Annotated in this window: 103 protein-coding genes (1 of these 103 only partly in view); 56 read left to right on the forward strand and 47 right to left on the reverse strand. The window is 67.4% G+C overall.

Annotated features, from left to right (window positions below):
- Positions 1-112 precede the first annotated feature (112 nt).
- Complete coding sequence (locus tag ABIE24_RS05900) at positions 113-3,073, forward strand: glycoside hydrolase family 3 C-terminal domain-containing protein (RefSeq protein ID WP_354497703.1); 2,961 nt, start codon at positions 113-115, stop codon at positions 3,071-3,073.
- Between the two features lie 132 nt (positions 3,074-3,205).
- On the forward strand, positions 3,206-3,721 hold the full coding sequence (locus tag ABIE24_RS05905; RefSeq protein ID WP_354497705.1) for an 8-oxo-dGTP diphosphatase: 516 nt from the start codon (positions 3,206-3,208) through the stop codon (positions 3,719-3,721).
- On the opposite strand, the gene ABIE24_RS05910 is transcribed toward ABIE24_RS05905, so the two are convergent.
- Positions 3,699-5,858: a RecQ family ATP-dependent DNA helicase gene (locus ABIE24_RS05910; protein WP_354497707.1), complete on the reverse strand. Its 2,160-nt coding sequence runs from the start codon at positions 5,856-5,858 to the stop codon at positions 3,699-3,701. The two genes, ABIE24_RS05905 and ABIE24_RS05910, sit on opposite strands and share 23 nt — an antisense overlap.
- Before the next feature lie 688 nt (positions 5,859-6,546).
- Between ABIE24_RS05910 and ABIE24_RS05915 the strand changes: the two genes are divergently transcribed.
- On the forward strand, positions 6,547-6,864 hold the full coding sequence (locus ABIE24_RS05915) for a hypothetical protein (protein ID WP_354497708.1): 318 nt from the start codon (positions 6,547-6,549) through the stop codon (positions 6,862-6,864).
- Between the two features lie 51 nt (positions 6,865-6,915).
- Complete coding sequence (locus tag ABIE24_RS05920; RefSeq protein WP_354497710.1) at positions 6,916-7,266, forward strand: hypothetical protein; 351 nt, start codon at positions 6,916-6,918, stop codon at positions 7,264-7,266.
- Positions 7,267-7,417: 151 nt separating this feature from the next.
- Here ABIE24_RS05920 and ABIE24_RS05925 read toward each other — a convergent pair whose 3' ends face one another.
- A complete protein-coding gene (locus ABIE24_RS05925; RefSeq protein ID WP_354497712.1) occupies positions 7,418-7,789 on the reverse strand; it encodes a YccF domain-containing protein in 372 nt (123 codons plus the stop codon).
- Between the two features lie 163 nt (positions 7,790-7,952).
- Here ABIE24_RS05925 and ABIE24_RS05930 point away from each other — a divergent pair, with 163 nt between their 5' ends.
- The 6 genes from ABIE24_RS05930 to ABIE24_RS05955 all read left to right on the forward strand — a co-directional run bounded on the left by ABIE24_RS05930 (position 7,953) and on the right by ABIE24_RS05955 (position 15,954).
- A complete protein-coding gene (locus ABIE24_RS05930) occupies positions 7,953-9,482 on the forward strand; it encodes a DUF7059 domain-containing protein (RefSeq protein ID WP_354497714.1) in 1,530 nt (509 codons plus the stop codon).
- A 305-nt stretch (positions 9,483-9,787) separates the two neighbouring features.
- On the forward strand, positions 9,788-10,021 hold the full coding sequence (locus ABIE24_RS05935; RefSeq protein WP_354497716.1) for a hypothetical protein: 234 nt from the start codon (positions 9,788-9,790) through the stop codon (positions 10,019-10,021).
- Positions 10,022-10,149: 128 nt separating this feature from the next.
- Complete coding sequence (locus ABIE24_RS05940; RefSeq protein ID WP_354497718.1) at positions 10,150-13,107, forward strand: helix-turn-helix transcriptional regulator; 2,958 nt, start codon at positions 10,150-10,152, stop codon at positions 13,105-13,107.
- Positions 13,108-13,213: 106 nt separating this feature from the next.
- Positions 13,214-13,714: a bifunctional nuclease family protein gene (locus ABIE24_RS05945; protein WP_354497720.1), complete on the forward strand. Its 501-nt coding sequence runs from the start codon at positions 13,214-13,216 to the stop codon at positions 13,712-13,714.
- Between the two features lie 126 nt (positions 13,715-13,840).
- Positions 13,841-14,848 carry a Gfo/Idh/MocA family protein gene (locus ABIE24_RS05950; RefSeq protein ID WP_354497721.1) on the forward strand — a complete coding sequence of 336 codons (1,008 nt, stop codon included), beginning with the start codon at positions 13,841-13,843 and terminating at the stop codon, positions 14,846-14,848.
- A gap of 35 nt (positions 14,849-14,883) precedes the next feature.
- Positions 14,884-15,954: a Gfo/Idh/MocA family protein gene (locus tag ABIE24_RS05955; RefSeq protein ID WP_354497723.1), complete on the forward strand. Its 1,071-nt coding sequence runs from the start codon at positions 14,884-14,886 to the stop codon at positions 15,952-15,954.
- On the opposite strand, the gene ABIE24_RS05960 is transcribed toward ABIE24_RS05955, so the two are convergent.
- Positions 15,928-16,962 carry a LacI family DNA-binding transcriptional regulator gene (locus ABIE24_RS05960; protein ID WP_354497725.1) on the reverse strand — a complete coding sequence of 345 codons (1,035 nt, stop codon included), beginning with the start codon at positions 16,960-16,962 and terminating at the stop codon, positions 15,928-15,930. The genes ABIE24_RS05955 and ABIE24_RS05960 overlap by 27 nt on opposite strands.
- Before the next feature lie 264 nt (positions 16,963-17,226).
- Between ABIE24_RS05960 and ABIE24_RS05965 the strand changes: the two genes are divergently transcribed.
- Positions 17,227-18,201 (forward strand): carbohydrate ABC transporter permease, encoded by a 975-nt coding sequence (locus tag ABIE24_RS05965; protein WP_354497727.1) that lies wholly within the window; start codon positions 17,227-17,229, stop codon positions 18,199-18,201.
- Positions 18,201-19,169, forward strand: coding sequence for a carbohydrate ABC transporter permease (locus tag ABIE24_RS05970; RefSeq protein WP_354497729.1), 969 nt, complete (start codon positions 18,201-18,203; stop codon positions 19,167-19,169). The genes ABIE24_RS05965 and ABIE24_RS05970 overlap by 1 nt, the downstream gene beginning before the upstream one ends.
- A gap of 232 nt (positions 19,170-19,401) precedes the next feature.
- Here the strand turns inward: ABIE24_RS05970 and ABIE24_RS05975 are convergent, their stop codons facing one another.
- Positions 19,402-19,602 carry a hypothetical protein gene (locus ABIE24_RS05975; RefSeq protein WP_354497730.1) on the reverse strand — a complete coding sequence of 67 codons (201 nt, stop codon included), beginning with the start codon at positions 19,600-19,602 and terminating at the stop codon, positions 19,402-19,404.
- Between the two features lie 65 nt (positions 19,603-19,667).
- On the reverse strand, positions 19,668-21,032 hold the full coding sequence (locus ABIE24_RS05980; protein ID WP_354497732.1) for an ABC transporter substrate-binding protein: 1,365 nt from the start codon (positions 21,030-21,032) through the stop codon (positions 19,668-19,670).
- A gap of 306 nt (positions 21,033-21,338) precedes the next feature.
- Here ABIE24_RS05980 and ABIE24_RS05985 point away from each other — a divergent pair, with 306 nt between their 5' ends.
- On the forward strand, positions 21,339-21,659 hold the full coding sequence (locus ABIE24_RS05985; RefSeq protein WP_354497734.1) for a hypothetical protein: 321 nt from the start codon (positions 21,339-21,341) through the stop codon (positions 21,657-21,659).
- Positions 21,660-21,770: 111 nt separating this feature from the next.
- Here ABIE24_RS05985 and ABIE24_RS05990 read toward each other — a convergent pair whose 3' ends face one another.
- From ABIE24_RS05990 to ABIE24_RS06030, 9 genes are read right to left on the reverse strand one after another with little or no spacing between them, the layout of a single operon-like run.
- Positions 21,771-24,449, reverse strand: a complete 2,679-nt coding sequence (locus tag ABIE24_RS05990; RefSeq protein WP_354497736.1) for an alpha-mannosidase — start codon at positions 24,447-24,449, stop codon at positions 21,771-21,773.
- Positions 24,446-25,027, reverse strand: a complete 582-nt coding sequence (locus ABIE24_RS05995) for a D-sedoheptulose-7-phosphate isomerase (protein ID WP_354497738.1) — start codon at positions 25,025-25,027, stop codon at positions 24,446-24,448. The genes ABIE24_RS05990 and ABIE24_RS05995 overlap by 4 nt, the downstream gene beginning before the upstream one ends.
- Entirely contained in the window at positions 25,020-26,012 is a 993-nt protein-coding gene (locus ABIE24_RS06000; RefSeq protein ID WP_354497740.1) for an ROK family protein, read from the reverse strand. Before ABIE24_RS06000 ends, ABIE24_RS05995 begins: the two co-directional genes overlap by 8 nt.
- A 51-nt stretch (positions 26,013-26,063) precedes the next feature.
- On the reverse strand, positions 26,064-27,947 hold the full coding sequence (locus ABIE24_RS06005) for an MBL fold metallo-hydrolase (RefSeq protein WP_354497742.1): 1,884 nt from the start codon (positions 27,945-27,947) through the stop codon (positions 26,064-26,066).
- Positions 27,944-29,806 carry an alpha-amylase family protein gene (locus ABIE24_RS06010; protein ID WP_354497744.1) on the reverse strand — a complete coding sequence of 621 codons (1,863 nt, stop codon included), beginning with the start codon at positions 29,804-29,806 and terminating at the stop codon, positions 27,944-27,946. The genes ABIE24_RS06005 and ABIE24_RS06010 overlap by 4 nt, the downstream gene beginning before the upstream one ends.
- Complete coding sequence (locus ABIE24_RS06015; RefSeq protein ID WP_354497746.1) at positions 29,803-30,492, reverse strand: aspartate/glutamate racemase family protein; 690 nt, start codon at positions 30,490-30,492, stop codon at positions 29,803-29,805. Before ABIE24_RS06015 ends, ABIE24_RS06010 begins: the two co-directional genes overlap by 4 nt.
- Positions 30,489-31,373: a hypothetical protein gene (locus ABIE24_RS06020; RefSeq protein WP_354497748.1), complete on the reverse strand. Its 885-nt coding sequence runs from the start codon at positions 31,371-31,373 to the stop codon at positions 30,489-30,491. Before ABIE24_RS06020 ends, ABIE24_RS06015 begins: the two co-directional genes overlap by 4 nt.
- Complete coding sequence (locus ABIE24_RS06025; protein ID WP_354497750.1) at positions 31,370-32,401, reverse strand: FGGY-family carbohydrate kinase; 1,032 nt, start codon at positions 32,399-32,401, stop codon at positions 31,370-31,372. The genes ABIE24_RS06020 and ABIE24_RS06025 overlap by 4 nt, the downstream gene beginning before the upstream one ends.
- A 15-nt stretch (positions 32,402-32,416) precedes the next feature.
- A complete protein-coding gene (locus ABIE24_RS06030; RefSeq protein WP_354497752.1) occupies positions 32,417-32,863 on the reverse strand; it encodes a hypothetical protein in 447 nt (148 codons plus the stop codon).
- Positions 32,864-33,007: 144 nt separating this feature from the next.
- Here ABIE24_RS06030 and otnK point away from each other — a divergent pair, with 144 nt between their 5' ends.
- Complete coding sequence (gene otnK, locus ABIE24_RS06035; protein WP_354497754.1) at positions 33,008-34,309, forward strand: 3-oxo-tetronate kinase; 1,302 nt, start codon at positions 33,008-33,010, stop codon at positions 34,307-34,309.
- A 299-nt stretch (positions 34,310-34,608) separates the two neighbouring features.
- On the opposite strand, the gene ABIE24_RS06040 is transcribed toward otnK, so the two are convergent.
- Both ABIE24_RS06040 and ABIE24_RS06045 read right to left on the reverse strand, forming a co-directional pair.
- Positions 34,609-35,052 carry an SRPBCC family protein gene (locus tag ABIE24_RS06040; RefSeq protein ID WP_354497756.1) on the reverse strand — a complete coding sequence of 148 codons (444 nt, stop codon included), beginning with the start codon at positions 35,050-35,052 and terminating at the stop codon, positions 34,609-34,611.
- A gap of 7 nt (positions 35,053-35,059) precedes the next feature.
- Positions 35,060-36,526, reverse strand: a complete 1,467-nt coding sequence (locus ABIE24_RS06045; RefSeq protein WP_354497758.1) for a phytoene desaturase family protein — start codon at positions 36,524-36,526, stop codon at positions 35,060-35,062.
- 197 nt (positions 36,527-36,723) lie between these two features.
- Here ABIE24_RS06045 and ABIE24_RS06050 point away from each other — a divergent pair, with 197 nt between their 5' ends.
- Positions 36,724-37,683 carry a phosphodiesterase gene (locus ABIE24_RS06050; RefSeq protein WP_354497760.1) on the forward strand — a complete coding sequence of 320 codons (960 nt, stop codon included), beginning with the start codon at positions 36,724-36,726 and terminating at the stop codon, positions 37,681-37,683.
- 27 nt (positions 37,684-37,710) lie between these two features.
- Here the strand turns inward: ABIE24_RS06050 and ABIE24_RS06055 are convergent, their stop codons facing one another.
- On the reverse strand, positions 37,711-39,429 hold the full coding sequence (locus ABIE24_RS06055; RefSeq protein ID WP_502916245.1) for a stealth family protein: 1,719 nt from the start codon (positions 39,427-39,429) through the stop codon (positions 37,711-37,713).
- A 223-nt stretch (positions 39,430-39,652) separates the two neighbouring features.
- Positions 39,653-40,267: an NADPH-dependent F420 reductase gene (locus tag ABIE24_RS06060; RefSeq protein ID WP_354497761.1), complete on the reverse strand. Its 615-nt coding sequence runs from the start codon at positions 40,265-40,267 to the stop codon at positions 39,653-39,655.
- A 104-nt stretch (positions 40,268-40,371) separates the two neighbouring features.
- On the opposite strand from ABIE24_RS06060, the gene ABIE24_RS06065 reads away from it, so the two are divergent.
- Positions 40,372-40,875: a MarR family winged helix-turn-helix transcriptional regulator gene (locus tag ABIE24_RS06065; protein WP_354497763.1), complete on the forward strand. Its 504-nt coding sequence runs from the start codon at positions 40,372-40,374 to the stop codon at positions 40,873-40,875.
- A gap of 195 nt (positions 40,876-41,070) precedes the next feature.
- Entirely contained in the window at positions 41,071-41,625 is a 555-nt protein-coding gene (locus tag ABIE24_RS06070) for a type 1 glutamine amidotransferase domain-containing protein (RefSeq protein WP_502916250.1), read from the forward strand.
- 81 nt (positions 41,626-41,706) lie between these two features.
- On the opposite strand, the gene ABIE24_RS06075 is transcribed toward ABIE24_RS06070, so the two are convergent.
- Positions 41,707-42,099 (reverse strand): PPOX class F420-dependent oxidoreductase, encoded by a 393-nt coding sequence (locus ABIE24_RS06075; protein ID WP_354497767.1) that lies wholly within the window; start codon positions 42,097-42,099, stop codon positions 41,707-41,709.
- Positions 42,100-42,194: 95 nt separating this feature from the next.
- Here ABIE24_RS06075 and ABIE24_RS06080 point away from each other — a divergent pair, with 95 nt between their 5' ends.
- Positions 42,195-42,620 (forward strand): hypothetical protein, encoded by a 426-nt coding sequence (locus ABIE24_RS06080; protein ID WP_354497768.1) that lies wholly within the window; start codon positions 42,195-42,197, stop codon positions 42,618-42,620.
- A gap of 13 nt (positions 42,621-42,633) precedes the next feature.
- Here ABIE24_RS06080 and ABIE24_RS06085 read toward each other — a convergent pair whose 3' ends face one another.
- Positions 42,634-43,182, reverse strand: a complete 549-nt coding sequence (locus ABIE24_RS06085; protein WP_354497770.1) for a pyridoxamine 5'-phosphate oxidase family protein — start codon at positions 43,180-43,182, stop codon at positions 42,634-42,636.
- 155 nt (positions 43,183-43,337) lie between these two features.
- Complete coding sequence (locus ABIE24_RS06090) at positions 43,338-44,018, reverse strand: hypothetical protein (RefSeq protein WP_354497771.1); 681 nt, start codon at positions 44,016-44,018, stop codon at positions 43,338-43,340.
- Positions 44,019-44,221: 203 nt separating this feature from the next.
- On the opposite strand from ABIE24_RS06090, the gene ABIE24_RS06095 reads away from it, so the two are divergent.
- The gene (locus ABIE24_RS06095) at positions 44,222-45,649 is read left to right on the forward strand and encodes a lipase maturation factor family protein (protein ID WP_354497773.1); all 1,428 of its coding nucleotides are present in this window, start codon (positions 44,222-44,224) and stop codon (positions 45,647-45,649) included.
- 283 nt (positions 45,650-45,932) lie between these two features.
- Here the strand turns inward: ABIE24_RS06095 and ABIE24_RS06100 are convergent, their stop codons facing one another.
- Positions 45,933-46,265: a hypothetical protein gene (locus ABIE24_RS06100; RefSeq protein WP_354497775.1), complete on the reverse strand. Its 333-nt coding sequence runs from the start codon at positions 46,263-46,265 to the stop codon at positions 45,933-45,935.
- 195 nt (positions 46,266-46,460) lie between these two features.
- Between ABIE24_RS06100 and ABIE24_RS06105 the strand changes: the two genes are divergently transcribed.
- Together ABIE24_RS06105 and nhaA are read left to right on the forward strand one after the other, a co-directional pair.
- Entirely contained in the window at positions 46,461-48,026 is a 1,566-nt protein-coding gene (locus ABIE24_RS06105) for a CYTH and CHAD domain-containing protein (protein WP_354497777.1), read from the forward strand.
- 205 nt (positions 48,027-48,231) lie between these two features.
- The gene (gene nhaA / locus ABIE24_RS06110; RefSeq protein WP_354497779.1) at positions 48,232-49,563 is read left to right on the forward strand and encodes a Na+/H+ antiporter NhaA; all 1,332 of its coding nucleotides are present in this window, start codon (positions 48,232-48,234) and stop codon (positions 49,561-49,563) included.
- A gap of 3 nt (positions 49,564-49,566) precedes the next feature.
- On the opposite strand, the gene ABIE24_RS06115 is transcribed toward nhaA, so the two are convergent.
- Positions 49,567-49,854 carry a hypothetical protein gene (locus ABIE24_RS06115; protein ID WP_354497781.1) on the reverse strand — a complete coding sequence of 96 codons (288 nt, stop codon included), beginning with the start codon at positions 49,852-49,854 and terminating at the stop codon, positions 49,567-49,569.
- 248 nt (positions 49,855-50,102) lie between these two features.
- Here ABIE24_RS06115 and ABIE24_RS06120 point away from each other — a divergent pair, with 248 nt between their 5' ends.
- On the forward strand, positions 50,103-51,548 hold the full coding sequence (locus ABIE24_RS06120) for an APC family permease (RefSeq protein ID WP_354497782.1): 1,446 nt from the start codon (positions 50,103-50,105) through the stop codon (positions 51,546-51,548).
- 71 nt (positions 51,549-51,619) lie between these two features.
- Here the strand turns inward: ABIE24_RS06120 and ABIE24_RS06125 are convergent, their stop codons facing one another.
- The 3 genes from ABIE24_RS06125 to ABIE24_RS06135 all read right to left on the reverse strand — a co-directional run bounded on the left by ABIE24_RS06125 (position 51,620) and on the right by ABIE24_RS06135 (position 54,432).
- A complete protein-coding gene (locus tag ABIE24_RS06125; protein ID WP_354497784.1) occupies positions 51,620-52,183 on the reverse strand; it encodes a PepSY domain-containing protein in 564 nt (187 codons plus the stop codon).
- Between the two features lie 76 nt (positions 52,184-52,259).
- Positions 52,260-53,762 (reverse strand): sensor histidine kinase, encoded by a 1,503-nt coding sequence (locus tag ABIE24_RS06130; protein WP_354497786.1) that lies wholly within the window; start codon positions 53,760-53,762, stop codon positions 52,260-52,262.
- Positions 53,755-54,432, reverse strand: coding sequence for a response regulator transcription factor (locus ABIE24_RS06135; RefSeq protein WP_354498123.1), 678 nt, complete (start codon positions 54,430-54,432; stop codon positions 53,755-53,757). The genes ABIE24_RS06130 and ABIE24_RS06135 overlap by 8 nt, the downstream gene beginning before the upstream one ends.
- A gap of 147 nt (positions 54,433-54,579) precedes the next feature.
- On the opposite strand from ABIE24_RS06135, the gene ABIE24_RS06140 reads away from it, so the two are divergent.
- Positions 54,580-55,500 (forward strand): J domain-containing protein, encoded by a 921-nt coding sequence (locus ABIE24_RS06140; protein WP_354497788.1) that lies wholly within the window; start codon positions 54,580-54,582, stop codon positions 55,498-55,500.
- 84 nt (positions 55,501-55,584) lie between these two features.
- On the forward strand, positions 55,585-56,406 hold the full coding sequence (locus ABIE24_RS06145; RefSeq protein ID WP_354497790.1) for a nuclease-related domain-containing protein: 822 nt from the start codon (positions 55,585-55,587) through the stop codon (positions 56,404-56,406).
- Positions 56,407-56,646: 240 nt separating this feature from the next.
- Here ABIE24_RS06145 and ABIE24_RS06150 read toward each other — a convergent pair whose 3' ends face one another.
- The gene (locus ABIE24_RS06150; RefSeq protein WP_354497792.1) at positions 56,647-57,402 is read right to left on the reverse strand and encodes an IclR family transcriptional regulator; all 756 of its coding nucleotides are present in this window, start codon (positions 57,400-57,402) and stop codon (positions 56,647-56,649) included.
- Between the two features lie 129 nt (positions 57,403-57,531).
- Between ABIE24_RS06150 and ABIE24_RS06155 the strand changes: the two genes are divergently transcribed.
- From ABIE24_RS06155 to ABIE24_RS06185, 7 genes are all read left to right on the forward strand, one after another.
- Positions 57,532-57,855 carry a nuclear transport factor 2 family protein gene (locus ABIE24_RS06155; RefSeq protein ID WP_354497794.1) on the forward strand — a complete coding sequence of 108 codons (324 nt, stop codon included), beginning with the start codon at positions 57,532-57,534 and terminating at the stop codon, positions 57,853-57,855.
- Between the two features lie 117 nt (positions 57,856-57,972).
- On the forward strand, positions 57,973-59,430 hold the full coding sequence (locus ABIE24_RS06160; RefSeq protein ID WP_354497796.1) for a flotillin family protein: 1,458 nt from the start codon (positions 57,973-57,975) through the stop codon (positions 59,428-59,430).
- A 187-nt stretch (positions 59,431-59,617) separates the two neighbouring features.
- Positions 59,618-60,502 (forward strand): ATP-grasp domain-containing protein, encoded by an 885-nt coding sequence (locus ABIE24_RS06165; protein WP_502916246.1) that lies wholly within the window; start codon positions 59,618-59,620, stop codon positions 60,500-60,502.
- A gap of 80 nt (positions 60,503-60,582) precedes the next feature.
- The gene (locus tag ABIE24_RS06170; RefSeq protein ID WP_354497800.1) at positions 60,583-61,557 is read left to right on the forward strand and encodes an NAD(P)-dependent alcohol dehydrogenase; all 975 of its coding nucleotides are present in this window, start codon (positions 60,583-60,585) and stop codon (positions 61,555-61,557) included.
- 179 nt (positions 61,558-61,736) lie between these two features.
- On the forward strand, positions 61,737-62,213 hold the full coding sequence (locus tag ABIE24_RS06175; protein ID WP_354497802.1) for a VOC family protein: 477 nt from the start codon (positions 61,737-61,739) through the stop codon (positions 62,211-62,213).
- Between the two features lie 211 nt (positions 62,214-62,424).
- The gene (locus tag ABIE24_RS06180) at positions 62,425-63,609 is read left to right on the forward strand and encodes an FAD-dependent oxidoreductase (RefSeq protein WP_354497804.1); all 1,185 of its coding nucleotides are present in this window, start codon (positions 62,425-62,427) and stop codon (positions 63,607-63,609) included.
- A gap of 124 nt (positions 63,610-63,733) precedes the next feature.
- Positions 63,734-64,756: an isopenicillin N synthase family dioxygenase gene (locus tag ABIE24_RS06185; RefSeq protein ID WP_354497806.1), complete on the forward strand. Its 1,023-nt coding sequence runs from the start codon at positions 63,734-63,736 to the stop codon at positions 64,754-64,756.
- An 80-nt stretch (positions 64,757-64,836) separates the two neighbouring features.
- Here the strand turns inward: ABIE24_RS06185 and ABIE24_RS06190 are convergent, their stop codons facing one another.
- The gene (locus ABIE24_RS06190; protein ID WP_354497808.1) at positions 64,837-65,265 is read right to left on the reverse strand and encodes a hypothetical protein; all 429 of its coding nucleotides are present in this window, start codon (positions 65,263-65,265) and stop codon (positions 64,837-64,839) included.
- A gap of 266 nt (positions 65,266-65,531) precedes the next feature.
- Here ABIE24_RS06190 and ABIE24_RS06195 point away from each other — a divergent pair, with 266 nt between their 5' ends.
- Both ABIE24_RS06195 and ABIE24_RS06200 read left to right on the forward strand, forming a co-directional pair.
- Positions 65,532-65,933: a (deoxy)nucleoside triphosphate pyrophosphohydrolase gene (locus ABIE24_RS06195; RefSeq protein WP_354497810.1), complete on the forward strand. Its 402-nt coding sequence runs from the start codon at positions 65,532-65,534 to the stop codon at positions 65,931-65,933.
- A complete protein-coding gene (locus ABIE24_RS06200) occupies positions 65,930-68,842 on the forward strand; it encodes a DEAD/DEAH box helicase (RefSeq protein ID WP_354497812.1) in 2,913 nt (970 codons plus the stop codon). The genes ABIE24_RS06195 and ABIE24_RS06200 overlap by 4 nt, the downstream gene beginning before the upstream one ends.
- Before the next feature lie 10 nt (positions 68,843-68,852).
- Here ABIE24_RS06200 and ABIE24_RS06205 read toward each other — a convergent pair whose 3' ends face one another.
- Both ABIE24_RS06205 and ABIE24_RS06210 read right to left on the reverse strand, forming a co-directional pair.
- Entirely contained in the window at positions 68,853-70,964 is a 2,112-nt protein-coding gene (locus ABIE24_RS06205) for a nuclease-related domain-containing DEAD/DEAH box helicase (protein ID WP_354497814.1), read from the reverse strand.
- Between the two features lie 96 nt (positions 70,965-71,060).
- Positions 71,061-72,338: a J domain-containing protein gene (locus ABIE24_RS06210; RefSeq protein ID WP_354497815.1), complete on the reverse strand. Its 1,278-nt coding sequence runs from the start codon at positions 72,336-72,338 to the stop codon at positions 71,061-71,063.
- A gap of 488 nt (positions 72,339-72,826) precedes the next feature.
- Between ABIE24_RS06210 and ABIE24_RS06215 the strand changes: the two genes are divergently transcribed.
- From ABIE24_RS06215 to ABIE24_RS06240, 6 genes are all read left to right on the forward strand, one after another.
- Entirely contained in the window at positions 72,827-73,384 is a 558-nt protein-coding gene (locus tag ABIE24_RS06215; protein ID WP_354497817.1) for a hypothetical protein, read from the forward strand.
- A 52-nt stretch (positions 73,385-73,436) separates the two neighbouring features.
- Entirely contained in the window at positions 73,437-73,958 is a 522-nt protein-coding gene (locus tag ABIE24_RS06220; protein ID WP_354497819.1) for a hypothetical protein, read from the forward strand.
- Positions 73,959-73,975: 17 nt separating this feature from the next.
- Positions 73,976-74,278 (forward strand): hypothetical protein, encoded by a 303-nt coding sequence (locus ABIE24_RS06225; protein ID WP_354497821.1) that lies wholly within the window; start codon positions 73,976-73,978, stop codon positions 74,276-74,278.
- A 3-nt stretch (positions 74,279-74,281) separates the two neighbouring features.
- The gene (locus ABIE24_RS06230; RefSeq protein ID WP_354497823.1) at positions 74,282-74,779 is read left to right on the forward strand and encodes a phospholipase D-like domain-containing protein; all 498 of its coding nucleotides are present in this window, start codon (positions 74,282-74,284) and stop codon (positions 74,777-74,779) included.
- A complete protein-coding gene (locus ABIE24_RS06235; RefSeq protein ID WP_354497825.1) occupies positions 74,755-75,966 on the forward strand; it encodes a phospholipase D-like domain-containing protein in 1,212 nt (403 codons plus the stop codon). Before ABIE24_RS06230 ends, ABIE24_RS06235 begins: the two co-directional genes overlap by 25 nt.
- A 79-nt stretch (positions 75,967-76,045) precedes the next feature.
- On the forward strand, positions 76,046-76,666 hold the full coding sequence (locus ABIE24_RS06240) for a GyrI-like domain-containing protein (RefSeq protein WP_354497826.1): 621 nt from the start codon (positions 76,046-76,048) through the stop codon (positions 76,664-76,666).
- A 104-nt stretch (positions 76,667-76,770) separates the two neighbouring features.
- On the opposite strand, the gene ABIE24_RS06245 is transcribed toward ABIE24_RS06240, so the two are convergent.
- Positions 76,771-77,472, reverse strand: coding sequence for a DUF4386 domain-containing protein (locus tag ABIE24_RS06245; protein WP_354497828.1), 702 nt, complete (start codon positions 77,470-77,472; stop codon positions 76,771-76,773).
- Positions 77,473-77,536: 64 nt separating this feature from the next.
- On the reverse strand, positions 77,537-78,448 hold the full coding sequence (locus tag ABIE24_RS06250) for an oxidoreductase (protein WP_354497830.1): 912 nt from the start codon (positions 78,446-78,448) through the stop codon (positions 77,537-77,539).
- Positions 78,449-78,573: 125 nt separating this feature from the next.
- Here ABIE24_RS06250 and ABIE24_RS06255 point away from each other — a divergent pair, with 125 nt between their 5' ends.
- A complete protein-coding gene (locus ABIE24_RS06255) occupies positions 78,574-79,248 on the forward strand; it encodes a TetR/AcrR family transcriptional regulator C-terminal domain-containing protein (RefSeq protein ID WP_354497831.1) in 675 nt (224 codons plus the stop codon).
- Positions 79,249-79,397: 149 nt separating this feature from the next.
- The gene (locus ABIE24_RS06260) at positions 79,398-79,763 is read left to right on the forward strand and encodes a DUF805 domain-containing protein (RefSeq protein ID WP_354497833.1); all 366 of its coding nucleotides are present in this window, start codon (positions 79,398-79,400) and stop codon (positions 79,761-79,763) included.
- Positions 79,764-79,847: 84 nt separating this feature from the next.
- Here ABIE24_RS06260 and ABIE24_RS06265 read toward each other — a convergent pair whose 3' ends face one another.
- Positions 79,848-80,327 (reverse strand): hypothetical protein, encoded by a 480-nt coding sequence (locus tag ABIE24_RS06265; protein ID WP_354497835.1) that lies wholly within the window; start codon positions 80,325-80,327, stop codon positions 79,848-79,850.
- A gap of 247 nt (positions 80,328-80,574) precedes the next feature.
- On the opposite strand from ABIE24_RS06265, the gene ABIE24_RS06270 reads away from it, so the two are divergent.
- Entirely contained in the window at positions 80,575-81,228 is a 654-nt protein-coding gene (locus tag ABIE24_RS06270; protein WP_354497837.1) for an MBL fold metallo-hydrolase, read from the forward strand.
- An 11-nt stretch (positions 81,229-81,239) separates the two neighbouring features.
- Here ABIE24_RS06270 and ABIE24_RS06275 read toward each other — a convergent pair whose 3' ends face one another.
- Positions 81,240-81,614, reverse strand: coding sequence for a PH domain-containing protein (locus ABIE24_RS06275; RefSeq protein ID WP_354497839.1), 375 nt, complete (start codon positions 81,612-81,614; stop codon positions 81,240-81,242).
- A gap of 420 nt (positions 81,615-82,034) precedes the next feature.
- Here ABIE24_RS06275 and ABIE24_RS06280 point away from each other — a divergent pair, with 420 nt between their 5' ends.
- From ABIE24_RS06280 to ABIE24_RS06300, 5 genes are all read left to right on the forward strand, one after another.
- Positions 82,035-82,739, forward strand: coding sequence for a hypothetical protein (locus ABIE24_RS06280; protein WP_354497841.1), 705 nt, complete (start codon positions 82,035-82,037; stop codon positions 82,737-82,739).
- A 254-nt stretch (positions 82,740-82,993) separates the two neighbouring features.
- Positions 82,994-84,067 carry an alkene reductase gene (locus ABIE24_RS06285; protein WP_354497843.1) on the forward strand — a complete coding sequence of 358 codons (1,074 nt, stop codon included), beginning with the start codon at positions 82,994-82,996 and terminating at the stop codon, positions 84,065-84,067.
- 420 nt (positions 84,068-84,487) lie between these two features.
- Positions 84,488-85,846 (forward strand): ABC transporter substrate-binding protein, encoded by a 1,359-nt coding sequence (locus ABIE24_RS06290; protein WP_354497845.1) that lies wholly within the window; start codon positions 84,488-84,490, stop codon positions 85,844-85,846.
- Positions 85,839-86,771: a carbohydrate ABC transporter permease gene (locus ABIE24_RS06295; protein WP_354497847.1), complete on the forward strand. Its 933-nt coding sequence runs from the start codon at positions 85,839-85,841 to the stop codon at positions 86,769-86,771. The genes ABIE24_RS06290 and ABIE24_RS06295 overlap by 8 nt, the downstream gene beginning before the upstream one ends.
- The gene (locus tag ABIE24_RS06300) at positions 86,768-87,586 is read left to right on the forward strand and encodes a carbohydrate ABC transporter permease (RefSeq protein WP_354497849.1); all 819 of its coding nucleotides are present in this window, start codon (positions 86,768-86,770) and stop codon (positions 87,584-87,586) included. The genes ABIE24_RS06295 and ABIE24_RS06300 overlap by 4 nt, the downstream gene beginning before the upstream one ends.
- A gap of 127 nt (positions 87,587-87,713) precedes the next feature.
- Here the strand turns inward: ABIE24_RS06300 and ABIE24_RS06305 are convergent, their stop codons facing one another.
- The gene (locus ABIE24_RS06305; protein WP_354497851.1) at positions 87,714-88,736 is read right to left on the reverse strand and encodes a LacI family DNA-binding transcriptional regulator; all 1,023 of its coding nucleotides are present in this window, start codon (positions 88,734-88,736) and stop codon (positions 87,714-87,716) included.
- A 231-nt stretch (positions 88,737-88,967) separates the two neighbouring features.
- Here ABIE24_RS06305 and ABIE24_RS06310 point away from each other — a divergent pair, with 231 nt between their 5' ends.
- From ABIE24_RS06310 to ABIE24_RS06335, 6 genes are all read left to right on the forward strand, one after another.
- Positions 88,968-90,236, forward strand: coding sequence for a sugar ABC transporter substrate-binding protein (locus ABIE24_RS06310; RefSeq protein ID WP_354497853.1), 1,269 nt, complete (start codon positions 88,968-88,970; stop codon positions 90,234-90,236).
- A 67-nt stretch (positions 90,237-90,303) separates the two neighbouring features.
- Complete coding sequence (locus ABIE24_RS06315) at positions 90,304-91,917, forward strand: ABC transporter permease subunit (protein WP_354497855.1); 1,614 nt, start codon at positions 90,304-90,306, stop codon at positions 91,915-91,917.
- A complete protein-coding gene (locus tag ABIE24_RS06320; protein WP_354497857.1) occupies positions 91,914-92,861 on the forward strand; it encodes a sugar ABC transporter permease in 948 nt (315 codons plus the stop codon). The genes ABIE24_RS06315 and ABIE24_RS06320 overlap by 4 nt, the downstream gene beginning before the upstream one ends.
- 69 nt (positions 92,862-92,930) lie before the next feature.
- Positions 92,931-95,375, forward strand: coding sequence for a glycoside hydrolase family 31 protein (locus ABIE24_RS06325; RefSeq protein WP_354497859.1), 2,445 nt, complete (start codon positions 92,931-92,933; stop codon positions 95,373-95,375).
- A 141-nt stretch (positions 95,376-95,516) separates the two neighbouring features.
- Positions 95,517-97,061 (forward strand): deoxyguanosinetriphosphate triphosphohydrolase family protein, encoded by a 1,545-nt coding sequence (locus ABIE24_RS06330; protein ID WP_354497860.1) that lies wholly within the window; start codon positions 95,517-95,519, stop codon positions 97,059-97,061.
- Between the two features lie 245 nt (positions 97,062-97,306).
- Positions 97,307-98,113 (forward strand): DarT ssDNA thymidine ADP-ribosyltransferase family protein, encoded by an 807-nt coding sequence (locus ABIE24_RS06335; RefSeq protein WP_354497862.1) that lies wholly within the window; start codon positions 97,307-97,309, stop codon positions 98,111-98,113.
- A 102-nt stretch (positions 98,114-98,215) separates the two neighbouring features.
- On the opposite strand, the gene ABIE24_RS06340 is transcribed toward ABIE24_RS06335, so the two are convergent.
- The 6 genes from ABIE24_RS06340 to ABIE24_RS06365 form a co-directional block, all read right to left on the reverse strand.
- Positions 98,216-99,409, reverse strand: a complete 1,194-nt coding sequence (locus tag ABIE24_RS06340; protein ID WP_354497864.1) for a MarP family serine protease — start codon at positions 99,407-99,409, stop codon at positions 98,216-98,218.
- A 128-nt stretch (positions 99,410-99,537) separates the two neighbouring features.
- Positions 99,538-99,918, reverse strand: coding sequence for a hypothetical protein (locus tag ABIE24_RS06345; RefSeq protein ID WP_354497867.1), 381 nt, complete (start codon positions 99,916-99,918; stop codon positions 99,538-99,540).
- Between the two features lie 74 nt (positions 99,919-99,992).
- Positions 99,993-100,502, reverse strand: a complete 510-nt coding sequence (locus ABIE24_RS06350) for a metallophosphoesterase family protein (protein WP_354497869.1) — start codon at positions 100,500-100,502, stop codon at positions 99,993-99,995.
- 66 nt (positions 100,503-100,568) lie between these two features.
- Positions 100,569-100,826: a hypothetical protein gene (locus tag ABIE24_RS06355; protein WP_354497871.1), complete on the reverse strand. Its 258-nt coding sequence runs from the start codon at positions 100,824-100,826 to the stop codon at positions 100,569-100,571.
- A gap of 52 nt (positions 100,827-100,878) precedes the next feature.
- Entirely contained in the window at positions 100,879-101,640 is a 762-nt protein-coding gene (locus tag ABIE24_RS06360) for a PRC-barrel domain-containing protein (RefSeq protein WP_354497872.1), read from the reverse strand.
- A 31-nt stretch (positions 101,641-101,671) separates the two neighbouring features.
- A complete protein-coding gene (locus ABIE24_RS06365; RefSeq protein WP_354497874.1) occupies positions 101,672-102,325 on the reverse strand; it encodes a hypothetical protein in 654 nt (217 codons plus the stop codon).
- Between the two features lie 170 nt (positions 102,326-102,495).
- On the opposite strand from ABIE24_RS06365, the gene ABIE24_RS06370 reads away from it, so the two are divergent.
- Both ABIE24_RS06370 and ABIE24_RS06375 read left to right on the forward strand, forming a co-directional pair.
- Entirely contained in the window at positions 102,496-103,239 is a 744-nt protein-coding gene (locus tag ABIE24_RS06370) for a hypothetical protein (protein WP_354497876.1), read from the forward strand.
- Between the two features lie 140 nt (positions 103,240-103,379).
- Positions 103,380-104,657 (forward strand): M18 family aminopeptidase, encoded by a 1,278-nt coding sequence (locus ABIE24_RS06375; RefSeq protein WP_354497878.1) that lies wholly within the window; start codon positions 103,380-103,382, stop codon positions 104,655-104,657.
- A gap of 21 nt (positions 104,658-104,678) precedes the next feature.
- Here the strand turns inward: ABIE24_RS06375 and ABIE24_RS06380 are convergent, their stop codons facing one another.
- Genes ABIE24_RS06380 through hutH form a run of 6 tightly spaced genes read right to left on the reverse strand, consistent with a single transcriptional unit; the run spans position 104,679 to position 112,466 of the window.
- Positions 104,679-105,260, reverse strand: a complete 582-nt coding sequence (locus ABIE24_RS06380) for a HutD/Ves family protein (RefSeq protein WP_354497879.1) — start codon at positions 105,258-105,260, stop codon at positions 104,679-104,681.
- Positions 105,257-106,477, reverse strand: a complete 1,221-nt coding sequence (hutI, locus tag ABIE24_RS06385; protein ID WP_354497881.1) for an imidazolonepropionase — start codon at positions 106,475-106,477, stop codon at positions 105,257-105,259. Before hutI ends, ABIE24_RS06380 begins: the two co-directional genes overlap by 4 nt.
- A complete protein-coding gene (locus ABIE24_RS06390) occupies positions 106,474-107,916 on the reverse strand; it encodes a formimidoylglutamate deiminase (RefSeq protein ID WP_354497883.1) in 1,443 nt (480 codons plus the stop codon). The genes hutI and ABIE24_RS06390 overlap by 4 nt, the downstream gene beginning before the upstream one ends.
- Positions 107,913-109,121, reverse strand: coding sequence for an allantoate amidohydrolase (locus ABIE24_RS06395; RefSeq protein ID WP_354497885.1), 1,209 nt, complete (start codon positions 109,119-109,121; stop codon positions 107,913-107,915). The genes ABIE24_RS06390 and ABIE24_RS06395 overlap by 4 nt, the downstream gene beginning before the upstream one ends.
- A complete protein-coding gene (gene hutU, locus ABIE24_RS06400; protein WP_354497886.1) occupies positions 109,114-110,832 on the reverse strand; it encodes a urocanate hydratase in 1,719 nt (572 codons plus the stop codon). Before hutU ends, ABIE24_RS06395 begins: the two co-directional genes overlap by 8 nt.
- 41 nt (positions 110,833-110,873) lie before the next feature.
- Entirely contained in the window at positions 110,874-112,466 is a 1,593-nt protein-coding gene (hutH, locus tag ABIE24_RS06405) for a histidine ammonia-lyase (protein ID WP_354497888.1), read from the reverse strand.
- A 182-nt stretch (positions 112,467-112,648) separates the two neighbouring features.
- On the opposite strand from hutH, the gene ABIE24_RS06410 reads away from it, so the two are divergent.
- A protein-coding gene (locus ABIE24_RS06410) for an aminotransferase class I/II-fold pyridoxal phosphate-dependent enzyme (protein ID WP_354497890.1) crosses the window boundary here: on the forward strand, positions 112,649-113,108 show its start. The gene runs 629 nt beyond the window's last position; the window shows 460 of its 1,089 coding nt (coding positions 1-460); the start codon lies at positions 112,649-112,651; its stop codon lies beyond the right edge, outside the window.

Genomic DNA, 113,108 nt, shown 5'->3' on the forward strand with positions numbered 1-113,108 from the left:
TGTTTCGAAGCGTTTAACCTCGATGACGCTGTACCCCGTGCAGGTCACACGATCCGCTCCACGTGAAACAGGTCACGTCAATGGAGACTTCAACCCGAAAGGACGGCACGTCATGGTTGACGCAGCCCCCCAGCTTTCCCCGAGCAACGGTACCGGTACGGAACGACCAGCCGGCGCAGCTCACCGAGTCGCCGATCTCCTCCGCAGCCTGACCCTCGACGAGAAGATCCAGCTTCTCCACCAGTACCAGCCCGGGGTCGAACGCCTGGGTCTCGACCAGTTCCGCACCGGCAGCGAGGGCCTGCACGGTGTCGCCTGGCTCGGAACCGCGACGACGTTCCCGCAGCCGGTGGGTCTGGCGGCGACGTGGGACCCGGCCTTCCTCGCCGAAGTCGGTGAGGTGGTCTCGACGGAAATGCGCGCCAAGCACGCGACCGACCCGACGGTGAGCCTCAACATCTGGGCGCCGGTCGTCAACACGCTCCGGCATCCGCTGTGGGGCCGCACCGAGGAAGGCTTCTCCGAAGACCCCGATCTCACCGCTGCACTCGCGACCGGCTATGCGACAGGGCTGCGCGGATGCCACGCGGAGATCTGGAAGACCGTCCCGACGCTCAAGCACTTCCTTGCCTACGGAAACGAGACCGACCGGGCAACGACGAGCTCCCATCTCCCACCTCAGGCGCTTCGCGAGTACGAACTGCCCGCCTTCGAGGCCCCGATCGCCTCAGGCACGATCGGCGCGGTGATGCCCGGCTACAACCTCATCAACGGCCGACCCAACCACGTCAGTGGCGAGCTGCTCTCCGAGCTGCGTGCCCGGGCACCGCATTCGATTGCCGTTGTGTCAGACGCCCAGGCCCCATCCAACGTTGTCGACGGGGAACGCTACTACCCTGATCACACCGCATCGCACGCGGCACTCGTTCGTGCGGGTATCGACTCATTCACCGACAACGACAGCAACGCCGGGCTGACGGTCGAGCGGGTCACCGCCGCGCTTGAGGCCGGGTTGCTGGACGAGGCCGACATCGACCTGGCTGTTCGGCGCCTCCTCGAAATGCGCTCCCGGACGGGCGAGCTCACCGGCGAGGACCCGTTCGGCATCGGCGAAAACGCCATCGACACCGACGGGCACCGGGCCCTGGCGCGAGAAGCGGCGGCACGCGGTGTCGTCGTGCTCGCCAACGACGGAGGCGCCCTTCCGCTCCGGCCGGGCCGACGCATCGCCGTCGTCGGCCCGTTCGCCGACCACATCGTGCACGACTGGTATTCCGGAACCCCGCCGTATCTCAGCACCCTCGCCGGCGCGCTTGCGGAACGCTACCCGGAGGCATCCGTCACTGTGGCGGACGGCGCCGATCGGATTGCGCTCCGCTCGCTCACCCACGACCGGGTGCTCGGGGTCACGGCCGACGGCCAGGCGCTGACGGCCAGCGCGGTGACGGCTGACGACGCGAGCCTGCTCGACGTCACCGACTGGGGCGACGGCGTTCTGACCATCCGCTCGGTGCAGACGGGGCTCCTCCTGACCGGTGCGTCCTGGATCATCGCCCCGACGTCTGACCGCGTGGGGGGCTGGGTCGCCCAGGAGAGCTTCCGGGCGCACCGACATGACGACGGTTCGGTGTCGTACCAGCACATCGGGAGCGGCACGTGGCTGCGGGTGCAACACGGGAGCATGCTGCTCGTCGCCGAGGGCGGTTTCTCCACAGCCGAACGGTTCTCGCTTCAGATCCTCCGCTCCGGTGTCGAGCACGTCGCTGAAACGGCGCGCGGCGCAGACGTCACGATCGTGGCGGTCGGAAACGATCCTCATCTGCTCGGTCGGGAGACCGAGGATCGCACGAGCCTCGAGCTTCCCACCCCGTTCCGCGAGTTGTGGCTGTCGGCTCTGGGAAGTGCCGACGAGGCGATTCTTGCGATCGCGTCGAGCTACCCGTACGCCCTCGGCGCGGAGGCGGCAGGCGCAAGTGCGGTGATCTGGAGCAGCCACGGCGGCCAGGAACACGGTCACGGGCTCGTCGACGTCCTCTCGGGCGATCGGGAGCCCGTCGGGCGGCTCGCCCAGACCTGGTGGGATTCGACGGAGGCCGCCGGCGACCTGCTCGAGTACGACGTGGTGGGAGCGTCGATGACGTACCGGTACTCCCCCGAGCGCCCGCAGTTCGCCCTCGGGCATGGGCTGACCTACTCCCGGGTGGTTTACGAAGGCATCGAGCTGTCGGCCGGCAGCGCGGACTCACCGGAGCCGACGCTCGTGCACACCCCGGCGCGCGAGGCCGCTCCCGGTTCCGCACCGCAGATCACAGCGGTCGTCACCGTCCGGAACGCCGGCGACCGCGAGGCGCACGAACTCGTCGCCCTGTACGCCGAGGCGCCCGCACTCGCGGTGCCCGCGCCTCGCATCCGCCTCGTCGCCTGGACCCGGGTGGTCCTCGCCCCGGGTGAGAGCCGCGTGGTGTCGCTTCCGGTCCCTCTCGGCACGCTCGCCGTGTGGGACGTCGGCACCGAGGCGACCGAGACCTCGGATGTGACGCCCGGGGCGTTCCGGGTCCAGCCCGGAACATACCGGATCGCGTCGGGGTCGTCCGCGGGCGACCTGTCCGTTGGTGCGCACCTCGTGATCCGCGGCGAGGAACCGCGGCCGCGGCCGGTGGCCCTGCTGCAGGCGCACGGGTTCCACGCTTCGAACCGGGTCGTCACTTCGGACCGCTCACGCGAGAGCGGGTCATCGATTGAGGTTCTCCCGACCTCCGCGTCGGGTTGGACGCGGTACGACAACCTCGATCTGACTGGCCTGCGCGGGATACTCCTCGACGTGTCCACCCGGGACCTCCCGGCCTGGGGGCCGAGCACGGTGCACCTCGACGTCAAGCAGACAGCCGACGACAGGTGGGTTCCGCTGACGAGCGTGCTGACCATCGCGCCGACCGATCGCTACTCGTGGACCTGGGCCGGGGCGACACTCGTGGACGATCCTCGTCTCGGGGAGTTGTTGGCGACGCCGATCGACCTCCGGGTGACGCTCGGCGGTGCGGCGCGGGTCGCCGCCATCCGGATGGAGCGCTGACGGGGTTTTTCGGGAGGAGAATCAGGGGGTCCGGTCGGCTATCGGCGATGGAGCCCTCGATTTTCCTCCCGAAGGCACGACACCGGGCAGCGGCGGTGGCCCCGGGCTGATCATGCGGCGTACGCTCGCCCTATGACCGACAGCGAACAGGACCTTCCCGAGGTCTGCGTCTGCTACATCCTGCGTGAAACCGGTTCAGGCGGTTACGAGGTTCTTCTGGGCGAGAAGAAGAAGGGCCTCGGCCTCGGAAAAATTGTCGGACCGGGGGGAAAGCTCGAAGCGGGAGAGTCCCCGGCGCAGGCGGTGGTGCGTGAGGTGCTCGAGGAATCGGGCCTCAGGGTGCGCGAGGAGGACCTCACGGCGCTCGGGCGCATCCGTTACGAGTTCCCGCATCGACCGGCCTGGAGCCAGACCTCGTGGGTCTTCGCCACGCGCGTCTGGGCGGGAGACATCGTCGAATCCGACGAGCTGCTGCTGCGCTGGCACGCGGTCGACGGCATCCCGTTCGATCGCATGTGGGATGACGCCAAGCATTGGCTGCCAGATGCCCTCAACGGCATATGGTGCGAACGACGGTTCGTGTTCGGCTCCGACCTGTCGACGGTCGTCGCCGGGGACGTACCGGTTACGCCTGCACGGCGAGGCTGAACGGCAGCACGGCGGATGCTCCGGCGCCGCGGAGGAGGCGGCCGGCGACGGTGATCGTCCAGCGGCTGTCGACCAGGTCGTCGACCAGCAGAATGGGGCGACCCCGGTAACCCTCGAGGGCGGTTACGACCTCAGGGTCGAGGCCGAAACGGTCCCAGACACTGGCCAGCCGGTAGGCGCTGTTGCCGCCCGGCTCGCCTGACGGCCCGCCGTTCACCAGGCTCAACGAGCCGAGGTACGGCAGGCGTCCGACGTCGGACAGGGCGCGGGCGACGGAGTCGACCAGTTGTGGCCGGCGTCTGGATGGCACGCTGACAACGGCGGCAGGGCGTTCGTCCCAGCCCCACTCAGCGAGCACGCGCACGCAGGCCTGGATGAGCGCGGGGCTCGCCGGCGCGTCGGGGGTTCCCGGGGAGAACAGGTCGCGGAGGGTGCCGCCCCAGCCGAGGTCTGTGAGCCGGGCGAGGGCTCGCCCGGCTTCGACGCGGTCGGCGGGAGCGATCTTGCCCTTCACGGGGACGCTCAACTTGTCGGCTCCGGTGGGCCACTGCGCGCGTGGCTCGATGGCGACACCGACCCGGCTGAGGGACTTCTGGGCCTGGCCGGATGCTTCCTCCCGCACGTCGCTCGGGTACCAGGCCGGCTGCCCCGCCGCGGCGGCACAGCTGTCGCAGCGACCGCAGGGCACCGCCGTGTCGTCGTCGAGGGCGCGCTGGAGGAATTCCATGCGGCATCCGGTGGTGCGTTCGTACTCGAGCATGGAATTCTGCTCCTGCACCCGGGCGGCGGCGATGCGTTCGTAGCGTTCGGCGTCGTAGACCCACGGTTTGCCGGTGGCGATCCAGCCGCCGGTGACCCGCTGCACGGCGCCGTCGACGTCGAGGACCTTGAGCAGCAGTTCGAGCGGTTTGCGCTTGAGGTTGACCCGGGCTTCGAGGGCGGGCGTCGACAGCGGTGCCCCCTCGAAGGCGAGTTCGTCGATCACGGCGAGGGCCTTCTGCTCGTTCGGCATCGACGAGGTGGCGAAGTACTGCCAGATCGCTTCGTCTTCGGTTCCGGGCAGAAGCAGCACGTCGGCGCTGGCCGCCTTTCCCGCGATCATCGCCGCGCGCCCGGCGCGGCCGACCTGCTGGTAGTAGGCGACCGGTGATGACGGGGCTCCGAGGTGGATCACGAAGCCGAGGTCGGGCTTGTCGAAACCCATGCCGAGCGCGCTCGTCGCGACAAGCGCCTTCACTTCGTTGTTCTTGAGCGCCTGTTCCAGTCCTTCGCGATCGGCGGCATCCGTTCGCCCGGTGTAGGCCTGCACTTCGTGGCCCGCCTCGCGCAGCAGCCGGGCGGTGTCCTCGGCCGCTGAGACGGTGAGGGCGTAGATGATGCCCGACCCGGTCAGGTCGCCGAGGTGGCTGAGCAGCCAGCCGAGGCGTGCGCCGGCATCGGGCAGGCGCAGGACGCCAAGGCGGAGGGATGCTCGCGCCAGCGGCCCGCGGATCGTCACGACCGGTTCGCCGCCGGCGTGTTCCAGCTGTTCGGCGACGTCGGTGACGACGCGGGAGTTCGCGGTCGCCGTGGTGGCGAGCACCGGTACCCCGTGCGGCATTTCGGCGATGAGGTCGCGGAGGCGGCGGTAGTCCGGGCGGAAGTCGTGGCCCCAGTCGGAAATGCAGTGGGCCTCGTCGACGACGAGCAGACCGGTGCGCGGGATGAGCTTCGGCAGTTGCTCCTCACGGAAGCGCGGGTTGTTGAGCCGTTCGGGCGAGACGAGGAGAACGTCGACCTCGTCGGCGTCGAGCTTCTGCAGCACGTCGCCCCACTCGTGCGGGTTGGCGGAGTTGATCGCCACGGCGCGCACCCCGGCACGGGCTGCCGCCTCGACCTGGTCGCGCATGAGGGCGAGCAGCGGCGACACGAGCAGGGTCGGCCCGGCGCCCTGCCGACGCAGGAGCAGGGTGGCGACGAAGTACACGGCGGACTTGCCCCAACCGGTGCGCTGGACGACGAGGGCACGCTGCCGGTCGGCGACGAGCGTCTCGATGGCCTCGAACTGCCCCTCATGGAAGTCGGCGTCGGGCGAACCAACGAGGGTGCGCAGGATCTCGAGGGCGTTCGCACGGGTGTCGGTGGCGGTGTTCGTCATGCCTCAAGCTTCGCAGGTGCGTCTGACAGGTCCGTCTGACAGGTCCGTCTGACAGGGGCTGCCGCTCGGGTTCGCCGGACCGTGGCGCGGGTGTATTTGTTTCGCGCGGGTGCAGTTTCGGCAGCGCGGCGCAAACGGACCCGCGCGGCTCGGTGTCGGATCGGCGGCTGGGCCCGCGGCATCCGTAGCTCCGTTGGCGCGGGTGTATTCGTTTCGCGCGGGTGAAGTTTCGGCAGCGCGGCGCAAACGGACCCGCGCGGCCCGGTGTCGGGTCGGCGGCTGGGCCCGCGGCATCCGTAGCTCCGCTGGCGCGGGTGTATTTGTTTCGCGCGGGTGCAGTTTCGGCAGCGTGGCGCGAACGGACCGGCGCGGCTCGGTGTCGGGTCGGCGGCTGGGCCCGCGGCATCCGTAGCTCCGTTCGCGCGGGTGTATTTGTTTTGCGCGGGTGCAGTTTCGGCAGCGTGGCGCGAACGGACCGGCGCGGCTCGGTGTCGGGTCGGCGGCTGGGCCCGCGGCATCCGTAGCTCCGCTGGCGCGGGTGTATTCGTTTTGCGCGGGTGCAGTTTCGGCAGCGCGACGCAAACGGACCCGCGCGAGCGACCACCGGCCGGCGACGGAACGGGGTCTTACCCACGAGGCCCCCGGGTGGAAAAGTGGCAGTACGTCGCCGACAGGAAGAGGTGGATCGATGATCGCCAGGCTCTGGACGGGCGTGGTCGCACCCCGGGACCGGGATGCCTACGTGGCGTACATGGAGGCCACCGGCGTCGGCGAGTATCGGCGTGCCCCCGGCTGCACGTTCGCCGCCATCCTGACGCGTGACCTCGACCCGGATCGCACCGAGGTCACCGCCTTCAGCCTGTGGGAGAGCACCACAGCCATTCAGGCGTTCGCCGGGGAGGACATCACCGCCATGGTCCTTTATCCCGAAGACGAGAAGTACCTCCTCGAGAAACCCGAACTGCGTCACTATGAGGTCGCGAGTTCGCCGCACGCCGAGCCGTAGAGCCGCACGGCGGGGATGTCGCCGGCACCCCGGATCTTTTAGACTCCGGCCATGGATGTCACAAGTCCGGCAGAGGTTGAAGAACAGCTTCGGGCGATCCTCGACCGCTACCGCCCCGAGCTCGTGGGCGGCACGATCTACAACGTTCCTGCGCTGGTGTGGCCGGGTGCCACCGGGCACGACTATTTCGCCGCGCTCAAACGGGGCAAAGACAAGGTCGGGCTCTACCTGATCATCGCGGACCGCTACCCCGACGACCTCGCTCTGGCCTCGGATGCTCTCCCCGCTCGGCGCACCGGCCGGGCGACGTTCTCGTTCTCGTCGCTGGACGCGGAAATGGCAGCGGAACTCATGAAACTACTCGACCGGTTGATGGAGCGATACCGGGCCGAACACACGTAGGCGCTCCGCTGCGCGGGTGTTATCGCTGCGGGCGGGCGCAACTTCAGCAGCGCGGCGCAAATACACCCGCGCGAACGCCCCTGGCGGCAGCCCGTCGCAAAACGACCCGCGCAAAACGCGGCAGTGAGGGGCACCCAGCCCGCGGCATCCGTCAGCTGTCGACGATCTGCTTTCCGAGCGGGAGAAGCGCGACGGGAACCATCTTGAAGTTGGCCCAGCCGAACGGGATGCCGACGATCGTGAGGCAGAGCAGCACACCGCTGATGATGTGTTCGAGGGCGATCCACCACCCGGCGAGGAGCACCCAGACCACGTTGCCGAGCGCCGAGCCGAGGCCGGCGGTGGGCCGGTCGACGACCTCCTTGCCGAACGGCCAGAGTGCGTAGACCCCGATCCGTGCCGCGGCGATGCCCCACGGGATGGTGACGATGAGGATGCACATGATGGCCGCGGCGAGCATGTAACCGAGGAACAGCCAGAATCCCGACAGCACCACCCAGATGATGTTCAACAGAGTCTTCATAGTGCGCCCAGTCTCGCACCTGACGCCGCGAGTGCGCAGAACTCCGCCAATCCAGCGGCGACCGGCGACTCCGGGACCTGTTCGGCACACCGGAGCTCGATCTGGCGGAGTTCTGCGCCCGGCCGCACGGCGACACCTGCCGTGCGGTGTCAGACTGGTGACCGTGACTTCTGAGCTCGTGCACCGCCTCCGTTCCGACCTCGACTCCGCCCGGTTCACGGTGACGACGCTCACCGGCCTGTGGGGTGACGAAGCGGATGCCGCGCTGCACCGAAACGAGAGGGTCCCGGCTTTGCGTGCACTCGCGCGACGACGCGCGGACTCCGGTGTCGAGGCATCCGCCACCCTTGCCCGCCTGTTCGTTCTCGGCCTGCCCGTCGCACCCGGTGAGGCGGGAGCCGCCCTGCCTTCTCTCGGGCTCGCGGGGGCTGTCGAACTCGGGCTCGTCGTCGCCGACGACGCTGAAGTGCGCCCGCTGTTCGACCTCCGGCCGTACAGCTTCGTCGACGCTGCCGGCGCCGGCAGCTGGTGGATCGTGTCCGACCTCGGCGAACTCGCGCTCGGCCGTCCGCTCGGTGAGGAGCACGTGCTCGGTGTCGGCGGTGCGTCGATGACCCTGAGCGGCCTGATGATGCAGACCCCGGTCGGCAGCGTGCTCGACCTCGGGACCGGATGCGGCATCCAGGCCATGCACGCCGCCCGGCACGCGGTGTCGGTCGTCGCCACCGACATCTCCGAGCGCGCGCTCCACCTCGCGCGGCTCAACGCGGAGTTGAACGGCATCCACAACATCGAATTCCGGCACGGCGACCTGTTCGAGCCCGTGCGCGGTGAACGGTTCGACCAGATCGTGTCGAACCCGCCGTTCGTGATCACCCCGCGCAGCGACGGTGTTCCCGCCTACGAGTACCGGGACGGCGGCATGGAGGGCGACGCCCTCGTCGAAGCGGTGATCCGCGGGGCGGCGGCGCACCTGCACCCCAGCGGGGTCGCCCAGCTGCTCGGCAACTGGGAGTACCGCGTCGGCCAGGACGCCTTCCGCCGCGTCGGCGGCTGGGTCGACGGCACCGGCCTCGACGCCTGGATCATCGAACGCGACGTGCAGGACCCGGCCGAATACGCCGAGACCTGGATCCGCGACGGCGGCACCCGCTCCGGCTCGGCGGAGTTCGAACTGCTCTACACGGCGTGGCTCGACGACTTCGCCGCCCGCCGCGTGACATCCGTGGGCTTCGGCTACATCACCCTGCGGATGCCGCTGGCCGGCTCCCCGACGATGCGTCGCCTCGAGCGGCTGCACGGCTCTCTCGGCTCGAACGAGACGGGGCTCGGCGTGCACCTCGCCTCCGCGCTCGCTGGGCACGACTGGCAGGCGATCCGGTCGAACGAGGAGCTCGGATTTGCCTCCCTCACCGTCGCCCCCGACGTGACCGAGGAACGTCACTACTGGCCGGGCGCGGAGCATCCGACAGCCATGATGCTGCGCCAGGGCGGCGGCTTCGGACGCACGGTGCGGCTGGACACCGGACTCTCCGCTCTCGTCGGCGCGAGCGACGGCGACCTGTCCGTCGCTGCGGTGGTCGGGGCGATCGCCCAGTTGCTCGACGCCGACTACCTCGAGTTGCTCGATGAACTGCTGCCCCGGGTGCGCGCGCTGCTCGACGACGGGTTCCTGCTGCCGCCCGAGGTGTAGGCCGCGCGGGTGAATCGGCGTCGCGCGGGTGCAACTGCACGGGCGCGACGCAAACACACCCGCGCCGCGCGGCTTAAGGGACCCGGTACCCACGCCGGCGCCATCCGCCTCAGCCTCAGCGCCCCGCCTTAGGCCCCTCGCCTCAGCCTCAGCGCCCCGTCTTAGGCCCCTCGCCTCAGCTTTCGCGCCGCGCCCCAGTCCCCACTAAGCCGCAGGCGACCACATAAATAGGGCATCCGCCAGATACGTCCACCCCTCCTTAGAGAAGACGATGAAGACATCATCCAAACCAAGGAGTTGACATCATGCAGATCTCAGGAGACTACGGAACCGAACTGCTTCTTCGTCACACCGAGGAGCGGTTTCTCCGCGACCTGGAGCGCCGTCGCGTGGCAGCCGAGCGCCGCGCGGAGAGCCTGACGAGCAGCCCCCGAGTGTCGATCTGGGCACGGATCGCCGCCGTCCTCGGTGCCGACAGCGGGATGCCGGCCGGTCGCGCCGGGCGGGGCGTCTCGCAGGTTCACGCGGCCCACCGGTGACCCTCGCTGCACCCGAAGCGCCAGTTAACGCTTCGGGCAACAGCGTCGAGAACCCGGCGGGGGCGCCGGGCCGCACCGCGACCGAAACCCGCTCGACCAGTGTCGGAGGGCCGTGGGACGATATCCCTATGAGGTCACCGGCGGCGAGCCCATCGATGATCGGGCGCGAGTCCGAGCTGGCACACCTGCGCGCCGCGCTCGACGACACTCGCAAGGGCCGCCCCCGCGGCGTGGTCGTGTCGGGCGAAGCCGGCATCGGCAAAACCCGCCTGCTCGAGGAATTCCTCGCCCAGGCGTCGGCCGAGGCGATCGTCCTCACCGGTCAGTGCGTCGACCTGGGAGCGGTCGGCGCGCCCTACGCTCCGATCAAGGGCGTGCTGCGAGGGCTGATCGACCAGATCGGCCCTGACGCCGTGCTCGAAGCCGGCGGGCCGGGACGGAGCGCACTCACGGCCCTGCTCCCCGAACTCGGTGTGCATCAGGGCGGCGACAGCCGGAGCGGTGACGGCCAGGTCGACCGCACCGAAGTAGGACCGAATCGCCTGCACGAGACGGTCGCCGTGGTGCTCGAGACCGTGTCGCAACGCTCGCCGGTCGTCATCGTGATCGAAGACCTGCACTGGGCCGACGACGCCACCCTCAACCTGCTGCGCTTTCTCCTCCGCGCGCTGAACCGTGGGCGGATTCTCGTCGTGCTCAGCTTCCGAAGCGAAGACGTGCCGCGGGGCCACCCGCTTCGCAGCCTCATCTCCGAGCTGGAGCGGTCACGCAGCGTCTCCCGCGTCGACATCCAGCGGCTGGGCCGGGAGGACGTGCGGCGCCAGGTGCACGAGATCCTCGGAACTCTGCCAGACGACGAGGCGTTCGACAGCGTCTTCAACCGCAGCGAGGGCATCCCCTTCTTCGTCGAAGAACTCGTCGGCTACGACGAAACCTGCGAAGGCGACCTGCCGCTGACGCTGCGCGAACTCCTCCTCGCCCGATACGAGCGACTCAGCGACGAGACGCAGCACGTCCTCCGCCTGCTCTCGGCCGGCGGCGTCAGGGTCGAGCACGAACTGCTCATGCAGGTGTACCACGGTGACGCCGACACGCTGGACCGTGCCGCCCGCGAGGCCGTGTTCGCCAACATCCTGCTCGCCGATTCGCTGAGTTACGCCTTCCGCCACGCCCTCGTGCGCGAGGCAATCCATGCCGACCTGCTTCCCGGTGAACGCTCCCGCTTCCACACCCGGTTCGCCGAAGCGCTCGAAGCCGTCTCCGAACACCGGAACGTGGCGACCGAGATCTCGTACCACTGGCTCGCCGCCCACGACGTCGCCCGCGCCTTCGCGGCCTCGCTCGACGCGATGATCGAAGCCCGCGTGACCTACGCCTACGGCACCGCGGCGCAGATGGGTGAGCGGGCTCTCGAACTCTGGGACCAGGTTCCGGATGCCGAGCAGGTCGCGAACCGCAAGAAGATCGACCTGATCGCCCAGACGGCATCCGCTCTTCGAAATGCCGGCGAAGGCGAGAGGTCCCTGGCCATGGTGAACCTCGCGCTCGAGGAGTGTCCTCGCGAGGATTCGTTCCGCTACGCCCGGCTGCTGCGCGACAAGGCCATGTACCTCGGCAATGTCGGCAAGCCGGGGTCGATCGAGTTGCTGCGCGAGGCACTCGACCTCGTTCCGCGCGGATCCACCGGGCTCGCGGGCACCTCGGGCCTCGGCGGGTCGACGCTGACGGCGTCCGAACTTCGCTCAGCCATGCTCGCCGGGCTCGCCGGCCGGCTCATGATCGAGGCCCGATTCGAGGAGGCCGCGACGATCGCCGCCGAAGGGCTCGAGGAGGCCCAGGCAGCAGGCTCCGACCGGCACGCGTCGATCGCGTCGAACGTCCTCGGTGCATCGCTGATCGACCTTGGGCGGCTCGAGGAGGGGCTCGAATACCGCGACAACGCCCGCCGGCTCGGCGAGAGCGATTCCAACGCGATGCTCCGGTACCGGGTGAACGCGTCCGACGGGGAGTACCTCCTCGGCCACTATGACGAGGCTTTGCGGATCGCCGAGGTCGGGGTCGCCCGTGCCCATGAACTCGGCGTCGAACGCAGTTCAGGGATCGTCCTCCAGTCGAACGCCATCGATCCGCTTCTGGCGCTCGGTGACTGGGAACGTGCCGACCGGTTGATCGCCCGCGCCTTGACCCTCCTGCCCACTCCCGCCTTCAACGCGTACCTGCAGAGGGCCCGCCTCTTCCTGATGACCTGGCGCGGAGACGTCGACGGGGCGACGAAGGTCTACCGCACGACACGTGCCGGTTTCCTCTCGCTCGGCGAGGTCGAGATGCAGGTGAAGCTGGGCCATGCCCGCGTCGCAGCAGAAATAGCCCTTGCCCGTCATGACCCCGAGCAGGCCTGGGCCGACGTTTCCGTTCTGTTCACGCCCGACCGGCGGCCGTTTGCCGGCTATGAGCTGCCCCTGCTCGCCACGGCGGCGCGCGCGCTGGGCGAGCTCCGCGCCGCAGCGCCCTTGCCTGCGTCCGAAAACGCGAACGCCGAAGAGCGGATCCGGAGCCTGACTGCCGAGTTGAGCTTCTGGCCCACCAGTGGCCTGTGGGCTGCGCTGATCGACGCCGAACTGTCGGGCGGAACCGGGAACGATCCGGGAGCATGGCAGCGCGCGGTCGATGAGATCAGCACCAACCCGGCCTCGCTCGCCCATCTGCGACCGTACGCACTCCTTCGGCTCGGCAGAGCGCACGCCGAATCGGGCGACCGGTCCGCGGCGACGACCTCACTTCTCGAGGCCATCGCCGAAGCCGACAGTCTGGGCGCCGGTTTCATCCGTGCCGAGGCCGAAGCCGTCGCTGCCCGCGCCGGAATGCCCGTCGATGGCACCGGCAGGCAGGCACCGGATGCGCTGGAGCTCACGGCGCGCGAGCGTCAGGTGCTCGAGCTTCTCGCGCTGGGCCTGAGTAACCGGCAGATCGGTGAGCGGCTCTTCATCAGTTCGAAGACGGCGAGCGTTCACGTGTCGGCGATCCTCCGCAAGCTCGGCGCGTCCACGCGCACCGAAGCGGTTTTCCTCGCCCGACAGCCGGTTTAGCGCGGGCTACCAGATCAGGAATTGTGCCGCCAGAAGTCCCTGTTCGCGCAGGTCCGGCTGACCTACCATGAAGGTTCAGGCCGGTTGCCCGTCACGGGAGGATGCCATGGTTCAGGTTCAGGTTCACATCGTCGGCGTCGCAGTCGATTCGAGCGCGCAGCACCTCATCCTGCTGAAGCCGCTCGACGACGACGCCGGGCGGATGCTCCCCATCTGGATCGGCCCGCAGGAGGCGACATCCATCCTCATCGCGGTTGAAGGAGCGCACGCGCCGCGGCCGTTGTCGCATGACCTCATGAAGACACTGCTCGAAGCGGTCGGTGCCAGCGTCGAGCGGGTGGACGTCACCAAGATCGAGGACGGCACGTTCTACGCCGAGATCTCCCTGCGAACGCAGAGCGGCCGGCTGGTGCTTGACTCCCGCCCCTCGGATGCCATCGCCATCGCCGCACGCGTGGACGCGCCGATCTGGGTGAACGACGATGTGCTCGAAGAGGCCGGAATCGCCGACGAGAACGAGAAAGCCGATCCGGTGGACGAGGAGGCGCGGCTCGATGAGTTCCGCAAGTTCCTCGACGACGTCGACCCCGAGGACTTCCAGGGCTGAACGCCTCACGAGCGTTACCGAATCGATCTGGGCCGAACAGTGGCGCCCGTCGATGAGCAGAAGTTACCCTTTAAGGATCGTTCTGGGAACGATCCCAGAACCGGGTGAATCGAGCTGGTTGCTGTCATGTCCCGACCGCTTTCCGTCGCACTTCTGGGTTTCTGGCATGTGCACGCGCTCGAATACGCCAGCGAGATCGCTCGCCGCGACGACGCCCGCTTGACGTGGGCATGGGATCCGGATCCGGCTCTCGCCGAGGAGGGTCTGCGCGATCTCCGAAGTGCCGGTGGCGACTCCGATGTGCGCTTCGACGAGGACCTCGGCGCCCTCCTCGCCCGTGACATCGACGCGGTCGTGGTGACGACCGCGACGGCGCAGCACTACGCCGTGATCCTCGCCGCTCTTCGCGCGGGCAAGCACGTCTTCACCGAAAAAATCCTCGCCACCACCGTCGATCAGTGCGAGGAGCTCGTCGTCACCGCCCGCGAGAGCCGGGTCGCCTTGCTCGTCTCCCTCCCCCGGCTCACCGAACCGGCCACGCTCGCGGCCCGTCGGCTGGTCGAGAACGGGTCGCTCGGCGCGCTCACCTACAGCCGCATGCGGATGGCCCACGACGGCTGGCTCGCCGGGTGGCTCCCCGACCGATTCGGTGACCCGGACGACGCTGTCGGCGGCGCTTTGACTGACGTCGGATGCCATCCGGTCTACCTGACCCAGTTGTTCCTCGGGGCCCACCCCGAGCGACTGACCGCGAACTACACGAGCGTCACCGGCCGCAAGGTCGAAGACAACGCCGTCGTCACGGCGAGCTACCCGAACGGCGCCCTCGCTGTCATCGAAGCGAGTTTCGTGACCACACCGGGCGCGTCGACGCTCGAACTTCGGGGCACCGCGGGCTCCCTCCTCTCCGGGTTCGGCACCGACCGCCTGCTCGCCAAAGGCGCGGCGTTCGACCCGGAGTCGTGGCAGGAGGTGCCGCTTCCACCAGCCGGGCCGTCGCCGATCGAGCAGTGGATCGACCACATCCGGGCCGGAACCACACCTCACGAGAACCTCCGATGTGCCGTGGACCTCACGGCGTTCGTGGCCGCAGCGAACGCGGCCGCCGGCATCCGCTCGCTTGCCACCCACTGAAACACATACGTCGTCCCGACCACCAGGAACATCACATGCCCCTTCCGCCCGTACGCATCGGCCTCATCGGTGCCGGCGGCATCGCCGGCGCCCACGTCGCCGGCTACCGCCGCAACCCCGACACCGTCACCTTCAGCGCCGTCGCCGACCCCGTGCGGCAGAACGCTCTGAAACGGGCGGAGGGCACGGATGCTGCGCTCTTCGACGACTACGCCCGGATGCTCTCCGAGGCAGACATCGACGCCGTCGACATCTGCCTGCCCCACCACCTGCACCGCGACGCCATCCTCGCGGCGGCGGCCGCCGGCAAACACGTCCTGTGCGAGAAACCGCTATGCCTGGACGCCGGCGAAGCGGCCGACGTGGCGGCGGCGGTCGAGGCATCCGGCATCACGGTAATGTGCGCCCACAACCAGTTATTCCTCCCCGCCGTCGCCGCGGCGAAGGAGCTGATCGACTCGGGGCAGCTCGGCCGCGTCTACGACGTGCGCACGACCGACTGCTTCTACAGCGATTTCACCGCCGAGAGCATGGGATGGCGCGCGAACGCGAGGACCAGCGGCGGCGGCGAGCTGATCGACACCGGGTACCACCCGAGCTACCTGCTGATGTACCTGGCCGGCGGCACACCGGTGGACGTGACCGCCATGCTCAGCACCCACCGTCTGCGCTTCATGGAAGGCGAAGACAGCGCGCAGGTGCTCGTGCGCTTCGACAACGGGGCCCTCGGCAGCATCTCCACGAGCTGGGCGTTCCAGTCCACGACCAACACGGAGCGGTTCTCGGTGGTCGGCGAACTCGGCTCGCTGCACAGCGACGGCACCCGGCTGGACTACACGATCCGCGGATCCGAGCCGGTGACGGTCGAATTCGCGCCGGTGCACGAATTCGCGGCGGAGATCGCGCACTTCGCCGAGTGCGTGCGTTCCGGCATCCGCCCCATGCACTCCTGGGAGGAGGGCATCGCGGTGCTCGGAATCATCCTTGCCGCCTACGAGTCGGCGCGCACCCGGTCGCTTGCCCGGGTGCTCACGGCCGGCGAGCTGCGGTCGGGCCTGGCGACCACCGCTAGGTCCGCATCAGAGCCGGCGCGGGCCGGAGGTTGAGCCGCGCGGGCGGATCTGGGAGTCCAGCACGACGGTGACAGCGTCGGCGTCGGGATTCTCGATACGTTCGAGCAGCCGGTCCATCGCGGTGCCGCCGAGGGCGACAGCATCCTGTGACACCGCGGTGATGCCCGGCGTCACCATGCTCATCCACTGGGTGTCGTCGAACGACACGATGCTGAGGTCGTCGGGGATCCGCAGGCCGAGGTCGCTTGCCGCGCGCCACACCCCTTCGGCCAGCACGTTGTTCGCCGCGAAGACCGCTGTCGGGTGATCACGCCGCGCCAGCATGTCGACGGTGGCCTGGCGGGCGTCGTCGACTCCCCAGCCGGCCGAGACGACCAGGCTCGGGTCGGCAGCGATCCCGGATTCACGGAGTGAGCGCCGGTATCCGGCGAGACGCTCCCCTCCCGTCGTCCAGTTCGTCTCGTCGATGAGCAGGGCGATGCGGCTGTGGCCGAGGTCGACGAGGTGGTCGGTCATCCGCTTCGCGATCTCTGCGTTGTCGATGATGACCCCGTCGCAGCGGCCCGCCGAGAACTGGCGGTCGACTTCGACGACCGGGATGTTCTGTTTGAGCAGGTACGTGGAGACCGCCGCCGACAGCGGGGTGACGATCACGCCGGCCGCCCGGGTGGCCACGAACGCCTCGGCGGCGCCCTGTTCGACGTCGGGCAGGCCCTCGTCGTCGACGAGCATCATCGTGTAGCCCTGGCTCCGTGCCCGGCTGGCGATGCCGGCGGCGAGGTCGGCGTAAAAGGTATTCCGCAGATCCGAGACAAGGACCCCGATGGAGCGGTTCACCTGCTTGCGGAGGCTCCGCGCCATGGCGTGGGGAACGTAGCCGAGTTCGTCCGCGGCCGCGAGGACCCGTTGACGCACGGCTTCGGCGACGTACCCTTCACCGCTCATCGCCCGGGACGTCGTGGACTGTGACACCCCGGCTGCGTGCGCCACGTCCTTGAGGGTCGCCCGCCGTGCGGTCGCCCCCAGCGCGGGTTCAGCCATGACGGTGCCTCTCGGACAGAAGAGCCGAGCCGGGCAGGATCGTCCGATCGACCGGCTCAAGACTAGCGCGGCGGAATCGGGCATAATAGCCGGTCACCCGCTATCGCAAACGGTCTTGCGGGTCTCTGTCTTCGGCTTTATAGTCCTCTCGTGTGGCAACGATGCCACAGACTTGGCCCTCAGCTTCGGGTGAAGCTGACCTCTCAAGGGGATGGCGATGAAGAGTGACGTTCGTAAACTGGGCTCTCCGCCCGGGGTCCGTCGATGACGACGAAGGTGGGGCGCGACCCCTCGGCCGCTCCCCTGACGAAACGCGAGAAGCGGAGGGCGGTTCACAGGTCGAAGTACAACCGGCGTGAAACCATCGCCGGTTACCTCTTCATCGCACCGTGGATCGTCGGCTTCCTCGTGTTCACCCTCGGCGCGATGGTGTACAGCCTCGTGATCTCGTTCAGCGACTACAACCTGGCAACGAACACCGCCACACCGGTGGGTTTCGCTAACTATCAGCAACTCTTCGAGGACCCCAAAGTTGCTCTCTCGCTGACGAACACGCTCGTGTACGCGCTCCTGGCGGTTCCGCTCGAATGCGCCTTCGCCCTGTTCCTCGCCATGCTGCTCGCGCGGGTCGGACGAGGCGCCGGCTTCTTCCGCACCGTCTACTATCTGCCGAAGATGACGCCGACTGTCGCGACGGCATCCGTCTTTCTTCTGCTCTTGAACGGGAATTCCGGGGCCATCAACAGAGGCCTCGAACTGTTCGGGATTCAGGGACCGCAGTGGTTGGTGGATCCCTTCTGGGTGAAGCCGTCGATCGTGCTGATGACCCTGTGGACCGTGAGCGGAACGATGGTGATCTTCCTCGCCGCGCTCAAGAACGTCCCGCGCGACATGTACGAGGTCGCTGCGCTCGACGGTGCCGGCCCCGTCCGGCAGTTCTTCAGCATCACCATCCCGATGATCTCGAGTGCGCTGTTCTTCAACGTGATCGTTCTCACCATCGCCGCGTTGCAGGTGTTCGACCAGGCCTACCTGCTGTTCTGGCGTGACCAATCGAACGCGTCGCCGGAGTCGTCGCTGTTCTACGCCGTGTATCTGTTCCAGCAGGCGTTCCGTCAATTCAACTTCGGCTTCGCCGCTGCAATGGCGTGGCTGCTCTTCATGATCATCATGGCGATCACCTTCGTCCAGATGAAGTTCGGCAACAGATTCGTGTACTACGAAGGGGATGATCGCTGATGAGTGTCACTGAGTCCTCGCCTGAGGCCATCCGCCTGAAGGGTCAGGTGATCGGCGAACAGTCGGTAACCGGACCGCCTCCGCGCGAGAAGCTGCCATCACGCAAACCCGACCGCTGGTACCGGCCAAAGAGGGCCTTCGGCAAGGTCGCCTTGTGGGTCGCACTCATCTTCTTCGCCTTCCTCTTCATGTATCCGTTCCTGTGGCTGCTCGCGGCGAGCCTCAAGCCGCGCGGGCAGGTCTTCGACAACGCGCTCATCCCAAAGACGTGGGTGCCCGAGAACTACGTCGAGGTCTGGAATCAGCTGCCGCTGCTCAACTGGATGTTCAACAGCATCGCGATCGCGCTTCTCGCGGCGTTCGCGGTGGCGTTGTCGAGTTCGGTCGTCGCGTTCGGGTTCGCCTACTTCAAGTTCCCGGCCCGCAACCTGCTGTTCGGTCTCGTCCTCGCGACGATGATGCTTCCGGGTGCCGTCACGATGCTCCCGCAGTACCTGATCTGGAAGGAACTGGGGCTCCTGGGCACGTGGGTTCCCCTGTGGGGTGCGAACCTGTTCGGGTCGGCGTTCTACATCTTCCTTCAGCGTCAGTTCTTCCTGGGGCTGCCGCGGGAGCTGTTCGAGGCTGCACGCATCGACGGGGCGAGCTACTGGGGTCTGTTCCGCCGGATCGCGATGCCACTGTCGATTCCGTCCTTCATCATCGTGTTCGTGTTCGAGTTCCAGGCCAGCTGGAACAATCTGCAGGCATCGCTGATCTACCTCAACGCAGGCACCATCGAGGGGTTCACGGCCCCGCTGGGCATCGCCTACGCGATGACGAAGTACAGCCCGACGGCGGGTGGCCACGGCGACTACCAGTACGTGATGGTTGCGTCGCTGATCATCACGCTTCCGATGCTGCTGATCTTCGCCTTCGGTCAGCGCTACTTCATCGAGGGAGTGGCGACGCAGGGCCGGAAGGGCTGATTTCGCCTGCCGTGTGACGGCTCGGGTGCCGCGGCCTCACTCGTTCCGGTCGGTTTCACGCGGTGCGCCGGGTGTTTTGGTCCGGACTGGGTGAAGTGGTGGGCGGATGCCGCTGGCGGCGGCTGGGCGGGCGGCATCCGGGGCGTGGTCATCCGTTGCGGTCGGGGTCATCCGGTGCTCCGGGTGACTGGGTCCGGAGTGGATGACCACGCCGCGTGCGCTCGTCGCGGTTTCACTCGTTCCGCTCGGTTTCACGCGGTGCGCCGGGTGTTTTGGTCCGGACTGGGTGAAGTGGCGGGCGGATGCCGCTGGCGGCGGCCGAGCGGGCGGCATCCGGGGCGGGGTCATCCGTTGCGGTCGGGGTCATCCGGTGCGCCGGATGCCTGGGTCCGGAGTGGATGACCGGGGCCGTGACCGGGCGTTCGGATGCCATCCGCCGGCCCGCACGAGAACGGGCGGCCCCCGAAGGGACCGCCCGCCTCTGTGTGTGAGTGGACGTTACTTCTTCACAGCGGAGTCGTAGGCTCGCATCGCTGCCTCCTGGGCGTCGGCCAGAGCGTCCTCGGCCGACTTGTCACCGAGGAGTGTCGACGTGACAGCGTTCTTCAGTTCCGTCTGGATCTCTTGCCCGGCTGGAGAGGCGCCGAAGGACTGCCCTTCACCGACGATGTCGTAGAACGTGGCGATCGACTGGTCGAAGCCGGCGTTTCCGCTTTCCTTCACGAACTTTTCGCGGATTGCCTCGTCGGCAGCAGGCGACCCGGTGAAGAGGCCGGTATTGATGGCTCCGGGGGTGTCAGCGATGGTCTTTGCACGGGCTTCGCCCGCTGCCATCCAGGCGTCTTGCGACGTGAGGTTCATCGCCCACGCGCAGCCGGCATCCGCATTTTTCGCTCCGGCGGGGATGACGAACGATGTTGCAGTCGAAACAGTGAACGGTTCACCCTCCATGTTCTTAAAGGGGACCGTTTCGATGCTGACCTGGTCGACGTACGGCGTCAGCACGTTGACGTACCATTGCTGTCTGATCCATGCGCCCAACTGGTCGGCCACGTAGGGGTTCGCATCACCGAAGGTGTCGAATGAATCAGTGAAGCTCTTGTACTTCGCGTATCCGCCCTGGGCATCAAAGAGTTGCTTGAGGAAGTTGACGGCCTCGGCGTTCTTCGGGTCATCGAGGGCGGGAACACCGTCCTCGTCCATCAGCCGCCCGCCGTAGCCGAGCATCCACAGCCCGGCCTGGTCGACGCCCTGCGACTCGAAGCCGATCACACTCGGGTTGCCCCCCGATTCCTTGTACATCTTCGCAACAGCGTCAAGGAGCACGTCAGGCTTTGACGTGTCGATCTGGTCGGCTGTCACGCCGGCGGCATCCATGACGCGCGTGTTGAGCATGATCGCGGGTGGCTGGTAGAACTGCGGAACGGCCCACACGTTGTCATCCCAGGTGACATCGTCCATGACCGAGGGGTAATACTGCTCGTCCGGGTCGACGCCATGGGCGGCGAAGCACTCGTCGAGGGGCAAGATGAGCCCTTGGGCGGCGTAGGTGCCAACATACTGTCGGTCCATCTGCACGACATCCGGAACGTTGCCACTGGCGACGCGTGTCGTGAACTTTTGGGCATCGAACGCCGTCTGGTCGATCTTGATTTCGATGTCGCTCAACACTTCCTCGGCATGATCGAGCCGCGACTGACCGACCTCATCGGGGTCGTTGAACCCCCAGGCCGAGAGAGCCCCCGTCGGGCTGTCACTGAACGATGTGTCCTCCGTTGTTCCCCCTCCGCCGCCACAGGCGGTGAGGGCGAGGACGGAGGCCGTCGCTGTGAAGGCGAGAAGCACGTTCTGCCTCGTTTTCATCTGTCTTCCCTTCGATCAGAGATCAACTCGGCGTCATCGCCGACGTGATGTGAACGAGGTTCCCCGAGAAGCTGGAATCCTTTCCACACAGGGTGCAAGCTAACGCAGCACCCTGCCTCAAACAAGGGGTTGCTAACGTCTGTGCCCCGGACCGTGTCTCAACCGTTATGGGACGGAGGTGTGGAGGGAACGGGCTGCTCGCAGCCTCATCTGGGATCGTTCCCATGTCAACCCCTGTTCTCGCTCGACAAAGCGACTTAGCGTGCAACGTGGGCCGTGAGTGTGCCGTGCCGAGGAGGAAGAACCATGAAGAGTCGAAGGGCGCCTGTGCGCGACCGGGGAGGTCTCGTCGTGGTCGGCTGGATTCTCGCCGGAGCGTCGGTGGCGACGTCGACCGCAGCAGTCGCCATGTCGGCGGTGGCACTTCGCCGCTCTGCCCAATCGGATGCCGGTGCGCGCGGGGTCGCATCGGAGCCGACTGACTACACCCGGGTCCGGATCTCCGCGGTCGGCGATGGCCCACGCGTCCCGAGGGTCCCGCCGCTGCACGCCGTCGCGCCCGTTCCGCCGGAGAACCCGCACGCCCCGCCGACTCCACCGGTCGGCAACCCGGTCGTCGGGCGCTGACCCGTCGCCGATTCACTTCCTTCGGACCAAGACACCCCGCGCACCGGGTGATCTTGGCCGAACCGCGTGAACTCGCCAGCATGCCTTCCGTCGATCGGCGTGAGGGAGGCGCTAGTCGACCATCGGGCGCACCGCTGTGCTGCTCCGGCGGTCCTCCGCCCCCGGCTCCGGCAGCGGCTCGACCGGTTCGGTCGCGCCCGACTCCGGGCTCGCCGCCGGCGCCGGCGCCCCGACGGTGAGCGGCTCTTCGATCAGGTCGACCTCGACGACGGGAAGGCCGGGGTCGCGCGGCACCCGGAAGGTCCGCACCTGGTTCGGGCCGAACGCTTCCTCAAGCACGCGCCCGACGACGGGCAGGTCGATCCGGGCGATCGCGGGCTCGCCCCGGCTTTCGACGGCCCGCACGAGAAGGTCGGTGGTTCCGCTGCCGGCCGAGTCGACGGCATCCTCGCTGCCTTTCACCGCCGTGACCCTCACCTGGCCCGCCGCGTCTGAGACAAACGAGTGCCGGGCGGGCAGGATGCCGCCGTGGGAGGACTCGAGCATCGCGCGCACCGGAGAACCGAGCACGATGGCGCGTCGGTCGGGGTCGGCATTCCGCCAGTCGCCGGCATGGGGGACGAGTTCGACGCTGAAGCGCTGCATCCCCTGATCCTGGTAGCTGTAGATGCCGTCATTCTGGAGGAGCCTCGGGTCGTGCCATGAATACACCGGGCTGCGCACGGCGGTCACGCCGATGCTCGGCTGCGCGCCGCCGGATGCGTCGAAACCATGCTTGTTCGTCGTGACCACGGTCAGTCCCGCCGGACGACCGCCGACGATGCCGGTGAGGTCCACCCAGGACTGGGCGGGCTCTTCGGAGCCATCGACAGGCCGGCGCACCGTGCCGAACGGCACATCGTATGTCGCCTCCGGTGCCTCGAGCCGGGTGGGGAAGCGGAGTTTGAGCAGGTGGGCCCGCTCCCGCCAGTCCAGCGACACATCGATACGCAGCGACGCCGAATCCCGGTCGAGCAGAAACTCCTCGATCAGCGTTGACGCGCCCCACGCCCGCTCGATCCGCAGGCGCGACCGCAACGGCCCGGTCTCGCGAACGATGATCCGCGTCGTCGACATCGGCGCGCCCGGCCAGGCGTACGAGAGCACGCGGTGACCCCAGGTGTCTGTCGGGTCCTGGCAGATCTGTGTGTGTGTCGAGCCGTCGACGTCGCGCATGACGTCGATCCCTGTCGCCTTGTCGAGGTAGCTCGAGATCCAGCCGGATGCCGCGTCGATCTCGATCCGGACGAGGTCGTTCTCGAGCACCCGGTCGCTCACCGTCAAAGAACCCGACGACGGCTCGACGGGCAACTCGCCCGGTCGCAGCCGGTACAGCCGGTAGCCCAGCGCGGGGACCTCAGCACGGAAGACGACGGCTCCGCGGCTGCGGTCTCCGGTCGTGGCGCTGGGCTGGGTGTGCTGGAAGAGCACCGCCCTTCCGTCGTCATCGACGACATGCACGCCCATCTTCTGCGACCCATAATTCAGGTTCACATCGGTGGTCACCGGCCACGGATGCTGGTTGAAGACCAGCACAGGCTGGGATTCCTCTTCGAATGGGATGGCGACCTGCCGGGCGAGAACGTTGTGCGAGCGCACGAGGATGCGCTTCGAGACCGCGACCGCCTCGCCCAGCTGGTCACGGGCATCCGTGTAGGCGGAGTCGATGGCCGAGCCCGGCAGGACGTCGTGGAACTGGTTGAACAGCACCTGCTTCCACGCCCGTTCGAGTTGCACGCGCGGATAGTCGACGTCGTCGCGAACCGCCACGATCGCAGCCCACCGTTCCGCGGAGAGCAGCGCATACTGGGCGCGCTTCTGCCAGGCCTTGATGCCGGAGTGGGCGGAGTAGCAGCCGGGGGCGTGATGCTGCAGGTCGTCGCGGCGCACGGGCAGGCGCTCCAGGCGCTCGGTGTCGGCCAGGATCTCATCGAAGTAGGTGCGCGGCGACGACATGATCATCCGGCCGAACGAGCCCATGCGGTCGTAGCGGTGGATCGACTCGATGTTCGCTTTGGTGGGCCCGCCGCCGTGGTTGCCGACGCCGTAGAAGATCATCGCGTCGCCGATGCTCCGGTCCAGGGCGCCGAGCGCCTTGTCGGCCTGTCCGTCGATCGCGTCGGGAGGGCTGCCGTACTCGTAGGGGATCCGGTAGGCGAGCACGCGGCTGCCGTCGGGGGACTCCCACCAGAACAGGGTGTCGTCGAACGTGCTCTCATGTGGGCCCGGCCGCAGGAAGACATACGAGTCCATGCCCTGCCCGCGGAGGATCTGGGGCAGCATCACGTTGTGACCGAACGGGTCGACGTTCATGCCGACTGTCGCGATCCGGCCGAAGCGCGAGCGCAGAAAACGCTGCCCGTACAGGCCCTGGCGTACGAAGCTCTCCCCCATCGGCATGTTGCAGTCCGGCTCCACCCACCAGCCACCGGTGTTGACCCAGCGGCCCTCGGCGACGCGGCGGCGGATCCGCTCGAACAGGGCAGGGTCGGATTCCTCCACCCACGAGAGCAACGCCACCTGGTCGCAGGTGAAGATGAAGTCGGGGTACTCGTTCATCCGCTCGATCGCCGACCAGAACGTGGCGCGGGCTTCCTGGTAGCCCTCCTGCCAGGGCCACAGCCAGACCGGGTCGAGGTGGGCGTTGCCGATCATGTGGAGGGTACGGTGTGGTGTCGCCGCCGGGCGGGCGGGCGCATCCAGAGAGTCCGTCTGCGGCAGCTCGTTGGAGATGGGTGCTGCGTCGCTCACGCCGGCTCCTTCTCGCCTCCGGCCCAGGCATCCACCATTTCTGAGATCGCATGGAGCAGAAACGTGTGTGCCTCCTGGATGCGCGGAGTGCTCGTCGAGGGAACGAGGAGGGCGTGGTCGGCGAACTCCCGCGCCCGGCCTCCGTCGCCGCCGCCGAACAGCACGGTGGTGGCCCCGCTGGACCGGGCGCTCTTCAGCCCGGCCACGACATTCGGCGACGTCCCGCTCGTGGTGAAGGCCGCCACCACGTCGCCGGGCCGGACGAGCGCCTCGACCTGGCGCGCGAACACCTCGCTGAAGTCGAAGTCGTTGGCGATGCAGGTCAGGGCGCTCGGATCCGTGCTGAGGGTCACCGCGCCGAGCGGGCGGCGGACGCGGACGTAGTGGCCGATGATCTCACCGGTGAGATGCTGCGCGTCGGCAGCGCTGCCACCGTTGCCGAAGGTATAGAGGATGTTCCGCCGGCCGAACGCCGCGATGAGCAGGTCGCCGACCCGTCGCAGTTCGGGCAGCAGGGGCTCCAGGGCACGGGCGACCTCGACGTGGCTGTCGAGCTGGGCGCGGATCCGGTCAGGCACGGGCGCTCTCCCTCGCGGATGCCGTCGCCAGCGAATCGAGGAAGTCGAACGCCGACGCGGCGGCTCCCACCACGCAGACGACGTCGCCGAGCTCGGCGAACTCGATCCGCACGGCGGCAGCGGCCGGCGGCATCGCGTCGCGGAGAACGTCGCGGCGGAGCGGGTCGAGCAGCAGGGAACCCGCCCGGGTCACCCCGCCTCCCAGCACGACGAGGTCGGGTTCGAGGATGTTGACGAGGTCGGTGATGCCGCTGGCCAGGAGGTCGGTGGTTTCGGTCCACAGGTCGACCGCGAGCGGGTCGCCTGCTTCCGCCGCGGCGGACACATGTTCGGCCCGCAGGTCTTCGATCCCGGCGAGGGACGATGTGTCGCCGCGTTCGGCGACGGCTTCACGCGCACGCTCCGCGATCGAACTTCCCGACGCATAGATCTCCAGGCAGCCGAGTCGGCCGCACAGACAGCGCCGTCCGCCGCTCCGGACGAGGATGTGGCCGAACTCCCCGCCGTTGTCGGCGGCGCCCCGGTGCAGCTGACCACGAATGACCGCTCCGCCGCCGATCCCGGTCGAGAGGGTCAGGTACACCATCGTCGACGTGCTCCGACCGGCGCCGTATCGGTACTCGCCGAGCGCGGCGGCCGTCGCATCGTTCTCGAGCGTGGCCGGCACACCGAACCGCTCCTCCGCCATCGCCACGATCGGGATGTCCACCCACCCCGGCAGGTGGAGCGGTCCGGTGAGGATGCCGTCGGCGCGGCGAAGCGGGCCGCCACACGAGATCCCCACACCGGCGACGGGGCCGGCGGTGTCGATGGCAGCCTGGCCCATCGCGAAGAGCCGGTCGAGGATCGGGCCGGGGCCCTCGTCGCGCCGCGTGGGTTCGACCAGGAGCCCGTGGCACTGGGCGTCGTCGGTCACGACGGCGACGGCCAGTTTGGTTCCGCCGATGTCGAGGGCGAGCACCGGGAGACGGTTCGACGTGATCATGCTCCTTCGATCGGGTCGAATGTCGCGTTGTGGGATCGTTCCCATACGATCCTAGGGGCCGGTTCGAAGCGGGTCAATGGGGTTCGGGGCGGGCTGCTCGAGGGCGTCGACGAGCGCCTCGGCATGCTGGCCGAGGCGAAGCGAACCGATCGTGACGTCGACGCTCACCCGCGCTCTCCGCACAGCCGTTGAACCGCAGCGGACGACGATTGTGACCTCGCGCTCCTCGCCGGCATCCAGAAAGAACCGGACCTCCGGCGTCGGCGTGCTCCAGCCGGTCGGGAGCACCGGGTGCAGGACCGTTTCGGCCGCCGTCCTGTGCGGATTCCGCACGGTCACGGTCAGGGTCAGTGCCGACGCCACCACAACGCGCGACCGGTACGGCGTGATGCGCGCGAGAACGCCGTCGGCGCCGAGGGAAAGTTCGTCGAGGGGCAGAAGCGCCTCATGCATCTCGTCGAGGTCCTCACCGGCGTAGGCGAGGTAGTCGAGGTAGCCCGGGTCGACCACCCGCGGCTCCCAGTGCCCGCTGAGCAGAAGGCCGGGCCCCACCCGGCGGTACAGCTCAGCGCTCTGTGCATAGTCGCCGAGCCGGAAGCGGTTGCGGTACTGGTAATTGAGGATCTCGCGGCGTTCTCCTGGCACCCCGAGGTTCTCCTGCTGGTCACCGGTGAACAGCACGGTGACGCCGTCGACGACCACCTCGAACGCCGCGGCGAACAGGGTGTGCCCCGGCTGGTCGTGCACGGTGATGATGTACTCGTTCCAAGCGAACGACTGGCCGAGCGGCAAGATGCGGTCGGCCGGAACGGGTTCGTACCACTGACACGGGAGGTCATGGAGCCACGGGTCGGCGAGCACCGGCGCCACGTTCTCAGGCACCCAGATCTCGGTGCCTTCCACCTCGCGCAGCAACGACAGCCCGGCGACATGGTCGTCGTGGTAGTGCGTCGGGAGTGCGACGGCGATGCGGGAGACCCCGAACTGCGCCTTCAGCGCGGGCAAGGATGCGAGCCACGGTCGCCGGGCGGCGCGGTCGCTGCCTGTGGGCAGGCCGGTCGTCATGTCATAGCCGTAGTCGACGATCAGGGCCTCACCGGTGTCCGACAGCAGCAGGTAGCAGCAGGAGAGGCTCGACCGGTTGAGCAGCAGATGGTCTGTGACCGGCAGGAACGGGTTCCGGAGGCGGTCGGCAAGATCCCACGGATGCCATCGGCGGGAGTCCACGAGGTACTGCATGCGTGCCGCGAGCAGGTGCAGGGCGTCGTCGGGGGTGTTCATCGGGTCGCCGTGAGACGGAAGCACCAGGTCGAGCAGCTCATCCTGGAGGAGATAGCAGCTCAGCACCGTCATCGCCGGCCCTTCGTGAGCCGTGTACGACCACTGCGTCGCTGCAAGGGACCAGACCTTGCCGGGTGCATAGATGAGATCGCCGCTGAAGCCGACACGCGACCCGCTCCGCTCGAGGATGTACGTCACCGATCCGACCGTGTGCCCGGGCGTGGGCACGGTGCGGAGCGTCACGCCGCCGAACTGGGCCGACCGGTACTCGGGAACCGTCGACGACACCCGGACAGACTCGAGCAGTGAGAATCGGTCCTGGCGGACGTTGTAATCATTGTCGAGCTGTCGGCGCTGCCACATGTCCTCCACCCGGGAGAAGAGCTCCACCTCCACCGGCGGCACGTGGATCCGCGCCCCGTGTTCCACCGCGAGCGGCAGCCCCTGGCCCTGGTCCCGGTGGTGATGCGTCATCAGCACGTCGGTGATCCGCGTGATGCCGAGTGCCGGCAGATAGTCCAGGGCGAGCCCTGAGCCGAAGTCGATCGACACCGCCGTGCGCTCGCCGGTGTTCTCGGTGACGATCAGGTAGACATTGCAGGTGTCGCGAATGCGGAACACACCGGGGAACACTTCGACAGCGACGTCGATCATGGTGCGGTCGATCTCGCTGCGATCGCCTCCCGGTAGCGCCGCCAGGTTGCGGCGATCCGCGCGAGATCTGCCGAGTCGATGTGCTCCCCTGAGCGGTCGATCGACTCCAGGTAATAGAGTGCGGGAACGCCCTTGCCGATCTGGGCGTCGGCGTAGCGCAGCCATTCGGCCCGGTTCGGCATCGGCCACTGGTCGGTGTCGATCGGGTGATGCGGCAGCGCACGGCTCGCGATGGCGTGCCGGAACGCGAGTTGGTCGACGACGGGAACCCGCTCGCCACGGAGATCGCGCTTGGAGACGTCGTTGAGGCGGACCATGCCGCTGACGTCGGCGAACGACGGATGCATCGCGTGGGTGATCACCAGGGCATCCGGTTTCGCCGCCCGTACTGCGCTGTGCAGCGTGGCGAGGAGCAGGTGCAGGGCGGCGATTCCCCACTCGGTGCCGAACGCCGACAGGGTCCTGCCGCTCGGCACGCGCTGGGTGAAGTCGACCTTGAACCCGTCGGCGTCCACGCCGCCGGGCGACAGGAGGGTGCGGACGATCGCGGTGAGGCGCTCGCGGTAGCTTGGGTTGGTGGGGTCGACGCTTACGGCGCGACCACCGGCATCCCGAATACATTCCTCGGGGGGAATACCCTGGGGATCCCAGGCTTTCCACCACAGCAGCACCCGCTGCCCGGCGGCATGGCGGTCGGAGATCCAGCCGGCGAGATCGGGCCAGCGCTCCTCGTCGACCGTGCCGGTGCCGTAGTGGGCCTGCCAGCGGTCGTCGATCACGATCGTGCCGGGAACAAGGTCGTGGGCGTCGAGCCGGGCAAGGAATTCGTCGTAGACATCGGCCCGGGCGTAGCCGGTTGCGCCCCGCGCGATCAGGGACTCCTCGGAGTCCGTTTCGCCGGGCACATCGACGGTCAGGTCGGCGGTCCCGCCGAGCAGGCGGTGGGCGGCGCGTGCGCACTGGGCGCCCCAACCGCAGAAGATCGGTTCGTTCCACCACGCGGCGACCGCAGGACCGTCGGCGGATGCGTCGCCGGCTGTGACCAGGTCCTCCCGGTAGTCCTCCAGAACCGACCAGCCGGATGCCGCGGGGCGGAGCACGAAGACGGGTGACGTCCACGAGCCGTCCACGACCGTGTGGCCTTCGTAGTCCAGTCGCAGCAGGAACCCGGAGTCGAGAGGGTCGTAGCGGAGGGCGGCGAAGCCGAGGGCGGCAACCGGCGCGCGAAGCCACAGCCCCAGCCACTCCCCGTCGGGAACGTCCGTGGCATCCGTCGCCTCCCGGCGGGACAGGCCGAACGCGAGCGGTGGCGGCGAGAAGACGGCGTGAAGCCGGCCCGGGTCGGCGTCGCCCACGACGCCGAGCTGAGCCGACGACCGGGCCGGCCGCACGAGCTGGATCGGTTCCGTCGGCGCGGGGACGAGGATCCCGGCGAATCCGATCGACGAGCGGAAGGTGCCGGTCGCGCCGTTGGGCATCGCCCCGACTCCGCCGAAGACGGTGACCTCGGTGATGCGTCCGCTGCCGGTCACGACGATCGACAGTTCGACCCGGTCTGCCGTGCACCGCACGCGGGTTTCGTGTTGCGTCCATGCCGAACTGGAGAGAACGGCGGTGATATCGACGGCGTCGCCGGCCCGGCGGGCGGTGACATTCCCCAGACGGAATACCTCGTCCGCCGACGCGACCGTGTGGACAGAACTGAGCAGGCTGAACTCGGTCCACTCCCGTCCGGCTGAATCGGAGAGCACAGCGTATGGCGCCGAGGCGGGTTCGGTTTCGCGGACTTCGAGGCGGTAGGCGGGTGTGGTGACGGTCAGGCTGCGGCCGGCGCGTTCGAGCAGGACGGTCGAACTCATGGGGTGCCAGGCGCCCCGGTTCGGCCCGCGACTGCCGCGACGAGCGACCTCACCCCTCCTTCCGGCGAGGTCAGGACGGGCACGGGAACCTTCACATCGGCGACGGCGGCGGCCATGGATGCCTGGGCGAGGACGATCACGTCGGCGCGGTCGGCGAACTCGAGAATCGCGTCGAGCACCAGCCGGTTGTGCTCGGCCTGGTCGCCGCGGGTGCGGGCGTCAGCCGCTCCATCGACGACCGTGACATCGACGGTGACGTCGGAGCCGGTTGCGGCGCGCTCGAGCAGGCGGCCGGTCGGACCGATCGTCGCCTGGAGCGTGGCGAGCACCGCGATCCTCCCGGTCCGCGCTTCCTCCCGCGCCGCGCGCCGGGCGATCGCCACGGCCTCGTCGGCCATCGGCGCATCGACCCTGAGCACCGGCACCGGGGCGGATGCCGCCTCCGCCGCTTCTCCGATCGAGGAGCAGGTGACGAGGATGGCGTCGGCGCCCTGCCGGGCCAGTTCGTCGATCCGTGAGGCGACGGACGCCTCAAGGGCAGGGGTCACCCCTTCGTCGATGGCCCGGGCGAGGAGCGTCGGGTCGACGACGTCGACGACCTCGATGTCTGGCGACGCCTCGCGGAGGGCGGTCGAGAAGGTCTCAGCGAGCGCGGGGACGGTGTGCAGCAGCCCGACCCGGGTCATGATTCGTTCCAGGGGCGGGCGTAACGGTCGACCACGGCGATCAACTCCTCGAGTCGCGGGACTGCAGTCTTTCGCAATGCCGCGGGCACGTCCCGTTCCCCGACGATATCGCTCCACAGGGCACGCCCGGCGAGGAACCCGCTCGCACCGCCCTGGCAGGCCGCTTCGACCGCGGCCCGGAAATTTCGCTGCTCCACTCCCTGCGACAGCACCACCCAGGGTCCGGTGATGGCGCGCCCGAGCAGGACGCTCGCGTGGCGTTGCTCGGCCGGCGTGCCGAAGCCCGCGAGCGGCACCTGCACCTTGTAGAGCGACTGGCCCACCGGTGAGAGTTCCTCCGCGCATTCGAGGATTGCCTCTTCGCGGTCCCAGGCGCCGGCATCCGCTTCGTCGCGCGTGGCGCGAACGATGGGTTCAAGCACCGACAGCAGTCCGCGCTCGGCGGCCGCGGCGACGAAGTGCCCGGCGAGTTCGACGCGCTCGTCGCGCCGGGTGTCGCGCCGCCAGATGATCAGCAGTTTGAGCGCGACGACGCCGCGGAGGTCGAAGCCCGGCTCCAGAACGACAGGGTCGAGGCCCGTCTCCTCGACCGGCGCGCCCGCATCCTGGGTGAGCGCGTCGGCGGCGAGGATCAGCCCGGCGGTCGGCGCGAGCCGTGCGCGAATCTCGTCGAAACCGTACTCGCGGTCGAGGAGGAATCCGGATGCCAGCGGGCCCAGAACATCCGCGACGCTGCGTTTGAAGTCGATCAGGATCCGGTCGGGCGGTCGGCCGGCTCCCACGGAGTCGAACATGGTGCGCAGGCTCTCGCGCTGGTCCATGGCGACCATGGCGAGGGCGCCGGAGGGGCGGGCGATTCTGTCGAGCGTGAACCGGGTCATGGCGTCGACCCGGCCGAGGAGAGGGCGGGCTGGGTCGCTGCGTCGACGAAGGCGCGGTAGAGATCATCAGCCCGGCGATGCGGATGCGACGGAAGAGGAGCGGCGGGGAGCACAGCGTCAGCGGGCGCGGCGGAGCACTGCACGGCGGCGAAGAGGGCAGCACCGGAGGCGACAGGTTCATGGGCTCCGACAACGGCGAGCGGGCCGTCGACCAGTCGGGACTTCAACCGGTTCCAGGCGGCGTTGTGGGCTGCGGTGCCACCGACGACGGTCAGCCTCGCCGGGGCCGAGCCGAGGATCTGGTTCTGGGTCTCCTCCATCCAGCGCAGCTGGAGGCACAGGCCGACGAGGACGGCCCGGAGGTGCCCGGCCGCGGTTTCGGGCGTGCCGACCAGGCGGTCGCGCGCCATCGGGTCAGGTCTCGGCGTCTGGCGCCCGCGCGGGTACGGCAGCACGAAGGCCTCGCCCGGCCCTTCCGGTTCGAGCGCCCGGAACAGCACGTCGGCGTCTTTCTCCGGATGCGCGACGATCCAGCGGGCGATCATGGCCCCGCCGGCAGCGCCGGCGACGAGACTCTCGTGGCGGCCGGTCACCGTGCGGGTGACGCTCATTCCCTCCGTGAGAGCCGCACGACGGTCGATCGGGTTGCGCGACACGCGCACGAGCGCCTCGGTCGTGCCGAGCGAGTCGGCGGCGTCCCCGTCTTCCCGGATGCCAGCCGCCCACGCGGCGACGGCGTGGTCGTGGCCGGCGATATGGACCCGGGTGCCCGGCGCCAGGCCGGTGGCCTCAGCCACCTCTGGGGTGAGAGACCCAACCGGGTCTCCCGGACGCAGGATCCGCGGCAGCCGTTCGGCGGTGAGGCCGGCCAGGGCGAGCAGGTCGTCGTCGAACTCCTGCCCGAGCTCGCCGCCTGCCGGAGGGAGCCGGTGCGCCATGGTCCGGCCCGCGAGCGTGTGGTCGGTGGCGAGGGAACCGGTGAGGACGAAGGCGACGAAGTCGGCGGCACCGGCCCAGCGGGCGAGCATCCGCCACCGGTCAGGCTACTCGAGTTGCAGGCGGTGCCAGGTCGCCAGGGGAACCTTCGGCGTCGCCGGCACGCCGGTCGCCTCTGCGAGGTCCCGCAGCGCGTTCGCGTCGATCGCGTCGAACAGGGGGGCCGACGCGCCCGCCGTCCAGCGCACGAGCGGGCCGACCGGGCGGGCGTCGTCGTCGAGAACCACGCCGCTCTCGGCCATCGAGGCGATGCCGACGGCGACCGGAGACCGTGGCCGCGTGGAGGTCAGGCCGTGGATCGCGGCGAGGACCGCCCTTCCGAGTTCGGCGGGGGCGTCAGGCGTGCGGAAGGACCGGATGCCGAGCTCCCGCGGGGACCCCTCGAAGAGCCCGAGCAGGGCCACCTTGGTGTTGGTGCTGCCGATGTCGACGCCGATCGTCGTGATCGGGTCGCGTTGTCGGTCGCGGAACGCTGGCGGAGCCGCGGTGCTCATTCCCTCATTGTGATCGTCGCTGAATCGACGCGTCAAGATCTGTTGACGCGTTGACATCCCTCGCCGGAGCACATTGGATGGACCCGTGCGATACGCCTGGATTCCAGCCCGAACTACCGACCTGCCGCGGCGTATCGGGGCCTTGTGAGCAATTACGCGCTTGGCGCCGTCGCCGACGACCTCAGCGGGGCGTGCGACCTCGCCGCCGGCCTCACCGAGGCCGGGCTCGCCACCGTCGTGCTGCTTGGGCTGCCCGATGAGGCGCCGCGGGCTGACGCCGCCGTAGTGGCGCAGAAAACACGCACCGCACCCGTCGCGGTGGCCGTCAGCGACTCTGCCGACGCGGTTCGCTGGCTTCTCGACGCCGGGTCCGACTGGATCTACCAGAAGTACTGTTCGACGTTCGATTCGACCGCCGACGGCAACATCGGCCGGGTGGCGGATGCCATGGCGGCCGTGATCGAGGAACACTCCCCGAGCGGGTGCTTCCTCAGCTCGGTCGGGACCCCGGCGACGCCCGCCGTGGGGCGCACCCAGTACCAGGGTTACCTCTTCGTCGGCGACCGGCTGCTCTCCGAATCGTCGATGCGCGACCACCCCCTCACCCCGATGCGTGACTCCGACCTCGTTCGGGTGCTCGGCGACCAGACCGACGTCCCCGTCGGTCTGGTGCCGTGGCCGTCGGTGCGGATGGGCACCGAGGACCTCGTCACGGCGATCGACGTCGCTGCCGGCCACGGCGCACGCCATGTGCTCGTGGACGCCATAACCGACGATGACCTCGACCGCATTGCGGCGGCGCTCGTGGATGGCGAACGCCGTCGAACCTGCCTGATCTCCGGTGCGGCCGGCCTCGGCACCGCCCTGGGTCGTCTCCTGGCCGCGCGGCTCGACGAGCGCTCCGCCGAACCCGCGTTGCCCGCCGTCGTCGGCGACCGGCGCCTCATCGTCGCCGGGAGTGCATCGGAGCGGACCCGCGAACAGGAGGCGGCATTTAGCGGCCTCGTGCTGCGGCTCGATCCCCGGGACCTCGTCGCTGGCGGAGACGCGGTCGGCGTTCTGCTCGGCACCCTCGGCGAAGCGCTCGAAGCGTCCGCTGACCCTGTGCTCGTCACGGCGACGACCGACCCGGCTGATGTGCGCGCAGCGCAGACCGAGCTCGGCGCGGAGCGTGCCGCTGCGCTGCTCGAGACGGCGCTCGGCACCGTCGCCGCCCGGGCTGTCGACACGCTCGGCGTGACCAGGATTCTGGTCGCCGGTGGCGAGACGTCGGGTGCTGTCGCCCGGGCGCTGGGGCTTCGCTCGCTGCACGTCGCCTCGGTTGTCGGGCCGGGACTGGCCTGGATGGTGTCAGACGACACGCGGCATCCGATCGGGGTGCTGTTCAAGCCGGGCAACTTCGGGAACGCCGATCTCTACACCCGGGCCTGGGAGAGCGAACCCTGATGGCGCGTACGCGCACGCCGGTTCCGGTGGCCTGAGTCGCCGCCCGCTCAACAGGATGCCGCACATGGAAAGGTGCAAATTCTCCTGTTGGGCGTTCGGCCGGCGCGATTCACCCGGTTGAACGTCGGGCCGGGCCCACCAGCGGGGCCTGGCTGCCGTGAGTGTGCCCTGGGTTGCCGGGGCTTGAACTCGGCGAGGGCGCGTGCGTTCAACAGGATGCCGCACCTGAAAAGGTGCAAATTCTCCTGATGGGCGTTCGGTCAGAGCAATTCACCCGGTTGAGAGTCGGGCCTCCCGCGTCAGTTCGCGGTCGCGCCGCCTTCGGCGAGGAACGCGAGCCGCTGGAGCGTCTCCGTGTTGCGGGCATGGAGCATGAGCTGGCGAAGCGGGCCGGGAATGTAGCGTCCGGGACCACGCACGGCGTCCTCGCGGATGCGGACGACGCATCCGTCCCGGCGTTCCTTCACATCGAGGGTGACATGGGCTTCGCCGATCGGCCAGCCGCGCGCCTTGATCTTCATGTGGTGGGGAGGATCCCATTCGAGGAGGGAGGTCGAATCGTTGATCAGGAACGGCCAGACGCCGAACGAGTGAAAGATGCGCGCGCCCTCGGCGGGCCAGGCGTCGTCGACGTCTCTCATACGGGAGGCGCCGACCACCCAGCTCGGGTACAACCAGCCGTTCGCCAGCACCGCGAACACCTCGTCGGGGGTAGCCTCGATAAAGCGGTAGTTGACGGACATGACTCTCCTACGGTTCGGGACTTCGATCGGGCGCGAGCGAGGGCGGCGTGGTCAGGCCGAAGACGTCGTGCAGGGCGAGGAGCGCCGCGCTCCAGCCGGGCAGACCGTGCACGCCCGGCCCGGGCGGTGTCGACGACGAACACAGGTAGACGCCCTCGAGAGGTGTTCGCCACGGCTGCGCCGAGACGACCGGCCGCGCGAGGAGCTGGCGGATGTCGACGTCGCCGGCCGCGATGTCACCGCCCACGTAGTTCGGGTTGTATTGCTGGTAATCGACGGCGGTTTTCGACGCCGAGGCCAGGATGAGGTCGCGGAACCCCGGCGCGAACCGCTCGATCTGCCGGGTGATCGCGTCGGTGCGGTCTTCAGTTGAGCCGGCCGGCACGTGGGTGTACGCCCAGAGCGTGTGCTTGCCCTCCGGCGCCCGGGTCGGGTCGAAGCTGCTCGGTTGCGAGACGAGGACGTAGGGGTTCTCGGGATGCCTACCCTGTGCGACGTCCCGCTCCGCGCGGGCGATGTCGGCACGGGTTCCGCCGAGGTGAAGGGTTCCCGTCTGGGCAAGCTCGGCATTGGTCCACGGCACGGGGCCGGACAGGGCGTAGTCGACCTTGGCGACGGCGTTGCCGAAGCTGAACCGCGAGAGTGCCCGCCGGTACCCGGTCGGGAGACGGTTCCCGGCGATGCGCTCCAGCCCGTGAGCACTCGTATCGAAGAGAACGGCGCGGGTCGGCGGCAGCTCGCGCAAGCTCGTGACCTCGTGTCCGGTCACGATCTCGCCGCCGTGCGCGATGACATCCGCAGCCATCACGTCGACGATTCCCTGGCTCCCGCCGACGGGAATGGGCCAGCCGTAGGCGTGCGCATACGTGGCGAGGACGAGCCCGGCCGCGGTGGGCGCGAGCGTGGGCAGCGGCCGGATCGCGTGGGCGAGCACCCCGGTCAACAGGGCGGGCGCGATCTCGCCCCGCCAGCGTGCATTCCACAGCGGGCTTCCCTGTTCCAGGGCGCGCAGCCCGAATCGGGCGAGGGCGATCGGATGCCGCGGCACGCGAAACAGGGACGATGCCGTGAACTCGCCGATGGCATCCGCATTCTCGGAGAGCGGTGCCAACAGCTGCCGCCAGGCGCGACCGTCGGGGCCGAGGCCGTCGGCTGTGCGCTCGAGCGACCGCCAGGCCAGGCCTGCCCCGCCGCCGTCGAGCGGGTGGCCGTACGCGAGTTCGGGAGTGACGAAATCGAGCCGGTCGACGAGGCCGAATTGCTGAAAGAAGCCGGAGGCGTACGCCATCGGGTGCACGGCGGAACAGATGTCATGGCGGAATCCGGGGAGGGTCACCTCTGAGGTGCGGGAGCCTCCCCCGATCGTGTCGTCGCGCTCGTACACGCGGACCGAGACGCCGGCGCGTGCGAGAGTCACGGCGGCGGCGAGGCCGTTCGGTCCGGACCCGATCACGATTGCATCTGGCGAAGTCATTGGTCGTCAGTATGGCATCGGGCCCGGAAGCCGAGCGACCCCTTGACGGTGTTCCCGCTGATCGGAAAACGCGGCATCCGGTTACCGCGTTGACGCGCGCCGTTCATAAAACGTTCGGAATTCGATGGTCGAATGAGTTGTTAACAGAACTAGGGTGTTAACGAAGAGCACCACCGCCAAACCCGATTGGACGGATTGTGACCACGCGAACGGCTGAGTACCCCAGGCCGGATCACTTCATACTTCACATCAGCGACACGCACCTGCTGTCCGGAGGCAACAAGCTTTACGGTCAGGTAGACAGCGAAACGCACCTCAGGCAGGTTTTCACCGAGCTTGAGGCCTCCGGGGGCCGCCCCGAGGCCATCATCTTCACCGGTGACCTCGCCGATCGCGGCGAACCCGAGGCATACGAACGCCTGCGCCGCATCGTCGACCCGGCAGCCGCCCGCCTCGGCGCCCGCGTCATCTGGGTGATGGGAAACCACGACGACCGTGAGGCGTTCCGCGCCGGACTCTTCAACGAAGTGCCCACGAAGCGTCCCGTCGACCGCGTCTATGAGATTCGCGGCCTCCGCATCATCACCCTCGACACCACGGTTCCCGGCCACCACTACGGTGAAGTCTCCGGCGAACAGCTGGACTGGCTCGCCGAAGAGCTCTCCGTCCCAGCGCCGGACGGCACGATCCTGGCCATGCACCACCCGCCGGTGCCCAGCGTGCTCGACCTCGCCGCCAGCGTCGAACTCCGAGACCAGAAGGACCTGGCCGAGGTGCTCGAGGGGACAGACGTCCGTAGCATCCTCGCCGGTCACCTGCACTATTCGTCAACAGCGACGTTCGCGAACATCCCGGTGTCCGTGGCATCCGCCACCTGCTACACCCAGGACCTGACCGTGCCGATCGGTGGAACCCGCGGCCGTGACGGCGCCCGTGCGTTCAACCTCGTGCACGTTTACCCCAACACGGTGCTGCACTCGGTTGTGCCACTGGGCAGCTTTCCGACCCTCGACTACATCGACGCCGACGAGAGCGCTCGCCGGCTCAGTGCCCTCGGGGTTCGGTTCGATGAGTCCAGTGGTTTCGTGCAGCTCGACATCGACCCGCTGGTCACGTCGCAGTCACCGCCGACGGAGTCGATCCCGGTTCTCACCTGAGCTCCGCTTTCGCTCAACGAAGGGTGCCTACCCGGCATCCGTCGCCGCGATCGCGTCGACCGAGTGCACCGCCACCTCGGTCTCCCATGGAGCGGGGAACGGAAAGTAGTGCTCGAGGAACTCGGTGACCGCTTCGGTACGCTCTTCGACCGAGATCTCGGGTTTTGAACCGTCGTTGAGGCAGAACATGTCCTGGTCGCGGCGTTTCAGCAGCCGTTCCATCGACGGGATCGCCGACTTGAGTGTGGTCTCGATGTACTTCACCCGGGCGTTCGTCTGCACCACGGCACGGCCGGTCATCAGCGCGTAGTAGTGGTACAGCGAGTTCGTCACCGAGATATCGGTCGCCGCGCGGAACCGGCTGGCCGCGGTGCGCTTGAAGTCCTCGGGGAACTCGCGTTCCATCTCGTGGAGCACGCTCTTGCGGATCGGAGCGGCCGAGTGCTCGAGGTGCCTCGTGGTGACCTTGCCGAAGCGCTCGCGGAGCAGCTGGCGGTTGACCCGGGCAGCGTTCTCGTAGCCGCTGCGTGACGGGTCGCTCTCGCCGAGGCCGATCCGCGTGGATGCCTCGACGAACTTCGTGATTCCGCCGGGCGAGAAGAACACCTCGGGTTTGATCGGCCGGCCGAAGAACATGTCGTCGTTCGAATAGAGAAAGTGCTCGGCGAGCCCGTCGATATGGTGCAGCTGCGCTTCGACGGCGTGCGAGTTGTGGATCGGCAGAACGCTCGTGTCGGCGAAGTGGTCTTCGCTGCGAACGAGGGTGACCGACGGATGCTCCGCCAGCCATTCCGGTCGCGGCGAATCGGTCACGATGAAGATGCGCCGCACCCACGGGGCGAACATGTAGACGCTGCGCAGGGCGTATTTGAGTTCGTTGATCTGGCGGAACCGGGCCTCGGAGTCGTCGCCGTCACCGACGACGTAGCTCTGCATCCGCTTGGCGCGGGCGCGCTGGAATTCGGCGCTCGAGCCGTCGACCCAGGAGAAGACCATGTCGATCTCGAAGCTGACGTCGCTGGCGAGCTCGGCGAACATGTTCTGCAGGGTCGGCCAGGTCTGCCCGAAGATCTCCACCGTGTCCTCAAGGGCCTCGGAGCGCGGCAGCCACCGGCGCATCAGCGCGTTCTCGACCGGGGCGATGATCTCGTCTTCGCCGAAGCGCCACAGTTCGAGCTGCACAGCCGTGTCCGGTCCGTAGCGCAGACGTCCGATCGGTTCGATGCGCGGACGGTACAGGCGGAAGACGGATGCCTTGCGGAAGTTCGTCAACGCACCGTCCGCCAGGAGCGCCGACGGGGCATCCGTTTTCTTGGTGCGCTTGCCGGCGTGAATCGCGGCGGGGTCGAGACGCTTGGCATAGAACGGTTCGTCGGCGTACGCCTCGGCGAAGGCCGCGCTCAGCTGCTTGCGGCACTTGCGGTCGACGGCGAGCACCAGGTTGTCGTTACTGCCGCGGACCAGCAGGTAGGGGATGTCGAAGCGTTCGAGTACGCCGCGGATGGAGAGGAGATCGGTGATCATCGACTCTCGTGGCGTGAGGTGACCGTTGATGAGGGTGTATTCGCCCTTGCGCAGCACGACATCCTCGCGGGTGAAGCGGCCGGTCAGGTTGCCGCCGGAGAGAAGAACGAGTTCGGGGGTGTCGCTGATGATCGGCATCGAAGCGGTGATGGGGTCGTCGCGGCGGAAAGCATCAGCTGCGTTCTCGGTTTTCGTTGCGTGATGCTTGTTAACTGGTGTCATTTTCGCCACCCTTCCCGAATGGTCGCCCTGGTGGGGCGAGGAATGCGCTGCTGCGGAGCGCCGGCGGCGCGACGGATGTCAGCGCTGCTCGGCCATTCTACGGGCGGCGGCTGTGAAGACGGGCAGGTTGCCGATTTGCCCGCTGCCTGCCTGCAAAAACGGTGATGGCCCCGCCCCGCCGAAGCGGGGTGGGGCCATCGAGTCGTTCTTGCAGTGGTGCCTGTTACCTGACGAGCGCGAAGCCGGCGGTCCAGGAGATCTTCTCTCCTGCGGCCAGGGTCAGCTGCAGGAAACCGAGGGATTCCAGCTCGCGGGCACGCTTGAGCGAACCAGCGTCGACGGCGGAGAGCCCGCCGCCTTCGATAATGGACGCGAAGGTGGCCTTGGCGTCGGCGTCGTCCCCGGCGATGAGCACGGTGGTCGGCGCGTCGCCGATCGACCCGGTCGCGAGGGTGGCGGCGAAGTTCGTGTTGAGCGCCTTGAGCACGCGGGCGGTGGGAACCTGGGCGGCGAATTCGGCCGCGGCAGAGCTGTCGGCGGGAACGACGAGGTCGTCGAACGTCGAGAAGTCGAGCGGGTTGGTGAGGTCGACGATGATCTTGCCGTCGAGCTGTCCGGCGTAGGCGTCGAGAACCTCGGCGACGGCCGGGTACGGGAGGGCGAAGATGACGACGTCGCCGGTGAGAGCATCGCCGACGACACCGGCAGTGACCTGCGGGTTGACCTCGGCCTTGTCGGCTTCGCGAGCGAGGACCTGGACGCTGTTGCCGCCGGCGAGGGCGATTCCTGCGATGGCCGAGCCCATGTTGCCTGCTCCGATGATGGTGACGTTCGTCATGGTGTTCTCCTCAGGTGTCCGGGCGTCGGCCCGATTAGTTGTTGATACAAGTAACTGTAGCAAGCCCTTGGTTGTAGCGTCAAGTATTTGGTAGAGTTATTCTCATGAATGATGTGCGTTGGCTCAATCCGGACGAACTCCAGGCCTGGAAGAAGTTCGTCGCCGTGGTCGAGTTGCTGCCCGGCGTGCTCGACTCGCAGCTGCAGCGCGACGCCGAACTCAGCCACTTCGAATACTTCGTGCTCGCGATGCTGTCTGAGGCGCCCGAGCAGACCCTCCGGATGACGGGGCTCGCGTCGGCGACCAACGCCACACTTCCGCGGCTCTCGCACGTGGTCTCGCGGCTGGAGAAGCGCGGCTTCATTGAGCGAACCGCCTGCTTCGAGGATCGCCGGGCGACCAACGCGCAGCTGACGGTTGCCGGGTTCGAGAAGGTCGTCGAGACGGCGCCGGGGCACGTCACCACGGTGCGCGAGAACGTGATCGACCCGCTCACCCCCGAGGACATTGCCGACCTCGACCGCATCATGGGCCGCATCCTCGGCACGATCGACCCGGAGCACCGCTTCAACCCGTCGGCGCTCGGCGAGACGCAGCCGACCGCCTGATTCCGTGCTCCTCGGGGCGCCGGCCGGCGGCATCCGCTTCGTTCCTGCTGTCGCGCGGGTCTTGTGGCGGCGCGCTGCAGCAATTGCACCCGCGTCGGCCCATTTCACCCGCGCCGGTTAGCCGCTGCCGGCGCCGTTCGTCAAGGCCGCGCGCTGCTCCCGGCCGCGGCGTAACGTGGCCAGCCGGAAAGGAGCATCATGACAGACACGCTTTCAGGCAAGAAGGTCGCCTTCCTCCTCACGGACGGTTTCGAGGACTCCGAGCTGACGAGCCCCTGGCAGGCGGTGACGGATGCCGGTGCGAGCGCCGTTCTCGTCGCCCCGAAATCCGGCACATTGACCGGCAAGAAGGGTCACACGCAGACGGTCGACGTTCGCGCCGCCGACGCCTCGTCGAGCGAGTTCGACGCGCTCGTGCTGCCCGGCGGGGTGGTGAACGCCGACCATCTGCGGATGGATACGGATGCCGTTCGCCTGGCCCGATCGTTCTTCGAGGACCACAAACCGGTCGGCGTCATCTGCCACGGCGGCTGGATTCTCGTCGAAGCCGACGTGGTGCGCGGGCGTGAACTCACCAGCTACCCGAGCCTGAAGACCGACCTGATCAACGCCGGCGCGAACTGGGTCGATGAAGAGGTCGTCGTCGACAGCGGTCTCGTCTCCAGTCGCACGCCCGACGACCTGCCCGCGTTCAACGCCAAGCTCGTCGAGGAGATCGGCGAGGGCGAGCACGAGGGCCAGACGCCGTAGCGGCCCCTGCGCGGGTCTTTCTGCCGCGCGCTGCCGAAACTGCTGCCGCTCGCGCCAAAAAGACCCGCGCGACGCGGGTCGCTACCGCCCGTGCACCTTCGTGATGGACATGACGAGAATCACCCGGTCGGCTTTGTCGGGCGGCGGTGTCTGCGCCGCATTGCCGTACCGCTTTCCGAGCCGCACGTACATGGCGCCGGTCGGGTCCTCGCGCACCTCAGACAGAGTGCCGCGCACTTCGATGTAACTCTGCGGGTGCTTCGGGTCGAAGACCGCAAGCGCCATCGACGGGTTCTTCTGGAGGTTGCGGAACTTCGCCCGCTTCGAGGTGTGCGTGAAGAGCAGGTGTTCCCCGTCGTACTCGAACCACATCGGGTTCACCTGCGCGGTGTTGTCGGGCCGCACCGTCGCGAGGCTGCCGAAATTCGGGTCGGTGAGCAGGTGGAGCAGGTGGGCGGGAATCTCTGCGGTCATGCTCTCATCTAAGCCGACTTGTCCACAGGCAGGTATTTCTCCACAGAAAGCGGATGCCGCGGCACACGCCGGCCACGGACGTCACGATGGTGGGCATGACCGATCTCAGCGCCGAAACGGCAAGAAACGTCCCGCTCGTCACCGACGAGCTCATTGAACACCGGGTACAGGCCATCGTTGGGCGGGCGTGTGCACGGCAGGTGTGGATGTTGTTCCTCGACGAGGGCAGCGTCCAGATGCCGCTGATCCTGCCCATGGCCAATTTCCCCGAGTCGCCGGCCGCCGGCAACGCGACGCGATTCGCCGCCAGCGTGCGCGAAATCGTCGACGCGATCGACGCGGCCTCGGTGATCTTCGTCTGGGAGCGTTACGCGGGCGACCTCCTCACCCAGGCCGATTGCGCCTGGGCGGAACAGCTGCACCGCGCCTGCGCCGCCGCGGGTGTCGTGGTGCGTGCGCAGTTGCTCAGCCACAAACGCGGCGTGCGGTGGATCGCCCCCGAGGACTACCTGGTGGCCTGAGCGGTGACGCGGTCTAGAGGTCCACCGACTTATTCTCGCCGACGTCCGGCTGGGTGTGCGTGACGATGGCCTTGGCGATCTTGAACGCCGTCACGACGCCGGGTTCGTTCGACGCCCAGTATTCGGCGGATTCGGCGCTGAGCTTGATGAGCGCCACCGTGGAGTCGCCTTTGCCCTCGGGGAACCAGGCTTCGACGGCCGGCGTCCAGAGTTCGTCGACCTTGGCGCGGTCGTGCACGATGCTTGCGGTTCCGGCAACCGACAGGTAGCCCTTGCCCGACTCGAATGCGGCGTTCACCTGGTTGTTCGCCCGGATGTCGTCGACCTTCGAGCTCGGGTCCTGGGTGAAGAACCACAGGTCACCGTCGAAATCGATCTCCTGCGCGGCCAGGGGTCGACTGTGCAGGTGCCCACTGGTGGTGATCGTGGTGACGAGGGCGATTTTGGCGGACTTCACGAGCCCGGCGATCGTTTTCATATCGTCGTCGTCGGCCGGGATGTACGTGTCGGTCGGGACCGTCCGGTTGGCCGGCGTTGCGATTTCGTCGTCGCTGAAGGTCATGGGGAACTCCTTGCATTCGTGAGGAAGAACTCGGAAACGATGCGCGGCGCGAGCCGCCTCGCTGAACGGTACGCCGCGGCATCCGTCGCCCTCTACCCGTTGACAGCGGTACCGCCGGCGGACGCCGGCTCGCCAGCGTTCGCCGGCGGCCCCGGTCAGCGTGAGGAAAGAAGGTTCTTAAGGTCTGCCTTGTTCAGCCTCGAGAAACCTCGAAGTTTGGCGGATCTGGCTTGCTCACGCAGCTGCTCCAGCGTCGGCTCGGTAGACCTTCGCCGGCCTCGCGCCAGCGTCGTCACCAACGCTGTCTTCGCCGCTGCTGGTTTTGCTGCTGCTGGGGTGGTTACTGGTGTCGTTGTCACGGCCTTCGGCGTCACGGGTTTCGTCGTCACTGGCGCCGCTGCCACCGTGGCCGACGCCGTTGTGGCCTTCTTCGCGGTCGGAGCCGTCCGGGCGGTCGCACTTGCCTTGGCGGTCTTGTCTTTCCTGGACCCCTTGGCCGACTTGGCTGCCTTGGTGCTCTTGGCTGGCTTGGTGCTCTTGGCTACCTTGGTGCTCTTGGCTGCCTTGGTGCTCTTGGCCGGCTTGGCGCTTTTCGCTGCCTTGGCGCCTTTGGCTGCCTTGGTGCCCTTTACGGTTTTGCTGCTCGTGCCCGACTTCAGAGCCGTGGAGCGCTTCGACGAGGCGGGAACGCCCTTGAGATTCTTCTTCAGGGCGGAGGCATCCTTGCGTGCGCTCTTGTCGGACTTCTTCGCGGCTTTGACCGCGGCCTTGATCGCTTCGCGGGCGTCCTTGAGAGCATTCTTCGCGGCCTTCTGGTTCTTGCTCAGCTGTGCCATGACGTGTCCCTTCTGGGCCGGTCGGTGTGACCGATCCGTCTGTCGATACTGGCACTCTTCTCTGGGGACTGCTGGAAAAAATCCCGTTCGGCGTCATATTGCGCGGGAACGGTGGTGCCGGGGGTCTCGCTGCAACGCGCCGTCGCCTCGCCAGTCTCAACCCGTTGAAGCAGCGCCGCCGCGGGTCTAACGTCGGCTGAGAGATGGAGTGGTTCGCCGCCGAGGACTATGAGCTCGCCCGACAGGTCCTGCAGCGCGGTATCGCGGCGCTGTACCTGATCGCGTTTGTGTCGGCGGCGAACCAATTTCCGGCGCTGCTGGGTGAGCACGGACTGTTGCCGGCTCCGTGGTTCCTGCGCCGGATCAGCTTCAAACAATCGCCGACTCTGTTCCACCGGGGCTACACCGATGACCGCCTCCTCGCCGTGGCCGCGATCGGCGCGGGCATCTCAGCCACGCTCATCGTCGGGCTCCCGCAGTCCGGGCCGCCGTGGCTGCCGATGGTCGCTTTTCTCGTGATCTGGGTCGGGTACCTCTCGATCGTCAACATCGGCCAGACCTTCTACGGATTCGGCTGGGAGAGCTTGCTGCTCGAGGCCGGGTTCGTCGTCGCGTTTCTCGGTTCGGACCAGGTCGCGCCTCCGCTCCTTGTTCTCCTGTTCGTGCGCTGGCTGGTGTTCCGGCTCGAGTTCGGTGCCGGCATGATCAAAATGCGCGGCGGGCGCGAGTGGCGCGACTTCACCGCCCTGATGTACCACCACGAAACACAGCCGATGCCGAACCCGGTCAGTTGGTTCGTGCACCACCTGCCGAAATGGTTCCACCGCGGTGAAGTGCTCGGGAGCCACTTCGCGCAGCTCGTCGTGCCGTTCTTTCTGTTCGCGCCGCAGCCCGTGGCATCCATCGCGGCGACGATCATCATCCTCACCCAGTTGTGGCTTGTGTTCACGGGCAACTTCGCCTGGCTGAACTGGATCACCATCGTGCTCGCCTTCTGCGCGATCGACGACGAGACGCTGCGGGCGGTGCTGTCGTTCGAGGGGCTCGCCACCGAGTATCCGCCCACCCCGTTGTGGTTCGACGTGCTCCTGATCGCGGTGACCGCGTTCCTGCTCGTGCTCAGCTGGAAGCCGCTCGCCAACCTGTTCGCCCGGCACCAGCTGATGAACGCCAGTTTCAACCGGTACCACCTGGTCAACGCGTACGGCGCGTTCGGCACCGTCACGAAGGTGCGGACCGAAGTGATCGTGGAGGGCTGCGTCGACGAGCGGCCGGGACCGGACTCGGAGTGGATCCCGTACGAGTTCAAGGGCAAACCGGGCAACGTGAGGCGGATGCCGCCGCAGGTCGCGCCGTACCACCTGCGCCTGGACTGGCTGATGTGGTTCCTCGCGCTCGGCTCGACCGACTCCCGGTGGTTCCAGATGCTGATCGTGAAGCTGCTCGAGGGCGACCGGCGCACGCTCAAACTGATGGGCCGGAACCCGTTCCCGGATGCTCCGCCCCGCTGGATCCGCGCGCGTGCGTTCCGTTACCGCTATTCGACGTTCGCCGAACACCGGCAGACCGGGGCGTGGTGGGTGCGCACCCCGGTCGGCACCCTCGTCGACCCGGTGGCGCTGCCGCGGTGAGTGCGCCGCCCGCCGCTCGGTCTGGTGCCTGGGCGCATCCGTCTCCGTCGCCGGCGCGAGTGTTTTGGGCGCGCGCGGCAGCAGTTGCGCCCGCGCCCGACTGGAAGACCAGCGCCACGCTGCTCGCGGTGGACGCGCTGGTGCCGCAGGGGCCATTCAGCAGCGGTGGGTCCGGCTGCTCGGTCTGTGCCTGGGCGGCATCCGTTCTGCCCAGGTCACCTGTTTCGGTCGAGATCACCCGGCGTACCGGGTGATCTCGACCGCAACGGGTGACCTCGGGCGGCTAGCGGGCGGCGCTGTCCTCGGACGACTGGCCCGCGTTGCCGTTGCCTTCGCCCAGGCCGGTGCCGTCGCCGATGCCCTCATCCGCGCCGAAACCGGCGTCGCCGACGGAGTCGCCGGCGTTCGAGAGGCCTTCCTCGCCCGGCACCTCTGCATCGCCGGCGTGGTCGAGCGCCGAGCCGCCCGGTGCGACGCCGCCGACGGAGCTGTCGGAGTCGTCCTCACCGGGAACGTGGGACTGCACCCCGGGCGTGGAGCTGTCCACGGTGTTGATCGGGTCGTCGCTGAGCGGATTGTTGTCGCGGCCGAAGTCGCCTGCATCGTTGGAGGTCATGGGGCGACAGTATTCCGGGGTCGCCCGCCGGGGCGAGGCCTTGACGCGGGGCGCGACCACGTGGCATCCGCTTTGCTCAACGACAACGGCTGGACTCTCGCGAAACTCCAGCCGTTTTCGTCCGAGTAGGGCGCCCAGCAGGGTGACGGATGCCACGGGTGGCCGCGGAGCCGCCGAACGACCGAGAATGGGGGCATGACGAACATCGCCGAGGCCGGCCACCACTCGCAGAGCGAAATCGAGCGCAAGTATGACGTCGAGGAGGGCGCGAGCGTTCCTGACCTCAACGCCGTCGACGGGATCGCCGCGGTCGAGATCCGCAAACCGGTCAAGCTCGAGGCCGTGTACTACGACACCGAGAACCTCGACCTGGCGGTGCGGCGCATCATCGTGCGGCGGCGCACGGGCGGCGGGGACGCCGGCTGGCACATCAAGAAGCCGGCGGCTGAGGGGCGCACCGAGCTGCACTGGCCGCTCGGCGACGACACCGGAACGGTGCCGGATGCCATCCTCGAGCCGATCCGCGCCTGGGTGCGCGACCGTGACCTCACCCCGCTGGCTCGCATTGCAACGCGGCGCACCGCGCTCCACCTGCTGGATGCCGACGGCAACGGCGTCGTCGAGATCGCCGACGATGAGGTCACGGCCACCGACGTGCGCAACGGCGGCAAGCGGAGCTGGCGGGAGTGGGAGGTCGAACTCCTCGGCGCCGCCCCCGACACGGAGGAGGGACGCACCGCCCTCCTCGATCAGATCGAGGGCCTCCTCGCCCCCGTGGGCGCTCACCCGTCGTCGAGCGTCGCGAAGATCGCGCGGGCCCTCGGCGCGGATTCGCTGACCGAGGTCCTTCCCGAAGCGCGGTTGGTGCACGACATGACTGAAGACGCTGCTGGCGACGCTGCCGGCGGAGCGGCATCCGTGGTCCTCGTTGCGGCGATCGGCGACCTGGTGAACGCCCTCGAGCAGACCGACCCCGCCGCGCGGGCGGACGAACCCGATGCCGTGCACCGCATGCGCACCATCGTGCGGCGCCTGCGCAGTGTGCTCGCGGCCTACCGCTCGCTGTTCGACCGGAAGGTCACCGACGATCTCCGCGACCGGCTCGGCCGCATCGGCTCAGCCCTCGGCGACGCCCGCGACCTCGAGGTGCGGGCCCTCCGCGCCGAGGCGCTGCTCGACGAACTCGGCCAACCCGAAACGGATGCCCGCGAACGCCTCGTCGACGGTGCCCGCGAGCTCTACGCCAAGGCGCACGCCCACCTCTGCACCGTGCTGTCGTCGCCGGAGTATTACCGGCTGCTCGACGACCTCGACGCGTTCGTGGCGGACCCGCCACTGACCGACGCCGGCGCCAAGAGCGCGAAGAAAGTGGTGAAGAAGGTGCTGGCGCGTGAGCTCCGGCGGGTTCAGAAACGAGCGGATGCCGTCGAGAAAGCGAGCGGGGACGACCTCGAGTCCCGGCTGCACGAGGTGCGCAAAGCCGGCCGACGCCTGCGCTACGCCGCCGAGGCGGCCGAGGCCGCCGGGGTGGGGCGGTCGGCCTCCGTCGCAGCCGCCGGTGAGCGGCTGCAGGACACCCTCGGCGAACACCGCGACTGCGTCCTGTTCGGTGGACACCTGTCGCGCACGGCCGACCGCGCCGAGGCGGCCGGGGAGAAGACCGCCGTCTACGCAGCGCTGGCCGAGCTGAGCACGCGGAGCGGCACGGCGGCGCTCGCCGAATCGACGCGAGCCCTGGCGGACGTGCGCCGCCTGCGCTGACGCTGGCGGCCGCGCCGCGGCATCCGACCGGAACTGCGCGTAACTCCGCCTCGACGCCTTGCGAAGGTCGCTCCGGGGGGTGCGCCGGGTCGCTGGCCCCGGTTTGGGCGGAGTTATGCGCAGAGCCACGGTTGTAGAGTGGATGCCGGTGCGCCGGGAAGTCTGGTCGGCAACGTTTTGTCGACCCGCGCAGCAAGGAGTCCCCGTGGCCAACATCCCGCCGAAACCCAGCCGCAGCCTGATCGGCCACGGAAGTTACGCCGAAGCCGTGCGGATCGGCGACATCCTCCGCAAAGAGACCGTCGGCGGGCTGCTGCTCGTCGCCGCGGCCGCGATCGCCGTGATCTGGGCCAACTCGCCGGCAGCCGACACCTACTTCGCGATCCGCGACTTCACCATCGGGTACGTACCGTGGCACCTCGAACTCAGCCTCGGCGCCTGGGCATCCGACGGACTTCTCGCCATCTTCTTCTTCCTCGTCGGGCTCGAGCTGAAGCGCGAGTTCGTCGCCGGTGACCTCAGCCAGTTCAGCAAGGCGGTCATCCCGGTCGCCGCGGCGGCGGGCGGCGTCGTCGTCCCGGCCCTGATCTACGCCGCGATCAACGCCGGCGACCCAGCGATCCGGGGCTGGGCCATCCCGACGGCGACCGATATCGCGTTCGCGGTTGCGGTGCTGGCCATCATCGGCTCACACCTGCCGAGCGCGCTGCGGATCTTCCTGCTCACCCTCGCCGTCGTCGACGACCTCATCGCCATCACGATCATCGCCGTGTTCTACACCGAAGAGATCTCCGTGCTGCCGCTCGTGCTCTTCGTGATCCCGGTCGCGGTCTACGCGTTCCTCGCGCACCGGTACCGCCGCTTCTTCAGCGTCCACCCCAGCGCTGCGTGGCTGATCCTCCTGCCGCTCGGCGTCGTCGCGTGGGCGCTGCTCCACGCCTCCGGTGTGCACGCCACCATCGCCGGCGTCGTGCTCGGCTTCGCCGTGCCGGTGCTCCGCAAAACGGCCGGCGGCGATCCTGAGGCCGGCCCCGGTCTCGCGGAGATCTTCGAGCACCGCTTCCGCCCGATCTCGGCGGGCTTCGCGGTTCCGGTGTTCGCGTTCTTCGCCGCCGGCGTCGCGCTCGGCGGCTGGGAGGGTTTCACCTCCGCGCTCGCCGACCCGGTGACGATCGGCATCCTCGTCGCCCTCGTCCTCGGCAAACCGGTCGGCATCGTGGCGACCACCTGGCTGATGAGCCGTTTCACGCGCGCCCGGCTCGACGCCTCCCTCGCCTGGATCGACCTCGTCGGCATCGGGTTGCTCGCCGGCATCGGCTTCACCGTCTCACTGCTCGTCGCCGAGCTGAGCTTCGGCCTCGGGGCTCTCTCCAACGACCACGCCAAGGTCGGCATCCTGGTGGCATCCGTGCTTGCCGCCGTGCTGGCATCCGTCGTGCTGATCAGCCGCAACCGCATCTACCGCCGGATCGAAGCGGACGAGCAAGCGGATGCCGACAACGACGGCATCCCGGACGTCTACCAGCGCGAAACGTGACCGTCAGCTGATGCCGGCGTTGCCCTCGAGGTCGAGTTCGTCCGGGTCGACCTCGATGTCGCCGACATCGTCGGGTCCGCCAGTTCCGGGCAACAGGTTCACGTTGCTGGCGTCGATGTCCTTGTCGTTGAGCGCCTGGGACTCCTGAAGCTGCTCAGTCTCGCGACCGCTCGACGGGCTGTATGACTTGTCTTTGTCGGTCTGGTCGGAGTCGCTCAGGTTGCCGCCGGTGGGTGACTGGTTCACCGGGTCGCCGCTGGGGTTTTTGCCGTTCAGTGTCTCGTCGCTCATGCAACCGAGGCTACGGGCGGCCATTCCACCTGAGAACCCCCTTGCGTTTCGGGTGCGGTTGCAAATGGCGTCCGGCGGGGCACCGAATGTTCGGTCGGCCCGCAGGATTCCTCCCGCCGCAACCCAGCCGCGCGTAACACGGGGTCACGAGGGCCGGTAACACGACGAAATGTACGCTTCGTGCCCTCCGCGGCGCCGCTACGTTTGCGGGCACCAAGCGCCCATCCCCGGACCCGATCGGACCCCTCATGTCAACGACCATCCTCGGCACGGAACCTGCACCGTCGCCGGGCGCCGCAGCACCGTCGCGCACGCTGCGCGGATCGCTCGGCGTCGCCAGCATCGTCTTCATCGTCGTCGCCGCAGCGTCACCGCTGGGCGTCATCGGCGGACCCGTTCCGCTCGGCATCGCCTTCGGCAACGGCGCCGGCTTTCCTTTCACCTTTCTCGTGGTCACCGCAGTCCTGCTGCTCTTCGCCGTCGGGTTCACCACGGCGACCCCGTTCGTGAAGTCCGCAGGAGCGTTCTTCGCGTACATCGACAAAGGGCTTGGGAGAAGCGTGGGGATCGGCGCAGCCTTCGCAGCGCTCCTGTCGTACATCGCGCTCGAGGCGGGCGTGTTCGGTCTCTTCGGACCCGGCTTCGACGCCCTCCTGCAGAGCTACGGGCTCCCCGCCGCCCCCTGGTGGCTGTACGCCATCGTCGGTTTCGTGGTCGTCTCGGCCCTCGGCTACTTCAACATCAACCTGTCGGGCAAGGTGCTCGGGGTTCTCCTCGTCGCCGAGGTCGCCATCGTGGTCGTGCTTGACGCCGTTGTGATCTTCTCGGGCGGTGGGCCTGAGGGGTTCTCCACAGGCATCATCACGCCCACCGAGATCGTCTCAGGAGCGCCCGGCTTCGCCGTCCTGTTCGCGATCCTCAGTTTCGTCGGCTTCGAGGCCACCGCCGTGTTCCGCGATGAGGCGAAAGATCCTGAGCGCACCATTCCTCGCGCCACCTACATCTCGCTCATCCTCATCGGCGTGTTCTACACGGTATCCAGCTGGGTGCTCATCACCGCGAACGGGGAAAGCGACATCGTGACCACCGCGGGCGAGAACGCGGGCAGCATCCTTGCGACCACAACCGAAACCTACCTCGGCACCGTCGGCGGCCACATCATCCAGATCCTCTTCGTCACCAGCCTGTTCGCGTGCATTCTCTCGTTCCACAACATCGGGTCGCGGTACATCTTCGCTCTTGCCAAGAAGGGGGTCTTCTCCGAGCGGCTCGCGCGTCCGCACACCAGGCACGGCTCGCCGGCGCTCGCCTCGCTCGCCACGTCGGCGGTCGTCGCCGTGCTCACGCTCGCGGCGGTTCTGCTCGGACTCGACCCGATCACGCAGTTCTACACGTGGCTCGGCGGGATCTCGGCCGTCGGCGTCGTCGTGCTGCTGGTGCTCACCAGCATCTCGGTCATCCTGTTCCTTCGCCGCGAGGATCACGGGCTCGGTCGGTGGAAGACCACCGTGGCTCCCGGGCTCGGGCTGCTGGGGTTGCTCGCGTTCTTCGCGATCATCCTGCAGAACCTGCCGGTGCTCGTGGGCGAGACCTCCTACGGTCCCTTCTCGTGGGGGATCCTCGCGCTGTTCGCCCTCGCCTTCGCACTCGGGCCGATCGTTGCTCGCACGCGGAAGGGTGTCGACCTGTCGTAGGACTCGCCGCACGTCACAACACGCAGAAGGGGCCGGGCGCACAGCGCCCGGCCCCTTCTGCTGTCTCGTGGCTAGTTGTCGTCACTGCCCTTGTCGTCACTGCCCTTGTCGTCGCTGTCGTCGACGTTCACGACGGCGAAGTCCTCATCGAGTTCGACCTCGACCTCGGTGCCGTCCTCACGGGTGATCTCCACCTCGAAAGCGCTGGCGCCGTCATCACTGCGGTCCACCTCGGTGACGGTGCCCGGAGCCTCGGCCAGCGCGGCCGCCTCGGCGCTCGTGCGCTCTTCGTCGGTCACAGCGCTGTCGCCAGTGTCATCGGTGCCGTCGTCGTCAGAAGAGTCATCCGAGTCGACTCGCACGACCTCGAACGAGCTGTTCAGCCACAGGTCGACGGCGCTTCCGTTGTCGAGCGTGACCTCGACCTCGTAGCCACCGTCGTCGCTCTCAGAATCGGTCACCTTTCCTTCACCGGTTTCGGCGAGGGCGGCCTTCGACGCCTTCTCGAGTGTCGAGCCCGTGAGGGCCTTGTCGTCCTCGGCATTCGAGCCGCTGACGGCGACGGCAGCGCCGGTTCCTCCGAGCACGAGTACGGCTGCGAGCGCGGATCCGATGATCACGGTCTTCTTCTTCATGAGGGCCTCCTTGTGGCGTTTGTTCCACTGTGCCCGGCAGCCGCTGAAGCCAGCCTGAAGCATCCTGAAGGCAATTTCAGGAAGTCGAATCGGATGCCGGCATCCGCACCTCGAACCGCGCGCCACCCAGCCCGCTCGCGGTCGCGACCACCGAGCCGCCGTGCGCCAGGACGATCTCTCGCACGATGGAGAGACCGAGCCCGCTGCCGCCGGACTCGCGGGCACGGGCCTCGTCGAGCCGGACGAAGCGTTCGAAGACACGCTCCCGGTCGCCGTCGGGGATCCCGTTGCCGTCGTCGGACACCGCCAGCAGCACCTGCCCGTCCGTCTCCGACAGCTCGAACCGCACCGAGCCGGCGGCGTGCCGGGCGGCGTTGTCGGCAAGGTTCCGCAGGGCCTGGCCGAGGAGGCCGACATCGCCGAGGACCCGGGCCGGGCCCACCGAGCCGGTGTCGATCATCAGAGCCGTGGTGTCCTTGAGCCGGCGCGCCTCGGTGAGCACGAGGTCGTCGAGGTCCACGGCGGTCCGGCTCGCCGCGAGGGCGTTCTCGTCGGCCTTGGCGAGCACGAGCATCCCCTGCACGAGCCGCTCCAGCCGGGCACCCTCGTCGAGCACCACGTCGCTGAGCTCGCCGACACCCACCCGATCCGGATGCGCCTGGGCGACCTCGGCGTACTGCCTCATCGACGCGAGCGGCGATTTCAGCTCGTGCGAGGCATCCGAAATGAAACGACGCTGGGTCTTCTGTGACGCGTCGAGCCGGTCGAGCATCCGGTTCATCGTGGTCGCGAGCCGGCCGATCTCGTCGCGGGACCCGGGGTCGGCGACGCGCCGGTGCAGGTTCGCGGATGTCACATCGTCGACTTCGCGTCGCATCCGTTCGACGGGGCGCAGGGCGCGCCCGACGACGAACCAGGTGGTGAGGGCGACGAACAGGAGCAGAACCGGCAGGGCGACCGCGAGCAACCGGGTGACCGTGGCAATGGTTTCGCCGACGGCGGCGATGCTGCGACCGGTGACGATCGAGAGGTCGCCGGATGTCGCGGCGACGGTGAGGAACTCGTCGCTCTCGCCGGGCAACGGCAGGGTCGTCGCCTCGTCGGTCGGGGCGCGGATCGTTCCGATGCCCGTGGCGTTCTCGCTGGCTGCGACGACGGTTCCGGCACCGTCGACCACCTGGAAGAACGCCTCGTCATCGTCGTAATTGGCGAGAAATTGCTCGGTGCTCTGCGTGATCGGGTTGTCGTCGCTGTCGGCCGCGTCGTCGCCATCATCGGAGCCGGAGTTGTCGTCGGAGCCGGCGTCGTCGGGGTCCTCCGGGTCGTCATCCGGGTCGGCCGGTTCAACGGCCGGTTCTGGAGCCTGCGACACCGAGTCGAGGCCCGAAATCTCGACCCGGTTCACGAGGTCGTTGAGGCCCTGCTCGGCGGTCGCCTGCACTCCGTCGCGGAGCGAGCTCTGCAGCAGAACGACGAACCCGGCCGCCCCCAGAAGCAGCGCGACGGCCACAATTGCGGTCGCGGCGAGCACGATCCGGGTGCGGAGCGAGACGCGGCGGGCGCCCGGGCCGTCAGCCACCGTTCGCTGCCAATCGGTATCCGGCACCGCGGAGGGTTTCGATCGCCTCGCGGCCGAACGGGCGGTCGAGTTTGTTGCGCAGGTGCCGCACGTACACCTCGACGATGTTCGGGTCGCCCTCGAAGTCGAAATCCCAGACGTTGTCGAGCACCTCGCGCTTCGACACGACCGTGCCGAGGTTGCGCATGAGGTATTCGAGCACCGCGAATTCGCGGCTGGTCAGGTCAATCGTCGCTTCACCACGCCACACCCGCCGAGCGGCAGGATCAACCCGGATGTCACCCGCCTCCAGCACCACAGGACGCTCCGCCGCACCCCGCCGGACCAGCGCCCGCACGCGCGCGAGCAGGATCGCGAACGAGAACGGCTTGGTGAGGTAGTCGTCGGCGCCGGTGTCGAGGGCCTCGACCTGGTCCCATTCGCCGTCCTTGGCGGTGAGCATGAGGATGGGCGTCCAGTTCTTCTCGGCGCGCAGGGTCTCACAGACCCGGTAGCCGCTCACGCCCGGCAGCATGATGTCGAGCAGGATCGCCGCGTACTGGTTCTCCCGCGCGAGCCAGAGCCCGTCGGTGCCGGTCGGCGCGACGTCGACGGCAAAGCCCTCCGCCTCGAGTCCGCGGCGCAAACCGTCGGCGAGCCGGGTTTCGTCTTCGACCACGAGCAGCCGCATGCCGATCACCTCCCCGCTCATTCTGCCCGAGCCGCGCTGAAGCGGGGCTGAAGGGGTGTCGCCGGATGCCCCGTCCATTTCGAGAACACCTCCCAGATTTCCTCGGTATCGTCGGAGCTGCAGATTCCTCCACCCGAAAGCGAGCGGATGCCAGACAGCCCGATCTCGGCGACGCCATACGAGGTCCTCGGCGTCAGCCCGACGGCCGGCCAGGACGAGTTGCGTCGCGCCTACCGCAAGCTCATGCGCGAGACGCACCCGGACACCGGCGGCGACGCCGTGCGGTTTACCGCCGTGCAGCTGGCGTGGGAGCGCATCGGCACGGTCGAGGGTCGCGCCGCCTACGACCGCGGCCGCGCGACCGGGGCGGCGTCAGAAGAACACCACACCTGGGCGGCATCCGCGGCCAGACCGCAGGCTGATTCCCGTCCGCGGGCGCGTTCGTACGGGCATCCGGGCGGCTGGCGGCGGGAACGGTACCTCCGGCTCATGCGTGAGTGGACCGGCCGCGGTGTCGAAGCCGACCCGTACGACCCGGCCCTCGTGCGCACCGCCCCGCGGGAGCTGCGACACCTTCTCGCCGACGCGCTCGCCGAGGAGGCCACCGCCCGCAACCTCGCTGAGCTCGGCCTCGGCTTCACCGTCTGGCATGACGTCGCCACCGGCGCTCCCGATGAGAAGATCGACCACGTCGTGCTCGGGCCGACCGGGCTGTTCGCCCTGCTCTCCGAGGACTACGGCGACGCCGTCAAGATCAAGCGCGGTGAGCTCATCGGTGAAGCACTCGCGGGCGAGCGGCCCATGCACGACCTCGCCACCCGGGCCAAGGTGTTCAGCCGGTCGTTGCGGGTGAAGTTCACGGGGCTCGCCATCGTGCTCCCCGACAATGCCCTCGAGGCCCCGTATGTGCAGCTCGGCAGCACCCGCGGCGCGGCAACCCTGGCCATCCGGGCGTCGTTCCTGCCGGGATTCCTCCGGGCCGGCCTCCCCGACCTGACCCGGGCGGGCGGCAACGAACTCTTCGACCTGCGTACGCGGCTTCAGAACGGCATCCGCTTCGTGGAGTGACGCCGTCGCGATCCCGTTCGGGGGATGCAGGGGGGTTGACGCGGCTCAGTACTGTCGATACAGACAGCTACACAAGGGAGTTCCGTGACCGCCAACGCCACGAGCATGCGCCAGCGCCACGCCGCGCAGGCCGTCCTCGAAGAACTCTTCGGCGACGAGTCGCACCGGGTGGAGCGCGGTCGCCTCGCCCGCGTCTTCGGCCGGCCACCCCTCACCCCCAGTGGCATGGCCTGGTATCGGGGCGCCCAGGGTGAGATCGCGGTGGGTCGGATGCTCGACACGCTGCCCGGGGAATGGACCGTCTTCCACGCGCTTCCGGTGGGGACCAAGGAGTCCGACATCGACCACCTCGTCGTCGGTCCCGGCGGTGTCTTCACGATCAACACGAAGCATCACCGCGCCAAGCCGGTCTGGGTGGCGAACCGCACGCTGATGGTGTCGGGGCAGAAGCAGCCGCACATCCGCAACGCGGAGTACGAGGCCGCGCGGGTGACGAAGCTCGTGCACGCCCGGCTGGGCTTGTCCGGGAGGGTGTTGCCGGTCGTGGCGATCCACGGCGCCGCTTCGATCGTCGTCAAGGAGCGGCCGGATCTGGTCGCCGTCCTCGACGCCCGCCGGCTGCGGCAGTGGCTGCTCAAACGTCCGGTGCAGTTCGGCCCCGAAGAACTCACGCGCATCGTCACCCTCGTCGACGACCCCGGCACCTGGCGCACAACCGCGTCTGCCCCGTGCGACCAGATGCTGGCCCGATTCGATGAGCTCGACGGCGACGTTCGCCGGGCGGCCACCCGGCGCTCCTTGTGGAGTTTCGGCACCCTCGTCGCAGCCGGAGCTGCGCTTCTTGTCGCTGCCCCACCGCTCCTGACCGCGGTGTTCACGTCGGCGACGACCAGTCTGATGCCGTAGGGCTGAGTCTCCGCGAGTGAGGGGGCCGCGCTGTTGGCACGAACCCCCTCCCCGGACGATGTCGCGGTGTGCGAATTCCGCGACATCCCTCTTCCCCCCGAAAGACGAGTCCTGCAACGGACCGTCTGAGCGCACGTCGTGCGCAGGTGCAGCAAGTGCACCCCGCGCATACGCTGCCGTCTGACGCTAGTCGGGATGACGGCATCCGACCACCCTCGGATTTTCAGATGGTGAAAATGGTCAGCCGAGCCGGTCCGCGGCGACGCTCAGTGACAGGCGTGACGCGGCCGCCTGCATCCGCTTCACCAGCTGCGCGACGTCGACGGGCGCGCTGTCGGCCGGGGCAGTGATCGCGAGCGAGCCGATCAGGCCGGGGGCCTGCACCGGCACTGCGAGGCAGTTGAATCCGACGAGGTACTCCTCGACGTCGACCGAGGCGCACCGGTGCGCATCGAGTTGCTGCAACAGCACGGTGCGGTCGCCGATCGTGTTCGGCGTGAACGTCTCGAGCGGATGCCGTGACAGGTAATCGAGGCGATCCTCGGTCTCGAGATCGCCGAGAATGCGCTTGCCGAGTGCTGTGGCGTGGGCGCTGTGCTGCAGGCCGACCCAGAACTCGAGGCGGGGGTGCTGGGGATATTCGACGAGATCCACCGCTTCGATTTCGCCGTCGCGCCACCGCGAGAAGCAGGCGGCGGCGCCGAGGTCCTCGCTGATGGCTCGCAGGGCGGTACGGATCCGGGCGAGGAACACCCCATCGGTCTCCTGGGGGAACAGGCCCGGGAACCGGGGCCCGAGGACGATGCCGTCGGGCTCGTGGGTGAGGAAGCCCTCGTGCACGAGGGTGCGGACGATGTTGTACGTGGTGCCGAGGGTGAGCCCGGCCTGTCGGGCGATGACCTTGACCGGGAGCGGCCGCTGAGCGTTCGCCACAATATCGACCAGCGCGATAGCGCGCTGGACCGAGCCGAGCAGCGTGCCGTCGCGTTCGGTCATCGAAGAACCCCCGCTGATCAGGCTAGCTATCTTTGTGCGCGTGGTGTTCCCGTGGACCCCGGTGTTCGCCATTTACGGCTCCCCCGTTCGGGGTCTAACGTGAGTGTCACGCGAGAGAGAGGAACCGAGATGGCTTCCACACTGCCTGAGCCGGTGGCGCGACTTGTCGCCGCGGCGAACTCCGGAGACACGCAGGGATTCCTCGACACTTTCGCCCCGGACGGCACCGTGAACGACAGCGGGCGCGTCTTCACCGGTCGCGATGAGATCCAGAACTGGTCGGATGCCGAATTCCTCGGCGTGCACGTCACCCTCGATGTGACCGCCGACATCACCACGGGCGCATACACGACGTTCACGGCGATCGTCGGCGGCGAAGGGTTCACCGGCAAGCGCCACTTCAGTTTCACGGTGGAAGACGACCTCGTGCAGGAGATGACGATCTCCGCCTGACCCCCAACTCGCGGGAGCTAGCTCCCTCCCGAAGACGGGGTATCGGGCGCTGCCGGCTCGAAATGTCGCCCCACTAGGCTGGGGGCGCCGTCGGGACCGCCGGCATGGAGGGGAATCATGGAACTGCTCGCCGTCTTGTTCAGCCCGGTCGTCTTTGCCATCGTGGCTGCCGTTGCCGCTGTGTTCATCATCATCGGTTTCATCCAGAGCCGGTACAAGATCGCGCAGCCCGATGAGGCGATCATCGTCACCGGTCGCCGGGCCCGCAAGTCCGTCGGTGCGGACGGTCGCACGATCACCGACCTGACCGGTCAGAAGGTGGTCCAGGGCGGCGGCGTCTTCGTCGTTCCGTTCCTGCAGAAGCAGTTCTCGATGTCGCTGCGTTCGCGCGCCATCGGCATCCAGGTCGTCGCGCAGACGCGCAACGGTGTCACGATCCGCATCGAGGCCGTCGCCGTGGTCAAGGTCGGCGACAGCGACTCCGCGATCCGCTCGGCAGCCCAGCGGTTCCTCGGCCAGGACAAGCACATCGAACCGTTCACCCAGGAGGTGCTGTCCGGTTCTCTGCGGAGCTCTATCGGTAACCTCACCGTCGAGGAGATCATCCGCGACCGGGCCGGCCTCGCCGAGCAGGTCATCGAAGCGGCCCGCACCTCGCTGCTCAACCAGGGTCTCGACGTCGACACGTTCCAGATCAAGGAGATCGCCGACGACAAGGGCTACATCACCGACCTCGGTCGTCCGGAGCAGGCACGCGTGCGCCAGGCCGCCGAGATCGCCGAGTCCGTGTCGGAGCGTGCCTCGGAGCAGGCCCGCATCGAAGCCGCTGAGGCGATCGCCGACGCCAACCGCGAACTGTCGCTGAAGAACGCGTCGATCAAGATGGAGACCGACAAGGCGCTCGCCGAAGCCGAAGCAGCCAAGCCGCTCGCCGAGGCGTTCGCGCAGCAGGGCATCCTGCAGCAGCGCGAGATCACCGCCCAGCGCGAGACCGCCCTGCGCGAGCAGCAGCTCAACGCCGACGTGCGCAAGACAGCGGATGCCGAGTCGTACCGGATCCGCCAGATCGCCGAGGCGAACGCGGCCCAGGTCATTGCAGAGGCGAAGGCCGACCGCGACCGACGGATCGCCGAAGCCGAAGCAACCCGGGCCGAGGGTGAAGCCGAAGCGGCCGCGATCTTCGCCAAGGGTGAGGCGGAGGCTCGCGCGACCGAACTGCGCGTGGCCGCGCTTCGCGACGAGTCCGAGGCCCTGCTGCAGCAGCGCGCCATCGAGATCCTGCCCGAAATCGCCCGGCAGCTCGCGGCCCCCTACGGCGCGATCGACAACCTCACGGTCATCTCCACCGACGGAGCCTCGCACCTGTCGAAGCAGGTGGTCGGCAACGTCGCCGAGGTCACCCAGCTGCTCAAGGACTCCACGGGCATCGACCTCGCCGCCCTGCTCAACGGCTTCGTCGGCGGCCGGTCGTCGGCCGCCGGAGCCTCGCTCCCGGTCAGCTCCGGATTGACCAACGGCAACGGGCACGGTCACGCGGCGGCCCCCGCTGCTGCTGCTGCTTCGCCCGCCGAGTAGGCGCCACGGCGCGGGTGTTCTGGCAGCGCGCGGGTGCAATTGCACCGGCGCTGCGCGATTACACCCGCGCGACCCGAACAATCCTGGGATAGCGTCGGCACCGCGACGAGGCTTGCCCTCGCTGGAATAACTCGGTGAAATGATGAGACCCGCGGGGTTCGGCCCCGCACCCCTCAAAGGACACCCGATGCGTGTGGCGGTTCTCACTTGCCGGAAGCTCCCACGGTTCGTGACGTGGGAGATCACCGATCTGGATGCCCTGTTCGCTGACGACAGGATGCTCATCGCCGCCCTCCACAGGCACGGAGTGGCCGCCGAACCGGTGGTGTGGAGTGACCCGGACGTCGACTGGAACGCGTACGACGTCGCTCTGATTCGCAGCACCTGGGACTACATCGACGAGCGGGCCCTGTTCCTGTCGGTTTTGGACACGATCGAGGCGTCGTCGTGCCGGCTGTTCAACGCTCGGGATGTTGTCCGCTGGAACAGCGACAAGTCGTACCTGTTCGACCTGGAGTCCTGGGGAGTCCCCATCGTTCCCACGGTGACGGCAGGGAACTTCGCGGAGCACCCCGCCGGTCGCGACTGGGACACCGTCGTGATCAAGCCGACCGTCGGCACCGGGGCATCGGATGTGTCCCGGGTGGAGCGGAACCGGATCGATGAGACGCTTGAGCGGCTGTCCGCCGGCGGTGTGCTCGACGAGTACCTCATCCAGCCGATGGTGGACTCCGTGGTCGACGAGGGCGAATGGTCGTTCATCGTTCTGGCCGGCCGGTTCAGCCACGCCCTGCTCAAGAAACCCGCCGCCGGCGACTATCGCACCCAGGGCATCTACGGCGGCACCGTGCTGCCGGTGGTTCCTCCGGCCGAGGACATCCGCCTCGCCGAGAACATCCTCGCCGCCGTGCCGCACGAGCTGTTGTACGCCCGGCTCGACCTCGTCAGGGTCGACGGCACGCTCGCCATCATGGAGCTGGAGCTCATCGAGCCCATCCTCTACTTCAGCCTGGCGCCCGAGCGCGTCGACCGGCTGGCCAGCGCCGTGATCGCCCGGGCCGGTATGTCCTGATCCCCTCCCCTTTTCAGATCGCCCCTTTGTTGGGACACTTCAGACAGGCGGGTAGGGCGATGTACTGACGAGGAGTTCTCATGAAGGCTGTAGTCCAGGACACATACGGTGCGCCCGACGTTCTCTATGTCGAGGAGCGCAACTCGCCGACGGTTCATGACCGCGACGTGCTCATCCAGGTACGCGCCGCTGGTGTCGACGCGGGCGTCTGGCACGTCACGGCCGGCAAGCCCTACCTGATTCGACTGTTCGGCTTCGGTCTGCGGGCACCGAAACAACGGACTCCGGGGCGGGATGTCGCGGGGCTGGTCACCGCGGTCGGCAGCGAGGTGACCAGGTTCAAGCCGGGCGATGAGGTGTTCGGCACCACCCTCGAGGGCAGCTTTGCCGAGTTCACCCGCTCCACCGAGGACCGGCTGGCGCTGAAGCCGGAGACCGTCAGCTTCGAGCAGGCAGCTGCTACTCCGGTGTCAGGGTCTGCCGCACTGCACGCATTGCGCGACGCCGGCCGGGTGAAGGCGGGCGAGAAGGTTCTGGTTCTCGGTGCCGGAGGTGGCGTCGGGTCGTTCGCCGTGCAGATCGCGGTCGCCCTCGGTGCGACGGTCACCGGTGTCTGCAGCGGGACCAAGGTCGACTTCGTTCACTCGCTCGGCGCTGCACATGTGATCGACTACGAGCAGGAAGACTTCACCGACCGCCCCGAGCGATACCACCTCATCATCGACACCGCCGGGCACAACTCGCTCTCGCGCCTGCGTCGGGCGCTGGTTCGCTACGGCACCGTCGTCATCGTCGGCGGTGAAGGTGGTGGAGCCCTGCTGGGAGGCTTCGGCCGAACGCTCCGGGCTCCCGTGGTCTCCGCCCTTGTGCGCGAGCGGATGGTCGGCCTGATGTCGGAGGAGGACCAGCCCGCCCTCGAGACGCTGCGCGGCATGCTCGCCGACGGCAAGATCATCCCGGCGATCGACAAGGTGTTTCCGCTCGAGGAGGCAGCCTCTGCGATCGAATACCTCCACGCCGGCAACCCGCACGGCAAGGTGGTCCTGACTGTCTGAGCGCCCTTGGCTTCGGTCGCTTCGCTCCCTCCAGCCAGCGGAGGGAGGTCAGATGGCCGGGCGGAGAAGGGTGAGCAGCCGGGCGGTGTACGCGCCCCCGCGGCGTGAGTAGCATGAGCCGCGAGCGGCGCCCAGCCCGCGGCATCCGCTCGTCAATCTCTGTGATGAAGGAGAGCGCCATGCAGAAGATCGTCCCGTGCCTGTGGTTCGACACCGAGGCCGAGCAGGCCGCCGAGTTCTACGTGTCGGTGTTCGAGAACTCCGAGATCGTCGAGGTGTCTCGGTACGGCGAGGGCGCTCCGATGCCCGCGGGAACGGCCTTGCTGGTGACGTTCGTGCTCGACGGGGTCGAGTTCCAGGCGCTCAATGGCGGGCCGGCGTTCCGCTTCACTGAGGCGGTCTCGCTGTACACGAGTGCGGAGACGCAGGAGGAGATCGACCGGCTGTGGAACACCCTCACCGCCGACGGCGGCGCGCCGGGCCAGTGCGGCTGGCTCAAGGACAAGTACGGGCTGTCGTGGCAGATCGTGCCTCCGGTGCTCGGTGAGCTGCTCAACGACGAAGACTCGGAGAAGTCCGGCCGCGTGATGCAGGCGATGCTCGGCATGGGCAAGATCGATATCGCCGATTTGAGGGCGGCTTACAACGGCTCCTGACCCGGATGCCCCCGCTCGCTGGAGGAGCGAAGCGACGAAGCGGAGGGCCCCGCACGAACCCGTCGGGCACACACCGTCTGCTCTGTCAGATCCTCCCCGTGACGCTCAGCAGGAGAGCCCCTCGGGAACCGGGTGATCCCTCCGGTTGAGCGTCCCTTCTGCGCGGTGCATCCTGTTGCATGATCTCGCACGAAGACGGGGGGTGGCAGGTATGAAGGCTCTCGTCGTGGGCGCCGGAATCGCTGGCCTCGTCACGGCGCGACAACTCGGGCTCGCCGGCTGGGACGTGGTTGTCCTCGAGCGCTCAGAGGGGCCGCGCACGGCCGGCTACATGATGGACTTCTTCGGGCCCGGCGTCGGCGCGTCAGAACGGATCGGCCTCTACCCGCGGCTGGCTGCTGTGTCTTACCGCGTGGATGCCGCCGAATATGTCGACACGAACGGGCGGGTGACGTCGCGCATCGACTACGAACGCTTCGTGCGGGCCGCCGGCGGAAAAGCGCTCAGCCTGATGCGCCCGGACCTGGAACGTGCAGCACTCGAGGCGCTTGATGACGTCCCGGCGGGACGCGTGAAGGTCCGGTACGGCTCTCGGCTGAACCGGTTCTGGGCCGACGAGGACGGCGTGGGTGTGGACGGCGAGGACAGTGCCGCCCCGTCACGGACAGCCGACGTGCTGGTCGGTGCCGACGGCATCCATTCGGAGGTTCGTGCCCAACTTTTCGGCCCCGAACAGACCTGGCTGCGCCCGCTCGGGATGCGCGCCGCCGCGTTTCTGGTGGAGGCCCCTGACCTGCAAGCGCACGTGCGAAACCGGTTCATGCTGACGGACAGCATCGACCGGATGGCCGGTCTGTACGGGCTGCGCACGGGGGAGGTTGCGGCCATGCTCGTGTACCGTGATGCCGGAACGCTGAGCGGCGAGGAACGGGGTGGGACGCAAAACCGTCTCCGCCAGCAGTTCACTGGTCTCGGCACCGCCGTCGACCGCCTCCTTGCGCTGTGCCCCGAGGACCCGTATGACGACGTCGTCGCGCAGGTGGTGATGCCCACCTGGCATCGCTCCCGTGTCGTCCTCGTCGGCGATGCTTGCGGGGCGGTGTCGCTTCTGGCCGGGCAGGGAGGATCGCTGGCCGTCGCCGGTGGGGCACTCCTCGGAGACATCCTCGGCCCGGTCTCCTCACCGCAGGGAATCGACGACGCGCTGGCGGAGTTCGACCGGCGCTGGCGGCCCACCGTCGAGCGGGCGCAGGCGTCAGGGAGGAGAGCCGCGGCGTCGTTCCTCCCGGCAAACAGGTGGCAGCGGCTGAGGCGCCGATGGATCATCCGCGCATCCGGGCTGCCCGGCATCGACCGGATCGTGGCGCGGCAGATCGTGAACCGGCTCGCCCGGTGAACCTGCGGGTGTCACCGCCCCCGCTCGCTTGAGGGAGCGAAGCGACCGAAGCGGAGCGCACCCGCAAACCCCACCTCTCGTCATATTGGCCCGAGCATCCCCTTTGCCGTGCCAGCATTGAACTATGAGCTCAAGTCTTCCGATCCTCGATTTCTCCCGACTCGATGCCGGCGCCGACGAAGCCGCCGCGTTCCGGGCCGACCTGCTGCGCGCGACCCACGAGGTCGGGTTCTTCTACCTCGTCGGGCACGGCGTCGACCGCGAACTCATCGATGACCTGCTCAACGTCTCACGCCGGTTCTTCGAGCTGCCGACTGACGAGAAGCTCAAGCTTGAGAACGTGCACAGCCCGCAGTTCCGCGGATACACCCGCGTCGGCGGTGAACTCACCCACGGCGACGTCGACTGGCGTGAGCAGATCGACATCGGTCCCGAACGGGATGCCGTCGAGCTGACCCCCGGGACGCCCGACTACTGGCGCCTCGAAGGCCCCAACCTCTGGCCCGAGTCGCTGCCGGAGCTGCAGCAGGTCGCCGAGCGCTGGAACGACGAACTCAGCCGTGTCTCCCTGCGGCTGCTGCGTGCCTGGGCGCTGGCGCTCGGTGCTCCCGAGGACTCGTTCGACGAAGCGTTCGCCGACAAGCCGTTCGCTCTCACAAAGATCGTGCGCTACCCCGGTGAGTCCGGTGCGGAGCGCAAGCAGGGCGTCGGAGCGCACCGCGACGGCGGCGTGCTCACCCTGCTCCTGGTCGAGCCCGGCAAGGAAGGCCTGCAGGTCGAGTACGGCGGCGAGTGGATCGATGCGCCGTCCATTCCGGGCGCGTTCGTCGTGAACATCGGTGAGATGCTCGAGCTCGCGACCGGGGGCTACCTCAAGGCGACGCTGCACAAGGTGTTCTCGCCGCCGATCGGGTCGGACCGCATCTCGGTGCCGTTCTTCTTCAACCCGGCGCTCGACACGGTGATGCCGAGGCTCGAGCTGAGCCCCGAGCTCGCCGCCTCAGCGCGCGGCCTCTCGGTCGACCCGACGAACAGCCCGATCCTCGACACCTACGGCGACAACGCCCTCCGCTACCGGCTGCGGGCGCACCCGAATGTGGCGGAGATCCACCACCAGGACCTGCTGGCCCGCCGCGCCTCAGCCTGAAATAAGGAAAAAGCGCCGAGATAAGGATGCCGCAGCGACAGCATCCTTACCCGGCGCTTTTCTCCTTCTGCCAGGCTGAGTTACCGAGCCGAGCCGGTGTACCGATCGTCGATGCCGAGCTCTGTGAGTGTGCCCGTGAGTTGGCCCGACCCCTTCACGCCTTCATAGGCTCCCCATGCGTCGATGATGGTCCAGGACCCCGTTGCCCCTGCTTCACCGAAGCGTGCCTTCAGGCGGACGTCGAATCCTCCTGCGCCACTGTCGCAGGTGAATTCCTTCACGCCGACGAAACTTCCGCCCCACGGGGTGAAGTGCGGCCCGCCGCTGATGTCGGCCACGGTGCCGGTCTCGCAACCGGGAATGTTGCCTTCGAAGGCGCTCACTTCGCCGACAACTGTGTGCACGACTACGTCCACCGGAAATTGCACCGGTGCCGCGCTGGCCGGTGCGACGGCACCGACCACCAGAAAAGCACCGAGAGCGGCCCCGGTCGCTCCGGCTTTTGCCATCGACTTCTTGAACATTTTTCTCGCTCCAAGCTCGGGCACCTTGCCCGGTGGCCGAGAGATTACGCGTCGGAGCGATCGGCCTCTAGCCCTCTTGCGACCACAACTGGCTTTCGGCAGCCTGTCTAACGACTCGCGATGCGGGGCCTTCATCACACCCTTCGCGAGACTAATTCCATCCCGTCCGTTTTGGCTGCCGTGTCATTTCGACCGTAGCCAGGTAACCGCCAGATACGCTCGACGTATAGCACCCATATGAAGGAGCTCGCGTGAAAAAAGAAATCAACGTAGTCGGCGCCGTGATTCGACGTGATGGCTTGATCCTTTGCGCCCAACGAGGGTTGGCGGGCAGCCTTGCTGGCATGTGGGAGTTCCCCGGCGGCAAGATTGAGCCAGGAGAAACACCTCGCGAAGCGCTGGAACGTGAGATCGTCGAAGAGCTCCACTGTCGCGTGGCAGTAGGCGAATTGGTGACGACAACAGTGCACGAATACGACTTCGGCATCGTCACGCTGACGACCTACTTCTGCGAGTTGATCGAAGGAATACCGTTTCTATCGGAGCATGAAGCAGTCGTCTGGCTACCTCCCGCTGAGCTCGGAACGCTGGAGTGGGCACCGGCCGATGTGCCGGCAGTGGAACTCATCGAGCAAACGCCCGTCTCGCGGTGACGATCAATCTGGACCACCTCGAGCCTTTCCGCCAAGATTTGAGCTTCGGCTACATCGACAAAACCGCTCCGTCTCCGCGGAAGCTTCATCCGCAGCTTGTGTTGAACACCGAAAGCGACTCGATGCTGCGGGCACTCCGCCACGAGCTGAGGCATGCCAGTTCCTTCATGTTCTCGGTCGCATTTGTCTCACCGCGCGCAATCGCCTTGCTCAAGCAAGAGCTAATCGAATTTCAAGGCGTGGGCCGCATCGTCACGTCAAACTACCTCGGCTTCAATAGCCCGCACGCGTTTTCCGAGTTGCTGAATCTGACCAACGTGGGAATCGATGTCCGGCTGCACCAGACGTCGGCGTTCCATCCCAAGGGCTATGTTTTTGGGCGGGCTGACGGCGTCACAGCAATACTCGGAAGCTCCAATCTCACCGAAAGCGCCCTGGCGACAAATCATGAGTGGAATCTGAAGGTCTCCGCGTCACGAAACAGCGACTTGGCCGAGCAATTCACCAACCTCCTTGACGAGGAGCTCTTCAATTCAGTCCCACTCACACAGGGGTGGATCGACGACTACTCGAAGGTCTATCGACCGCCGGTCGTTTCGCCCCTGCCTTTCCTACCAACCGATCCCCAGGCACAGACCCCATCTGTCAGCTCCGTTGTTACACCCAACGCAATGCAGGTCGATGCTCTGGGCGCAATAGCGAGCGTACGTAATGCCGGTCAAGACCGAGCACTCGTGATCTCTGCTACTGGAACAGGAAAAACCATTCTGTCGGCCCTGGATGTTCGGGCGGTTGGCCCGAACCGAATGCTGTTCGTAGCTCACCGCGAGCAGATTCTGGATCGAGCCATTCGCGAGTTCCAGCGCGTCTTGGATGCCCCACCAAGCGATTTCGGAAAGCTTGCCGGCACGACGCGCCAGGCGGACCGGCGATTCGTCTTTGCGACGGTGCAGACGCTTTCTCAACAACATGTCTTAGATTGCCTCGATCCAAAGTCATTCGATTACATGCTCGTTGATGAGGTCCACCGTGCAGGCGCCGCGAGCTTCACGCGCGTTCTCGATCACTTCCGCCCCGAGTTCCTCCTGGGGATGACGGCCACCCCTGAACGGACAGACGGTGAGAACATTTTTGAGATATTCAACTACAACGTCCCATACGAGATTCGACTCAACAGTGCGCTTGAACTCGACATGCTTGCCCCCTTCCATTACTACGGTGTCGCGGACATCACCTTCGAGGATGGGGAAATCACCACTGAATTCACGGACCTCACGCGACTGGTGGACTCAGCGCGAGTCGATCACATCGTGCAATCGATCGAGACCTATGGTCATGCGGGAGTTGCACCGCGCGGACTGATCTTCTGTAGCAGGAAAGAGGAAGCGCACGCCCTCTCGGCGGAATTGAATCAACGACGTCTCCGCGGGGAGCGACTGCGGACCGTTGCCCTGACTGGCGAGGACTCGATCGAGCGTCGTGAGAGCGTGGTGGAGCAACTGGAAGCAGGCGACCTCGACTACGTTCTCACTGTCGACATCTTCAACGAAGGCGTAGACATTCCGTCGATCAACCAAGTGGTCATGCTGCGACAAACGCAGTCCAGCATCGTTTTCGTGCAGCAACTCGGCCGTGGGCTAAGAAAAGCACCGGGCAAGGAATACCTGATTGTCATTGACTTCATCGGCAATTACACCAACAACTATCTGATCCCGATTGCTCTCTTCGGTGACGAGTCTCTAAATAAAGAGTCGCTCAGGAAGAACTTGATTTCGGCGGAGGAAGTTGGCGTCCTTGCTGGACTTTCGAGTGTGCGTTTCGACCGAATCGCCCAGGAGCGAGTACTGCGCTCGCTTCAGATGGTGAAGCTCGACAACTTCCACAACCTGAAATCGGCGATCGAAGCGGTGCGGAGACGCGTGGGTCGGACACCAGTGTTGTTCGATTTTCTTCGCTTCGAATCCGTCGACCCGATTGTGCTCGCAACGAAGGTCGGAAACTATCCCGAGCTCCTTGCCAAACTCAAGATTGACGAACTCGGGCTCACCCCCGACGCTTCGCTGGCCTTGTCAGTGATCTCACGGGAGTTGCTCCCCATCAAGCGTCCACATGAACTTATTCTTCTTCGCCACCTACTCACCCACGGTTCGGCAGCCGAAAAATCGATCACGGACTTGTTCCTCGAAGCGGGGGTGTTCACATCCGAAGGTGTTGTCAGGAGCGCGGCGCGAAGTCTCACTCTCGAATTCAATACGGCATCGGAGCAGCAGAGCTTTAAAACAGTCGGGCCAGCCAGGATGGGGAGCGACGGGCGGATTCAACTGACCGATGGTTTCACCACGCTGTATTCGACCTCATCAAAGTTCAGAGCCGATGTCGACGACGTAATTGAGACCGGGCTGAGTATCACCGAGCGGCGATACGATTCGTCTGTTCCATTCATGCCGGGCCGGCAGTATTCCCGCAAAGATGCGAGCCGCCTCCTTAACTGGACGACGAACATGTACTCAACGATCTACGGATATCGAGTCGACATGGACACACGATCCTGTCCGATCTTTGTGACGTTGCATAAGTCCGACGACGTGTCGGCGAGCACGGCATATGAAGATGAGTTGCTCGATACCCAAACCTTCCGTTGGTACACGAGGAGCAAGCGAACGCTCGTCAGCTCTGAGGTCGTAGCGATTGTCGACAACGCGGTAGAGCTCCACGTGTTTGTGAAGAAGAACGATGCGGAAGGGACTGGTTTCTATTACCTGGGAAAGGCGCGTTCTAGCGACGCCGAGCAGACCACCATGCAATCGGAAAGCGGCGCCACCGTCCCAGTGGTCCGAATGCTTCTTAGCTTCGAGCAACCAATAGAGGCAGCACTATTTGACTATTTCCACACCGATCTGACCGACTGACGAGCGGAAGTCACCCAATGACACCAACCCAGAGTCCGTCACGCGCTCGAGTCATGGCGACGTAGAGTTCCCGGCGATCGCGTTCGTCGCGCTCGCGCACGATGTCGTTGATCGCGATGGCTGCGGCTTCTGCGGGTTGCGGTCCTCGAACGTTCGAGTAGAGCTGAGAGGTTCGCAACCGGGGGACAAGCACTTGCTTGAACTCCAGCCCCTTTGCGCGCTTCACCGTGCCGATCTTCACTGCATCGATGGTCCGCCCATCGTACTTTTCGAGGTCGACCGTAGGTATTCCGGCAGCTCTGCAGGCCCTCTCGACGAGATCCACTGTCGCATTCGTTAGCCCGAGGATGCCTATGTCTCCAAACGACGTTCCGACTTCGCTAGCCACAGCTCGGATGCGGTTCACCATCGCGAAGTCGTGGTCGGCCACCGTCTCACAGGTCACGACAACAGGCGCACTCCCATGCCGCGGGACCAGTTTCGTGGCGTCAGCCCGTTGGTCGGTACCTTCGATGTCGGTGAACTGGTCGCCCGCGATCATTGCATTCGCGAAGGCCACAACCTCTGCGGTGTTTCGGTAATTGGTGTCCATGACCACACCGCGGCCAGCCAGGGAGATCCCAACTTCGGCAAGTGTGTATCCGCCGGGATAGATGCTTTGCTGTCCATCGCCGATCAGTGTGAATCCGTCAGCGCCGTCTCCGACGAGAGAGTGAAGCATCCCAACCATCGCGCACGAGAGGTCCTGTGCCTCATCCACAATCACCGCTGAGTATTCGGTGAGTGGGTCATTTCGAAGTGACTGGGCGGCGAGGAGGATCTGATCAGCAAAGTCGTTGATTCCGGCTTTCCGCAGACGGTCCTCATATGAACGGTAAAGTGCCCAGACGTCGCGGCGCTGGTCAATTGACAATCGCCGCCGTCGGCCGATGCGTGCTGAGTTTGCATAGTCCTCGAATGACGTCATTCCTCGTCCTTTGATGACGTGATCGATTTCCTCTTTCCAGTACCGATCTTTAGCTTCGATGGCAGCTAATGGGCCCTTTGCTCCGACTTCAAACCAGGCAGACTTGAAGGCGGAATTTGCCTGCGTCGGGTTTGTGTTCACCCGGATGCCGCGCTCGCTGAGGACTCGGTGCGCGAACCGATGTACGCTCACGAACTCGACCTTGTCGCTTACCTCTGGTGCCATCCGCTCCATCAGGCTCGAGAGCACCGTGGGCAAGGTTCGGACGTAGGTTGTGACCAGAACTTTGCCAGGACGAGATCGAGCGAGGTACGCCGCCCGGTGGAGTCCGATTACGGTCTTGCCGGTGCCTGCGGCTCCACGAATCCGGGAGGGTCCGTTGAAGTTACGACGAATGAGCTTGCTCTGATCCGGGTGCAGGAAGGTCATCCATTCTTCGACGGGGGCCGCGAGCATTCCTCCCAATAACGCCGAGTTCACCTCATCGGTAGAGAGCAGGTCGCTCTCGTCGATAGTCGCAGACGGAGCTTCGATCACCGGTTCAGGGAGCATTGTGTTGACCGGTTGAGCAGCGCCAAGCACTGGAAAATGGCTCAATGCCGCCCGAAGGACGGTGTCGACTTGAACCGCGGTCAGCCGGGATCCTCTTGAAGCAATGTGACGGAGCACGTCACCTTCACCGACTATGTCGACCGTGCCGATGCTCGCCTTGACGCCCTTGCGGCCGGCGAGAACCACGATCGGTCGCACCTCGCCCGGGGCGAGTCCAACGGCCCCGAGGGCTCCCTCAGTGCCGAAAGCCAGATCCGCGAGATTATCGAACTCGTCGGTAACGTCGTCCTGATCGCGGAACACCCGCCCGGCGGCGATTACAACGTCTTTCCACCACTTCGTATCGACGATGAACACTCCGCCTGGTCCGACCATGACGAGGTCAACTTGCGCGGTTCGGCTCCCGGGCCACTGACGGTCGGGCAAGAAGTGATAGCCCGCGGCGGAAAGTGGAGCAAGAACTCGAGCGACCTGCTTTTCGGACACCGACGCTGCCCGATACCGGCCAGCTGCCTCGCGGGCGTCTCGTGCCGCGCGCTCATGCTGCGCCGCGAGGGCGAACTGCCGGAGGGACTCCTGCCCCGCAGATGAACCAGCCGACATCCGCACTCCCCCTGATAGCGTGTCTGGCTCATTCTGGCATCCGACTCACACCTGACGGGGCTCGCAATGCAACGTGCACCCTAAGTGGGGTGACTCCTACGCGAATGCCACCCGCCGCGACACGCGCTCCGCGAGTTGACCCACTTCCCAGCTCTGGCCCCGCTCGGCGCCAGGAATCCCGCCCTCCAGCATCGGCGCCAGACGAGCAGTGCCTACGCGCCAGGTAAACACCGGGCGGTCACCGAGCTTCGCCGGTGGTGCGTTCACCGCCGCCGGGTCCGGGTCGACGAAAAGGATGCCGGTGAGCCCCGTCACGCCGATGGCATCCGTCAAGGCGCCCAGCCGCGACGGGTCCAGCCGCGAGCGCTCACTGAGCGGCTCGACGAGGAAGAGGCCCTGCGGCCCGACCACCAGGTGCGACGCGTAGGCGCCGTCGTTCCCCACGCGCACGTCATGCCACACCGTGAACTCGGCACTGAGCCGCTTCAACGCCACCGCGATCTGCTCCTGTGCCACGGCTCGGGCGAACTCGACCCTCGCGTCGGCTGGCGCGACCGTCACCGAATCGGGCGAATACGGAGAGCGGAGGAAGACGTCCGCGTTGCTTGGGCGACGCGATAGGTCGTCGGCGAACACGCGGAGGCTGGCCCGGTACTCGGAGCGCCGCTCGGCATAGATGCTCCGGTTCCTCGAGCGGGAACGGCGCACTTCGGCGCGGGCGCGGCTCGTCACCAGCCTCATCGTCGCGACCACGCCGCCGCAAAGGAACGCCACTCCGAAGATGCCGACCGCCACCTGGCGCAGAGCGGGGAACAGAGCGCCCTCGGCGAAGGAGGGGAGGTTCCCTGTGCTCGCCGCGACGATCCATAGAACCATGACCACCAGAGCGAACGGCAGCAGCAACTGCAGGCAGACGACACCCCACATGTGTAGAAAGCGGTCCCGCTCGTGACGGAGGCGCGGTGGCTTCGCCGGCGGTGTCGGGGGCCGGGGTGACAGCATCCACTCGCGGGAGATGTCGAGGTAGCGGGCGCGGGACGATCCACCCGGATGCCCATGCACCGTCGCGAAGGTCGGCGTCGCTGTCGCACTGGGAGCCGGCTCGCTTGCTGGCCGTCGGGACGACGCCCGCTCCCGGCGGGTCTCGGTCTTCGGGGAAGCGGATGCCTGCGGCAGATGCAGGCGGTCGTACTCGGCCCGCCGGGCGGTATCGCTGAGAACCGCCCACGCGGACTGCACCCGGCGGAAGCTCTCGGCTGAGCCGCCGACATCCGGATGGCTGGTGCGGAGTGCTCGCCGGTAGGCCCGCTTCAGTTCGGTGGCGCTTGAGGTGTGCGGGGCGCCGAGAACGTCGTAGTGGGTCTCGCGACTCATCCGACCCCCTCGTTTGGTAGCGACATCCAAATCTAGGGTGCAGGTCAGGCTGCGGGGAGACCCCAATGAGGGGTTGGAGGCTTGGTGCGGGCCCTCCGCTTCGGTCGCTTCGCTCCCTCGAGCGAGCGGGGGAGGGGGGAGACTCCCGAAGGGGAGCGGGGAGGGGGAGGGCTCAGTGCGGGGTTGGAGGGATCGAGCGGCTCATGCCGTATCTCTAGTCGAGACCAGACTCGTCGCCCATCCGGCTCCACCGGATCGCGCAATGGTGACCGACGTTTCGGCGGGACCGGCGACGTTCGCCGAGAGAGCTCCAGCCGTGACGAGTTGCAGGGGCATCTATTCATCCCTTTCATTGAGGTGGAAGGGGGAGAGTAACGACGGGGGCGTCACCGCGCCGTTACAGATGTCTTGCTCGCTGGGGCCCTGTCATCCTCGGCTCGAGGGTGAGAAACTGTGCCGGACACCAGCCTCAGAGGAGGTGAACGGGCATGGATGACCTGTGGTCCGCCATCCTCGGCGCCGTTGTGAGCGGCACCGTCATCGCAGCCCTTGTCGGGCTGCTCACCCGACGCTCCGAAGCCCGCATCAAGGAGAGCGTCGCCGCGGAGTTTCGGGCGATCGCCGAAGCACGGGATGCCGACCGTGCGTTGCTCGCAGAAGTCCTCGGCCCCGTATGCGCCCACCTCGCGCGCACCAGGCAGGCCTTCGGCCGCTGGCGGAGCCGCAATCTCCACCTGGAGACGCGCATCATGGCCGACAGCAACGAGACCATCCGCCGGATCCTGCTGGAGAAGTACCACCTCCTCACCCCCGAGCTTCGCCCGCCCGCGATGAAGCTGGTGGAACACTACGACAAGTGGTTCGAGGTGTACGAGCGCGAGCGCAACTCCGGCAAGCCCGAGGCGGAGCAGGCTTCGTTCATCTTTGCCGGCCCGGAAGGATACAAATTTCCGAAGGAGTCCGAGGTGGAGTTCCGGGAGGCTTTGGATGCCGTCGACGCGCGGCTCCGGGGTGCGAAGCCGACGAAATCTGCTGAACCGGTGTGACATCCGGCACGGGAAGGATTGACGCGACCGACCCCGAGTGCCACTGTTTTTGGTGACGGAGCCGCCCGCAGATGTGCTTCTGGGCGTCATGGAAGCGCTCCGGGTCGTGCACGAGGGTATGGCGATGGGGATCTGCGACGTAGTAGGCGAGTGGGACTCGATCGGATGTACATCCGACGGGTTCGAAGCCATGAAGGAGTACGGGGGAGACCTTCTGGAGTCATGGGGCTTCAATGACGTGGAGTGGAGCGACGACCCGATCGTCGACCCTGACAGCGGAAGCGATCTTCTCGGCGCGTACGACCCGTCCACCGGGACGATTCACCTTTCGCCCGACTTCCTTTGCCAGGCGGAAGGCAGCGAGGTCGCCAACATCGTCGCTCATGAGGCGTTCCACGCGGCAGTGGACCAGGCAGGTCTGCCAGATGCCGGCGAGGAGACGGCGGGGTACAACTTCGGCCAGGAAGTTCAGACGGAGATCGAGAGCGAATGCACGTCGTCGGAGTCCGGCACCCCTTCGGACCTTCCTGATTTTCCGTGGGGAGTGTCCACGCCGGAGCCTGCTCCGGGATGACCTGCTGATTGGGAGGTGTGACTGAGATGAGGCTGCTGACCGAGGAGGAGCAGGCGACTGTGTCTAAGGCCGAGCGGCGCGCCTCGGCCGCCCTGTCGTATGGGCTCAGGGAGAGTGTCGTGAAAGGGCAACTCACCATGTTCGCCAGCATGCTCGACAGCATCCACGAGGTGCCCGGGTCGTCCGGTGTGCTCCTGGAAGCGCGGCTCCTGGAAGCAAAAGCGGCTCTTCTCCGCCGAATTGTGGGGCTCCCTGTACTGATCGGATTCTTCAGGGACTCCACCGACGCGCTCCTCGACCCGATCCTCAATCCGGCGTGACCCATGTACCCCATCGGCGCGCTTGGCGGCACAGCCTTACTGGTCGCGGACGAGGAGTATCCACTCCGGGTTCGTGAAATGCTCGGCGGAGCCGGGCAACGGTGCCTGGTGAGCATGTTCATCGTCGACGCCGGCAGCAGATCCGAAGCGGTGAACGACATCGTTCTCGCGTTAGAGGCCGCACTGTGGCGGGGCCTGGACGTGAGGATAGTGCTCGGTGGCTCACGGACAAATCAGAGAATCGCCGAAGCAACCGCCGGCGCTGCGCAGGTGTTCCATGACCGGAGCATCCCGGTCCGATGGCTTGCGGCGCAGCCCCGACGAGGAAGCCACGCCAAGCTCGTTATTGCTGACGACTCCGTGCTGGTCGGATCCCACAACTGGTCGGCCGGGGCGTTCTCGGGCCAGCACCAGGACAGCGTCCGATTCGACTCTCCGGCGCTCGCCTCCTACTTCACAGCGCATTTCAACGCTCAGTGGATCCGGGCGGGGGCGCCATGATGTTCGTTTTTGATTGGTCTGAATTCGCGACCGACGCCGTCGTCGCCCGGCTGTACTTCGAGCTCGGCATGGCCCCCGTGACCGAAGAGGCAAGCGCGGCGCGCGCACGGCTGGCGGCTCTCTTCGGGCTCGTCGGCGGACTCAGGATCTCTGATGAGCTACCCACGGATGCCGACCGAGATTCGCGTGCCCTGCAACTGGTGGACGAGGCCTGCGGGCACACACTCCGCCACGTCGCTGCTCCGGACATCACGGCAGGCTTCGTGGTGGACGACCAGCCTGCCAACGTTGCCTTTGAGCGTGAGGTCCAGGCTCGCGACGTTGTTGCGATCAACAATGCCACCGCGGCGCAACTGAATGGTCTCCCCGGAATCGGGCCGGCGTTGGCGGCGCGAATCGTCGCATCCCGTGGCGTGGCGGGACCGTTCTCCTCGGCGGAGGAACTGGACCAACGGGTAGAAGGCCTCGGCCCCATCGGAGTGGAGGACCTGACACATGTGGTTTCGTACGCCCGCCCCGAGCTTCTCGCCATTCACCAGGCCGACGACCTCGGGTCGCGCCTCAGGCTGGTCCATGCCTTGGGTGGTTCAGGGGCGACGTCCCTCCTCGGTACCTTGGATGTGCTGATCGCCAGCTGTGCGGAGCATCCGCACCCCTTCACGACACATCGCGTCAGGAGACGCCCGCCGACGCCGCCCAGCGACGAGGCTCTGGCGGCAGAGTGGGTCGCGGTGCTTGCCAACGATGCGTATCACCCCGCGGTCGAGTCGGCGATCGGCGACGCGCTGGTCTCGATTGAGGTGTGCATGTTCCACATTGCCCTGGGCGGTGCGGAGCACCCCACCCGGATTCTGCTCGAGAAGCTGGTCGAGGCTCACCAACGGGGAGTCGCCGTTCGCGTGGTCCTTGACCGCGACCGGAAAAATGACCCATACCTGTCGACCATCATCAACAAGCCCGCGAAGGAGTTTCTGGAAAACGCAGGGGTGCCGGTCCGCTCAGATGCGGAGGAAACGCTGATGCACTCCAAATTCCTCGTAATCGACCGAAAGCTCGCCGTGATCGGAAGCCACAACTGGTCGGCCGGGTCGTACGAAGATTTCGACGACATCAGCCTGGCGATATCATCTTCCGATCTGGCCTCCGAACTGCTGCTGCGCTTCGACGAGCTGTGGGACGCCGCCTAACCGTTTCGCCAACACCTCCCGCGTCGGGTACGTCGCTGCAGGATAGGACGCCAGGACAGAGCGCAATCAAGGGAGGGCCGTGGACAAGTACGACATCAAGGTCGCGCACAAGGCGCTGTACGCGCCGTCGCCGACGGACTTCTCGACCCTGGACGTGCCCCGGATGCAGTACCTCGCCGTCGACGGACGCGGCGACCCGAGTACTTCCACAGAGTACGCCGCCGCGCTCGAGGCGCTGTACCCGGTCGCCTACGCGCTGAAGTTCGCGAGCAAGAACGCGCTCGGCCGCGATTTCGTCGTCGGACCGCTGGAAGGGCTGTGGCGAGCCGACGACATGACCGCATTCACCCGTGGCGACCGGGACGCCTGGGAGTGGACCCTCCTGATCAGCCAACCCGACTGGATCACGCCTGCGATGATCGCGGATGCCGTCACCGCGGTGACAGCGAAGGGAAAGGGCGGTAAGGCGGTCGACCGGGTGCGGTTGCTCACGCTCGACGAGGGGCGTTCCATCCAGATCCTCCACATCGGGTCGTATTCCGACGAAGCTCCGACGCTCGCGCGGCTGCACGACGAGTTCATGCCCGCCCACGGGCTCACCTTCAACGGCGACCACCATGAGATCTACCTGAGCGACGTTCGCCGCACCGCGCCCGAGAAGCTCAGGACCGTTTTGCGGCAGCCGGTTCGGGCGCGGTAACGCCCTGCTGCTCGCTGCCCCCCCCCCCCCCGCTGGCTGGAGCACACCCCCCGCTGGCTGGAGCACACCTCCCCGCTGGCTGGAGCGAAGCGAAGCCAAGGGCCTCAGGCAAGCTGTGTCGAGTGAGCGCGCACGCTGGCGACGGGCGAACGGAAACCCCTCACGATTAGCCACACACCGAAGGCAATCTCGAAGAGCCCTCCGAGGATCGACAGGGGCAGTCCGATGCCCTCGACGCCCAGTAGTTCGAGCACCGCTCCGGCAAAGAACACGGCGTAGCCGACAATGCCCCACAGCGCGAGCCACCGCGGCACGAGCTGCGCCCGGAACAGCAGAGCGCAGAAGAACAGGCTCGCGAAACCGAGGGCGGCCATCGCCACCTGGTAGGCGACGTCGTTTGCCTCGACTGCGGATGCGGCGCGGGTCGCGAGGTCCGTGGCATCCGCTGTGCCGGCGAGTTCGCCGCTGAGGGCGACGAGCGAGAAGAGGAATCCGATGCCGACGAGAAGCACCACCGCTTCGACCAGTCGGCCGACGAGGTAGATGCGGGCGACGGGGAGGCTGTGCCGTTTGAGGAGCGGGAACAACAGCACACCGATGCTCGCCACGATGACCGAGTTGGCGAGCATCAGAGCGGCGCCCAGCGTGTACTGCGGGGTGTTCGCGGCGACGGCGGTGAGCTGGTCGGGAGCGCTCAGAACGGATGTCGTGAGGGCCGTTCCGATTCCGTAGGCGGGGATCGCGGCCAGGAAGAGGATGCCGACCAGGCGGGTGCGGGTGCGGTCGGTGAGGGATTGGGTTGTCATTGTTGTCTCCTGGGAGTGAAAAGGTTCGTTAGGGAGCCGTGTCGCTTCGGTCGCTTCGCTCCCTCTAGCGAACGGGGAGCGGGAAGGTCGTGCCCGTCAGTTCCTCGGACACAGCCCAGAGGCGAGCGGCTACGACCCGGTCGGACGCGTCGGTGGAACGGTCGACGAGCACCGGAGGGCCGGCGAATCCGCCGCGCTTGCTCGGTCCGGCGTAGCCCGCGGCGGGCATCGGCGCCGTCGCGGCGAACAGGGTCGTGGCCGCGCCGTCGATCGCCTTCTGCGCGAACAGGGCGACGACGACCTTGGCGAAGAGGTTGAGCGCCACGTTGGTGGAACTCGAGTTGAGGTTCGTCGCCGCCATACCCGGATGGGCGGCGGTCGCGACGACGCTCGACCCGGCTGCGGTGAGGCGCCGCTGCAGTTCGAGTGTGAAGAGCAGGTTCGCGAGCTTCGACTGGGCGTACCCGGCTGACCCGCCGCCGTAGCGACGAGTGGTGAAGTTGAGGTCGTCGAAGTCGATGGTGCCCGACTTGTGCACGCTGCTCGCGACGGTGACGATGCGCCCGGTGATGTGCGGCAGCAGCAGATTGGTGAGGGCGAAGTGGCCGAGGTGGTTGGTGCCAAACTGCAGCTCGAACCCGTCGGCCGTGCGGGTGAGCGGCGGCACCATGACACCGGCGTTGTTGATGAGCAGGTGGATGTCGCCGGTCCAGTCCGCCGCGAATCGCCTGACCGAGGCGAGGTCGGCGAGATCCAGCTGGCGGACCTCGGTGGAGCCGACGATCGTGGCCGCGGCATCCCGACCCCTCGTCACGTCGCGCACGGCGAGCACGACATGGGCGCCGTGACCGGCCAGAGCGCGCGCCGTTTCGAGGCCGATGCCGCTGTTGCCGCCGGTGACGATGGCCGTCGTGCCGGTGAGGTCGGGCATATCGGCCTGGGTCCAGGGAGCGGAGCTGGCGAGTGGGGTGGTCATGATCGGTTCCTTCGAGAAGGGTTCACCATACGGTGTAAGGTGATGCGGAAAAATGTACCATACGCCGTAAGGTAGTGTCTACGGGTGTAGGTAAAAAATCTGAGGCCGAAGCGGAGGACGTGGTGGTGCGCTCCACAACGAAGACAACACGGGAGCCGGTCACGCGGGAGCGGGCGATCCGGGTCGCGGTGGCGCTCGCCGACTCCGGCGGCATTGACTCTCTGAGCATGCGCAAACTCGCGGGTGAGCTCGGCGTCGAGGCGATGTCGCTGTATTACCACGTCAAGAACAAGGACGAACTGCTCGACGGCATGGTCGGACTCGTCGTCAGCGAGATGGCGATCCCGGCAGCGGATGCCGCGTGGAAGCCCGCCCTGCGCGAACGGTCGGAGTCCGCTCGCGACGTGTTGAAGCGGCATCCGTGGGCCATCTCGCAGGTCGACGCCCGGAGCACGGTCGAGTCGCTGAACTACCTCAACGCGACGATCGGATGCCTCGTGGCCGCCGGATTCTCCATTCCGCTCGCCGCGCACGCCATGTCGCTGCTCGACAGCTATGTGCACGGGTTCGCGCTGCAGGAGGCGTCACTGCCGCTCGACGACGCGGGGGACATCGGGGCGGTGACCGAAGACATCATGGCGCAGCAGGCAATGATGTCGGGGGCTTTTCCGCATCTCGCGGCGATGGCGACGGAACTGATCCTGCAGCCCGGGTATGCCTACGGCAACGAGTTCGCGTTCGGCCTGGGCATCATTCTCGACGGGATCGAGGGGTCTCTGGCGGCGGCATCCGCTTCTTAGCGCGCCCAGCTGTTTCAAGGGACGCGAACCGTCGTCAAACTTCGGGTTTAAGAGCGTTTTGCGTCCCTCGAAATCATGCCCGGAGTGCCCTTTCGGCAGGTTCGGCGCATTTCTACAATGAGAGCGTTGCTTCGAGTCGAGGAGGAGCCATGACATTCGGTGAAGCAATCCAGTCCGTGTTCCGCAATTATGCCGAGTTCACTGGCCGCGCGTCGCGGTCCGAGTTCTGGTGGTGGATTCTGTTCTACGCGCTCGTGACGGCGGCGCTCAACGTGTTCAACACGGTGCCGTTCGGTGAGGGCACGTACCTCGGCACGATCCTCGCCAGTCTGTGGGGGATCGCCGTTCTGCTGCCGAATCTCGCGGTTACCGTGCGCCGCCTCCGTGACGCCGGTTACAGCTGGGCGATGCTATTCTTCGCCCTGGTTCCGGTGGCTGGCATCATCGTTCTCGCGGTGTTCTGGGCCCAGCCGACCAAGGAGACGGCGCCGTCGATGAATGCCGCGCGGGCGTAGAACCTCGAGCCGGGCAGATCACTCCCACCAGGAGTGCTCGAAAAACACCAGCGCTGGATGTGCTGGAGAAGGGGTCCTTTCGAGTCACGGATCCGACAGCAACTTGACTACCGGTGCTCGTCGCCGCTGCGGATACCGCGGTGGTCGCTCAATGCGCACGATTGGATACTCGTCGCCCGCGTGGACGTATTCCGAGAGGCGGTGCACCGGCCCGGTCGAACACCAGGATTCCTGTGCGACATAGAGGTGGCTGATGAGTTGCAGTCCCCGCGCCGCGGCCGCCGTTTTCAGGCGTCTCGTCATCTCGTAGTCGAGATCAGAGGTATCCCGCGGTGCCGACTCCTGCGCGAGGGCGAAGTACCGAACGTAGTCGACATCCACCGCCGCGAGGATGGCGTCGTGGTACTCGTCGAGAAGACCGTTGTAGGTGTCGGTGACAACCTCGGTGAAGTAGTGCTCGAGGTCGTCGTCGGCAGCGATCACGACGAGTTTGCGCGAGTGCTCGTCCTGCCACAGATGTTCCTTCGCGAGGAACAAGAAGTCCCAACCGGAATTGATAATCATGCGGAGAGGGTAGCCCCGCTAGAGGGGCTGGAACCGGTTCGACCTCGATCTGTGGATAGCCGCGGCTGCTCAGCCAACGGCAGTTGTTAACGCGGCCGCTAGACAGGACAATTTGGGGTGGAGCGACGCTCAACAGGATGAACTGACCGCTTCCCCCCGTCGGATCCTGTTGACCGTTCGCGGCACAAGGCCTCGACCCTCGGGCCACTGCGTGGTGTACTACCGAGTGCCGCTTGAAGGGATTCGCATGCGCCTCATCGCCGAGAACTGCTTTCAACTCGAGAAGTCCAAAGGAGTCAACACCTACGTCGTTCGCGGCGAGGACCGCACTGCCGTGATCGACCCGGGCATGGCATCCGCGTTCGATGACGTGCTGGCCGAACTGCGCGACGCCGAGTCGCGAACCGGCAAGGTGACCGACATCCTGGTCACGCACTATGACCGCGACCACATGCAGATCGTGAAGCGGCTGCAGCAGGCGCTGAAGGTTCCGGTCTGGATGAGCACCGCGGATGCCGCAATCCTGCGCGGCGACGTCGCCCCGCCGACGCTGTTTCGTCGCCTTATCCACCGGGTGGCGGCGGCGGACTATCCCGACGGGTTGGTGGAAGTGACCGGTACGCTCGAAATCTTCCCCGGGCTGCTGGCATTCCCGACACCCGGGCATACGCCGGGTCACCTCGGTTTTCGGTGGGGCGACGTGCTCTTCACCGGGGATGCCGTCACCGTCACGAAACACGGGAACATCAAGCAGTTCCACCGCCTGGTGATCAGCGACAAGGCGATGGCGCGCACGACGGAGCGGTTGCTGCGCGAGCGGATCAAGGCCGAGGACATCGAGTGGATCTGCGCCGGGCACAACCCGCCGACGCGGTGGGTCGGTGGCGACGCGGAGTGGTGAGGATTCGGCTCCTATAGGACATAGAAGCCGATGAGCTTGCCGAGGTAAGTAATGTCGAAGTTGCCCTTGAACTCGAGCTTCACTTTGCCGAGCCCGCTGAACCAGAGCTCGAGTTCGGCGTCCAGGTCGAAAGTCCCTGCCGTCTCGATCGAGAAAGCCTGAATCTTGTTGTAGGGGAGGCTTGAGAAGTCACGCTTCCTGCCGCTGATGCCCTGCACGTTCACCGCGATGATGCGCTTGTTGGTGAAGACGACGAAGTCCCGAACGGTTTTGGCCGCGACCATGATCTGCTCTCCTTCGACGAAGAGGGGCTGCACCGATGCCGCAATCTCACCGGGGTCACAGGCGGCGAGTTTGAAGACGGAACCGTTCGAGAAGTCGATCATTCCGCGAGTCTAGGGTTGGCTGCGGAACCGGCCGGTCGATTCCTTGCACCCAGACAAGGTGACAAACCGTATGATCTGAGCGGATCAGCACCAGAGGTGTTTGAGGCGAGCCATAGAGTGCGATTACGTCTTCTTTCGGCGTATGGAGTACAGAGTTGCCTGGCTCCAATCAAACCGTTCTCTGGAGTTGCCTTGACCGAACCAAACGGGGTGCCTGCTGTGCCCAACCCTCAGCCCGTGCCTCTGAATCCCGCCGCCGCGTCGCAGCCGTCATACCCGCAGCCGGCACAACCCGGTTACGCGCCAGCTGGACCGATGGCTGGTCAGGCGCCGCCTCAGTATCCAGGCGCACCTTTCCCGGGCGGACCCATGCCTTGGGAACCTACGCCGCCGCCGACGAAGGGCCCGAGTCGCCTCGGTGTGGTAGCTGTAGTTTTTGGCGTACTGGCCTTTCTGTTCGCGGTTATTCCGCCCATCGCTGGTTTCACCTTCGTATTCGCGATTACGGCTATCGTCCTCGCACTTGTCGGCATGGCCAGAAAGGGCAGGCGCAAGGGGCTTTCGCTCGCCGCATTGATCCTTGGCGTTGTCGCCTGGCTGGTTTCCATCGTCGTTTTCATCACTTTCATCGGCGCCAATGCGGAAAATTCCGGCAGTGTGTCATCGCAGTCCTCTTCTCAGGAGTCAGTCGAGGAGTCCCCCGAAGAGCCAGTCGAAGAGGCGGCTCCCGAACAGGAACAGCCGGCTCCAGTCCCAGAAGATTTGAGTGCCTACGTCGAGATCCCGGAGCGGGATTTCGCCCTTCTGGTCAAGGACCCGGACGCTGCGGTGGGAAAAAACCTCGTAGTTTACGGAAGTGTCTGGCAGTTCGACGCCGCCAGCGGGAAATGCTCCTTCCTTGCATCCACGGCATCGGCCCTCATGGAGAGTGACTGGGAGTATTCGCAAGACGTCATGGCTTTTGGCGGTGACGGGGAGAGCGACTGTCCTCTCCTCGCCCCGGTTGTCGAGGGTGACGTCGTCAAAATGTGGGTCACAAACACCGGAAGCTACAGCTATGACACCCAGATTGGCGGGAACACTACGGTTCCGCTCTTCGAAGTGAAGCAGGTCGAAGTTCTCTAAGAGCAGGACTATAAATGTGGCAAGCATGATGGAGCCGGCTCGTACAAAGACCGGCCAGCGCTAATCGCGCTGGCCGGTCTTGGTTTGGTGTATCTGCGGCCAGGGTCATCGCCACCTTTTGACACATCGCCCGTCCGCTACGAGCTCAGCGCGCGAGAACTCAAAGCGCTCCTGACGGAATAGCACCGACCCACCACACGTTCCCCCGAGGGTGCGCTGATCGGCGCGCGACGCAACCGAAAGGCATCCGTTCTATGGATCTGTTCTCACCCGTCTCTCTCGGAAATCTCCACCTGCCCAACCGGGTCGTCATGGCGCCGCTCACCCGGCTTCGCTCCGACGCCGACGGCGTGCCCGGCGAACTGATCGCCGAACACTACGCGCAGCGGGCCAGCCTGGGCCTGATCATCACCGAGGGAACCTACGTGAGCGCCGAATCCAAGGCGTACCCGGGGCAGCCGGGCATCGTCACCGCTCAGCAGATCGCGGGCTGGCGCCGCGTCGCCGACGCCGTCCACGCCAAGGGTGGACGCATCGTCATGCAGCTCATGCACGGCGGCCGCGTGTCGCATCCCGCCATCACCGGCACCGACCGCATCGTGGCGCCGAGCGCCATCGCCATCACGGGCGACGTCCGCACCCCGGCCGGCAAAGTGCCGTACCCGGTTCCGCACGCACTCACTCTCGACGAGCTCGCCACCGTTCGCGATGAACTCGTGACCGCCGCCCGCAACGCCATCGAAGCAGGACTCGACGGCGTCGAGGTCCACAGCGCCAACGGCTACCTGCTGCACGAGTTCCTCTCGCCGGCCTCCAACCAGCGCGACGACGTCTACGGCGGTTCACCCGAGAACCGCGCCCGCTTCACGACCGAGGTTACCGACGCAGTCGCGACCGCCGTCGGGGCCGGGCGCGTCGGCATCCGCATCTCTCCGGAGCACAACATCCAGGATGCCCTCGAATCGGATGCCGCGGACGTCACCGCCACCTACGGCACCCTCGTCGACGCGCTCGCTCCGCTCGGCCTGGCGTACCTCAGCGTGCTGCACCGCGAACCGGCCGGCGACCTCGTGCAGAACCTGCGCAGCCGCTTCGGCGGCGCGCTCATCACCAACAGTGGCTTCGGCACCGTCACCACCCGCGAAGAGGCGATCGACCTCATCGACGACTCCCACGCGGATGCCGTCGCCGTCGGCCGCCTCGCCATTGCGAACCCGGACCTCGTCGAGCGCTGGCAGGGTGAGCACCCCGAGAACGAGCCGAACGCGGCGACGTTCTACGCGGACGGCGCCGAGGGATACACCGACTACCCGCGGCTGGCCGTCTAAGGCCGCCGGCACCTGAGGCGCGGCGCTCCGTCGGGAGCGTCGCGCCTTTTGCGCCGAGTTCACGCGTTCCGGTCGGGTTCACCTGGTGCGCCGGGTGTTTTGGTCCGGAGCGGGTGAAGTGGCGGGATGCTGCGGGTCGCGTGGCGTCCGCTCCCTGCCAGTCGCGTGGCATCCGTTCGCTGCCGTGGGGTTGGTGCCACCCGCGACGGGTTCACGCGTTCCGGTCGGGTTCACCCGGTGCGCCGGGTGTATTGGTCCGGAGTGGGTGAAGTTGCCGATGGCGCCGGGCCTGACCGGCGGCATCCGTCACGGAACGGCGAACGGCGCAAACTCGCGGGACAATGGGACGAGCTGGTTCGACCACTATGGAGGGCAGGCCCCTGCTGCCGCGAGCGCCGGCCCCTTCCAGAAAGAGATCCCATGAGAAGACATACCCGGCTGACGTCCGTCGTGATCGGCGGCATTGCCGTCGCCGCCACCCTCGCCGCCTGCGCGCCCGGCACCGGCCAGAGCGACGCGCCCGACCCGCAGAGCACCGAGATCAGCACCGACATCTCGGGCGTCGGAGACGTCACCCTCACGGTCTGGGACCAGGAAGTACGCGGAGCCCAGAACGAGCAGATCGAGCAGCTCAATGCCGCCTTCGAGGAGAAGTACCCGAACGTCAGCATCGACCGGGTCTCACAGGCGTTCGACGACCTGAACACGACACTTCGGCTCGCGCTCACCGACAAGGACGCCCCCGACGTCGTCCAGGCCAACAACGGCCGCAGCACCATGGGCGCGTTCGTCGCGGCTGACCAGTTGCGCCCGCTCGACGACTACGCGGATGCCTACGGCTGGTTCGACCGGTACGCCGAGTCGATCCTGCAGTACTCCACCTACAGCGAGGACGCCACCGTCTTCGGCGAGGGCGACCTCTACGGTCTGCCGCAGGTCGGCGAGGTCGTCGGCGTCTTCTACTCCAAGAGCAAGCTCGAGGGACTCGGCCTCGAGGTTCCCGCCGACTGGGCGGCCTTCGACAGGGCCCTGGCCGCGGCCAGGGCCGCCGGTGAGATCCCGATCCAGCTCGGCAACATCGAACAGTGGCCGGCCGGTCACGTGTTCGGGCCGCTGCAGGGCGACTCCGTCGCCCCCGACGAGATCACGAAGCTCGGCCTCGGTAACCCCGGTGCCAGCTGGACCACCCCCGAAAACGAGAAAGCCGCCGCCGCTCTGCAGGCCTGGGTCGACAACGGCTACTTCAACGAGGGCGCGAACGGCACCGACTATGACGCCGCCTGGCAGGCCCTCGCCGCCGGCGACGGCGTCTTCCTGCTCGGCGGATCCTGGCTCACCGCCGACCTCGCCGACGCCATGGGCGACGACCTCGGATTCTTCATCCCCGAAACGGATGCCGGCACCCTCGCGACCACCGGCGGCACCGGCCTGCCGTTCACGATCACGTCGGCGGCTGAGAACACGGATGTCGCCGCGGCGTACATCGACTTCCTCACCAACGACGCCGCGATGGAGGTCCTCGCCGAGACCGGCAACCTCCCGGTGAACCGCACGGCGGAACTCGCTCCCGAGTCCGGGGTGCTCGCCGACGTCTACACCGCCTTCGAGAGCGTGACCCAGGACGGCAGCCTGCTGCCCTACCTCGACTACGCCACCCCGACCTTCGGTGACACCCTCGGCCAGTCGCTGCAGGACCTGCTCGACGGCCGCACCACTCCACAGCAGTTCACCGAAGCCCTCGAAGCCGACTACACGGAGTTCCTCGAATCGAATGGCTGATGTCGCGACGGTAGGCCGGGGAACGGGCGCGCGGTCCGGACGGAGTGCCACGCGGCATCCGGTCCGGTCCCGACGCGGGTGGGTCCCGTACGCCTACCTCGCGCCGGCACTGTTGCTGTACGCGTTGTTCCTGCTCGTGCCGCTCGTGCGGGCCGGGCAGTTCTCCTTCTTCGAATGGGACGGTCTCGGCGCCTCGACCTTCGTCGGGTTCGAGAACTACCTGTCGGTGTTCTCGGACGAGCGGCTCAGGTCCGCGTTCGGGCACGCTTTCGTGCTGGTCTTCTTCTACGCGATCCTGCCGCTCGTCATCGGACTCGCGCTCGCCGCCATCCTGACCCGGGCGAAAGTGAAGGGGATCGGCTTCTTCCGCACGGTCATCTTCCTCCCGCAGGTGATCGCCATGGTCGTGGTCGCCGTCACCTGGCGCCAGATCTACGCGCCCACCGGGCCGCTGAACGGGTTCCTGCGACTGATCGGACTCGACGGGCTGACCACCGCGTGGCTCGGCGACTACACCTGGACCCTCCCCGCGGTCGGCCTGATCGGCACCTGGGTGTCGACGGGCCTGGTCACCGTGCTGCTCATGGCGGGCATGAGCCGGGTGCCGCTCGACCTCTACGAGGCCGCCCGGCTCGACGGCGCCGGCCCGATCCGGGAGTTCTTCGCCCTCACCCTGCCATCGATCCGGGGGGAGATCGCCGTGGCACTCACACTGACCATCGTCGCCGCCCTCAAAACCTTCGACCTCGTCTATGTCACGACCGGCGGTGGGCCGGGCACCTCGACGACGGTGCCGAGCTACGAGGTCTACCGCCGGGCGTTCGAACTGGGCGAGGTCGGCACCGCCACCGCGATCGGCATCGTTCTCACGATCCTCGTCTTCGCGATCACCGCCGCCGTGAACCGCATCGGGGACCGGTCGTGAGGGTCTCGCGCTTCGAGGTCTCGGCGAACTACCTGATCCTCGCCGTCTTCGCCCTGATCGTTCTCGGTCCCCTGGGACTCATCCTCAGCCTCGCCCTTGGACCGCAGAGCGCCTCGGTCGGGCGTGAGGGCCGGGTGTTCCACTGGGAGAACTTCGCCGACGCCTGGCAGATCGGCCGGTTCGGGCAGTACATGATGACATCCGTCACCGTCGCGGTGATCGTGGTCGTCACATCCGTCACCGTGTCGATCCTCGCCGGCTACGCCCTCGGCACCATGCGGTTCCGGGGCGCGACCTTCTTCTTCTACCTGTTTCTGGTCGGCATCATGGTGCCGACCGAGGCGTTTCTCGTTCCGCTGTACTTCGACCTGCGGATGCTCGGGCTCACCAACACGCTCTGGGGCGTCGCCCTGCCGCAGATCGCCATGTCAATCGCGTTCGGCACCTACTGGATGCGCACCTACTTTCGTTCGGCGAGCCGCTCGATGATGGATGCCGCCCGGCTCGACGGCGCGGGAAGCATGCGTATCCTGTGGCAGATCCTCGTGCCCAATGCCCGTCCGGCGGTCACGACGCTGGTGCTGCTCGTGTTCCTGTGGACCTGGAACGAGTTCCTCATCCCGCTGGTGATGTCACCGAGCGGGAGTGTGCGCACGGCGCCGCTCGGCCTCGCGTTCTTCCAGGGGCAATACACGCAGGGCACCGCCCTGCTCGCCGCCGGCGCGGTGATGGTCGCGCTGCCCGTTGTGGTGCTCTACATCTTTTTGCAGCGCCACTTCCTGCGCGGCATGCTCGAGGGTGTCTCGCCGCACTGAGCGGATGCCGCGCCGCACCGCCCTCCCGCGCGCGTAGTCACCCGCTTCGGACGAAGTCATCCGGTGCGCCGGGTGATCTGGACCGGAACGGGTGACCCGGCGGGCAGCCTCGACGGGCGACCGGGGTTTACACGCGAAGGTCGCGTACCGAGCCGCGCTCCACCAGCTGAACATCCATCACCGTCTCCGCGGTCTGCACGCCTTCGGAACTCATGCTCATGAGCAGCAACTCGACCGCTCGCGTTGCCTTCGCGGTCAGATCCTGGGTAACCGTCGTCAGCTGGGGGGAGACGTAGGTCGCAAGATCGAGGTTGTCGAATCCGACCACCGACAGGTCCGACGGCACGTCCTTACCTTCCGCACGCACGCCCTCCATGATTCCGGCTGCCAGCAGGTCGGCTGTGGCGAAGACCGCGGTGACATCCGGATGCTGCGCGATCAGCAAACGTCCGGCCTCAATACCCCGGGCGTGCGTGACGTCCGTCGCCACGATGAGCGCATCGTCGGGTTCGATCCCGGCCTCCCGTAGTGCCTTGCGGTAGCCGTTGTAGCGCTCCTTGACGACGCCGCGTTCCGTGATCCTGGGCCCGACGAACGCGATCCGGGTGTGGCCCTTGTCGATGAGGTGGCGGGTGGCGAGGTAGCCGCCCTTCCGGTCGTCGAGGCGCACGTTCATCACCTCGGAGTTCTTCTCGTAACTGTCGAGCACGACGAGGGCGGTATCCAGAGTCGCCCTCATGCTGCGAATCTGACTGTCCAGAAAGCCGATGAAGACGGCGCCGTCGAGGTTCCAGGAGCGCAGGGCGGCCGTCACCGAACCGGGATCCGACGACGGGATGCTGCGGAGCAGCACGTAGTAACCGTGCTCTTGGAGCATCCGCTCGATGACACCGATCACAGCGACGTTGTGCGGGCTCACCAGGACGTCGTGGCCTTCAGAGTCGGGGAGCAGCACGCCGACGAGACGCGACGAACGGGCAACCAGGCTGCGGGCAGTGGCGCTGGGCACGTACTCCAGCTTCTCGGCGATCGCTCGCACCTTGTCGACGGTCGCCTGGGAGACCTTGCCATACCGGCCGTTGATGACGTTGGACACCGTCATGACCGTGGTGCCGGCTTCTCGGGCGATGTCCTTGAGCGTGACCGCCACCAGACTCACCTCCGCTTTTCGGCACCGCGATCTCGGCGCTCCTTATTGTAGGCAATCGTCGGCCTGCCATCCTCAAGACATTTGACAGCGACCTTTTCCGACTGCTAGCTTCTCGAAGTATAACGCTAAACCATTGCGGCTGACGGCTCCTGAGGACCCGGCTATCGCACACCCCACCACTGACAATCTCGCCGTTTCGGCGGGGTGTCCTCGAAGATAAAGGAGTCTTCCATGCGCCACCGACCCCACCTCGCGTCCGGTCTTGCCGTGTTCGCCGTCGTCGGCCTTCTCGCGACTGGCTGCAGCAGCTCTGGTACGCCCGCGCCGAAGGCTGAAAGCACAGAGGCGCCGGTTCGAGCGGATGCCGACCTCGTCATCTGGACTTCGCAGGAGCACGCAGCGATGCTGAAGCCGTTCGCGGCCAGCTTCGGCGAGGAGAACGGAATCTCGGTTGAAGTGCAGCCGATCAGTGGCGAATTGCGCGCGACCTATGTGACGGCCACGAACTCCGGCAAGGGCCCGGACATTCTCATGACCGCCAGCGACGCGATCGGCAACCTCGTGCAGAACGACGCGATCGACCCGCTCAACCTGTCGGCCGATCAGCTGGCGGCGTATCAGGGAGTCGCCGTGAACGCGATGACCTACAACGAGCAGGTCTACGGCGTGCCCTACGCGATCGACAACGTGGCTCTCTTCCGCAACACGGATTTTGTTCCGGCTGTACCGGCCACGATGGAAGAGCTCGTCACCACAGGGCAGCAGCTCGTCGACGCGGGATCGGTCGAGAACGTCCTGTCGCTGCCGGTCGGACAGAACGGCGACTCCTACCACCTGCAGCCGCTGTTCACCGGGGCGGGCGGGTACCTCTTCGGGACCAACGCCGACGGCACGTACAACCCCGATGATCTCGGTCTCGAGTCGCCGGAGTCCATCGCCGCCATGACGACGATTCAGGGGCTCGCGAATCAGGGAGTCCTCTCCACGTCGATCGATGCCGACAACAGCATTTCTCTCTTCGCCGAGGGAAAGACGCCGTTCATGGTTTCTGGTGGATGGGCTATCGAGGCGCTGAAGGAAGCCGGCGTCAACTATGAGATCACGGCTGTCCCGGGATTCGGCGGCGGCACCGCGAAACCCTTCGTCGGCGTGCAGGGCCTGTATATCTCGTCCAAGGCGACGAACAAGTCGTTCGCCCAGGAGTTCGTGACGAACTTCATCGGCAGCGACGTCGACACCTCGCTGGCTTTCAGCGCCGCCAGCGGGCGGCCCTCGGCTGTCACCGAGGCATTCGTGCAGCAGTCGGCGACGGACGCTGACATCAAGGGCCTCGGCGATGCCGGCGTTCTCGGCCAGCCCAGCCCGACCTTCCCGGCCATGGCCGTTGTGTGGGACCCGCTGAGCAAGGCCGAAGCCGCCATCATCGGTGGCGCAGACCCGGCATCCACGTTGGCGGCCGCCGCCGCGACCATCCGTCAGCAGATCGCCGACGCCAACTGACGCCCACAGGATGGTGCGGCCCCCGTCAGGGTCCGCACCATCCGCCCGGCCTTGAAGGGGCCCGAGCATGATGACCATCATTGAGGAACGCGCGGAGTCGGTCGACACCGCGAGGCCAGCCTCCAGACCGCCCCGTCCGCGAACGGGCAACGGCGGCCTCGGCGTACTCGTCCGGTATCTGATGCTGGCCGTCATCCTGGCGGTCGCGATCCAGGCAGTCTCCGTAACGGTCGCGAACGAACAGTGGTGGGCGACCGCCATTGTCGTCGCCGCGACGCTCGCTGTCGTCGCGACGTACGCCACCCGTAAGTTCGTTCCCCTCAAATACCTGATTCCGGGCATTCTGCTGATGCTGATGTTTCAGATCTACCCGGTCTTCTACACCTTCTACACCGCGTTCACCAACGCCTCCGACGGACACACCATCTCCAAGGAGGAGTCGATCGAGGCGATCACGGTCAACGGGCCGATCGTCGAAGAGCCTGACGCCGACAGGTACGCGCTGACCGTTGCCGTGGCAGACGGGGCGGACCCGGCTGTCGCGCCCTTTGTCTATCTCATGGTCGGGGCCGACGGAGCTGCGCTGCTCGGTGACGAGGAGGGTGTCAGCCCGCTCGATGCCCCCGACGTGACAGTCGAGGGCGGCAAGGTGACTGCCGCAGACGGCTACAGTGTGCTTTCCGGGGTTCAAATCAACGACAGATCCGGTGAATTCGACGCCTTCAGTGTTCCGTTGCAAGGCGACAAGGCGGTCAAGAAGATCGGCCTGTCCGAAGCATTCGCCGGCGCAGTGCAGTATCGGTACGACGCTGAGACAGATACGATCATCGATTCCACGAGCGGCACCGTCTATATCGCCGACAATGCCAGCTGGGTCCCGGAGGGCGGCGGCGCCACACTTGCGCCCGGGTGGAAGCAATTCGTGGGCTTCGACAATTTCACGAAGGTGCTCACCAACGACACAGTGCGCAACAGCTTCGTCGGCATCCTGCTCTGGAACATCGCTTTCGCCGGCCTCTCGGTGCTCACGACCTTCGCCCTCGGGCTGCTGCTGGCGCTCGTGCTCAACCGCAAGATGATCGGACAACGCGCCACGCGGTCGCTGCTCCTGCTGCCCTACGCTCTCCCCGGCTTCATCACCGCTCTGGTCTGGGCGAGCATGTACAACAAGGACTTCGGGCTGATCAACAACCTCACCGGTCTCGACGTGAACTGGCTGGGCGATGTCTGGTGGGCGAAGGTTGCGCTCCTGGTCACCAACCTCTGGCTGGGATTCCCCTACATGTTCCTGATCTGCACGGGGGCACTGCAGTCGATGCCGGCGAACCTGACGGAGGCGGCGATCGTCGACGGCGCGTCACCGTGGCGGGTCTTCAGATCCATCACCCTGCCCCTCTTGATGACCTCGATCGCCCCGATGCTCGTCGCGTCGTTCGCCTTCAACTTCAACAACTTCACCCTGATCTTCCTCCTGACCGAGGGCGGCCCGTTCCCGGCAGACAACCCGTCGGCCGGCGCCACCGACCTTCTCATCAGCTACACCTACCGGCTGGCATTCGGCGGTGCCGGGTCACAGTTCGGCTTCGCTGCGGCCATCTCGATCTTCATCTTCATCATCGTGGCGATCCTGTCGATCTCCAGTTTCCGCAGAGCGATTGCCCTCGAGGAGGTCAACTCATGACGACGACGCCCCTGGCACCAGCACCCCAGACCGTCACCGACCCTGGGACCAGCCCGGCGCACCGGCGCGGCGGGCGGTTCGCCACCGGCATCCAGGGTTCCTGGTGGCAGAGCACCGGGTGGCGTTACCTGGTGGCGATCCTCGCCCTGGCGTTCGCTCTCTTCCCTGTTCTATTCATCGTTTCTGCAGCGATCAACCCCCTCGGCACGCTCCAAAGCACGTCGGTCGTTCCGACGAGCGCGTCGCTCCAGAACTTCACCGACTTGTTCAACAACCCGGAGATCCAATTCGGGTCGTGGTTCTTCAACTCCATCCTCGTCACGCTCACTGCCACGGTCGTCACTGTGCTGATTTCTGCGGCAGCCGCATTCGCGTTCTCCCGTCTTCGCTTTCGCGGCCGCTATCAATTCCTGCTCGGATTGCTTCTTTTGCAGATGTTTCCGTCGTTGCTGGCGCTCATCGCGCTCTACCTGATGTTCGTCGAAATCGGCGCGATCTTCCCCGCATTCGGGCTGAACTCGTCGCTCGGCCTGGTTCTGGCCTACCTGGGCGGTGTTCTCGGCGGCAACGTCTGGCTTCTGAAGGGGTACTACGACACCGTGCCTCGCGAGCTCGACGAGGCGGCCTTGCTCGACGGAGCCTCCCACGCGCAAACGTTTTTCCTCATCGTGCTTCCACTGGTCAAGCCCATCCTCGCCACCGTGGCGCTGCTCACCTTTGTGGGCACATACAGCGAGATCATGCTCGCGTCCGTGTTCCTCACCGAGTCCGATTCCAAAACCGTTGCCGTCGGGCTTTACGGGCTCATCCAGGGGCAGCGCAACGCCAACTTCGGGGTGTTCAGCGCTGGCGCACTGCTCGCATCCCTGCCCGTGCTCATCGTCTACCTGGGCCTGCAGAAATACCTGGTCGGCGGACTCACCGACGGGTCCGTCAAGGGCTGACATCGCCCGCCGTCTCCCTGCTTCTCCGGCCCAAACGGCCGGCATCGTCGAAAAGGACCGCTCACTTTCATGACCATCAGCACTCACTCCTCGCTCGAAGCTCTCCGGGTAACGGAGCGCCCGACACTCCCCACCGCTCCCCACGCAAATCCTGCGGCCGTCATCACCGGAACCAACTACAGATTCACGGTCCTCACGTCGCGACTGATCCGGATGGAATACAGCTCCGACCAGCGCTTCGAAGACCGGGCCTCGCAGCTCGTCCTCTCGCGCCACTTCGCTGTGCCGCTGTTCAGGGTCCTCGACCACGGCGACCACCTGCAGATCATCACCGAGCACCTGCAGCTCTCCTATGACAAGAAGCCGTTCTCTCCGAACGGACTCAGCGTTCAGGTCACGGGCAAACTGAGCAACCACAAGAGCTTGTGGCGTTTCGGCGAACCGACGAACGATCTGGGCGGGACGGCTCGGACTCTCGACGACATCGACGGAGCGGTGCCGTTGCAGCCCGGCTTGATGTCGCGCCAGGGGTTTTCGGTCATCGACGACAGCGCCTCCCTCGTCTTCGACGACGACGGCTGGATCGAACCCCGTGGGGGCGCCGGCACGGACCTCTACTTCTTCGGCTACGGCCGCAGCTATCGCGAATGTCTCGCCGACTTCTACGCGCTGACGGGCCCGACGCCCCTCCTTCCGAGGTTCGCGCTGGGCAATTGGTGGAGTCGATTCCACCGATACTCCGACGCGGATTACCGGCAACTGTTCGAGCGGTTCGACCGGGAGAACCTGCCCTTCTCGGTCGCTGTCGTCGACATGGACTGGCACACCGTCGACGTTGACCCGAAGTACGGCAGTGGCTGGACCGGCTACAGCTGGAACACCGAGTTGTTCCCCGACCCCGACGAGTTCATGGCCTGGCTGCACGAACGCGGCCTCCGTCTCACCCTCAACGTGCACCCCGCAGACGGTGTCCAGGCCCATGAAGACGCGTACGAGTCAATGGCCCGCCGCCTCGGTGTGGACACGGAGAACGAAGACCCGATCGTCTTCGACGTCACCGACCCGGCGTTCCTCTCGGCCTACTTCGAGTGCCTGCATCACCCGCTCGAGGAGCGAGGCGTCGACTTCTGGTGGCTGGACTGGCAGTCGGGGTCGCACTCCAAGGTGACCGGTCTCGACCCCCTGTGGATGCTCAACCATTTCCACTTCCTCGACTCCGCCCGCGCCGGTGCGCGCCCGATGACGTTCTCCCGTTATGCGGGGCTGGGCAGCCATCGCTACCCGATCGGCTTCTCTGGAGACACGATCGTGAGCTGGGAGAGTCTCGACTTCCAGCCCTATTTCACCGCTACTGCTGCCAACGTCGGCTACGGCTGGTGGAGCCATGACATCGGCGGCCACATGGGTGGAGTGAAGGACGACGATCTCGCCGTGAGGTGGACCCAGTTCGGCGTCTTCTCGCCGATCATGAGGCTGCACAGCCAGGGCAACCCCTTCAGCGGCAAGGAGCCATGGAACTTCCGCGCCACCGCTGCCGCCGTCATGAGCAGTCACCTTCAGCTCCGGCACCAACTTGTGCCCTATCTCTACTCCATGAACTATCTGGCATCGGCGAACGCGCTGCCGCTCGTGCAGCCGGTCTACTATGCCTACCCGGAGGAGGACGGTGCCTACCGGGTCAGCAACCAGTACCTCTTCGGCACCGAACTGATGGTGTGCCCGATCACACAACCGGGCAACAACGCGGTGGGCGTCGCCCGGGTGAAGGCCTGGCTGCCGGAGGGGACCTGGATCGACTTCTTCACCGGGCTGAGATATGAGGGTGGCCGCGAGCTGAACCTCTACCGCGGGCTGGAGTCGATCCCGGTTCTTGCCAGGGCCGGTGCAATCGTGCCACTCGTACCGCTTGCCGACATCGGCAACTCCACGGATGCCCCGGAGCGGCTGCAGGTCCACATCTTCGCCGGGGCGGACGGATCGTTCGACCTGCGCGAGGACGACGGCACCGGAAGCCTCGTCGTGGAATCCTCGTGGGCGCACACGGTCATGGAGTTTTCGGGGACGACGGGAACCTTCACCATTGCGCCGGCAACAGGCAACGTGGCGTGTGTCCCTGCGCGCCGGGACTTCGACCTGGAGTTCATCGGTGTCGCGGAGACCGGCGCCGTGACGGTGACGGTGGGCGGGTCACCGGTCACCCATACCGCTGTGTACTCCGCCGACGCCCGCACCCTCACTGTTCACGTCGAGGGCGTGCCCCGCTCCGACGACGTGGCCGTGCGATTCGCCGGTGGCCTCACGACGGCCGCGAACGACGTGGACCGGCGCTCGGTGGACCTGCTCACGGATGCGCAGATCGAATACGACCTGAAGATGCGAATCATCAGCGCCATCCGGGCGTCGAGGCATCCCGCCCTCTTGATCGGGCAACTGCAGACGATGGACCTCGCCCCCGACCTCCTCGGTGCTCTGAGCGAGATTCTTCTGGCTGAAGTGCCGAGCGGAGGGGAGTGACACCGCACCAAACTCGTGGCTGTGCACTGCCGCGCGTAGTCACCCGGTTCGGTCGGGGTCATCCGGTGCGCCGGGTGTTTCAGTCCGGAACGGGTGACCCGGCGCCGCCACAGCAACGCGCGCTACTAGGCTGGCGACACCATGCAGAGCTTCCCGCGAACCCACACCGGAGGCGGCCGCGACCGCACCCTTCCCGAACCAGCCACCACCGGTGAGGACGAATTCCGCGTCGACGTGGAACGCATCCGCTTCTCGCCGTACTTCACCCGGCTCTCCGCCGTCACCCAGGTGATCCCGCAGGCGGGCTCCGGCACGATCGTGCACAACCGCCTCACCCACTCGCTCAAGGTGTCGGCCGTGGCGCGGTCGATCGCGGTCGGGTTCCGGGATGCGTCCGAGAACGTGCGCGCGATCGTCGACGACCTCGGCGGATGCGACCCCGTCGTCGTGCAGGCCGCCGCGGCTGCCCACGACCTCGGCCACCCGCCCTTCGGACACCTCGGCGAGCAGGTCCTCGACCGGGTTGCCCGCGACCGCCTGGGCCTGCCTGACGGCTTTGAGGGAAACGCCCAGACTTTCCGCATCCTGACGGCACTGGACAGCTGCGACGCCACCCCGCGCGGCCTCAACCTCACCAAGGCGGTCCGTGCCGCGGTGCTCAAGTACCCGTGGACCCGCGGCGAATGGCGCGCCCTGCCGGCCCGCCCGCCGGAGGAGCTGCCGCGCGGGGTCGGGACGGAGGCGGCATCCGGGGCCCTGAAGTTCTCCGCTTACTCGATCGACGCCCGCGAGATGGCGGATGTGCTGTCGGCGTTCCCGGCGATCGGCACCCACCAGCAGACGCTCGAGTGCTCGGTGATGGACATCGCCGACGACATCGCGTATTCGGTGCACGACCTCGACGACTTCTACCGCGCCGGGGTGCTGCAGTACACGTCGGTGTCGGCCGAGCTCAACGGCTGGCTGGCCGGCCAGTCGGCGCTCGCCGGGCTCGACCCGACCGAACTGGCGGTGCGCCGGCCGGGGCATTCCCTTGAGGCGGCGTGGCGCAAGGTCCAGGCGAAGGATGCCTGGATCGCCGACGCGGATGCCTTCCGCAACTCGGTCGAGCGGGTCACGACGGATCTCGTCGAAGGGCTCCTCACGATCCCGTACGACGGCGGCCTCGACGCCGACCGGGCGGTGGCGGCGTTCACGCGACGGTGGATCGACCGGCTGAAGGGGAGCATCCGGGTCGAACGCGAACCGAACATCCGCAGCGGGCATGTGCGGCTGAGCCGGCAGGCCTGGCACGACGTCGTCGTGCTCAAGTTCGTGCACACCCGGTTCGTGCTCGACCGGTCCGACCTCGCCGTGTACCAGCGCGGGCAGTCGCGGGTTCTCGAAGCGCTCGCCGACGGTTTCCACGCCTGGTTGAACGACCCGGCGGATGCCGCCCGCGCGCCCCGCAGGCTGCTCGATTCGGTCGAGGCGGCGACGGAGGAGTACCGCGGGCTGCTCGAAGATGCTCCCGAGTTCTTCACCTCGGCCGGGGTCGGCACGGGGGTCTCGGACATCGCGCGGCTCGGCCAGAGCCGCGCCGTGATCGATTACATCGCCTCGTTCACCGACGCGCAGGCGATCTCGGTCGCGACCCTGATTAGCGGCACCTCCGACAATCTGTGGGAGTCCGGGCGGAGCCTGTAGCGGGGGCGCGGCTCGCAGGTTCGGAAATTTCGCCCCGAGCCAGCGCCGACCGGCTCGAATCGCAGAATCTGCCGATTTTCTCCGAACTGAGAAACGGTCGCTACCCATCGCGGTTCTCGACAGCCGCCCGACCGGCATCCGGACCGGACGTGGTAAGCGGCGTTCAGCAAATGAACGTAACGTAGGGAGAGTGGCACTTCCGGAAGTCGGGAGCGGGGAGAAGCCGCACATCGAGAGGTACTGCTGTGAGTGAAGAATGTAAGCACGGATTCGAACGGGGATTCTGCGACACCTGCTTCCCGCAGGCAGTGTTTGTTCCCGAGATCAAAGAGCCGGTGAAGCGCGTCGGGCGCACCCGTGCCCCCGCCCGCACGCCGGGCACCCCGAAGGTCGCGCCGGCCTCGGTGAAACTCCCGCATTTTGATGCGTCCGAGGTTCGCCTCTACCACGTCACCCACATCAGCAACCTGCCCGAGATCCTCAAGACGGGCAGCGTCCTGGCGGATGCCGCCACCCCGGTCGTCGACATCTCCTCGGCTGAGAACCGCGAGGCGCGGAAGACCGTGTTCGTCGCCGGCCAGCAGGATTCGCCGGTCTCAGCCTTTGTTCCGTTCTTCCTCTCGCCGGACGCGTTCCTGTGGCAGAGCATCCGCTCGGGCAAGCCCGACGCGCGGCTCGCTCGCGACGTCGCCGGCCTGTCGGTCAACGACTTCGTCGTGCTCGTGACCACGATCGGCGCGGTGTCGGTCGAAGGCGTCGGTGCCCTCGCGAACGTCGTCGTCGCCGACGGTGACGCGGCCGGGTCGCTGACCCCGTTCGCCGCCAACAGCGCCAGCGCGGTGCGGATGCTGCGCAAACTCCGCTCCGAGGAAGAGTCCGAAGCGCTGCTCGAAGCCGAGGTGCTCGTCGCCGACGCGGTGCCCGTCGAGAAGATCGCGCTCATCGGCGTCGCGAACATCACCGTGCGCGAATCGGTCAAGCGGATGCTCGCCCCGACCCCGTACGAGACCAAGGTCGCGGCGTACACGCCCTGGTTCGAGGCCGTCGAGTAGGTCAGCTCAGCGGCGGCACCCATCCTTCCGGTGACGCAGGAGCACCGAATACCGGCTCATACGGTGCTTTTGCGTCATCGGAATGCCGCAGTACGGCCGCGGTCAGTGGGTGACGCAGGAGCCGGAGGTGACGGCATCCGTCAGCTCGGGGGCCTGCGCGATGACCGGCAGGACCTCTTCCATGGCGAGGGCGTAGCCGACGTTCTCGGTGCCGTCGGACTTCGCGAAGATCACTCCGGCGACAGCGCCGTCGACGGTGACGAGCGGCCCGCCCGAGTTGCCCTGCTGCACATTCGCGGCGAGGGTCGAGATCTGGCGAGGCACCGGGTTCTCGCCGTGGATGTCGCCGACGAGGGTGGACCCGTTGCCGAGGACCTCAGCCGCCTGCACCGAGAAGGGCCCGCCGTAGGGGTAGCCCATGAACGCGGCCTCGGTTCCGGCTTCGAGGGTGGGGGAGAGGGCGAGCGGAGCAGCGTCGAGGCCGTCGACCGCGATGACGGCGAGGTCGTCGACCGTGTCGAAGTAGACGATGCGCCCCGACTTCGGCAGCTCGCCCGGAACCTCGACGACGAGCTCGGTCACGCCGGCGAGCACGTGCGCGTTGGTGACGATGCGGTCCTCGGCGACGACGAAGCCGGTGCCGACACTTCCGGTGCCGCACGAGGGCGCGTTGCCGGTGATCCGCACCACGGACGCCGCTGCTTGCGACAGCGCAGGTGAATCGAGCGCGATCTGTGGAATCGACGGCGCCGTCGCCGGCACACCGACCGCGTCGATGAGGCGCGGCAGCCCATCGGTGACGATGGTCGACCTCAGCTGCGCGAGAAAGGATGCCACGGGGCGCGGCGTGAAGTCGTCGACCGTCCGCAGCACGGTCGACGACGCCATCGCCTGGGTGAGGATGGGAGCGCCGATCGACTGGGCGCCGAACGCGAGCAGCGACACGACGACGAGAGTCACCGCGACGTTGGCGATCGCGCCGAGGATCCGATCGACCACCCGCAACGGCGTCTTGTGCAGCGGGCGGCGGACGGCGTTGCCGATCGCGACCCCGAGCGAGAACCCGATCGACACGAGAAGCAGGCCGGCCAGCAAAGCCAGCGGCACCCGCCACACCGACAGCGCCGCCCAGGTGGATACCAGCGGAACGACGAAGAACGCGGCAATCGCCCCGGCGATCATGCCGGCGATTCCGCCGACAACGCGAACCAGCCCGCGGGCCCAGCCGTAGACCAGGGCGAGAACGAGGGCGATGATGAGGATCACATCGAGCACAAGGGCCGCCGATCCCAGCACAGTCCGCCTCCTCGTGTTCCGGCAGAGATTTGCCGAGCAGCCAGTCTATGGCGGCACCATCAAAGTTCCCCCGACCGAGGGATGCCTCCCGGCGAGTTCCCCGGTTCGCTTACGCCCGACCCGGCGGGTCAGCGTTCCGAGCCCGTGGCATCCGTGTCGGGAGCGTTGCTCGATGCGAGCGCGTCACTGTCGAGCGCGTCGGTGAGCTGCGACACCGTGGTGTCCTGGTTGTCGGTGCCCGGTTCGACCTCACCGTGGGTGTTGCTGAACAGGTGCTGGTCGTTCTCGGAGTCGTCGGCGTCGTCGGTGCTCGACGTCTCGACATCGGCCTCGTCGACGTCGAGGAAGGCGGCATCCTGCTCCACGGGTTCACCTGCGACGGCGTCGTTGGTGACGGTCTGCCCGGCGAGCGCGTCTTCGTCCTTGGGGTCTCCGACGCCCCAGACGCCGCCCTCCGAGGTGACGCCCTCGGTGGCCGGGTTGTCGTCTTGCATGTTCTGGTCGCTCATGACTGGTCCTTTCGTCGGAACCCCCACCGTAGGCAGCGGTGACGACGAGCGACAAGGGGCTTGCGGTCGCGGGCTCAGGCCTGAGACGGGACCGGCACGAGCGCGACGTCGCGGAGCATTCCGGCGTCGGCGACCGCGGTCATCACGGTGCAGACCGGCTGGCGGCGGCGATCGGTGGGGGAGCCGGGGTTCAGCAGCCGCAGCCCGCGCGGCGTGGTCGTATCCCAGGGGATGTGGCTGTGCCCGAAAACCAGCACGTCGGCATCCGGGAACTGCGCCTCACACCGCGCGTCTCGACCGGTCGACGGACCCGTCTCGTGGATCATCGCAAAGCGGATGCCGTCGATCACCGCCTCGGCGACCTCCGGCAGGCGTTGCCGCAGCCCGGGGCCGTCGTTGTTGCCGTACACACCGATCAGCCGGGCGGCACGGGCCTCGAGTTCGTCGAGAAGCGTCTCCTCGACCCAGTCGCCGGCGTGGAAGACCACGTCCACGTCGTCGACGGCGCGCCAGACCGCGTCGGGCAACACCCGCGCTCGCTTCGGGACGTGGGTGTCGGCGAGCAGGAGAAGTCGGGTCGGCATGCGGGCATTCTTTCACCGACGAAGCGGGCCCGGGCTGGACGCCCGGACCCGCGTCGCCGTGAGTCGTCAGATGTTGTCGATACCTCTACCGAGGTCCAACTCGGGGTTATCCGCCGCGGACTCGTAGGGATCGTCCTCGTAGACACCGGCGAGGGCACCCAGATCCTCTGTCGTGGCGTGCTTTTCAGAAACATCGTGCTCGCCGGTCGCGTGACGGTCGTCAAGGTGTTGTTCCTCGACCGCCTCCGCGTCGAGCGCCTCCTGCAGAGAGGAGCTGCTCGTGTTGGACTCCGGTTCTTCGGCGGTTGCCGCTGAATCACTCATCGTTGTTCCTTCCTTCGATGTGACGGACCCGCCGGGGCAGGCGGGTGCGCGTTCACAACGTTCTGGGAGGGTCGTTCCGATCGACCCTCTGGCCTTCTACGCCATCCACGGCCGGGTCGAAGCGCCGCATGCGGCTGTGCTTTCCGGGGTGTTCCTGGGCGTCCAGTCCGCCCGCTGGGGCGGGATCGCCGAGGGGCTGCTCGCTCATCCGCAGGTCGTGGGGATCAGGGGAGTCATACCGGTTCTCCTCCGGGTGCAGATCGGCGAGGTCGCGCGGCGCGGCCGTGTCAGCCCGGGTGTCGGTCCGCTCGTTGACGTCGCTCACACCGTCGCGGTCGGTGTCCCGGTCGGGATTGCGCAGCCGGTCGCGGTCCCGCAGGCCCTCGCGGTCGGCATCCGTCGTGCCGGTCGGAATCGGGGTGACCGTCTGCCCGTCGGGGCCGATGGAATAGTCGCGGTCGGGGTACTCGTCGGGTCGGGCGGTTCCACCGTCGGTGTCGCGGTCGGAGAGGCCGTAATAGCGGTAGAGTGCTTCCTCGTTGTGCGGGCTGAGCGCCTCATCGGTGTCGATGCGCGGCGCCTCCTTGACGGTCTCGCGGTCGATGTCGACGTGGACTTCTTCGCCGTCCCAGCGGGCGTCGGCCAGCGGAATGAACGTCTCCTTGTGCCCGAACAGCCCGGTCTTCACCGTCACCCAGTTGGGCGCTCCGGTCTGCGAGTCGAGGAACACCTGCCCAACCGTGCCGAGTTTTTCGTTGTCGCGGCCGATCACGGGTGCGCCCTGGAGGCCACCGATATCGCGTGAGTCGAGCATGCTTACTCCTTCTTCAGTGAACGGATGCGGGTCAACGGCCGAGACCGGCGCGGTCGACGCGACGGTGGAAGCGCATGCCGGCCATGCCGCCGAGGATCGCCCCGCCCAGGCTGACCAGGACGGCCAGGATCGCCGTGATGATTCCGGCGGTGCTCAGTTCTTCGGCGCTCGTCGGAATCCGCGGGAAGACGTTCATTTCGGCGAGAACGTTGTTGCCGAGGGCGAAGCCGAGAATAGCGGCGACGATGGCGATGACCACAGCCCACAGCCAGACGGCGAAGCCCTGCTTCGCGCCGTTGAAGCGGGCCATCCGGCCGGCCACGTAACCACCGCAGTAGTAGGCGATGAAGAGGATGGCGAGCACGACGATGGAGTAGACGATGACGCTGCCGAACGGTGTGCTGACCGTCTGGTCGACGGCTTCTTCGACCCCGCCGGTGATTGCTGCTCCGATTGCTGCCGCGATCGCAGTCAGAAGCACGGCCAGTCCGGTTGCGGCGAGCCAGCCGAAGAAGGCGGAGCCGAACTGGATTCCGCCGAACCGCTCCTTCTGGCGTGCGGTGACCTCTTCGCGGTACGAGGACTGGGGTTCTGCCGGGACCGCGCCGTGTGCCTCGGGCCCGCCGCTGCCGGCGTTGAAAGCTCGGGTGCGAGCGTCGGGATCGCTGCGATCTGATGTGCTCATGGTTCTGGTCCTTTCAGGAAGTACTTCAAGTCAAGGGCCCCGCTTGTCCCCCATGCAAGGGGGTTGCGGTGGGGTGCGCGGGTGTGGGGTGCAGCCAGCGGCAGCCGCGAAGTTGCTCGAAGTTCCGCTCGACTGCAGCCGCGGGTCGCGTTGGCCTCTAAGTTAGAAACGTGAGGAAACGGCCCGGCGTCCTGCTGCCACTGGTGGTGGGGATTGTCGCGTTCCTCGGGTTCGGTTGGCTGTGGATCGCCGTCGAGTCCCACATGTCGGCCTCGACGATCGCCTGGTTCCTGTCCGAGGCGTCGCTCGCGCTGGCGCTCGCCATTCCCGCCGTCTGCCTGTTCTTCGTGATCCGTGCCCTGCACATCCGCAAACTGCACGCCCGCGACGCCGTCGGCCCCGCCGGCGACGGCATCGCCAAAGCCCGCGACCTGCTCTGGGCGCTGTCACACGGGCTGTTGCCGCAGACCCAGTCGCCCGGCGACATCCCGACGGATGCCACCGAGTCCGTCTTCGTCGCGGCCCCCGTCTCCTTCGCGCGGCACAGCCAGCCGCAGCCGAGCGCCCGGCGCATGCTCGCGGCGGCGCGGGCGCGCACAAACATCGGGACTGCCGGTGCCCGGGTCTCCGTCGCGTCGGCCGGCACGGATTGGGATGCCGAGGTGACGGCATCCGTCGCTGCGAGCGATCGCCGCATCCTCGTGCTGCTGCCCGACCGGCTGCTCGAGATCCCGTACTGGGACATCACCGAAGTGCACGCGGAGCCGGGCCAGCTCGTGCTGCGACTCCACAGCGGCCCGCCCGTGCTGATCAGCGGTGACGCCGCGGAGTCGCTCGCCGTGCTGGCCGTATGGGGGAGCGTCGGCGAGTCCGCCCTCCGCCGCCACCCGGCCCTGGCGGCACTGCGGGGCTGAGCCGCACCGGTTCTTCGAATGCTCGACAGGACAATCTGCGCGCGGTGAACACTCGACAGGATGAACTGCGCCTTCCGCGGCGAGGTTTCCTGTTGAGCGTCCGCCGGGACCGGCCGCACGCTGCATGGTTGGATGGGCACATGGATGCCACGCCAGACTCTGCCGCCTACATCGCCGATTTCGCCCGCTTTCTCGAGGCGAGCCCGTCGTCGTACCACGCGGCCGCCGAGGTGGCCCGGCGCCTCGACGCCGCCGGGTTCAGCGCGCTCGTCGAGACGGACGCGTGGCCGACCGGGGCGGGCAAGCACTATCTGATCCGCGACGGTGCGGTGGTGGCGTGGAGCCAGCCGGAGGCATCCGGCCCGACGACGCCGTTCCGCATCCTCGGTGCGCACACCGACTCACCCGGATTCAAGCTCAAACCCAAGCCGACGATCGGTTCGAACGGCTGGCTGCAGGCCGGGGTCGAGGTCTACGGCGGGCCGCTGCTGAACTCATGGCTCGACCGTGAGCTCGAGCTGGCCGGGCGGCTCGTCACCCGTGACGGCCGTGAGTACCTCGTGCGCACCGGCCCGTTCCTGCGGATTCCGCAGCTCGCCATCCACCTCGACCGCGACCAGAACAACGGCCTCACCCTCGACAAGCAGCGGCACCTGACGCCGGTCTACGGTCTCGGTGATGCGAGCACGGCCGACCTGGTCGAACACCTCGCCTCGCTCGCCGGCATCGACGGGTGGGACGTCGCCGGCTACGACATCCTCACCGCAGCCACCGAAGCGCCGGCCCGGTTCGGGATCGACCACGACCTGTTCGCTGCCGGGCGGATGGACAACCTCTCGTCGGTGTACGCCGGCCTCGCCGCCCTGATCGACGCCCCTGCCGCGCGCCACATCAGTGTGCTCGCCGCCTTCGACCACGAGGAGCTGGGGTCCGAGTCGCGCTCCGGTGCGTCGGGCCCGATGCTCGATGACATCCTCAGCCGAATCGGGAGCGAGCTCGGCGCATCCGTCTCCGAGAGACTGCGGGCGTACGCGAACTCGTGGTGCGTGTCGGCCGACGCCGGCCATTCGGTGCACCCCAACTATTCCGAGAAGCACGACGGAGCGAACCGGCCGGTGATGGGTTCCGGCGTGCTGCTCAAGATCAACGCGAACCAGCGCTACGCGACGGATGCCGTCGGTGCGGCCCTCTGGGAGCGCGCGTGCGCCTCCGCCGACGTGCCGTACCAGGAGTTCGTGTCGAACAACACGGTGCCGTGCGGGTCGACGATCGGGCCGCTCACGGCGACGAGGCTCGGCATCCGGGTCGTCGACGTGGGTGTGCCGCTGCTCTCGATGCACTCGGCGCGCGAACTGGCCCATGTCGACGACCTCGTCGGCCTGTCGCGGGCGGTCGGCGCGTTCTTCGCCGGGGTATAGAGGCCTCCCAGCGCTCGCTCGCTACGTGATCACCGGAGGCAAGGGAGACACGCGGGCGATGGCGACCCGGCCCGCACCGCCGCGGAATTCTAGCTCCGCCCCGGAAGCCAGCACGACGGCGTCGTGCGTGGCCAGCGTGGTCCACGGCTCCATGCCCTCCCGGCACTCGAGCGAGCCGTCCAGAAGCACCAGCGCCACCTCGTCGGCGCCCGCTGAGAGCACCACGGGCCCACTCACGAGCTGAGACGTCAGCGAGCCACGTCGGCGCCCGCGATCGCACATCAGGTTGAGGTCGAGCGTCTCGCCGATGACGCCGACGGATGCCACCGCGTTTTCACCGGGGAACCGGTGCACGTCGTACCGGGCCAGGGCCACCCGTTCGCCCTCATCGAGGAGCCCGAGGACGGCTGGTGAGAGCGCCATCAGCTCCCGGTCGACGCCCGGGAACGCGGAGAAGTCGGTGTCGGACGACACAGTGGCGATGCTCAACCGCCAGTCGAACCCGGCGTCTTCCGCCGACCGGCGCACCAGGATCTCACTGGTGCTGCCGTTCCCGTTCCGCCACGGAGTGGCCGGGCGGTCGACCGCCCGCAACACGTTCATTCCGGCAGGCGCCGCAGCCCCCGACAGCAGAACGCAACGGGGGAGCGCTTGGCCCGCACCCCTCCCGTCCAGGTGGCGACGCAGAGCTGCGTGCCCGGACGGTAGGCGAGGTGCGCCACCGACGGAGCGTCGAGGACCTGCAGGTCAGCGCGCCCGCCGACCGTGAGCGACCCCACCGCATCCGGCCCGTGCTCGCGGCCCACCGCTTTGGCCGCACCCCGGGTGGCTGCCCAGACGGCTTCGCGCACCGTGAGGCCCATCTGGAGCACCGCCGTCGCGACGCAGAACGGCATCGACGTCGTGTACGAGGTGCCGGGGTTGCAGTTGCTGGCCAGGGCGATGTACGCCCCGGCGTCGAGCAGCCGGCGGGCCGGAGGGAAGGGCTCGCGGGTGGAGAGGTCGCAGGCCGGCAACAGGGTGGCCACCGTGTCCGACCCGGCCAGCGCGTCGATGTCTGCCGGGTCGAGGTGGTTGCAGTGGTCGACGCTGGCGCATTCGAGGTCCACGGCCAGGCGCACCCCGCCGCCGGTACCGAGCTGGTTGCCGTGCAGGCGCAGCCCGAGCCCGGCAGCACGGCCGGCGAGCAGAACCTCGCGGGACTCCTCGACGTCGAACGCACCGGTCTCGCAGAACGCGTCGATGAAGTCCACGTGCGGGGAGACAGCGGTGAGCATCGGCCCGGTGACCAGGTCGAGGTAATCGCGGCGGTCCATGCCGGGGGGCACGACGTGGGCGCCGAGGAAGGTGACGACGTCGGCGACGTCGGCGGCCGCCTGGGCGGAACGCAGCTCACTCGCGACGTCGAGGCCGTAGCCCGTCTTGGTTTCGAGAAAGGTGGTGCCGGATGCCTCGGCCTCGGCGCGCAGGCGGCGGGCGTTCCCGACGAGGTCGTCGGTACTGGCGGCCCGGGTTGCAGCCATCGTCGTGGATATGCCGCCGGCGGCATATCGCTGGCCCGCCATCCGGGCCTCGAACTCGGCTGCCCGATCGCCGGCAAAGATCAGGTGCGTGTGCGTGTCGACCCAGCCGGGCAGGACCGCCCGGCCGCCCACGTCGACGGCCGTGTCGGACGGTGGGGCGGATGCCGCCGGCCCGATCCACGAGATCCGTCCGTCCTCGATCACGAGCGCGGCATCCGACAGGCGGATGTCGTCAGCGCTGGTCTCGGCTGCATGGGTGGTGAGTTCGCCGATCCCGGTGATCAGTTGGGCGGTCACTGTGCTGCCTCCGCGTAGTCGGGCTTGCCAGGCGAAGCTGATCCTGAGCCGGCGTCCAGTGCTGCCAGTGCGTCGCCGAGCAGTCGGGCGGGCGATCCGCTGGCGGTGGCACCCACCAGTCGACCGTGGTCGGCCACGACGCGGCCGGCCACGACGACCCGCTGCACGTCACCGGCGGCAGCGGCCAATGCCAGCTGCTCCACCCGGGCGCCCACGGTACGGAGACTCGTCGTATCGATCTCGACGAGGTCGGCGGGTGCGCCAGGAACCAGGATCTGTCCATCGGTGGGAACGGTCAGGCCGAGCGAGGCGTAGCCGTTCCCGCTCGCGGCCTGCAGCAGTGCAGCCGGCGTGAAACGGCCGCGTCCCAGTGACGCGAGCCGTTCGCCCATCTCCAGTCCGCGCATCTCCAGGAACGGGTCCACGACGGCGTTCTGGTCGGAGCCGAGCGCGATCGGCGCGCCGGCGGCGGCCAGCGCCCTCGCCGGACCGATGCCGTCACCGAGGTCCGCTTCGGTGGTCGGGCACATCACGACGGTGACCCCGGTGGCGCCGAGACGAGCGAGGTCGTCGTCGCTGAGATGCGTGGCGTGCACGACGCTCAGGCGCGGCGTGAGTGCACCGAGGGCGGCGAGGACCGCGGTGGGAGTCGCCTCATAGGCGGCCAGGCAGTCGGCGTTCTCCTGCGGCTGTTCCGACAGGTGGATGTGGAGGGGAGTGTCCGCCGGTAACCCGGCGAGGATCTCCTTCATGTCCTCCCGGGGCACGGCGCGCACGGAATGCAGCGCGGCGCCGAGCGTGACGAGAGCCGGTTCGCCCGGCCGGGACGTGGCATCCGCTGTGAGAACCGCGCGCAACGCGGTCCAGCGGCTCAGCCATCCTGCGGCCGAACCGTCACCGAAGGCGCGTTGCTCCGGCAGCAGAGGCCGGCCGAGACCGCCGGCCAGGTAGCTGGTGTCGAGCAGCACCAGACGGATGCCGACCTCGCGCGCGGCCTGAGTCAGTGCGAGTTCCATGGCGTGAGCCTGAGGGTAGGGGGTGCCATCGGTGCGGTGGTGGAGGTAGTGGAACTCAGCCACCGCCGTATAGCCGCTGACGAGCATCTCCGCGAAGACGGCGCGGGCGAGGTCGAGGTACCGTTCCGGCGTGAGGGCGTGCGCCGCGGCGTACATCGACTCCCGCCAGTGCCAGAAGTCGCCGCCCTGGTCGTGGGTGCGGCCGCGGAGCGCCCGGTGGAAGGCGTGGGAATGCGCGTTGGCCAGTCCGGGCAGCACGGTGCCGAGGCGGATGTCGCCGGGCTCGGGCTGCACGTCGTCGGCGCGGCCGGTGATCAGGCCGTCGGCACTCACGGTGAGACGGACACCGGGAGTGGCGACGCCGTCGACGAGCAGCACCTCGCACCAGTAGGACGCCGACAGGCCGGGCGTCGCGGCCGTCACAGCAGCTCCCGCAGCAGGGTGTCGAGGGCTTCGACACCGGCGAGGCAGTCGTCGAGGGTGGCGAATTCCTCCGGCGAGTGAGAGATTCCCGTCGGGTTCCGCACGAAAAGCATCGCGGTCGGCACGGTCGCCGCCAGAACGCCGGCGTCGTGGCCGGCACCGGTGGGAAGGGCCGGGATGCCGCCGAGCGCGAGGGCGAGGCGGGCGGCGAGGTCGGGGTCGAAGGTGACCGTGCTCGTCCAGGACTCTTCGACGACCGTGGCCGAGCAGCCGGCGTGCTGGTTCTGCACCCGGGCGCTGATGTCGGCGACCACGGCGTGGACCTGGTCGTCGGTCTCCGCGCGGGCGTCGAGCCAGGCGTGAACGGCGGACGGGATCACATTGGTTCCTCCGGGCAGTGCTTCGATCCGGCCGACCGTGGCGCGGGAGCCCGGACTGGCCAGCGCGGCCTCCTGCACATCGACGATGGCGCGCGCTGCGGCCACCATCGGGTCGCTCCGGTCTGACATGAGGGTGGCGCCGGCGTGGTTGCCCTGGCCGGTGAAGCTCATGCGCCAGCGACCGTGCGCGAGAATCGACGACGCGACAGCGAGAGGCTCGCCGAGGTCGATCAGGCCGCGGCCCTGCTCCACGTGCAGTTCGAGGAACAGGCCGATGCGGTCGAGCGACTCCTGGTCGCGACCGAGATGTGCGGGGTCGATACCTGCCGTGACCGCGGCCTCCGCGAAGGTGATCCCGGCCCGGTCGGTGAGGCTGCGCGCTTTGTCGGCGTCGATGGCGCCGGAGAGCAGCCTCGAACCGAGGCAGGCCACGCCGAACCGTGAACCCTCCTCTTCGGCGAAGACCAGCACGGCGCAGGGCCGGCCGGGCACGAAGCCGGCCGCCTGCAGGCGGGCGACGGCCTCGAGCGCGGAAACCACGCCGAGCGGGCCGTCGTACGCGCCGCCGCCGGGCACCGAGTCCAGGTGACTGCCGATGACGACAGCGTCGGGTCCGGGGGCGCCCCACCAGGCCCAGGTGTTGCCGTTGCGGTCGACCTCGACGTCCAGGCCCAGCCGCGCGGCACGTTCGGCGAACCAGGCCCTCAGCTCATGCTCGGCCGGCTCCCAGAGGTGGCGCGAGTAGCCGCCGGCACGCCGGTCACGGCCGATGTCGGCGATCTCGGACAGCCCGGCGAGCATCCCGTGGGCGACGGCGCTAGGCATTCGGCGACCCGGCAGGCGCGTCGTTCTCCCACATCGGCACGCGCAAGCCGCGTTCGCGCGCCACTTCCTCGGCACGTTCGTAGCCGGCATCCACGTGCCGCATGACGCCGGTGCCGGGGTCGTTGGTGAGCACCCGTTCGATCTTCTCGGCGGCCAGCGGGGTGCCGTCGGCGACGATCACCTGGCCGGCGTGGATGCTGCGGCCGATGCCGACACCGCCGCCGTGGTGGATCGACACCCAGGTGGCGCCGGATGCCGTGTTGAGCAGCGCGTTGAGGAGCGGCCAGTCGGCGATGGCATCCGACCCGTCCTTCATGGCCTCGGTTTCGCGGTACGGCGAGGCCACCGAGCCGGAGTCGAGGTGATCACGGCCGATCGCGACCGGCGCGCTGAGCTCACCTGACGCGACCATCTCGTTGAACTTGAGGCCGGCGAGGTGGCGTTCCTTGTAGCCAAGCCAGCAGATGCGGGCGGGCAGCCCTTCGAAGTGCACCTTCTCGCCGGCGGCGGTGATCCAGCGACGCAGCGGCTCGTCGTCGGGGAACAGCTCGACGATGGCCTTGTCGGTCGCGGCGATGTCGGCCGGGTCGCCGGAGAGCGCCGCCCAGCGGAACGGGCCCTTGCCCTCGGCGAACAGCGGCCGGATGTAGGCGGGCACGAAACCGGGGAATTCGAACGCGCGCTCACATCCGCTGAGCAGCGCTTCGGCGCGGATCGAGTTGCCGTAGTCGAAGACCTCGGCTCCGGCGTCCTGGAAGTCGACCATCGCCTGCACCTGCTTGGCCATCGCGGCGCGTGAGCGGATGGTGAACTCTTCAGGGTTCTCGGCCGCGTAGGTGTGCCACTCGTCGACGGTCACGCCCTCCGGCAGGTAGGCGAGCGGGTCGTGAGCCGAGGTCTGGTCGGTGACGATGTCGATGGGCACCTTGCGGGCGAGGAGCTCGGCGAACACCGTTGCCGCGTTGCCCACGAGGCCGACAGAGAGCGGCCGCCGCTCGGCCTTGGCGGCGAGGACCCGGGCGACGGCGTCGTCGATGTTCTCGGTCATCTGATCAAGGTAGCCGTGATCCACCCGGCGCTGCAGGCGCGACGGGTCCACGTCGACGATGAGCACGACGCCCTCGTTGAGGGTCACCGCCATCGGCTGTGCGCCGCCCATGCCGCCGGCGCCGCCGGTGAGGGTGAGGGTGCCGGCGAGGGTGCCGCCGAAGCGTTTCGCCGCCACAGCCGCGAAGGTCTCGTACGTTCCCTGCAGGATGCCCTGGGTTCCGATGTAGATCCAGGAACCCGCGGTCATCTGCCCGTACATGGTCAGGCCGAGGGACTCGAGCTTGCGGAACTCCGGCCAGGTCGCCCAGTCGCCGACGAGGTTCGAGTTCGCGATGAGCACCCGCGGCGCCCACTCATGCGTGCGGAACACGCCGACCGGTTTGCCGGACTGTACCAGCAGGGTCTCGTCCTTCTCCAGGGTGGTGAGGGTGCGCACGATCGCGTCGTAGGCCTCCCAGCTGCGGGCCGCCTTACCGGTTCCGCCGTACACGACGAGCTTCTCGGGGTGCTCGGCCACGTCAGGGTCGAGGTTGTTCATCAGCATCCGCAGCGGACCCTCGGTCTGCCAGCTCTTCGCCGTGAGGGTGCTGCCGCGGCTGGCGCGGACCACGCGGGGGGCGTGCGGGTCGACGGGGGCGGTGGTCTCGGTCACATCGGTCATGTGGGATTCTCGTCTTTCGTCGCTGGTGGGCGTGGGGAAACTCAGTACAGGTCGCCGGTGCTGGCCTGGGCGGCCGCGAGCACGGCGCCGCTCCGTACGCCGGCGGCGACGGATTCGATCTCGGGGGAGAGGAAACGGTCCGGGCCGGGACCGGCGACCTCTCGGCGCACCTCGGCGAGCACGGCGCCCGTGGCGGGGCCCGGCTTCAGCGGTGCGCGCAGGTCGAGTGCGCGGCTGGCGGTCAGGATCTCGATGCCCAGCACGCGGGCGAGCCCGTCGATGCCGGTGCGCAGCTTGCGGGCCGCGTGCCAGCCCATCGAGACGTGGTCCTCCTGCATGGCGGACGACGGGATCGAGTCGACCGAGGCGGGCACGGCCAGTCGCTTGAGCTCGGAGACGATGCCCGCGGCGGTGTACTGGGCGATCATCAGGCCCGAGTCGACTCCCACGTCGTGCGCCAGGAAGGCGGGAAGGCCCCCGTTTCGGGCCGGGTCGAGCATCCGGTCGGTGCGCCGCTCCGACATGCTCGCCACGTCGGCGACGGCGATGGCGAGGAAGTCGAGGACGTAGGCCACCGGGGCGCCGTGGAAGTTTCCGTTGGATTCCACCCGGCCGTCGACGGTCACGACCGGGTTGTCGATGGCCGAGGCCAGTTCCCGGCCGGCGATGAGGCTGGCGTGGTCGACGGTGTCGCGGGCGGCACCGTGCACCTGTGGGGCGCACCGGAGCGAGTACGCATCCTGCACCCGCGTGCATTCGGGGCCGCGGTGGCTGGCTACGATCGGCGAGCCGTCCAGCATCCGGCGGAGATTGCTGGCGGATGCCGCCTGGCCCACCTGCGGGCGCAGTCCGGCGAGGTCGGCGGCGAACACCGCATCCGTACCGAGCAGCGCTTCGACGCTCATGGCGGCCGCGACGTCGGCGGTGGCGAGGAGGGTGTGCAGGTCGTGCAGGGCCAGGCTGAGCTGGCCGAGCATGCCGTCGGTGCCGTTGATGAGGGCGAGGCCCTCCTTCTCGGCCAGCAGCACCGGGGTGAGCCCGGCGGCGGCCAGGGCATCCGCAGCGGTCATCTCGGTTCCGGTGTGGTCGCGCACCCACCCCTCACCCATCAGGGCCAGGGCGCAGTGCGAGAGCGGGGCCAGGTCGCCCGAGCAGCCGAGCGAACCGTACTCCCGCACGATCGGGGTGATTCCGGCGTTGAGCAGGTCGGCGTAGGCCTCGGCCGTGGTCAGGCGGATGCCCGTCCGGCCGGTGAGCAGGGTGGACAGGCGCAGCAGCATGAGGGCACGGACGGTCTCCCGTTCCACCTCGGGGCCGGAGCCGGCGGCGTGCGAGCGCACCAGGCTCTGCTGCAGCCGCGTGCGGTCGGCCGCGTCGATGAAGCTCGTGGCGAGCGCTCCGAAGCCGGTGGAGATGCCGTAGTGCGGTTGCACGTCGGTGGCCAGCACATCGATGGTGTCCCGGCTGGCCGAGACGGCGGCGCGGGCATCGTCCCCGATGAGCACGGGGGCGTCATATCGGGCGACGGCGACGACATCCGCGATGGCGACGGGTCCGGTGCCGAGGAGAATGGGGGATGCCGCGGGCGAAACGGACGGGGCGGTGTCGATGCTGGAAGCGGTGAGAGGCTGCATGGTTCCATCGAACGTCAGTCGGGACCGAAAGAAAGCCCGATTGACCGATCTGCTGTCCGAGATACGAGACAGTGCGCCGACTGCCATGGCGGCGCCTCGGGTCTCGCGCCGGAATCTGAGATGCGGGACAGCGGCGGCCGCCGTCGACCCTGTGGCCGCGCGAAGTCGGTTTCAGTAAGAGGGTGAACTCCATTACCGACCCGCACACGCTCCCGCGCCCCCGTGCCGGCATCGCCCGCATCCCGGTGTACTCCGCCGCCCTGCCCGGCGCGACTCCCGTGCTGTTCCGCGCCTCGTCCAACGAGGCCGCGACGGCGCCGTCAGCCGCCGTGGTTGCTGCCGTCACCACGGCCACTCAGGCGGGGAACCGCTATCCGGCACTGCACGGTGCCGACCTGATCGCCTCGCTGGCGGCATCCGTCGGCCAGCCGGTCGGTCGGATCGCCGTCGGTGACGGGTCACTCTCGCTGCTCAACTACTTGCTGCTGGCCTTTCTCGAGCCCGGCCACCGGGTGGTGTACGCCTGGCGCAGTTATGAGGCGTACCCGATCTGTGTGCTGACCTGCGGGGGCGAGCCTGCCGCGGTGCCGCTCGCCGCTGACTTCGGGCACGACCTCGATGCGATGGCGGCCGCCATCGACG

The organism is Mycetocola sp. 2940 (assembly GCF_040548835.1).
Classification (GTDB): Bacteria; Actinomycetota; Actinomycetes; order Actinomycetales; family Microbacteriaceae; genus Mycetocola_A.

What these genes read in the sequence shown, in the direction of transcription:
- ABIE24_RS06005 (WP_354497742.1), bottom strand. Translation starts at nt 27,947, where the DNA reads ATGATCGACGTCGCTGTCGAAGTGTTCCCCGGTGTGTTCCGCATTCGC.
- ABIE24_RS06355 (WP_354497871.1), bottom strand. Translation starts at nt 100,826, where the DNA reads ATGAGTGATTCAGCGGCAACCGCCGAAGAACCGGAGTCCAACACGAGC.
- ABIE24_RS05925 (WP_354497712.1), bottom strand. Translation starts at nt 7,789, where the DNA reads ATGAAGACTCTGTTGAACATCATCTGGGTGGTGCTGTCGGGATTCTGG.
- ABIE24_RS06020 (WP_354497748.1), bottom strand. Translation starts at nt 31,373, where the DNA reads ATGACCCGGTTCACGCTCGACAGAATCGCCCGCCCCTCCGGCGCCCTC.
- ABIE24_RS06275 (WP_354497839.1), bottom strand. Translation starts at nt 81,614, where the DNA reads ATGATCGACTTCTCGAACGGTTCCGTCTTCAAACTCGCCGCCTGTGAC.
- ABIE24_RS06245 (WP_354497828.1), bottom strand. Translation starts at nt 77,472, where the DNA reads ATGACAACCCAATCCCTCACCGACCGCACCCGCACCCGCCTGGTCGGC.
- ABIE24_RS06045 (WP_354497758.1), bottom strand. Translation starts at nt 36,526, where the DNA reads ATGACTTCGCCAGATGCAATCGTGATCGGGTCCGGACCGAACGGCCTC.
- ABIE24_RS06010 (WP_354497744.1), bottom strand. Translation starts at nt 29,806, where the DNA reads ATGAGTTCGACCGTCCTGCTCGAACGCGCCGGCCGCAGCCTGACCGTC.
- ABIE24_RS05975 (WP_354497730.1), bottom strand. Translation starts at nt 19,602, where the DNA reads ATGGCATCCGAACGCCCGGTCACGGCCCCGGTCATCCACTCCGGACCC.
- ABIE24_RS06330 (WP_354497860.1), top strand. Translation starts at nt 95,517, where the DNA reads ATGCAGAGCTTCCCGCGAACCCACACCGGAGGCGGCCGCGACCGCACC.
- ABIE24_RS06040 (WP_354497756.1), bottom strand. Translation starts at nt 35,052, where the DNA reads ATGTCCGTCAACTACCGCTTTATCGAGGCTACCCCCGACGAGGTGTTC.
- ABIE24_RS05915 (WP_354497708.1), top strand. Translation starts at nt 6,547, where the DNA reads ATGATCGCCAGGCTCTGGACGGGCGTGGTCGCACCCCGGGACCGGGAT.
- ABIE24_RS06140 (WP_354497788.1), top strand. Translation starts at nt 54,580, where the DNA reads ATGCCAGACAGCCCGATCTCGGCGACGCCATACGAGGTCCTCGGCGTC.
- ABIE24_RS06175 (WP_354497802.1), top strand. Translation starts at nt 61,737, where the DNA reads ATGCAGAAGATCGTCCCGTGCCTGTGGTTCGACACCGAGGCCGAGCAG.
- hutU (WP_354497886.1), bottom strand. Translation starts at nt 110,832, where the DNA reads ATGACCGATGTGACCGAGACCACCGCCCCCGTCGACCCGCACGCCCCC.
- ABIE24_RS06180 (WP_354497804.1), top strand. Translation starts at nt 62,425, where the DNA reads ATGAAGGCTCTCGTCGTGGGCGCCGGAATCGCTGGCCTCGTCACGGCG.
- ABIE24_RS05920 (WP_354497710.1), top strand. Translation starts at nt 6,916, where the DNA reads ATGGATGTCACAAGTCCGGCAGAGGTTGAAGAACAGCTTCGGGCGATC.
- ABIE24_RS06205 (WP_354497814.1), bottom strand. Translation starts at nt 70,964, where the DNA reads ATGTCGGCTGGTTCATCTGCGGGGCAGGAGTCCCTCCGGCAGTTCGCC.
- ABIE24_RS05980 (WP_354497732.1), bottom strand. Translation starts at nt 21,032, where the DNA reads ATGAAAACGAGGCAGAACGTGCTTCTCGCCTTCACAGCGACGGCCTCC.
- ABIE24_RS06320 (WP_354497857.1), top strand. Translation starts at nt 91,914, where the DNA reads ATGACGACGACGCCCCTGGCACCAGCACCCCAGACCGTCACCGACCCT.
- ABIE24_RS06080 (WP_354497768.1), top strand. Translation starts at nt 42,195, where the DNA reads ATGACCGATCTCAGCGCCGAAACGGCAAGAAACGTCCCGCTCGTCACC.
- ABIE24_RS06150 (WP_354497792.1), bottom strand. Translation starts at nt 57,402, where the DNA reads ATGACCGAACGCGACGGCACGCTGCTCGGCTCGGTCCAGCGCGCTATC.
- ABIE24_RS05950 (WP_354497721.1), top strand. Translation starts at nt 13,841, where the DNA reads ATGTCCCGACCGCTTTCCGTCGCACTTCTGGGTTTCTGGCATGTGCAC.
- ABIE24_RS06120 (WP_354497782.1), top strand. Translation starts at nt 50,103, where the DNA reads ATGTCAACGACCATCCTCGGCACGGAACCTGCACCGTCGCCGGGCGCC.
- ABIE24_RS06065 (WP_354497763.1), top strand. Translation starts at nt 40,372, where the DNA reads ATGAATGATGTGCGTTGGCTCAATCCGGACGAACTCCAGGCCTGGAAG.
- ABIE24_RS06165 (WP_502916246.1), top strand. Translation starts at nt 59,618, where the DNA reads ATGCGTGTGGCGGTTCTCACTTGCCGGAAGCTCCCACGGTTCGTGACG.
- ABIE24_RS05960 (WP_354497725.1), bottom strand. Translation starts at nt 16,962, where the DNA reads ATGGCTGAACCCGCGCTGGGGGCGACCGCACGGCGGGCGACCCTCAAG.
- ABIE24_RS06360 (WP_354497872.1), bottom strand. Translation starts at nt 101,640, where the DNA reads ATGCTCGACTCACGCGATATCGGTGGCCTCCAGGGCGCACCCGTGATC.
- ABIE24_RS05935 (WP_354497716.1), top strand. Translation starts at nt 9,788, where the DNA reads ATGCAGATCTCAGGAGACTACGGAACCGAACTGCTTCTTCGTCACACC.
- ABIE24_RS05965 (WP_354497727.1), top strand. Translation starts at nt 17,227, where the DNA reads ATGACGACGAAGGTGGGGCGCGACCCCTCGGCCGCTCCCCTGACGAAA.
- ABIE24_RS06260 (WP_354497833.1), top strand. Translation starts at nt 79,398, where the DNA reads ATGACATTCGGTGAAGCAATCCAGTCCGTGTTCCGCAATTATGCCGAG.
- ABIE24_RS06085 (WP_354497770.1), bottom strand. Translation starts at nt 43,182, where the DNA reads ATGACCTTCAGCGACGACGAAATCGCAACGCCGGCCAACCGGACGGTC.
- ABIE24_RS06295 (WP_354497847.1), top strand. Translation starts at nt 85,839, where the DNA reads ATGGCTGATGTCGCGACGGTAGGCCGGGGAACGGGCGCGCGGTCCGGA.
- ABIE24_RS06095 (WP_354497773.1), top strand. Translation starts at nt 44,222, where the DNA reads ATGGAGTGGTTCGCCGCCGAGGACTATGAGCTCGCCCGACAGGTCCTG.
- ABIE24_RS06090 (WP_354497771.1), bottom strand. Translation starts at nt 44,018, where the DNA reads ATGGCACAGCTGAGCAAGAACCAGAAGGCCGCGAAGAATGCTCTCAAG.
- ABIE24_RS06210 (WP_354497815.1), bottom strand. Translation starts at nt 72,338, where the DNA reads ATGAGTCGCGAGACCCACTACGACGTTCTCGGCGCCCCGCACACCTCA.
- ABIE24_RS06155 (WP_354497794.1), top strand. Translation starts at nt 57,532, where the DNA reads ATGGCTTCCACACTGCCTGAGCCGGTGGCGCGACTTGTCGCCGCGGCG.
- ABIE24_RS06015 (WP_354497746.1), bottom strand. Translation starts at nt 30,492, where the DNA reads ATGACCCGGGTCGGGCTGCTGCACACCGTCCCCGCGCTCGCTGAGACC.
- ABIE24_RS06125 (WP_354497784.1), bottom strand. Translation starts at nt 52,183, where the DNA reads ATGAAGAAGAAGACCGTGATCATCGGATCCGCGCTCGCAGCCGTACTC.
- ABIE24_RS06285 (WP_354497843.1), top strand. Translation starts at nt 82,994, where the DNA reads ATGGATCTGTTCTCACCCGTCTCTCTCGGAAATCTCCACCTGCCCAAC.
- ABIE24_RS06025 (WP_354497750.1), bottom strand. Translation starts at nt 32,401, where the DNA reads ATGCTCGCCCGCTGGGCCGGTGCCGCCGACTTCGTCGCCTTCGTCCTC.
- ABIE24_RS06135 (WP_354498123.1), bottom strand. Translation starts at nt 54,432, where the DNA reads ATGCGGCTGCTCGTGGTCGAAGACGAAACCCGGCTCGCCGACGGTTTG.
- hutH (WP_354497888.1), bottom strand. Translation starts at nt 112,466, where the DNA reads ATGCAGCCTCTCACCGCTTCCAGCATCGACACCGCCCCGTCCGTTTCG.
- ABIE24_RS06190 (WP_354497808.1), bottom strand. Translation starts at nt 65,265, where the DNA reads ATGGCAAAAGCCGGAGCGACCGGGGCCGCTCTCGGTGCTTTTCTGGTG.
- ABIE24_RS05900 (WP_354497703.1), top strand. Translation starts at nt 113, where the DNA reads ATGGTTGACGCAGCCCCCCAGCTTTCCCCGAGCAACGGTACCGGTACG.
- ABIE24_RS06365 (WP_354497874.1), bottom strand. Translation starts at nt 102,325, where the DNA reads ATGAGCACATCAGATCGCAGCGATCCCGACGCTCGCACCCGAGCTTTC.
- ABIE24_RS05945 (WP_354497720.1), top strand. Translation starts at nt 13,214, where the DNA reads ATGGTTCAGGTTCAGGTTCACATCGTCGGCGTCGCAGTCGATTCGAGC.
- ABIE24_RS06265 (WP_354497835.1), bottom strand. Translation starts at nt 80,327, where the DNA reads ATGATTATCAATTCCGGTTGGGACTTCTTGTTCCTCGCGAAGGAACAT.
- ABIE24_RS06380 (WP_354497879.1), bottom strand. Translation starts at nt 105,260, where the DNA reads ATGAACGTGTTGCGGGCGGTCGACCGCCCGGCCACTCCGTGGCGGAAC.
- ABIE24_RS06250 (WP_354497830.1), bottom strand. Translation starts at nt 78,448, where the DNA reads ATGACCACCCCACTCGCCAGCTCCGCTCCCTGGACCCAGGCCGATATG.
- ABIE24_RS06290 (WP_354497845.1), top strand. Translation starts at nt 84,488, where the DNA reads ATGAGAAGACATACCCGGCTGACGTCCGTCGTGATCGGCGGCATTGCC.
- ABIE24_RS06310 (WP_354497853.1), top strand. Translation starts at nt 88,968, where the DNA reads ATGCGCCACCGACCCCACCTCGCGTCCGGTCTTGCCGTGTTCGCCGTC.
- ABIE24_RS06325 (WP_354497859.1), top strand. Translation starts at nt 92,931, where the DNA reads ATGACCATCAGCACTCACTCCTCGCTCGAAGCTCTCCGGGTAACGGAG.
- ABIE24_RS06395 (WP_354497885.1), bottom strand. Translation starts at nt 109,121, where the DNA reads ATGCCTAGCGCCGTCGCCCACGGGATGCTCGCCGGGCTGTCCGAGATC.
- ABIE24_RS06105 (WP_354497777.1), top strand. Translation starts at nt 46,461, where the DNA reads ATGACGAACATCGCCGAGGCCGGCCACCACTCGCAGAGCGAAATCGAG.
- ABIE24_RS06345 (WP_354497867.1), bottom strand. Translation starts at nt 99,918, where the DNA reads ATGAGCGACCAGAACATGCAAGACGACAACCCGGCCACCGAGGGCGTC.
- ABIE24_RS06270 (WP_354497837.1), top strand. Translation starts at nt 80,575, where the DNA reads ATGCGCCTCATCGCCGAGAACTGCTTTCAACTCGAGAAGTCCAAAGGA.
- ABIE24_RS06055 (WP_502916245.1), bottom strand. Translation starts at nt 39,429, where the DNA reads ATGACACCAGTTAACAAGCATCACGCAACGAAAACCGAGAACGCAGCT.
- ABIE24_RS06215 (WP_354497817.1), top strand. Translation starts at nt 72,827, where the DNA reads ATGGATGACCTGTGGTCCGCCATCCTCGGCGCCGTTGTGAGCGGCACC.
- ABIE24_RS06315 (WP_354497855.1), top strand. Translation starts at nt 90,304, where the DNA reads ATGATGACCATCATTGAGGAACGCGCGGAGTCGGTCGACACCGCGAGG.
- ABIE24_RS05955 (WP_354497723.1), top strand. Translation starts at nt 14,884, where the DNA reads ATGCCCCTTCCGCCCGTACGCATCGGCCTCATCGGTGCCGGCGGCATC.
- ABIE24_RS06350 (WP_354497869.1), bottom strand. Translation starts at nt 100,502, where the DNA reads ATGCCGACCCGACTTCTCCTGCTCGCCGACACCCACGTCCCGAAGCGA.
- ABIE24_RS05940 (WP_354497718.1), top strand. Translation starts at nt 10,150, where the DNA reads ATGAGGTCACCGGCGGCGAGCCCATCGATGATCGGGCGCGAGTCCGAG.
- ABIE24_RS06000 (WP_354497740.1), bottom strand. Translation starts at nt 26,012, where the DNA reads ATGATCACGTCGAACCGTCTCCCGGTGCTCGCCCTCGACATCGGCGGA.
- ABIE24_RS06115 (WP_354497781.1), bottom strand. Translation starts at nt 49,854, where the DNA reads ATGAGCGACGAGACACTGAACGGCAAAAACCCCAGCGGCGACCCGGTG.
- ABIE24_RS06060 (WP_354497761.1), bottom strand. Translation starts at nt 40,267, where the DNA reads ATGACGAACGTCACCATCATCGGAGCAGGCAACATGGGCTCGGCCATC.
- ABIE24_RS06230 (WP_354497823.1), top strand. Translation starts at nt 74,282, where the DNA reads ATGTACCCCATCGGCGCGCTTGGCGGCACAGCCTTACTGGTCGCGGAC.
- ABIE24_RS05905 (WP_354497705.1), top strand. Translation starts at nt 3,206, where the DNA reads ATGACCGACAGCGAACAGGACCTTCCCGAGGTCTGCGTCTGCTACATC.
- ABIE24_RS05970 (WP_354497729.1), top strand. Translation starts at nt 18,201, where the DNA reads ATGAGTGTCACTGAGTCCTCGCCTGAGGCCATCCGCCTGAAGGGTCAG.
- ABIE24_RS06375 (WP_354497878.1), top strand. Translation starts at nt 103,380, where the DNA reads ATGGATGCCACGCCAGACTCTGCCGCCTACATCGCCGATTTCGCCCGC.
- ABIE24_RS06100 (WP_354497775.1), bottom strand. Translation starts at nt 46,265, where the DNA reads ATGACCTCCAACGATGCAGGCGACTTCGGCCGCGACAACAATCCGCTC.
- ABIE24_RS06075 (WP_354497767.1), bottom strand. Translation starts at nt 42,099, where the DNA reads ATGACCGCAGAGATTCCCGCCCACCTGCTCCACCTGCTCACCGACCCG.
- ABIE24_RS06030 (WP_354497752.1), bottom strand. Translation starts at nt 32,863, where the DNA reads ATGAGCACCGCGGCTCCGCCAGCGTTCCGCGACCGACAACGCGACCCG.
- ABIE24_RS05985 (WP_354497734.1), top strand. Translation starts at nt 21,339, where the DNA reads ATGAAGAGTCGAAGGGCGCCTGTGCGCGACCGGGGAGGTCTCGTCGTG.
- ABIE24_RS06185 (WP_354497806.1), top strand. Translation starts at nt 63,734, where the DNA reads ATGAGCTCAAGTCTTCCGATCCTCGATTTCTCCCGACTCGATGCCGGC.
- ABIE24_RS06170 (WP_354497800.1), top strand. Translation starts at nt 60,583, where the DNA reads ATGAAGGCTGTAGTCCAGGACACATACGGTGCGCCCGACGTTCTCTAT.
- ABIE24_RS05910 (WP_354497707.1), bottom strand. Translation starts at nt 5,858, where the DNA reads ATGACGAACACCGCCACCGACACCCGTGCGAACGCCCTCGAGATCCTG.
- ABIE24_RS06160 (WP_354497796.1), top strand. Translation starts at nt 57,973, where the DNA reads ATGGAACTGCTCGCCGTCTTGTTCAGCCCGGTCGTCTTTGCCATCGTG.